This is a genomic window from Mesorhizobium qingshengii, assembly GCF_027563465.1.
Classification (GTDB): Bacteria; Pseudomonadota; Alphaproteobacteria; order Rhizobiales; family Rhizobiaceae; genus Mesorhizobium; species Mesorhizobium qingshengii_A.
The window spans coordinates 562,300-677,642 of record NZ_JAPFQA010000001.1; the positions used below are offsets into that span (position 1 = coordinate 562,300).

General features: G+C 62.0%; 95 protein-coding genes and 2 tRNA genes (2 of these 97 only partly in view). 52 read left to right on the plus strand and 45 right to left on the minus strand.

The features are described from left to right. Together OOJ09_RS02625 and thrC are read right to left on the minus strand one after the other, a co-directional pair. Nucleotides 1-1,084 carry the 5' portion of a M16 family metallopeptidase gene (locus OOJ09_RS02625; RefSeq protein WP_269903686.1) on the minus strand. The gene continues 209 nt to the left of window position 1, outside the view, so only the first 1,084 of its 1,293 coding nucleotides appear in the window; the start codon lies at nucleotides 1,082-1,084; its stop codon lies beyond the left edge, outside the window. Nucleotides 1,085-1,098: 14 nt separating this feature from the next. Continuing rightward, the gene (thrC, locus tag OOJ09_RS02630; RefSeq protein ID WP_269903687.1) at nucleotides 1,099-2,496 is read right to left on the minus strand and encodes a threonine synthase; all 1,398 of its coding nucleotides are present in this window, start codon (nucleotides 2,494-2,496) and stop codon (nucleotides 1,099-1,101) included. 129 nt (nucleotides 2,497-2,625) lie between these two features. Here thrC and OOJ09_RS02635 point away from each other — a divergent pair, with 129 nt between their 5' ends. After that, on the plus strand, nucleotides 2,626-3,357 hold the full coding sequence (locus OOJ09_RS02635; protein ID WP_269903688.1) for a hypothetical protein: 732 nt from the start codon (nucleotides 2,626-2,628) through the stop codon (nucleotides 3,355-3,357). A 40-nt stretch (nucleotides 3,358-3,397) separates the two neighbouring features. Here OOJ09_RS02635 and OOJ09_RS02640 read toward each other — a convergent pair whose 3' ends face one another. Further along, on the minus strand, nucleotides 3,398-4,087 hold the full coding sequence (locus tag OOJ09_RS02640; protein ID WP_269903689.1) for an HAD family hydrolase: 690 nt from the start codon (nucleotides 4,085-4,087) through the stop codon (nucleotides 3,398-3,400). Nucleotides 4,088-4,251: 164 nt separating this feature from the next. On the opposite strand from OOJ09_RS02640, the gene OOJ09_RS02645 reads away from it, so the two are divergent. Beyond that, on the plus strand, nucleotides 4,252-5,385 hold the full coding sequence (locus OOJ09_RS02645; protein WP_269903690.1) for a site-specific DNA-methyltransferase: 1,134 nt from the start codon (nucleotides 4,252-4,254) through the stop codon (nucleotides 5,383-5,385). 69 nt (nucleotides 5,386-5,454) lie between these two features. Here OOJ09_RS02645 and OOJ09_RS02650 read toward each other — a convergent pair whose 3' ends face one another. Beyond that, nucleotides 5,455-6,066: an HAD family hydrolase gene (locus OOJ09_RS02650; RefSeq protein WP_269903691.1), complete on the minus strand. Its 612-nt coding sequence runs from the start codon at nucleotides 6,064-6,066 to the stop codon at nucleotides 5,455-5,457. After that, on the minus strand, nucleotides 6,059-7,240 hold the full coding sequence (gene mutY / locus OOJ09_RS02655; RefSeq protein ID WP_269903692.1) for an A/G-specific adenine glycosylase: 1,182 nt from the start codon (nucleotides 7,238-7,240) through the stop codon (nucleotides 6,059-6,061). Before mutY ends, OOJ09_RS02650 begins: the two co-directional genes overlap by 8 nt. Nucleotides 7,241-7,295: 55 nt before the next feature. On the opposite strand from mutY, the gene OOJ09_RS02660 reads away from it, so the two are divergent. The 3 genes from OOJ09_RS02660 (at nucleotide 7,296) to smc (ending at nucleotide 12,222) form a co-directional block, all read left to right on the plus strand. Continuing rightward, nucleotides 7,296-7,796, plus strand: coding sequence for a DUF721 domain-containing protein (locus tag OOJ09_RS02660; protein WP_269903693.1), 501 nt, complete (start codon nucleotides 7,296-7,298; stop codon nucleotides 7,794-7,796). 142 nt (nucleotides 7,797-7,938) lie between these two features. Further along, the gene (locus OOJ09_RS02665; protein WP_269903694.1) at nucleotides 7,939-8,682 is read left to right on the plus strand and encodes a DsbA family protein; all 744 of its coding nucleotides are present in this window, start codon (nucleotides 7,939-7,941) and stop codon (nucleotides 8,680-8,682) included. A gap of 81 nt (nucleotides 8,683-8,763) precedes the next feature. Then, nucleotides 8,764-12,222: a chromosome segregation protein SMC gene (gene smc, locus OOJ09_RS02670; RefSeq protein WP_269903695.1), complete on the plus strand. Its 3,459-nt coding sequence runs from the start codon at nucleotides 8,764-8,766 to the stop codon at nucleotides 12,220-12,222. Between the two features lie 51 nt (nucleotides 12,223-12,273). On the opposite strand, the gene OOJ09_RS02675 is transcribed toward smc, so the two are convergent. Continuing rightward, nucleotides 12,274-12,642 (minus strand): hypothetical protein, encoded by a 369-nt coding sequence (locus OOJ09_RS02675; RefSeq protein WP_269903696.1) that lies wholly within the window; start codon nucleotides 12,640-12,642, stop codon nucleotides 12,274-12,276. Between the two features lie 591 nt (nucleotides 12,643-13,233). Continuing rightward, entirely contained in the window at nucleotides 13,234-14,871 is a 1,638-nt protein-coding gene (locus OOJ09_RS02680) for an ABC transporter substrate-binding protein (RefSeq protein WP_269903697.1), read from the minus strand. Between the two features lie 128 nt (nucleotides 14,872-14,999). Here OOJ09_RS02680 and OOJ09_RS02685 point away from each other — a divergent pair, with 128 nt between their 5' ends. Beyond that, nucleotides 15,000-15,899, plus strand: a complete 900-nt coding sequence (locus tag OOJ09_RS02685) for a LysR family transcriptional regulator (RefSeq protein ID WP_269903698.1) — start codon at nucleotides 15,000-15,002, stop codon at nucleotides 15,897-15,899. 89 nt (nucleotides 15,900-15,988) lie between these two features. Here the strand turns inward: OOJ09_RS02685 and OOJ09_RS02690 are convergent, their stop codons facing one another. Together OOJ09_RS02690 and OOJ09_RS02695 are read right to left on the minus strand one after the other, a co-directional pair. Further along, a complete protein-coding gene (locus tag OOJ09_RS02690) occupies nucleotides 15,989-16,861 on the minus strand; it encodes a phytanoyl-CoA dioxygenase family protein (protein WP_269903699.1) in 873 nt (290 codons plus the stop codon). A gap of 252 nt (nucleotides 16,862-17,113) precedes the next feature. Beyond that, on the minus strand, nucleotides 17,114-17,515 hold the full coding sequence (locus OOJ09_RS02695) for an integrase core domain-containing protein (RefSeq protein ID WP_269903700.1): 402 nt from the start codon (nucleotides 17,513-17,515) through the stop codon (nucleotides 17,114-17,116). A gap of 14 nt (nucleotides 17,516-17,529) precedes the next feature. On the opposite strand from OOJ09_RS02695, the gene OOJ09_RS02700 reads away from it, so the two are divergent. Next, on the plus strand, nucleotides 17,530-17,979 hold the full coding sequence (locus tag OOJ09_RS02700) for a hypothetical protein (protein WP_269903701.1): 450 nt from the start codon (nucleotides 17,530-17,532) through the stop codon (nucleotides 17,977-17,979). Here the strand turns inward: OOJ09_RS02700 and OOJ09_RS02705 are convergent. From OOJ09_RS02705 to OOJ09_RS02715, 3 genes are all read right to left on the minus strand, one after another. After that, entirely contained in the window at nucleotides 17,976-18,971 is a 996-nt protein-coding gene (locus OOJ09_RS02705; RefSeq protein WP_269903702.1) for a hypothetical protein, read from the minus strand. The two genes, OOJ09_RS02700 and OOJ09_RS02705, sit on opposite strands and share 4 nt — an antisense overlap. A 229-nt stretch (nucleotides 18,972-19,200) precedes the next feature. Beyond that, nucleotides 19,201-19,275 (minus strand) — tRNA-Gln (locus OOJ09_RS02710). Nucleotides 19,276-19,401: 126 nt separating this feature from the next. Beyond that, the gene (locus OOJ09_RS02715; protein WP_269903703.1) at nucleotides 19,402-19,746 is read right to left on the minus strand and encodes a VOC family protein; all 345 of its coding nucleotides are present in this window, start codon (nucleotides 19,744-19,746) and stop codon (nucleotides 19,402-19,404) included. 225 nt (nucleotides 19,747-19,971) lie between these two features. On the opposite strand from OOJ09_RS02715, the gene ppdK reads away from it, so the two are divergent. The 3 genes from ppdK (at nucleotide 19,972) to OOJ09_RS02730 (ending at nucleotide 24,771) form a co-directional block, all read left to right on the plus strand. Next, nucleotides 19,972-22,650, plus strand: coding sequence for a pyruvate, phosphate dikinase (gene ppdK, locus OOJ09_RS02720; protein WP_269903704.1), 2,679 nt, complete (start codon nucleotides 19,972-19,974; stop codon nucleotides 22,648-22,650). A gap of 125 nt (nucleotides 22,651-22,775) precedes the next feature. Continuing rightward, nucleotides 22,776-23,879 (plus strand): glycosyltransferase family 9 protein, encoded by a 1,104-nt coding sequence (locus tag OOJ09_RS02725; RefSeq protein ID WP_269903705.1) that lies wholly within the window; start codon nucleotides 22,776-22,778, stop codon nucleotides 23,877-23,879. Nucleotides 23,880-24,030: 151 nt separating this feature from the next. Further along, nucleotides 24,031-24,771: a polysaccharide deacetylase family protein gene (locus OOJ09_RS02730; protein ID WP_269903706.1), complete on the plus strand. Its 741-nt coding sequence runs from the start codon at nucleotides 24,031-24,033 to the stop codon at nucleotides 24,769-24,771. Nucleotides 24,772-24,833: 62 nt separating this feature from the next. On the opposite strand, the gene OOJ09_RS02735 is transcribed toward OOJ09_RS02730, so the two are convergent. After that, the gene (locus OOJ09_RS02735) at nucleotides 24,834-25,223 is read right to left on the minus strand and encodes a DUF427 domain-containing protein (protein ID WP_269903707.1); all 390 of its coding nucleotides are present in this window, start codon (nucleotides 25,221-25,223) and stop codon (nucleotides 24,834-24,836) included. A gap of 137 nt (nucleotides 25,224-25,360) precedes the next feature. After that, nucleotides 25,361-25,717: a hypothetical protein gene (locus OOJ09_RS02740; RefSeq protein WP_269903708.1), complete on the minus strand. Its 357-nt coding sequence runs from the start codon at nucleotides 25,715-25,717 to the stop codon at nucleotides 25,361-25,363. 192 nt (nucleotides 25,718-25,909) lie between these two features. Between OOJ09_RS02740 and OOJ09_RS02745 the strand changes: the two genes are divergently transcribed. Both OOJ09_RS02745 and OOJ09_RS02750 read left to right on the plus strand, forming a co-directional pair. Beyond that, nucleotides 25,910-27,538: a fatty-acid--CoA ligase gene (locus OOJ09_RS02745; RefSeq protein WP_269903709.1), complete on the plus strand. Its 1,629-nt coding sequence runs from the start codon at nucleotides 25,910-25,912 to the stop codon at nucleotides 27,536-27,538. A 176-nt stretch (nucleotides 27,539-27,714) separates the two neighbouring features. Next, nucleotides 27,715-28,500 (plus strand): DUF1499 domain-containing protein, encoded by a 786-nt coding sequence (locus tag OOJ09_RS02750; RefSeq protein WP_269903710.1) that lies wholly within the window; start codon nucleotides 27,715-27,717, stop codon nucleotides 28,498-28,500. Nucleotides 28,501-28,514: 14 nt separating this feature from the next. Here the strand turns inward: OOJ09_RS02750 and OOJ09_RS02755 are convergent, their stop codons facing one another. Beyond that, a complete protein-coding gene (locus OOJ09_RS02755; RefSeq protein WP_269903711.1) occupies nucleotides 28,515-29,423 on the minus strand; it encodes an MBL fold metallo-hydrolase in 909 nt (302 codons plus the stop codon). A 118-nt stretch (nucleotides 29,424-29,541) separates the two neighbouring features. Here OOJ09_RS02755 and OOJ09_RS02760 point away from each other — a divergent pair, with 118 nt between their 5' ends. From OOJ09_RS02760 to OOJ09_RS02805, 10 genes are all read left to right on the plus strand, one after another. Beyond that, a complete protein-coding gene (locus OOJ09_RS02760) occupies nucleotides 29,542-30,132 on the plus strand; it encodes a biotin transporter BioY (protein ID WP_269903712.1) in 591 nt (196 codons plus the stop codon). An 82-nt stretch (nucleotides 30,133-30,214) separates the two neighbouring features. Next, the gene (locus OOJ09_RS02765; RefSeq protein ID WP_269903713.1) at nucleotides 30,215-31,240 is read left to right on the plus strand and encodes an NAD-dependent epimerase; all 1,026 of its coding nucleotides are present in this window, start codon (nucleotides 30,215-30,217) and stop codon (nucleotides 31,238-31,240) included. A 219-nt stretch (nucleotides 31,241-31,459) separates the two neighbouring features. After that, entirely contained in the window at nucleotides 31,460-32,341 is an 882-nt protein-coding gene (gene rfbA, locus OOJ09_RS02770; RefSeq protein WP_269903714.1) for a glucose-1-phosphate thymidylyltransferase RfbA, read from the plus strand. 2 nt (nucleotides 32,342-32,343) lie between these two features. Then, a complete protein-coding gene (gene rfbC, locus OOJ09_RS02775; RefSeq protein ID WP_269903715.1) occupies nucleotides 32,344-32,895 on the plus strand; it encodes a dTDP-4-dehydrorhamnose 3,5-epimerase in 552 nt (183 codons plus the stop codon). A 34-nt stretch (nucleotides 32,896-32,929) separates the two neighbouring features. Continuing rightward, nucleotides 32,930-34,000 (plus strand): dTDP-glucose 4,6-dehydratase, encoded by a 1,071-nt coding sequence (rfbB, locus tag OOJ09_RS02780; protein ID WP_269903716.1) that lies wholly within the window; start codon nucleotides 32,930-32,932, stop codon nucleotides 33,998-34,000. Then, nucleotides 33,997-34,905: a dTDP-4-dehydrorhamnose reductase gene (gene rfbD, locus OOJ09_RS02785; protein WP_269903717.1), complete on the plus strand. Its 909-nt coding sequence runs from the start codon at nucleotides 33,997-33,999 to the stop codon at nucleotides 34,903-34,905. Before rfbB ends, rfbD begins: the two co-directional genes overlap by 4 nt. After that, on the plus strand, nucleotides 34,902-38,384 hold the full coding sequence (locus OOJ09_RS02790; protein WP_269903718.1) for a glycosyltransferase: 3,483 nt from the start codon (nucleotides 34,902-34,904) through the stop codon (nucleotides 38,382-38,384). Before rfbD ends, OOJ09_RS02790 begins: the two co-directional genes overlap by 4 nt. Nucleotides 38,385-38,400: 16 nt before the next feature. Further along, nucleotides 38,401-39,084 (plus strand): class I SAM-dependent methyltransferase, encoded by a 684-nt coding sequence (locus OOJ09_RS02795; protein WP_269903719.1) that lies wholly within the window; start codon nucleotides 38,401-38,403, stop codon nucleotides 39,082-39,084. Between the two features lie 6 nt (nucleotides 39,085-39,090). Continuing rightward, on the plus strand, nucleotides 39,091-39,876 hold the full coding sequence (locus OOJ09_RS02800) for a methyltransferase domain-containing protein (RefSeq protein WP_269903720.1): 786 nt from the start codon (nucleotides 39,091-39,093) through the stop codon (nucleotides 39,874-39,876). Nucleotides 39,877-40,002: 126 nt separating this feature from the next. Next, nucleotides 40,003-40,770 carry a hypothetical protein gene (locus OOJ09_RS02805; RefSeq protein WP_269903721.1) on the plus strand — a complete coding sequence of 256 codons (768 nt, stop codon included), beginning with the start codon at nucleotides 40,003-40,005 and terminating at the stop codon, nucleotides 40,768-40,770. Nucleotides 40,771-40,907: 137 nt separating this feature from the next. Here the strand turns inward: OOJ09_RS02805 and OOJ09_RS02810 are convergent, their stop codons facing one another. The 8 genes from OOJ09_RS02810 to OOJ09_RS02845 all read right to left on the minus strand — a co-directional run bounded on the left by OOJ09_RS02810 (nucleotide 40,908) and on the right by OOJ09_RS02845 (nucleotide 48,941). Then, entirely contained in the window at nucleotides 40,908-41,684 is a 777-nt protein-coding gene (locus OOJ09_RS02810) for a class I SAM-dependent methyltransferase (RefSeq protein ID WP_269903722.1), read from the minus strand. Between the two features lie 275 nt (nucleotides 41,685-41,959). After that, nucleotides 41,960-43,891, minus strand: a complete 1,932-nt coding sequence (locus OOJ09_RS02815) for a hypothetical protein (RefSeq protein ID WP_269903723.1) — start codon at nucleotides 43,889-43,891, stop codon at nucleotides 41,960-41,962. Next, on the minus strand, nucleotides 43,888-44,268 hold the full coding sequence (locus OOJ09_RS02820) for a hypothetical protein (protein ID WP_269903724.1): 381 nt from the start codon (nucleotides 44,266-44,268) through the stop codon (nucleotides 43,888-43,890). The genes OOJ09_RS02815 and OOJ09_RS02820 overlap by 4 nt, the downstream gene beginning before the upstream one ends. Further along, complete coding sequence (locus OOJ09_RS02825; protein ID WP_269903725.1) at nucleotides 44,258-45,208, minus strand: WxcM-like domain-containing protein; 951 nt, start codon at nucleotides 45,206-45,208, stop codon at nucleotides 44,258-44,260. Before OOJ09_RS02825 ends, OOJ09_RS02820 begins: the two co-directional genes overlap by 11 nt. Next, nucleotides 45,205-46,155, minus strand: a complete 951-nt coding sequence (locus tag OOJ09_RS02830; RefSeq protein WP_269903726.1) for a glycosyltransferase family 2 protein — start codon at nucleotides 46,153-46,155, stop codon at nucleotides 45,205-45,207. Before OOJ09_RS02830 ends, OOJ09_RS02825 begins: the two co-directional genes overlap by 4 nt. Then, complete coding sequence (locus OOJ09_RS02835; protein WP_269903727.1) at nucleotides 46,140-47,270, minus strand: DegT/DnrJ/EryC1/StrS family aminotransferase; 1,131 nt, start codon at nucleotides 47,268-47,270, stop codon at nucleotides 46,140-46,142. The genes OOJ09_RS02830 and OOJ09_RS02835 overlap by 16 nt, the downstream gene beginning before the upstream one ends. Nucleotides 47,271-47,305: 35 nt before the next feature. Continuing rightward, nucleotides 47,306-48,091, minus strand: a complete 786-nt coding sequence (locus OOJ09_RS02840) for an ABC transporter ATP-binding protein (protein WP_269903728.1) — start codon at nucleotides 48,089-48,091, stop codon at nucleotides 47,306-47,308. Beyond that, nucleotides 48,054-48,941 carry an ABC transporter permease gene (locus OOJ09_RS02845; protein WP_269903729.1) on the minus strand — a complete coding sequence of 296 codons (888 nt, stop codon included), beginning with the start codon at nucleotides 48,939-48,941 and terminating at the stop codon, nucleotides 48,054-48,056. Before OOJ09_RS02845 ends, OOJ09_RS02840 begins: the two co-directional genes overlap by 38 nt. 313 nt (nucleotides 48,942-49,254) lie before the next feature. On the opposite strand from OOJ09_RS02845, the gene OOJ09_RS02850 reads away from it, so the two are divergent. From OOJ09_RS02850 to OOJ09_RS02860, 3 genes are all read left to right on the plus strand, one after another. Further along, nucleotides 49,255-51,243: a nucleoside-diphosphate sugar epimerase/dehydratase gene (locus OOJ09_RS02850; protein ID WP_269903730.1), complete on the plus strand. Its 1,989-nt coding sequence runs from the start codon at nucleotides 49,255-49,257 to the stop codon at nucleotides 51,241-51,243. A gap of 78 nt (nucleotides 51,244-51,321) precedes the next feature. Continuing rightward, the gene (locus OOJ09_RS02855; RefSeq protein ID WP_269903731.1) at nucleotides 51,322-52,254 is read left to right on the plus strand and encodes a glycosyltransferase family 2 protein; all 933 of its coding nucleotides are present in this window, start codon (nucleotides 51,322-51,324) and stop codon (nucleotides 52,252-52,254) included. A 120-nt stretch (nucleotides 52,255-52,374) separates the two neighbouring features. After that, nucleotides 52,375-52,914 carry a sugar transferase gene (locus OOJ09_RS02860; protein ID WP_269904055.1) on the plus strand — a complete coding sequence of 180 codons (540 nt, stop codon included), beginning with the start codon at nucleotides 52,375-52,377 and terminating at the stop codon, nucleotides 52,912-52,914. A 56-nt stretch (nucleotides 52,915-52,970) separates the two neighbouring features. On the opposite strand, the gene OOJ09_RS02865 is transcribed toward OOJ09_RS02860, so the two are convergent. Both OOJ09_RS02865 and OOJ09_RS02870 read right to left on the minus strand, forming a co-directional pair. Beyond that, entirely contained in the window at nucleotides 52,971-53,918 is a 948-nt protein-coding gene (locus tag OOJ09_RS02865) for an NAD-dependent epimerase/dehydratase family protein (protein WP_269903732.1), read from the minus strand. A 17-nt stretch (nucleotides 53,919-53,935) separates the two neighbouring features. Next, a complete protein-coding gene (locus tag OOJ09_RS02870) occupies nucleotides 53,936-55,234 on the minus strand; it encodes an O-antigen ligase family protein (RefSeq protein ID WP_269903733.1) in 1,299 nt (432 codons plus the stop codon). 489 nt (nucleotides 55,235-55,723) lie between these two features. Between OOJ09_RS02870 and cysD the strand changes: the two genes are divergently transcribed. From cysD to cysQ, 3 genes are read left to right on the plus strand one after another with little or no spacing between them, the layout of a single operon-like run. Then, complete coding sequence (cysD, locus tag OOJ09_RS02875; protein WP_269903734.1) at nucleotides 55,724-56,629, plus strand: sulfate adenylyltransferase subunit CysD; 906 nt, start codon at nucleotides 55,724-55,726, stop codon at nucleotides 56,627-56,629. Between the two features lie 2 nt (nucleotides 56,630-56,631). Next, nucleotides 56,632-58,569, plus strand: a complete 1,938-nt coding sequence (cysN, locus tag OOJ09_RS02880; protein WP_269903735.1) for a sulfate adenylyltransferase subunit CysN — start codon at nucleotides 56,632-56,634, stop codon at nucleotides 58,567-58,569. A 10-nt stretch (nucleotides 58,570-58,579) separates the two neighbouring features. After that, nucleotides 58,580-59,371 carry a 3'(2'),5'-bisphosphate nucleotidase CysQ gene (cysQ, locus tag OOJ09_RS02885; protein WP_269904056.1) on the plus strand — a complete coding sequence of 264 codons (792 nt, stop codon included), beginning with the start codon at nucleotides 58,580-58,582 and terminating at the stop codon, nucleotides 59,369-59,371. A 14-nt stretch (nucleotides 59,372-59,385) separates the two neighbouring features. On the opposite strand, the gene OOJ09_RS02890 is transcribed toward cysQ, so the two are convergent. The 4 genes from OOJ09_RS02890 to OOJ09_RS02905 all read right to left on the minus strand — a co-directional run bounded on the left by OOJ09_RS02890 (nucleotide 59,386) and on the right by OOJ09_RS02905 (nucleotide 63,380). Beyond that, a complete protein-coding gene (locus tag OOJ09_RS02890; protein WP_269903736.1) occupies nucleotides 59,386-60,528 on the minus strand; it encodes a DegT/DnrJ/EryC1/StrS family aminotransferase in 1,143 nt (380 codons plus the stop codon). A gap of 258 nt (nucleotides 60,529-60,786) precedes the next feature. Next, a complete protein-coding gene (locus OOJ09_RS02895; protein ID WP_269903737.1) occupies nucleotides 60,787-61,710 on the minus strand; it encodes a carbohydrate kinase family protein in 924 nt (307 codons plus the stop codon). Next, nucleotides 61,707-62,153, minus strand: a complete 447-nt coding sequence (locus tag OOJ09_RS02900) for an RbsD/FucU family protein (protein WP_269903738.1) — start codon at nucleotides 62,151-62,153, stop codon at nucleotides 61,707-61,709. The genes OOJ09_RS02895 and OOJ09_RS02900 overlap by 4 nt, the downstream gene beginning before the upstream one ends. Continuing rightward, nucleotides 62,154-63,380, minus strand: coding sequence for an ROK family transcriptional regulator (locus tag OOJ09_RS02905; protein ID WP_269903739.1), 1,227 nt, complete (start codon nucleotides 63,378-63,380; stop codon nucleotides 62,154-62,156). A gap of 268 nt (nucleotides 63,381-63,648) precedes the next feature. On the opposite strand from OOJ09_RS02905, the gene OOJ09_RS02910 reads away from it, so the two are divergent. From OOJ09_RS02910 to OOJ09_RS02955, 10 genes are all read left to right on the plus strand, one after another. Beyond that, the gene (locus tag OOJ09_RS02910) at nucleotides 63,649-64,626 is read left to right on the plus strand and encodes a sugar ABC transporter substrate-binding protein (protein ID WP_379106630.1); all 978 of its coding nucleotides are present in this window, start codon (nucleotides 63,649-63,651) and stop codon (nucleotides 64,624-64,626) included. Between the two features lie 161 nt (nucleotides 64,627-64,787). Continuing rightward, nucleotides 64,788-65,849 (plus strand): ABC transporter permease, encoded by a 1,062-nt coding sequence (locus OOJ09_RS02915; protein WP_269903740.1) that lies wholly within the window; start codon nucleotides 64,788-64,790, stop codon nucleotides 65,847-65,849. Beyond that, nucleotides 65,846-66,628: an ATP-binding cassette domain-containing protein gene (locus OOJ09_RS02920; RefSeq protein ID WP_027035860.1), complete on the plus strand. Its 783-nt coding sequence runs from the start codon at nucleotides 65,846-65,848 to the stop codon at nucleotides 66,626-66,628. The genes OOJ09_RS02915 and OOJ09_RS02920 overlap by 4 nt, the downstream gene beginning before the upstream one ends. Nucleotides 66,629-66,760: 132 nt before the next feature. Then, nucleotides 66,761-69,229, plus strand: a complete 2,469-nt coding sequence (locus tag OOJ09_RS02925; RefSeq protein WP_269903741.1) for a glycogen/starch/alpha-glucan phosphorylase — start codon at nucleotides 66,761-66,763, stop codon at nucleotides 69,227-69,229. A gap of 174 nt (nucleotides 69,230-69,403) precedes the next feature. Then, nucleotides 69,404-71,623 (plus strand): 1,4-alpha-glucan branching protein GlgB, encoded by a 2,220-nt coding sequence (glgB, locus tag OOJ09_RS02930; protein WP_269903742.1) that lies wholly within the window; start codon nucleotides 69,404-69,406, stop codon nucleotides 71,621-71,623. A 15-nt stretch (nucleotides 71,624-71,638) separates the two neighbouring features. Then, on the plus strand, nucleotides 71,639-72,904 hold the full coding sequence (gene glgC, locus OOJ09_RS02935) for a glucose-1-phosphate adenylyltransferase (protein WP_269903743.1): 1,266 nt from the start codon (nucleotides 71,639-71,641) through the stop codon (nucleotides 72,902-72,904). 26 nt (nucleotides 72,905-72,930) lie between these two features. Continuing rightward, nucleotides 72,931-74,376 carry a glycogen synthase GlgA gene (gene glgA, locus OOJ09_RS02940; protein ID WP_269903744.1) on the plus strand — a complete coding sequence of 482 codons (1,446 nt, stop codon included), beginning with the start codon at nucleotides 72,931-72,933 and terminating at the stop codon, nucleotides 74,374-74,376. Between the two features lie 3 nt (nucleotides 74,377-74,379). Then, complete coding sequence (locus tag OOJ09_RS02945; RefSeq protein WP_269903745.1) at nucleotides 74,380-76,008, plus strand: alpha-D-glucose phosphate-specific phosphoglucomutase; 1,629 nt, start codon at nucleotides 74,380-74,382, stop codon at nucleotides 76,006-76,008. Beyond that, nucleotides 76,008-78,056, plus strand: a complete 2,049-nt coding sequence (gene glgX, locus OOJ09_RS02950) for a glycogen debranching protein GlgX (protein ID WP_269903746.1) — start codon at nucleotides 76,008-76,010, stop codon at nucleotides 78,054-78,056. Before OOJ09_RS02945 ends, glgX begins: the two co-directional genes overlap by 1 nt. Continuing rightward, a complete protein-coding gene (locus tag OOJ09_RS02955) occupies nucleotides 78,043-79,668 on the plus strand; it encodes an alpha-glucosidase family protein (protein WP_269903747.1) in 1,626 nt (541 codons plus the stop codon). The genes glgX and OOJ09_RS02955 overlap by 14 nt, the downstream gene beginning before the upstream one ends. 19 nt (nucleotides 79,669-79,687) lie before the next feature. On the opposite strand, the gene OOJ09_RS02960 is transcribed toward OOJ09_RS02955, so the two are convergent. Together OOJ09_RS02960 and OOJ09_RS02965 are read right to left on the minus strand one after the other, a co-directional pair. Beyond that, a complete protein-coding gene (locus tag OOJ09_RS02960) occupies nucleotides 79,688-81,454 on the minus strand; it encodes a TadG family pilus assembly protein (protein WP_269903748.1) in 1,767 nt (588 codons plus the stop codon). Continuing rightward, the gene (locus tag OOJ09_RS02965) at nucleotides 81,455-82,054 is read right to left on the minus strand and encodes a TadE/TadG family type IV pilus assembly protein (protein ID WP_420107485.1); all 600 of its coding nucleotides are present in this window, start codon (nucleotides 82,052-82,054) and stop codon (nucleotides 81,455-81,457) included. Nucleotides 82,055-82,281: 227 nt separating this feature from the next. Here OOJ09_RS02965 and OOJ09_RS02970 point away from each other — a divergent pair, with 227 nt between their 5' ends. The 4 genes from OOJ09_RS02970 (at nucleotide 82,282) to OOJ09_RS02985 (ending at nucleotide 87,713) form a co-directional block, all read left to right on the plus strand. Next, nucleotides 82,282-83,874, plus strand: a complete 1,593-nt coding sequence (locus OOJ09_RS02970) for a peptide ABC transporter substrate-binding protein (RefSeq protein ID WP_269903749.1) — start codon at nucleotides 82,282-82,284, stop codon at nucleotides 83,872-83,874. A gap of 164 nt (nucleotides 83,875-84,038) precedes the next feature. Then, complete coding sequence (locus OOJ09_RS02975) at nucleotides 84,039-84,962, plus strand: ABC transporter permease subunit (protein ID WP_256749474.1); 924 nt, start codon at nucleotides 84,039-84,041, stop codon at nucleotides 84,960-84,962. Continuing rightward, nucleotides 84,955-86,076 (plus strand): ABC transporter permease, encoded by a 1,122-nt coding sequence (locus OOJ09_RS02980; RefSeq protein WP_269903750.1) that lies wholly within the window; start codon nucleotides 84,955-84,957, stop codon nucleotides 86,074-86,076. Before OOJ09_RS02975 ends, OOJ09_RS02980 begins: the two co-directional genes overlap by 8 nt. Before the next feature lie 17 nt (nucleotides 86,077-86,093). Then, nucleotides 86,094-87,713, plus strand: a complete 1,620-nt coding sequence (locus OOJ09_RS02985; RefSeq protein WP_269903751.1) for an ABC transporter ATP-binding protein — start codon at nucleotides 86,094-86,096, stop codon at nucleotides 87,711-87,713. Between the two features lie 39 nt (nucleotides 87,714-87,752). On the opposite strand, the gene OOJ09_RS02990 is transcribed toward OOJ09_RS02985, so the two are convergent. After that, nucleotides 87,753-88,097, minus strand: coding sequence for a hypothetical protein (locus OOJ09_RS02990; RefSeq protein WP_269903752.1), 345 nt, complete (start codon nucleotides 88,095-88,097; stop codon nucleotides 87,753-87,755). A gap of 991 nt (nucleotides 88,098-89,088) precedes the next feature. Then, nucleotides 89,089-89,165: transfer RNA gene (locus OOJ09_RS02995), tRNA-Pro, on the minus strand. Between the two features lie 198 nt (nucleotides 89,166-89,363). Between OOJ09_RS02995 and OOJ09_RS03000 the strand changes: the two genes are divergently transcribed. Beyond that, entirely contained in the window at nucleotides 89,364-90,884 is a 1,521-nt protein-coding gene (locus OOJ09_RS03000) for a phosphomannomutase/phosphoglucomutase (protein WP_269903753.1), read from the plus strand. A gap of 105 nt (nucleotides 90,885-90,989) precedes the next feature. Here OOJ09_RS03000 and OOJ09_RS03005 read toward each other — a convergent pair whose 3' ends face one another. Next, nucleotides 90,990-91,883 (minus strand): NmrA/HSCARG family protein, encoded by an 894-nt coding sequence (locus tag OOJ09_RS03005; RefSeq protein WP_269903754.1) that lies wholly within the window; start codon nucleotides 91,881-91,883, stop codon nucleotides 90,990-90,992. A 101-nt stretch (nucleotides 91,884-91,984) separates the two neighbouring features. On the opposite strand from OOJ09_RS03005, the gene OOJ09_RS03010 reads away from it, so the two are divergent. Further along, nucleotides 91,985-92,884: a LysR family transcriptional regulator gene (locus OOJ09_RS03010; protein ID WP_269903755.1), complete on the plus strand. Its 900-nt coding sequence runs from the start codon at nucleotides 91,985-91,987 to the stop codon at nucleotides 92,882-92,884. A gap of 53 nt (nucleotides 92,885-92,937) precedes the next feature. Beyond that, nucleotides 92,938-95,178: a mannose-1-phosphate guanylyltransferase/mannose-6-phosphate isomerase gene (locus tag OOJ09_RS03015; RefSeq protein WP_269903756.1), complete on the plus strand. Its 2,241-nt coding sequence runs from the start codon at nucleotides 92,938-92,940 to the stop codon at nucleotides 95,176-95,178. 4 nt (nucleotides 95,179-95,182) lie between these two features. Here OOJ09_RS03015 and betB read toward each other — a convergent pair whose 3' ends face one another. The 5 genes from betB to betI are packed head-to-tail and all read right to left on the minus strand — an operon-like array spanning nucleotide 95,183 to nucleotide 101,466. Next, nucleotides 95,183-96,646 (minus strand): betaine-aldehyde dehydrogenase, encoded by a 1,464-nt coding sequence (betB, locus tag OOJ09_RS03020; protein WP_269903757.1) that lies wholly within the window; start codon nucleotides 96,644-96,646, stop codon nucleotides 95,183-95,185. Between the two features lie 57 nt (nucleotides 96,647-96,703). After that, nucleotides 96,704-98,356: a choline dehydrogenase gene (gene betA, locus OOJ09_RS03025; RefSeq protein ID WP_269903758.1), complete on the minus strand. Its 1,653-nt coding sequence runs from the start codon at nucleotides 98,354-98,356 to the stop codon at nucleotides 96,704-96,706. Beyond that, entirely contained in the window at nucleotides 98,349-99,350 is a 1,002-nt protein-coding gene (locus OOJ09_RS03030; RefSeq protein WP_420107486.1) for a threonine/serine dehydratase, read from the minus strand. Before OOJ09_RS03030 ends, betA begins: the two co-directional genes overlap by 8 nt. Further along, entirely contained in the window at nucleotides 99,350-100,879 is a 1,530-nt protein-coding gene (gene betC, locus OOJ09_RS03035) for a choline-sulfatase (RefSeq protein WP_269903760.1), read from the minus strand. Before betC ends, OOJ09_RS03030 begins: the two co-directional genes overlap by 1 nt. Beyond that, the gene (gene betI, locus OOJ09_RS03040; RefSeq protein WP_269903761.1) at nucleotides 100,876-101,466 is read right to left on the minus strand and encodes a choline-responsive transcriptional repressor BetI; all 591 of its coding nucleotides are present in this window, start codon (nucleotides 101,464-101,466) and stop codon (nucleotides 100,876-100,878) included. The genes betC and betI overlap by 4 nt, the downstream gene beginning before the upstream one ends. Before the next feature lie 200 nt (nucleotides 101,467-101,666). Here betI and OOJ09_RS03045 point away from each other — a divergent pair, with 200 nt between their 5' ends. After that, nucleotides 101,667-102,833 carry an acetyl-CoA acetyltransferase gene (locus OOJ09_RS03045; protein WP_269903762.1) on the plus strand — a complete coding sequence of 389 codons (1,167 nt, stop codon included), beginning with the start codon at nucleotides 101,667-101,669 and terminating at the stop codon, nucleotides 102,831-102,833. A gap of 25 nt (nucleotides 102,834-102,858) precedes the next feature. Further along, nucleotides 102,859-103,863 carry an asparaginase gene (locus OOJ09_RS03050; protein ID WP_269903763.1) on the plus strand — a complete coding sequence of 335 codons (1,005 nt, stop codon included), beginning with the start codon at nucleotides 102,859-102,861 and terminating at the stop codon, nucleotides 103,861-103,863. A 10-nt stretch (nucleotides 103,864-103,873) separates the two neighbouring features. Here the strand turns inward: OOJ09_RS03050 and OOJ09_RS03055 are convergent, their stop codons facing one another. Further along, nucleotides 103,874-105,250, minus strand: coding sequence for a TIGR03808 family TAT-translocated repetitive protein (locus tag OOJ09_RS03055; RefSeq protein ID WP_269903764.1), 1,377 nt, complete (start codon nucleotides 105,248-105,250; stop codon nucleotides 103,874-103,876). Between the two features lie 121 nt (nucleotides 105,251-105,371). Between OOJ09_RS03055 and greA the strand changes: the two genes are divergently transcribed. Beyond that, nucleotides 105,372-105,845, plus strand: a complete 474-nt coding sequence (gene greA / locus OOJ09_RS03060; protein ID WP_269903765.1) for a transcription elongation factor GreA — start codon at nucleotides 105,372-105,374, stop codon at nucleotides 105,843-105,845. Nucleotides 105,846-105,875: 30 nt separating this feature from the next. Here greA and OOJ09_RS03065 read toward each other — a convergent pair whose 3' ends face one another. From OOJ09_RS03065 to OOJ09_RS03075, 3 genes are all read right to left on the minus strand, one after another. Further along, entirely contained in the window at nucleotides 105,876-106,097 is a 222-nt protein-coding gene (locus OOJ09_RS03065; RefSeq protein WP_269903766.1) for an AbrB/MazE/SpoVT family DNA-binding domain-containing protein, read from the minus strand. A gap of 61 nt (nucleotides 106,098-106,158) precedes the next feature. Continuing rightward, on the minus strand, nucleotides 106,159-108,282 hold the full coding sequence (gene scpA / locus OOJ09_RS03070; RefSeq protein WP_269903767.1) for a methylmalonyl-CoA mutase: 2,124 nt from the start codon (nucleotides 108,280-108,282) through the stop codon (nucleotides 106,159-106,161). After that, a complete protein-coding gene (locus OOJ09_RS03075) occupies nucleotides 108,279-109,721 on the minus strand; it encodes a methylmalonyl-CoA mutase subunit beta (protein ID WP_269903768.1) in 1,443 nt (480 codons plus the stop codon). Before OOJ09_RS03075 ends, scpA begins: the two co-directional genes overlap by 4 nt. A 318-nt stretch (nucleotides 109,722-110,039) precedes the next feature. Here OOJ09_RS03075 and OOJ09_RS03080 point away from each other — a divergent pair, with 318 nt between their 5' ends. Continuing rightward, nucleotides 110,040-111,587, plus strand: a complete 1,548-nt coding sequence (locus tag OOJ09_RS03080; protein ID WP_269903769.1) for a helicase HerA-like C-terminal domain-containing protein — start codon at nucleotides 110,040-110,042, stop codon at nucleotides 111,585-111,587. Nucleotides 111,588-111,622: 35 nt separating this feature from the next. On the opposite strand, the gene OOJ09_RS03085 is transcribed toward OOJ09_RS03080, so the two are convergent. Together OOJ09_RS03085 and OOJ09_RS03090 are read right to left on the minus strand one after the other, a co-directional pair. Beyond that, nucleotides 111,623-112,447 (minus strand): L,D-transpeptidase, encoded by an 825-nt coding sequence (locus tag OOJ09_RS03085; RefSeq protein WP_269903770.1) that lies wholly within the window; start codon nucleotides 112,445-112,447, stop codon nucleotides 111,623-111,625. A gap of 174 nt (nucleotides 112,448-112,621) precedes the next feature. Continuing rightward, nucleotides 112,622-113,284 (minus strand): haloacid dehalogenase type II, encoded by a 663-nt coding sequence (locus tag OOJ09_RS03090; protein ID WP_091576979.1) that lies wholly within the window; start codon nucleotides 113,282-113,284, stop codon nucleotides 112,622-112,624. Between the two features lie 156 nt (nucleotides 113,285-113,440). Here OOJ09_RS03090 and OOJ09_RS03095 point away from each other — a divergent pair, with 156 nt between their 5' ends. The 3 genes from OOJ09_RS03095 to OOJ09_RS03105 all read left to right on the plus strand — a co-directional run. Next, complete coding sequence (locus OOJ09_RS03095) at nucleotides 113,441-114,319, plus strand: branched-chain amino acid aminotransferase (protein ID WP_269903771.1); 879 nt, start codon at nucleotides 113,441-113,443, stop codon at nucleotides 114,317-114,319. Between the two features lie 176 nt (nucleotides 114,320-114,495). Then, nucleotides 114,496-115,098: a superoxide dismutase gene (locus tag OOJ09_RS03100; RefSeq protein WP_269903772.1), complete on the plus strand. Its 603-nt coding sequence runs from the start codon at nucleotides 114,496-114,498 to the stop codon at nucleotides 115,096-115,098. A 158-nt stretch (nucleotides 115,099-115,256) separates the two neighbouring features. Further along, nucleotides 115,257-115,343, plus strand: partial view of a c-type cytochrome gene (locus OOJ09_RS03105; RefSeq protein WP_091576984.1) — the 5' portion only. 351 nt of this gene lie beyond the right edge of the window; 87 of the gene's 438 nt are visible here — the first part of the coding sequence; the start codon lies at nucleotides 115,257-115,259; its stop codon lies off the right edge, out of view.

The window sequence follows — 115,343 nt, forward strand, 5'->3', positions numbered from 1 at the left end:
GCAGCTGCCGTGCGATCTGCGAGGCGCGGCTGGCCGGGCTTTCGGCGGACATGATCAGCCCGGCGCGATACTGGGCGCGAGCCCGGTCGAGTTCTTCCTGCAGGATGTTCTCGCCGGCCTTCTGCAATTCGTCGATGATGACAGGCACCAGTTCTGCGATGTCGCTCTGGCCGGTCGCGGCATGGACGCCGAAGACGCCGGTGTCGGAAAAGCCCCAATGGAAGGCATAGACCGAATAGCACAGGCCGCGCTTCTCGCGGACTTCCTGGAAAAGACGCGACGACATGCCTCCGCCGAGGATCATCGACAGCACCTGCGAGGCATAGAAGTCGCGCACGTGATAGGCGCGGCCCTCGAAGCCCAGCACGATCTGCGCGTCCATCAGGTCGCGATCCTCGCGGAAGTCGCCACCGACATATTGCGCATATTGCGGGATGGTGCTGTCTGCCTTGCTGCGGAAGCCGCCGAGGTGCTTTTCGACCTCGCGCACGAAATTGTCGTGCTTGATGTCGCCGGCGGCGACGATCACCATGCGTTCGGCGCCATATTGCCGTTCGATGAAATCGTGCAACTGCTTCGAGGTGAAGGATTTGACGGTTTCGGGCGTGCCCAGGATCGAGCGGCCGATCGTCTGATGGCGAAACGCCGTCTCGGTGAAACGGTCGAAGACGATGTCGTCGGGCGTGTCGTGCGCGGCGCCGATCTCCTGCAGGATCACATGCTGCTCGCGTTCGAGTTCCTGCGGGTCGAACTCGGATTCCTGCAGGATGTCGGCAAGGATGTCGACAGCCAGCGGCACGTCGTCGGAAAGCACCCGCGCATAGTAGGAGGTGGTCTCGACACTGGTGGCCGCATTGATCTCGCCGCCGACATCCTCGATTTCCGAGGCGATTTCGAAGGCGCTTCGCCGCTTCGTGCCCTTGAACGCCATGTGCTCGAGCAGATGGGCCATGCCATGCTCTTCGTCACGCTCGTTGCGGGCACCGGACTTGACCCAGGCACCAAGGGCAACCGATTCGATGCTTTGAAGGGTTTCGGTGGCGACTGTCAGGCCGTTCGACAGACGGCTTACCTCAACACCCATATGGCTTGCACTCCCTAACGCGCCGCTCGCGCGCGGCGGCCGACGTAATCTTCCACCATTTTCAGGTCGGATGGAAGTACCGTGTATTTTTCGTGCGCGGTCATCAACCCACCTAGCCATGCGGGCAGTGCGGGCGACACGCCACTGGCGGCTTCGACGGCGGCCGGAAATTTCGCCGGGTGGGCGGTGCCCAGCACCACCATCGGCACGGCGCCGGCCGCCTTGCCCGCCGCCACATGCACGGCTGCCGCGGTATGCGGATCGAGCAAATAATTGCTGGCCGCAAGCGTCGAGCGGATCGTGGCGGCGACCTCGTCCATATCAGCGCGGCCGGCGTCGAATTCGGACCGCATCCTGGCGATTTCCGCCGCTTCGATGGTGAAGGCGCCGGACTGTTTGAGCCCGGCCATGTAGCGCCGCACCGTCGCGGCGTTCCGGCCGGATGCCTCGAACAGCAGACGCTCGAAATTCGACGAAACCTGGATGTCCATCGACGGCGAAGTGGTCGCAAAGACGCCCTTGGTGCGGTATTCGCCGGTCGCGAAAGTGCGTGCCAGGATGTCGTTGTCGTTGGTGGCGATGACCAGCCGCTCGATCGGCAGGCCCATCTTCTTGGCGGCGTAGCCGGCGAAGATATCGCCGAAATTGCCTGTCGGCACGGTGAAGGACACCGGCCTGTCCGGCGCGCCGAGCGACAGCGCCGAGGAGAAGTAATAGACGATCTGGGCCATGATGCGGGCCCAGTTGATCGAATTCACCCCGGACAGCGCGACCCGGTCGCGAAAGCCGTGGTCGTTGAACATGTCCTTGAGCAGGCCCTGGCAATCGTCGAAATTGCCTTCGATCGCCAGTGCATGGACGTTTTGCGCGGTCGACGTCGTCATCTGCCGCTGCTGCACCGGCGAGACGCGGCCATGCGGGAAAAGGATGAAGATGTCGGTGCGGCTGCGGCCGGCAAAGGCATCGATGGCCGCCCCGCCGGTATCGCCGGACGTGGCGCCGACGATGGTGGCATGCTGGTCGCGCTCGGCAAGCACATGGTCCATCAGCCGGGCAAGCAACTGCATCGCCACGTCCTTGAAGGCGAGCGTCGGGCCGTGAAAGAGTTCCAGGATGAAGGTGTTGGGGCCGGTCTGCACCAGAGGGCAGACGGCTTCGTGTCGGAAAGTGGCATAGGCTTCGCGCACCAGGCGTTCGAAGACGGGTGCGGGGATCTCGTCGCCAAGGAACGGCGACAGCACGCGGATGGCAAGGTCGGGATAGGCAAGGCCGCGCATGGCGCGGATCTCGGCTGCGGAGAACCGCGGCCACTCACGCGGGACATAGAGCCCGCCGTCGCGCGCCAGGCCAGCCAGCACGGCATCGGAAAATCCAAGCACGGGCGCTTCCCCGCGGGTACTCACATATTGCATCGTCCCAAATCCATTGCCGCTTGGCTTTTCCGTTCACCACAAGGTGGTTAATTTCTGCGCTGGCTCAGTCGCATTTTTGCCGCGCGGTTGATATACGTCACCAGCTTTGCGAGAGGGAAGTGCAGTTTCATGGCGTTTCGTACATTCAGTGGTCGCTTTTTGGCGGGTCTTGCGCTCACCGGCTTTATGCTTGCCGCCGCCGGCTGCCAATCCGGCGACAATGGCATCCTGAACCTCGGCATCGGCAAGAAGGACCCGACGGCGCCACCGCCACCCGCCGATCCCAAGGTGCTGGCCAGCCAGTTGCAGGCCTATTGTCCGAGAGTGACGGTGCGCGACGGTACGGCCTTCTTCAACACCTACGGCAAGGACGTCCAGAAGGCCAAGCCCAAGCTCAAGAAGACCGGCGACGCCGCGCAGGATGCCGCGGCCCAAGCTGCGGCTGACGCCGCCGCTGGTACTCCGCCCGACGATTCGGCGAGGATCATTTATCAGGCCTCGATCAGCGACGTGACCCGCGACTGCAGCCGCGCCAACGGACAGCTGACAATGAAGATCGCGGTCGCCGGCAAGATTGTTCCCGGGCCAAAGTTCTCTCCCGGCACCATCACCATGCCGATCCGCACCGCCGTGATGCACGGCACCGAGGTTCTTTACTCGCAGCTTCACCAGTATCAGGTCCAGGTCACCGATCCCTCGGTCGCCACGCAGTTCGTCTTCACCGATTCCAATGTCGTCGTCCCCGAGCCGACGGCGAAGGACTATCAGGCCTATGCCGGCTTCGATGAAACCGCGCCGAAAGGCCCGACCGACAAGCCGAAGAAGACAACCCACAAGAAGAAAGCCGCCGCGACAAACTAAGCGGTCATGCGCAACGTGCGTCCATCTGGACGCACGTTTCTCAGGCATCCGCCGACCACTCCGACAATGCCGCGATGACGCTTTTCAGTTCCGCCCAGCGGCGGATCGCCGTTTCGGCGCCGGCCTCGGTCAACGCGTCGGCATGGCCGGGATAGCTGTGGCCGGCACCAGTGAAGCCGATCACGCGCATGCCGGCCGCCCTGGCGCCGTGGACACCGTGCACGGAATCCTCGATGACGAAAGTGTTCGCTGGGTTCGCGTTGAGCTTTTCCGCCGCGAACAGGAACACGTCGGGCGCCGGCTTGGTCTTCTTGCTCGGTATCTCCAGCGCTGAAAAGATGCGGCCGGCGAAAAACGGCTGCAGGTGAACCTTCTCCAGCATGAATTCGATGCGCTCGGAGCGTGAATTCGAGCAGATGCAGCGCGGCGCCGTCACCGCGGCGACCGCCTCGCGCACGCCATCGATGGCGCGAACGTCGCTGCGCAACTTGCGGTCGACCAGTTCCTCGGCGCGGTCGATGAGCGAGGCCTGGAACGGGATGCTGGATTTCTCCTCGACCCGCATCATGATGTCCTTGAAGGTCAGTCCGGCATACGTCTCGGCAATCTCCTCCGCCGAGATTTCGTATCCGGCCAAGGTCAGCAACTCCGCCTCGACCCGCGCCGCGATGATTTCGGAATCGACGAGCACGCCGTCGCAATCGAAGATGACAAGGTCTGGCTGGGGCATGGGAATCCGGACAATAGGAGGATGAAGGGGCCTCGGAAGGCTCAGGCGGCGCGGCATACACCAACAGGACGGCCTTCGCAAACTTGGCGGTCTTCACCGAATATTTACGCTGATCGGTAACCATAACAGACAGTAAAACAGTAACGCGTGCCTTGGGTGTCAGAATGTCTGCCGTGCGTCTTCTCGACGAGCTTTCCCACGCTCCCCAGCAATCCGAATGGCTGGATACGATCCTGAAGGGCGACTGCATCGCGGCGCTCGACCGGCTGCCCGAAAAGTCGATCGACATCATTTTCGCCGATCCGCCCTACAATCTGCAGCTCGATGGCGACCTGCACCGCCCTGACCAGTCCAAGGTCGACGCGGTCGACGACGACTGGGACCAGTTCGAGAGCTTTGAAGCCTACGACGCCTTCACGCGCGCCTGGTTGCTGGCCGCGCGGCGGGTGCTGAAGCCCAACGGCACCATCTGGGTCATCGGCTCCTACCACAATATCTTCCGGGTCGGCGCCAAGATGCAGGATCTGGGGTTCTGGATCCTCAACGACGTGGTCTGGCGCAAGACCAATCCGATGCCGAATTTCCGCGGCCGCCGTTTCCAGAACGCCCATGAGACGATGATCTGGGCCTCGCGCGACCAGAAGGGCAAGGGCTATACCTTCAACTACGAAGCCATGAAGGCCTCGAATGACGACATACAGATGCGTTCCGACTGGCTGTTTCCGATCTGCACCGGCGGCGAGCGGCTGAAGAACGACAATGGCGACAAGTTGCACCCGACGCAGAAGCCGGAAGCGCTGCTCGCCCGCATCATGATGGCCTCGACCAAACCGGGCGACATCGTGCTCGATCCGTTCTTCGGCTCCGGCACCACCGGCGCGGTGGCCAAGCGCCTCGGCCGCCATTTCGTCGGCATCGAGCGCGAGCAGGCCTATATCGACGCCGCCAATGAGCGCATCGACGCGGTGCGGCCGCTGGATGGCGTTGATCTGACCGTGTTGACCGGCAAGCGCGCCGAGCCGCGCGTTGCCTTCGTCAGCCTCATCGACACCGGACTGGTGATGCCCGGTGCGACGCTCTACGACGCCAAGAAGCGCTGGGCGGCCAAGGTGCGCGCCGACGGCACGGTGGCGATCGGCGACAGCGCCGGCTCAATCCACAAGATCGGCGCCGAAGTGCAGGGGCTCGACGCCTGCAACGGCTGGACCTTCTGGCACTATGAGCGCAGCGGCGGCCTGACCCCGATCGACGAGCTTCGCCGCATTGCGCGGCTGGGCATGGAGCGGGCAGGGGCCTGAACCCCTGCCGCCTGCTGCTCCAATTTGCGTTAATTCAAAGCCTCAATGGGTCGCCGCAAGCGATTCAAATCACGTTTTGATTCCGAGGCGCTCAAGGTCTGCTTGAAGCGTTGTCGCATCGGTGAACAGCACCGATTGCCAGCCGGCGGCCTTGGCGCCGTCGACATTCTTCTGGCTGTCGTCGATGAACAACGTGGCCGACGGCTCGAGGCCGAACGTGGCGACGTGATGATCATAGATGCCGCGATCCGGCTTGATCATGCCGACCTCGCCGGAGATGGTGACGCCGCGCGGCCGTTCCAGAAAATCGAAGCGCTTGCGCGCCTCGGCCAGCGTGTCGGTGGCGAAGTTGGTCAGCATGGTCACGTCGTGACCGCGCTCGATCAGGCCGACCATGATGGCGACGCTGTCGTCATAGGCATGCGGCACCATGTCGTGCCAGTAGCGGCGGAAATTGCGGATGTTTTCCGCGTGATCGGGATGCTCGGCGATCAGCAGCGCCTCGGCTTCTTCCCAGGTCCGGCCACGGTCCTGCTCGATGTTCCAGTCATGCGTGCAGACATTGTCGAAGAACCATTTCCGCTCCTTCTCATCGGGAATCAGCCGGCTGAACGGAATGTTGGGATCGTAGTGGATCAGCACTCTGCCGATGTCGAAAACGATGTGGCGGACTTCAGTCATGGGGCCTCTTTGTACTAAGTGGCGACGGTTTTTTCGTCGCGCCGGGTATCGCAGCCTCGATTGCCTTTTTCATGACAGTGGGCAGTGCCTCGCCGGAAATTTCATGGGCCAGCGACCAGAAATGCCCCGCCGGCGCGGCGCCGTTCACCTCAGCACGAAAAACGTCGAGCTCAAGCGCGAAATGGGTGAAGACATGGGCAATCCGGCCGGCAGGCCGCCAGTTGGCGGGGAAAGGCGCTGCCGCTTCGGTGGTCGCGCCGTCGGCCCGCGCCGTCCAGTCTGTCGTCGGCACCTCGGTCATACCGCCGAGCAGGCCTCTTTCCGGCCGTTTGCGCAGAAGGATGGCGCCGTCGCCGCGCACGACGACGAAGGCCGCACCGCGTCGCAACGGCTTGTCTGCCTTCGGCAGGCGCACGGGGAAGTGCTCGGGATCGCCTGAAACAGTGGCGCTGCAGTCTTCGCGCAGCGGGCACAGCATGCAGCGTGGCCGGCGTGGCGTGCAGATCGTCGCCCCCAGATCCATCGTCGCCTGGGCGAAGTCGCCCGGCCTCGTCGCCGGCACCATGCGCTCGACATGGGCGCGTATCTCGGTCTTGGCTTCGCTCAGCGGCGTGGTGATCGAAAACAGCCGGGAGATGACGCGTTCGACATTGCCGTCGACGACGGCGGCGGGCTGGTCGAAGGCGATCGCCGTGATGGCCGCCGACGTATAGGCGCCGATGCCGGGCAGTTCCCTCAGGCCAGCCTCGGTGTCGGGAAACCCGCCGCCACGCCGGGCGACCAGATCGGCACACGCCTTGAGATTGCGGGCACGGGAGTAATAGCCGAGCCCGGCCCAGGCCTTCATCACATCCTCGGTCGGTGCCGCTGCCAGCGCCTCGACGTCAGGCCATTTCTCGACGAATGCGCGGAAATAAGTCTTCACCGCTTCGACCGTGGTCTGCTGCAGCATGACCTCGGACAGCCAGATACGATAGGGGTCGGGCCGCACGCCGCGCGCATGCTCGCGCGGCGTGATGCGCCACGGCAGCTCGCGGTGATGGATGTCGTACCAGCCGAGCAGGCGGGACGCGATGTCATCGCCGCTTCCAGATGCAGCTGTGCTGCTATCTCCGGATGCAGCTGTGCTGCTATCTCCGGATGCGGTCTTGCGGGTCTGGTCTGCTGGTGCCATTGATCGGGAATTGGCCTTGGCCGATGCTGATGAAGGTCGTGGCTGGAGAACGTACATGGCAGGGAGAAAGCCCTACGGCAATCCCATCCCGGTGAGCGATCTTGCAACCGAAATCCTCGATCCGGTGCTGCGCAAGCGGGCCGGCATTTCGATCGGTCTCGTCCAGTCGTGGGAAGAGATCGCCGGTCCGCGCCTCGCCAGCCGCTCTCGTCCCGAGAAAATCCAGTGGCCGCGCCGCATGCATGAGGACGATCCGTTCGAGCCGGCGGTGCTGGTCATCGCCTGCGAAGGCATGGCCGCACTCCACCTGCAGCACGAGACCGGCGAGATCATCAACCGGGTCAACGCCTTTCTGGGTTTCACCGCCATCAGCCGGATCAGGATCCTGCAGAAGCCGGTGACAGCGGATAAAGGACGACCTAAACGGACCTTGAGGCCACTGACCGCGGCCGAGAAGACGAAATTGTCGGGCACTGTCGGCCTGATCGACGATGACGGACTGCGCGCCTCGCTGGAAAAACTTGGCGAAACCATTATTGGGGAAAGGAAGTCATAGATTTGTCGCCAATCTCGCGCATTCGTGATCGCCCTGGTCAGGTTTCGCGATTGGATTGGGGACAGGGATGCCTTAATTCGCGCCAACTCTCGCCTTTTCGTGCTTTTGCATTGCAAAATCCAACCCTTGTCAGGTGATTCGTATGAACCGTCCCCCGTTTGGCCCAAGCTTGTCTCGCAGAAACGTCCTGTCTTCGCTGGCGGCCATTCCGGCGCTGGCCCTGCTCGCGGCGTGCAGCGACTCCGGCGAGGAAGCCAAGGCCGCGGATGTGAAGCCTGCCGACCCGGCCGCGCCAGCGAAGCCGGCCACGCCGGCCGCCGCTACCGTGCCGGAAGCACAGGGCACGGTGGACATGGCGGAACTGCTCAAGCCGGGTGCGCTGCCCGACAAGCAGCTTGGCAAGGACGACGCCAAGGTCACCATCGTCGAATACGCTTCGATGACCTGCCCGCACTGCGCGCATTTCGCCGAGACCACCTTTCCGGATCTGAAGACGAAGTACATCGACACCGGCAAGGCCCGCTACATCCTGCGCGAATTCCCCTTCGATCCGAGCGCCGAGGCCGGTTTCATGCTGGCGCGTTGCGCCAAGGATAACTACTTCCCGATGGTGGATGTCCTGTTCAAGCAGCAGGCGAACTGGGTTGGCGTCTCCAACACCAAGGACGCGCTGCTGCAAATCTCGAAGCTCGCCGGTTTTACACAGGAGTCCTTCGAGGCCTGCTTGACGGACCAGAAACTTCTGGACGATGTGAGATCGGTCCAGAAGCGCGGCGCCAATGAATTCAAGGTCGACTCAACGCCGACCTTCTTCATCAACGGTAAGACCTACAAAGGGGCGATGTCGATTGAGGAAATGTCGGCCATCATCGACCCTCTGCTCTGACGCCTGGGCAGCGCCGAAGCGGCAGCACTTCGGCGTGTGCGGCCTTTCGTTGTGCCACGACCCGCTCATGGGGCGGCGTGAATGAAGTTTTCACGCCTTCGCCTCCTCGGTTTCAAGTCCTTCGTCGAGCCCGGCGAGTTCGTCATCGAACGCGGCCTGACGGGTATTGTCGGGCCGAACGGCTGCGGCAAGTCGAACCTGGTCGAGGCGCTGCGCTGGGTGATGGGCGAAAGCTCCTACAAGAACATGCGCGCGTCCGGCATGGACGACGTCATCTTTTCCGGCTCGGGCACGCGCCCGGCACGCAACACCGCCGAAGTCACGCTTTTCCTCGACAACAGCGACCGCTCGGCGCCCGCCGCTTTCAACGATGCCGACGAATTGCAGGTGTCGCGCCGCATCGAGCGCGAAGCGGGCTCGCTCTACCGCATCAACGGCAAGGAGGCGCGCGCCAAGGACGTGCAGCTTCTGTTCGCCGACCAGTCGACCGGCGCGCGCTCGCCGTCGATGGTCGGGCAGGGCCGCATCGGCGAACTGATCCAGGCCAAACCGCAAGCGCGCCGCGCGCTGCTCGAAGAAGCAGCCGGCATTTCCGGCCTGCATACCCGTCGTCATGAGGCCGAACTGCGGCTGAAGGCGGCCGAACAGAATCTCGAACGCCTGGACGACGTCGTCGGCGAATTGGAAAGCCAGATCGAAAGCCTCAAGCGCCAGGCGCGCCAGGCATCGCGCTTCAAGAACCTGTCGGCCGATATCCGCAAGGCCGAAGCGACATTGCTGCATCTGCGCTGGACGCTGGCCAAGACGCAGGAGGGCGAGGCACGCTCGGCGCTGGCGGTTGCCACGGCGCTGGTCGGCGACCGCGCCGCCGCTCAGATGAATGCGGCCAAGGAGCAAGGCATCGGCGCTCACCGCTTGCCCGACCTGCGAGACGCGGAGGCCGCCGCCGCTGCTGCCTTCCAGCGCCTGTCGATCGCCAAGTCGCAGATCGAGGAGGAAGCCGGCCGCATCCGTGCCCGCCAGGCGGAACTCGAGCGCCGGCTGCAGCAGCTCGATGGCGATATTGCCCGCGAGGAGCGCATGGTCCGCGACAATGCGGATATTCTCGAGCGCCTTCGCACGGAAGAAGCCGTGCTCAATTCCGAAAACGCCGGTGCCGCCGAGCGCGAGGCCAGCACCCGGGCTGCGTTCGACCAGGCGGCATCGACGCTTGTAGCAAGCGAGGCCAGGCTCGCCGCGCTGACCGCCGAGCGGGCCGAGGCCGCCGCTTCGCGCAACCAGATCGAACGGACGCTGCGCGACACCGCCGAGCGCCGAGACCGCTTCGCGCGCCAACTCGCCGAGGTCGACCGGGAGCTGTCGGACATCCTGTCGAAGGTGGCCGGACTGCCGGATCCGGCCGAGAAGCAGCTCCTGGTCGAACAGGCCATCGCGCTGCTGGAAGAATCCGAGGCTGCGGTATCGGAGGCCGAACAGTCGGTCATCGATGCCCGCGCCACCGAAAGCGCTGCCCGGCCGCCACTGCAGGACGCCAGGGCGGAGCTGGCGCGGATCGAGACGGAAGCGCGCACGCTGGCCAAGATACTCAACGCCGCCAGCGGCGATCTCTTCCCGGCCGTATTGGAACAGATCAGCGTCGAGCGCGGCTTCGAGACGGCGCTGGGCGCCGCACTTGGCGAAGATCTTGACGTGCCGCTCGACCGCAGCGCGCCGGTGCATTGGGGCGAAAGCCAGATCCATCCCGGCGACGCGGCTTTGCCCGAGGGCGTCACGAGCCTTGCCAGCGTGGTTCACGCGCCGGCGCAGCTCGCCCGCCGGCTGGCGCAGATCGGCATCGTCGAGGCCAGCGATGGCCGCCGGCTGCAGGCGCTTCTTGCGCCCGGCCAGCGGCTGGTCAGCCGCGAGGGCGCGCTCTGGCGCTGGGATGGCTTTACCGCCAGCGCCGACGCGCCGACCGCCGCCGCGCAACGGCTGGCGCAGAAGAACCGGCTGGCCGAACTCGATGCCGAAGCCGTGCAGGCGACGCTCGTCCTGCGCCAGGCCGAGGAGGCGCTGGCACAGGCCGAACAGGCGCTTCGCCTGGCAAGCGAAGCCGAGCGCAATGCGCGCCAGGCCGGGCGTGACGCCCAGCATCGGCTGGACGCAGCCCGCAATGCGCTGGCCGAGGCCGAAAAGGCCGGTGGCGAATTGTCGAGCCGGCGCGCCGCATTGGACGAGGCGCGCGCCCGCATCGTCGATAGCCACGAGGAGACGTCGGCGGCTTTCGTCGAGGCCGAGATGCTCTTGCAGAGCGCTCCCGATCTGGGCGACCTGCAATTGCAGCTCGAACAGTCCTCGGCCAATGTCGCGCGCGACCGCGCCACGCTTGCCGATGCGCGCGCCGTGCACGAGGGTTTGCGGCGCGAGGCCGAGGCGCGCACACGCCGGCTTGATGCCATTGGCGCCGAGCGCAGCAACTGGCTGGAGCGGGCCGAAAATGCCTCGACGCAGATCGCGTCGCTTGGCGAACGCAAGGCCGAGGCCGAAGCCGAGCGCGAGCGACTGGCCGATGCACCGGACGAAATCGACGCCAAACGGCGCGCATTGCTGTCGCAGCTCACCGAGGCCGAAACCCTGCGCAAGGCGGCCGCCGACCGTCTGCAGGAGGCGGAGAACAGGCAATCCGAACTGGACAAGGCGGCCACTGGCGCCATCCAGTCGCTAGCCGAGGCGCGCGAGACGCGCGTGCGCGCCGAAGAGCGGCTGACGGCGGCCGACGAACGCCGGCTGGAGGTCGAGGCGCGGATCCAGGAAACGCTGAACACGCCGCCGCATCTCGTCATCCGCCATACCGGCCTGGAAGCCGACAGCCCGATGCCGGAAATGGCCGAGATCGAGCGTCAGCTCGACCGGCTGAAGATCGAGCGCGAGCGGCTTGGCGCCGTCAATCTGCGCGCCGAGGAAGAGCAGAAGGAGTTGTCCGACCGGCTGGAGACCATCGTCTCCGAGCGCGAGGACATCATCGAGGCCATCCGCAAACTGCGGCAGGCGATCCAGAGCCTCAATCGTGAAGGCCGCGAGCGGCTTCTCGCCGCCTTCGACGTGGTCAACGGCCATTTCCAGCGACTGTTCTCGCATCTGTTCGGCGGCGGCACGGCGGAATTGCAGCTGATCGAGTCCGAGGATCCGCTCGAGGCCGGGCTCGAGATCCTGGCCCGCCCGCCCGGCAAGAAACCGCAGACCATGACGCTGCTGTCCGGTGGCGAGCAGGCGCTGACGGCGATGTCGCTGATCTTCGCCGTGTTCCTGACCAATCCGGCACCGATCTGCGTCCTCGACGAGGTCGACGCGCCGCTCGACGATCACAATGTCGAACGCTTCTGCAATCTCATGGATGAGATGGCCAAGACCACCGAGACGCGCTTCGTCATCATCACGCACAACCCGATCACCATGGCGCGCATGAACCGGCTGTTCGGCGTGACCATGGCCGAGCAGGGCGTCAGCCAGCTCGTGTCGGTCGATCTGCAGGCCGCCGAGGCGATGCGCGAGGCAAGCTGAACCATGCGGGCTGCCTGGATCGCTTGGACGATCCGGGAGCGGTTGGCCATTTCAGTCTCCGCGTCGCAAAATCCAGTTTACGCAGATCGCGGCCGCGAGACCGAACGCCATGCCGACGCAATCGGCAACCCAGTCGAACACGTCAAGATCGCGTTCTATCAGCGTCGTGCCCTGGAGAATTTCGATTGCGGCTCCAACCAGGGCAAGGAAGACGATCAGCCTTGCCTTGCGCCCGGGCCAGCCGAGGCTTCCGAGGAATGTCAGGACGGCGAATGCGCTGGCATGGTTCAGCTTGTCATAGTGGAAACCGACGTCGATGCCGAATTCCTCGAGACGGGGTACAGGCAACAGCGCAAGCACGAGAACGACAATGAGGGTGACGACAAAGGCGATCCGTCCGGCGGCTGAATAAGATCTCATGCTGCTCCAACAACAAACCTGTGCCTGACCGCCGAGAAAGCCAAAGCCGGCTCGAAGATTCGGGCCGAGCCTTCGCGGGACTGGCCGATGGGGCAGGGCGGTGCCGTCGCGCCACGATTGCATCGGATGTTTCGAAAAGCAACGGACCCTGCGCGACGACCGCCAGCATCAGCTGGCAAGGCCGCTGGCGTGGCCCGATCTTGCTGTCGCGGATATGAATCTTCACGTGGTGCCGGTTTAACGCACGAGTTTTCCCGATTTTCGGGAAAGTCGTTGCCCGGCAAAGCGGGTTTCGCTTCATCCCGGTGAAGGTAAGCTCCAGGCGTGAACTGGAGTTTTGAAACGATGACAGACGCAGAAACCGGGATCTCCCGCACCCCTGGATTGCCGACCGATCCGATGCGGTGGCCGGAGATTCCCGCCGACGCGCCGATGCAGGGCGCATGCGGGCGCATTTGTGCGTCGTGTCCGATGCGAGGCCCGCATTGCTCCTCCGCCGCCCCCGCCGCCGCGGGGCAGCGCACCCAATGAGCGGGACGGCAAAGGGCGGCGCCGCGGAATGCACCGCCCCGTCGGCCAGGCCGCGCGCACTCAGGCGGCGAGCCAGGCCCGGGTGAAGTCCTGCTCATAGGCCTGGTGCATCTGATAGCCCATCAACGCGGGTTTCATATGGCAGAACAGCTTTCGCCAGTAAGGCTGAACGATGATGCCGGAGTCCTGCAGCATTGCCTGCAGCTCCTTCATCACCGCACGACGTTGATCTGGATCGGCGATCGCATTGGCACTGTGAACCTTGGCATCAAAATCGGGATCGGCAAATCCTGTCTCGTTCCACGCAGAGCCGCTCTGATAGGCAAGCGCATAGGTCTGGATGCCAAGCGGTCGCGCATTCCAGTTGGTCGTCGCGAATGGGTATTTCGTCCAGTCGTTCCAGAACGCCGATTCGGGGATGACGGTGCGCTTCACCTTGAAGCCGGCGTCGCGCATTTGTTGAGCGACCACATCCGAGCTTTCCTTGCGGTAGTCGGCTTCGACCGAAATCAGGTCAAACTCGAAATCGAGCTGGCCGGCTTCCTCGAGCAGCGCCTTGGCCCGGGCCGGATCGCGCCTGATCGGCGGCAGGTCGGCATGTTCGGGATGCATCGGCCCGACGTGATCGTTCTGTGCGACGATACCCATGCCGTTCGCGCCCAGTTGCAGCACCGCTTCGTTGTCGACGGCGAGCTGTATGGCATTGCGCACGCGCTTGTCGTCATAAGGCTTGGTGTTGACATTGCAGCGCGAGACCAGGGTGGCGGCGGTGACGATTTCGCTCTTCTTCAGGCCCAGTCCATCGAGCATGGCGACGTCATAGGACTGCGTCTGGCCATTCAGGTCGATCTCGCCGGCTTCGAAGGCGGAGACGGTGGCGGCCGAGTCGGTGCCATAGTCGATCCAGTCGACGCCATCGAGGAAGACCTCGCCACCCCACCACGAGCCTTCCGGCCGCTTGCGAACGGAGGCAGCGACGCCAACGTCGAGCTTCCTGAGTTCGAACGGACCCGTCGAGATTGGGTTGTCGGACAGCATCGCCTCTTTCGGATTGAACCCGTGGTGGACGATCAGCGCCGGATAGTCGGTCATCGCTGGAATGATGGTGATATCGGGCCGCGACAGTTTCAGCACCACGGTGTGGTCATCGCGAACCTCGATGGCGCCGGCGCGCGCCACCTTGGTATCGGGGTCGATCAGCGAGGTCATGCGTCCGGCCATCGAGTTGCCCGCGGCGTCCTTCTCGCACCAGCGGGTGATGTTGAAGGCGACATCCCCGGCGGTGAAATCGTCGCCATTCGACCATTTCACCCCCGGACGGACCTTGAGCACATATTCCGTGGCGTCCGCATTGATCTCCCAGCTCTGCAGCAGAACCGGCTCGAAGGTGAAGTCCGGCCTCCAGCGCACCAGCGGTTCGAGAAACTGCATGGCGATGTTGCCCATCTGCGAAACCTTGAAACCGCGCGGATCCTCGAGCTCCATCACCTGCATGGCGACACGCACGATGCCGCCCTTCCTGGGCTGGACCGCGTCCTCGGCCAGCGCTGGGACAGGCTGGCCGATGAGCCCGTAGGCAACCGCCGTGCTGGCGCCGAAGGCGCTGGCCAGCGCCAGGAACTCGCGGCGACCAAGCGCGCCGCTTTTTGCACCCCGCGCAAGTGCGTCGATCGCGGGATGAAGAGGTTTGGATGTCATATCGGTTCTCCCATTGTTGATTTTACGTCCAAATTCGGTGGAATGCCCTTGCCGCACCGTCGCGAGGCGCTGTCTTCTGTCGGAAGTCGCAAGCGGCGGAGCCGGGGCGACGGCGAGGGGGAGCCAAGATGAATCTTCTGACGGCGATGCGGGTGTTCGATCGTGTCTGCCTGCTGGGCAGCCTCTCGGCGGCGGCGCGCGATCTCAACATGTCGACGACGGCGGTCAGCCGCACGATCAAGGAACTGGAGGAGGACCTCGGTGTCCGGCTCATCAACCGCACCACAAGGCGCCTCAGCCTTACCGAGGCGGGCCGCGACTATGCTCCGCGGGCCCGTAGCTTGCTCGACGACATTTCGGAACTGCAGGATTCGACGCGCGGCCTGCACAAGGAGACGCGCGGCCTGATCCGGGTTTCCTGCTCCAATGTCCTGGGCCACACGCGCATCACCAAGCTGGTGCCGAAATTCCTCGACGAGAACCCGCTCACCACGATCGAATTCGACCTTACCGCGCGCTACGTCGTCGGCATTGTCGAGGAAGGCTACGATGTCGCCATACGATTCGGCGGTCAGGCGGATTCGGCCCTGATCGCGCGGCGGCTTGGTGACGTCCGTAACTATGTCTGCGCCACGCCCGGTTACTGGGACAGCCACGGCCGGCCTGCCCATCCAGATGAATTGGCAAGCCATTCCTGCGTGCTGAGCAATTTCGCCAAGCGTCTCGGCACGTGGCCATTCATAGGGCCAGACGGGCCATTCGATGCGGCCGTCGGCGGGCGTATCTCGACCAACAGCGTCGAGGCCGCCTATCAGATGACGATCGCCGGATTCGGTATTGGAAATCTGCCGAGCCTGCTGGTCGACGCCGCGATCCGGGACGGCCGGCTGGAGGTGCAACTCGATGAGTTTCGTCCAGGCTCCAGCCCGATCTATGCGCTCTATCCGCACCGCACCTACATCGCGGCCAAGGTGCGCGCTTTCGTCGATTTCCTGATCCGCGAACTGTCGGCGGACTTCACCGCCTGAGAGGTTGCCCGGTTGCTTGTGGCCAACGCCGCCAGGGGCCCGGCGCGAACGCCAGGGCCCCCTTGCCCCCATCGCCCGACGCGGCAGCGTCATTTCCACCAGGCGGTGGTGTCGTACATCGGCCCTGGTTCCTCGAAGAGCTTTTCGTATTTGCACAGCGTCGGCGTCTCGCCGAGCGGCACCGAGACGCCGTCCCTGAACGCCCACTCGCCGCGTTGTGTCGAGTCGGCCCGCACATAGCTGGACAAGGCGAAGGCCCGGTCGTGCCGCGACTTGTTGGGCGAGGAGCCGTGCACGGTGAGCAGTCCCCACATGGCAAGGTCGCCCGGCTCCAGCACCAGCGGAACGATGGTCGCCGGGTCGATGCCGACCTTGCGCAGCTCCTCCTCGGCGGTCAGGCCCTTCATCAACTCGCCAGTCCCCTCGTCCGACAGGCCGAGATAGCCAAGCTTGTGGCTGCCGGGCACCACCTGGAGGCAGCCATTGTCGAGCGTCGCCCGATCGACCGCGAGGCCCGTGGTCACGGTCGCGTCGGCGACATTGTCGAAAGCGGCCTGATTGCGGAAGCGCAGGTCCTGGTGGAACCGGTAACCCGTGACATTGGCGCCGGGCGGCTTCCAGTGCAGCTGTTGCGCGATTTGCCTTATGTCGCGGCCGATCAGGCCCTCGAGCAGCTTCAGATAGTCGGGACTGCGCCGGAATTGCTCGAAATAGGAATTGATCCAGGAGAACCAGTAGGCCTGCAGCACGTAACGCTGGCCAAAGTCCGATTCAGGCAGGATCTGGAAGTTGAGATTGCCATGCCGGTAGGTGGCGTGGTGCTTGAGGCCTTCGGCATAGACGGCATCGGTTTCCTTCTTCAGCCGGATCATCTCGTCGCCGTCGACGAATTGTCGAACGACCGCGTATCCTTCCTCGCGATATTGCTCCACCGCATCGCGTGCCTGCTTGTCCGTCAGCATGTCTATGACAACCCCTGTCTGGTGATCCGTGGCGATCGTAACAAAGGGATTGCGGGCGATAAGCCGCGGATTTCGCCATCGACTTTCCCGAATATCGGAAAAGTGGCGGCGGCGAGCAGTGATCTCAGGAAAGCGTCAGGGAGTATGATCCGGGATATTTCGATGATGAGACATGCCGGCTCGAACCACTCCAAAACCCCTTCGGGCCAAAAGTGTTACCCATTGGCCTGCACCCCTTGCGTTAGACACTAATTAGGGACAGTTCTCCAGGTTTTGGATTGCAGCCAGGGGATCCTGGCGCAATCGCGTTAGGCCGGCTTCGTATTCATCCGGCGAGAGATAGTCGAGCGCGGAATGCAGGCGCTGCCTGTTGTAGAGCCGCTCGATGAATTCGCCGATCCTCTTCCTGGCATCGATGATATTGCGATAGGCTCGGCCATCGACCTCTTCCTCCTTCAGCGTTCGCATGAAGCGCTCAGCCTTGGCATTGTCATAGGGGTTGCCAATCCGGCTCATGCTCGGCTGGATACGATGCGCTGCAAGTCGTGCAGCGTATTCAGCGCAGGCATATTGCACGCCGCGATCGCTGTGGTGGATGACGCTGCCCGGCGGAGGCCGGCGCACCGTCAACCGGTATCTGTCCAGCCTGGGCACGTTTTGCGACTGCCTTGGCGCACGGCTACATCGACAGCAACCCGACCGCCGATATGTCGCTAGCGAAAAAGAAAGAGAGGTCGACGCTGCCATTCGCCAGCGACCAGTTGAACACCGTGTTCAAGTCGCCCCTGTTCACCGGATGCCAGAGCGGCGGCGAGTGGCGCAACGTCGCCAAACCCGGCAACGTCATGATCCGCGATCACCGTTATTGGGTTCCGCTGGTCATGCTCTATTCCGGCGCGCGGCCGAAATTGCGCAGCTCGCCGTTGTCGACGTTCGCCATGAGCACGTTCACTGGATCATGCACATCACCACGGAAGGCGACGGCGACAAGAGCACACGCTCGTGACGTCCACACCAGCCTTAAGCGTGGTCGCGTCATCCGGCCTGATCCAATCTGGCACAGGGCCCGGATGATTAACCCGCGCCCATCACTTTGCCGCAGGCACCTGCCACGTTAGCGGTGTATCGGCTCAACGTATAACTCATTGACGGAAAAGTATCCAACGATCCCGGCATCGCAATCATGCGTTCTGCAGGCACTGTGAGCATGAAACAAACCGCAGGCCGAACTTGAATCACTTTTCGCAGGATTGGGGACTGCCCGCGCGTCCGCACCGTAAAACTGACCAACAAATTTCACTGTTGACGGCAACAGAATTGTGTCAGGTTCTGCGGCGACACACTCGTCACGATCGATAGCAACCAAACCATAGTGATCACTCCGCAACAGTGTGTCAGGTTTAGGGGCGGTAAAAACCAGTTTTGATTTCAACAGAAATTGTGGCCGCGCGGGTATTGATACTAGGTCAGTCTCCCTACCGACGGCGGCAGAAATATACATCTGTTCGTCGAGATTATCTCTTACGGCTGTAAAGGGAACAGAGCCATTTATTTCAATGTCTTCGGAATCATTCAACGTGGTACCGCCATCATCGTTAACAAGTTTTCCACTCGTAACACTTACCTTCAATTTGTAAGAATTACCGTGAGCCACGCCTCCTTTAGGGTTCCAATAAACTCTAAATTTGAACAGCTTATCACTGATTGCAGCGTCGGGGACGGTAATAGCCACACCACCTACACCTAGGCAGGCGATATAGGCTTGCACGCTGGCCTCGGAAAGGGTCGATCGAAGGACCGACGTGCTCTCTTCCTTAGATAAATGAAAATCCTCATGAGTTTGAAGAAACTCATTCATTGCCTTTGCCTCAGCAAAAGACAATTTCAAATCACCGTATGACAGAGCTCCATTGTTATTATCGTTTTGATCATTTGTCTGCAGAACACTATTCACGTATGACAAAAATACCAATAGGTTAGATTGATAAGATGTGACATCCTGTCTCAAAATTTTGTTTGGGTCGCAAGCATCAGAAAACGACGGCGTAACCTGAGACAGGGATACGAAAGTGACGGCAATAAAAAGCGCAGCTATGCGGATGATAGACATGTCTGTTCACTCCATCTCATCGTCTGAACACTTGTAGTCCTTAACGGAATGGGCGAGCCTGAAACCTTTAAACTGACAGAAAACGTCCCCTTTTGCAATACGATTCGCCGGGAACCAGGTCGCCGCCCATCATGGCGAAGCATGCATTGGGAGGATCATCCACATGGCTGTAACACAAGCCAACGACCGAATCCTGATAAGTGCCTGTATTAATTACATAAAGCAATGATGGCTGGGGCGCCAGGATTCGAACCTGGGAATGTCGGTACCAAAAACCGATGCCTTACCACTTGGCGACGCCCCAATTGCCGTCAGAGTCGCTTGTGCGGCGCGTTATTAGCAGAGCAGCCAAAAAGCACAATGCTTATGAACCGGGGGGAGAGCACCCGGATGGACCAAACGCGGTCGCCGCCAGATTGCAAGCGAACGGCTATTCGGACCAGACCGCCATCTCGTTCCCGGCCGGATCGACAAAGTGAAAGCGCCGGCCGCCGGGGAAGGCGAAGATCGGCTTGACGATCGTGCCGCCGGCATTTTCGACGGCACCGAGGGTTTCCTCCAGATCCCGGCTGTAGAGCACGGGCAGCGGCTTGGCGGGCGCTTCCGCCGCATCGGCCTGGAAGCCCCCGTCCAGGCCCTCGGCAAAGGCCGAATAGGTCGGCCCATAGTCGGTGAAAGACCAGGCAAAGGCAGCACTGTAGAAAGCCTTGAGCCGATCCAGCGTTCCGCCGGTCGCCGGCATTTCCAGATAGTCGAGTTTTCCAGACAGTTTCATGGCCTACCTCTTTGTTCCCTTTATGTTCTAGACCCGAGGTTCTTGAGTGGCAAGTCTTTTTGCCGCATCCTTGGACACAGCTTTTTCTTAATCGATTGTAGCGGCCGGACGGCTTCCCTGACGCCTTGCCTTTCGCACTGCAGCATCATATCGCTCCGAAGTCGGACACGGTGGAACTTTCCGTTTCGCCAATCTTTCCAATCTCCTGCAACCGGAGAGCAAAGCATGACCAAATGGGTTTTCACCTTTGGCGATGGTGCGGCGGAAGGCCGTGCCGGCGACAAGAATCTGCTGGGCGGCAAGGGCGCCAACCTGGCCGAGATGTGCAGTCTGGGCCTGCCGGTGCCGCCGGGTTTCACCATCACCACCGAGGTCTGCAACGCCTATTATGCCAATGGCCGCACTTATCCGGCAGGATTGGAAGCGGATGTCGCGGTGGCGCTCGATCACATCGGCCGGCTGACCGGCCGCCGGTTCGGCGACCCGTCGAAACTGCTTCTGGTGTCGGTGCGTTCGGGTGCCCGTGCCTCGATGCCCGGCATGATGGATACCGTGCTCAATCTCGGGCTGAACGACGAGACGGTCGAGGCGCTCGCCGCCGATTCCGGTGATGCGCGCTTTGCCTATGACAGTTACCGCCGCTTCATCCAGATGTATTCGGATGTCGTCATGGGCCTTGACCACGAGGTGTTCGAGGAAATCCTCGAAGACCAGAAGGGCGGGCTCGGCCATGAGCTCGATACGGAGCTGACGGCCCTCGAATGGCAAGGCGTCATCGCGCTCTACAAGGCCAAGGTCGAGGAAGAACTCGGCAAGCCGTTTCCGCAGGATCCGAATGAACAGCTCTGGGGCGCCATCGGTGCCGTGTTTTCAAGCTGGATGAACAACCGCGCCATCACCTACCGGCGTCTGCATGACATTCCCGAAAGCTGGGGCACGGCGGTCAATGTCCAGGCCATGGTGTTTGGCAATATGGGCGAAACCTCGGCCACCGGCGTTGCCTTCACCCGCAACCCGTCGACCGGTGAAAGGCAGCTCTATGGCGAGTTCCTGGTGAACGCGCAGGGCGAGGACGTCGTCGCCGGCATCCGCACGCCGCAGAACATCACCGAGGCGGCGCGCATTGCCGCTGGCTCCGACAAGCCATCCTTGCAGAAGCTGATGCCGGATGCCTTCCAGTCCTTCGTCACCATCTCCGACAGTCTGGAAAAACACTACCGCGACATGCAGGATCTCGAATTCACCATCGAGCGCGGCAAGTTGTGGATGCTGCAGACGAGATCCGGCAAGCGCACCGCCAAGGCGGCGCTCAGGATCGCCGTCGATATGGCCCGCGACAAGCTGATTACGAAGGAGGAAGCTGTCGCCCGCATCGATCCGGCCTCGCTCGACCAATTGCTGCATCCCACCATCGATCCCAAGGCGGCGCGCGACGTTGTCGGCATCGGCCTGCCTGCCTCTCCAGGTGCCGCCACCGGCGAGATCGTCTTTTCCTCTGGCGACGCCGAGGAACTCAAGACACAAGGCCGCAAGGCGATCCTGGTGCGCGTCGAAACCAGCCCCGAAGATATTCACGGCATGCATGCGGCGGAAGGCATCCTGACGACGCGCGGCGGCATGACCAGCCACGCCGCCGTCGTCGCGCGCGGCATGGGCAAGCCTTGCGTGTCGGGCGCCGGTTCGCTGCGCGTCGACTACAAGGCCGGCACGCTGATGGCGATGGGATCGACCTTTCGCAAGGGTGACATCATCACCATCGACGGCGGTAACGGCCAGGTGCTGAAGGGCGCCGTGCCGATGCTGCAGCCGGAACTTTCCGGCGATTTCGCCGCCATCATGGAGTGGGCGGATGCGGTGCGCCGCATGAAGGTGCGCACCAACGCCGAAACACCACTGGATGCGCGCATGGCGCGTTCGTTCGGCGCCGAAGGCATCGGGCTTTGCCGCACCGAGCACATGTTCTTCGACGGTGAGCGCATCGTCGCGATGCGCGAAATGATTCTGGCTGACACGGAAAAGGACCGGCGCACCGCGCTTGCCAAGCTTCTGCCCATGCAGCGGTCGGATTTCCTCGAACTGTTCGAAATCATGGCGGGCTTGCCGGTGACGATCCGTCTGCTCGATCCGCCGCTGCACGAATTCCTGCCCAAGACCGAGGAGGAAATCGCCGAAGTCGCCACCGCCATGAATGTGTCGCCAGACAAGCTCAGGCAGCGCACCGAGGCCCTGCATGAGTTCAACCCGATGCTCGGCCATCGCGGCTGCCGGTTGGCGGTGTCCTATCCCGAGATCGCCGAGATGCAGGCGCGCGCCATTTTCGAGGCCGCCGTCGAGGCCGGCCGCAAGGCCGGCGCGCTGGTGGTTCCCGAAATCATGGTGCCGCTGGTCGGTCTCGTGAAGGAGCTCGACTATGTGAAGGCGCGCATCGATGCCGTCGCCAAGAGCGTCATGGAGGAGACCGGCGTCAAGATCGACTATCTGACCGGGACGATGATCGAATTGCCGCGCGCGGCGATCCGCGCCCATGTCATCGCCGCCACGGCCGAGTTCTTCTCCTTCGGCACCAACGACCTCACACAGACGACCTTCGGCATCTCGCGCGACGATGCGGCCTCGTTCCTGGAAACCTATCGGCATAAGGGCATCATCGAGCAGGATCCGTTCGTCTCGCTCGACATCGACGGCGTCGGTGAACTGGTGCGCATGGCTGCCGAAAAGGGCAGGGCGACGCGGCCGGACATCAAGCTCGGCATCTGTGGCGAACATGGCGGCGACCCGGCTTCGATCCGCTTTTGCGAGGAGGTCGGCCTCGACTACGTGTCCTGCTCGCCCTATCGCGTGCCGATCGCCAGGCTGGCGGCAGCGCAGGCGGCGGTGCTGGTCGCCAAGGCAGGCCACGGATAGGCCCCATCCAGATCGAGCTTACCGTTTTGTAAGATAGTTCACGCGAACGTGCGGACGGCATCGCGCAATCTCGACATTGTTCCCGCCCAATTTGCGGACGTCCCGCCAATTGTTCCCGGAAACAGATGTTGCAGACTTCGCCCGCGCCGTTTCGCTCGATCCTGGTCATCCAAGCGAAGTTCATGGGAGATCTCGTCCTCGCCTCGGCGCTTGCGGAAAACCTGCGGCTCGAATTCCCCGGCGCCAGGCTCGTGTTTCTGTGCGAGGCCCGCTTCGAGAGCTTCGTGATCGCCCACGGCATCGCCTCCGAGGTGGTCACATTCAGCCGAGCCCGCATGCGCGGCACCACCCTCGAGCGGGCAAAAGAGCTTTGCGCCATGGTGCGGGCGTTGCGCCGCTTCCGCTTCGACCTGACGATCGACCTGACCGATTCAAAGACGTCGCGCATCATTACCGGGTTCGTCAACGCCAGGACCCGGGTCGGCTACGACCCTCCCGAGAGGCCCTTGCGTCTGCTGGAGCGGCAGCCCGCCAATGTCCTTGCCAGGCCATATGGTTTTGGCGGCCAGCATTTTCTGTACCGCTATCTTTCGCCGCTCCAGGCGCTTGGCATCGGTCTCCATGTGGCGGTTCCGCGCATTCAACCACTGCCGGTCGAGACGGCAAAGGCATTGGCACTCCTGCGCAAGCATCATCTGCGGCCAAACGCCTTTGTGGTCGTGCATGCGGGTGCAAGCTTCGAGGGGCGGCGTTGGCAGCCGGAGCGGTTTGCCGCGGCGATCGTCGAGATCACGGGCGAAACCGGCCTGGATGTCGTCCTGGTGGGTGGCCCGGACGAGCACGGGATTGCCGAACGCATCGTCGCCCGGACAGCGCCATCGGTCGTCAATCTGGTTGGGCAGTTGTCGCTTGAAAGGCTGCTGGCGGTGCTGGATCAGGCCAGGCTGTTTCTCGGCAACGAAAGCGGCCCGATGCATATGGCGGCGGCGGTGGGAACTCCGGTTGTCGGGCTGTTCGGTTCGACGAACCCGTCGCGCTGGGGGCCCGTGGGCGTATCCAGCATTGCGCTTCGGCCACCAATGCCTTGCCACTGTGTCGCCAGGGACCTGTGCCGCTGGCAGGATTCCAGCAAGGCTTGCTGCGTGTGGCGCCTGGAGTTCAAGCCCGTCGTCGACGCGGTGCTCGAACTCCTTTCGCGCACCGAAGTGAAGCTGGAGCGCGCCATCTGAGATCATGCGTGGCAGGCATCGTCGCGGAGTGGCTGTTCACCACGCGGACAGTCAAATTGTCGCGCCTTGCGCTTTTCTGCTATGCACCATCCCGATTTCCGCCTTCATGCGGGTCTTGAGACACTCGCTTGAAAATACCGGTCAGGAACTGATGCACCTGCTGCAAAAACATCTCTGCATGCTCGCCATCTCGTTGGCGGTGGTATCCAGCGGCAACGCCGCGACGCTGGTCGAGCCCACGCTGCACATCCAGCCGGATGCAAGCGGGGCGGGTCGCGTTGCGCTGACGCTCGATGCCTGCGGCGGACAGACCGACAACCGGATCCTTTCGGCGCTGGTGGAAAACAAGATTCCCGCCACCATTTTCGTTACCGGCATCTGGCTGAAGCGAAACGCCGCCGCCGTCGAGATCATGCGGGCGCATCCCGATCTGTTCGAACTGGAAAATCACGGCGGCCATCATGTCCCGGCGGTCGATACGCCGCGGAAGATCTACGGCATCCGCAGCGCCGGTAGCCCGGACGCGGTGCTGGCCGAGGTCGAGTCTGGTGCCGCTGCCCTTGCCAGGACCGGCGAGCCGGCGCCGAAATGGTTTCGTGGGGCAACCGCCGAATACAGCCCGTCGGCGATCGCCATGATCCGCAAGCTTGGCTTCAAGATTGCAGGCTTCTCGATAAACGGCGACGGCGGTTCGCTGCTCGGCGCCAGGGAAACCACCAGGCGCATCGCGGCGGCCAAGGACGGTGACGTCATCATCGCCCATATCAACCAGCCGACCCATGCCGCCGGCGAAGGCGTGGTGAGGGGCCTGCTGGCGCTGAAGGAAAAAGGTCTGACCTTTGTACGGCTCGACGATGCCGACGGCATCGGCAATCACGGCACCACGGACTGACGGCAGTCCAGCGCACCAGCGCTTTCGTTGCTTCGCGGATACGAAAAGTGGCTGCCCTCCACTCAGCCTGGTTTGGCTTCGATGCTGACCTTGCTGGCGTAGAATGCGCCGTGAGCGCGGATTTCAGTCATTTCGTCGAACGGCCGCTCGTAAGCCCACATCGCATTCTGGCCGGTCTCGCCGGCGGGCAATACGCTCCAATAGCTTGCATCGCCCTTGTAGGGACAATGGGTCGAATGTTCCGTGCCGCCGAGCTTGCTGAAATCGATGTCGGCGAACGGAATGTAGAAGACCGCGGGATAGGGCGTCTCGGTCAGCACCTTGGCCTTCGTGGAGGAGGCGATCACCGTGCCCCCGGCGCGCACGGTGACGGTGCCGACATAGGGCTCGACGGCAATGACCTTGTCCGGATTGCGTTGAAAGCCGGGTGCCGGGTTGGCGATCTGATCCATGCGGGGGTCTCCTTGCCTCGACTAAAGGTGTGTCGTGCAAGTGCGTTCCGCAAGGCCTGCTGTCGCCATGCTGCACGCAAGGCCGCGCAGGGCCGGGGTCTACTGTGCGCCTTTGAGACGGCCCTGTCCGCCGAGAGTCAGGCAGCGGCCTTGAACGCATCCATGAGCCCGGCATAGGCGGCTGCGATACCGGCCACCGGGTTGCTGCTTCGCGACGCGGTCTCGACCTTCAAGGAGCCACCGCCGGTCGGCAAGGTGAGCAGCAAGAACTGGCGGTTGCCGCCGTCGCCGACGGATGCGGCCGCTACGTGCTGGCCTTCACCTTCGTTCTGCACGCACATCTTGAACAGCAATGTGCCGCCGACCGCTTCGAGCGCGCCGCCGACAACTTCAACAAATTCGTCTTCGGAAACAGTCTTTATGTCCGGCACCAGATCGGCCAGGCTTTCGGCAAGCGTACTTTCGAGGGCTTTGTCGTCGAGCTGCGCGTCCATGCGAACCTCTTTCAGTCGCCAATCGCCCCTTGCCCATTAACGAACCTTAACGCCGACGATGGCCGGATTGTGGCCGTTTTCCCGGTTCCCGTCGATCAATGCAGGCTTGCCCTGGCCGGTGACTGGACAAACCGCCGGTTCGCTCCACAATGGAACGAAAAGCAAAAACGCAAAAGCGTAGGGGAGGAACGAATGCTGGGACTGATGCAGGAATGGCCGCTGCTGTGCCACAAACTCATCGACAACGCCGAGCGGCAGCATGGCCTGCGCGAGATCGTGTCGCGCTCGATCGAGGGGCCGATCGTGCGCACCACCTATGCGGACATCCATCGCCGCGCCCTGAAGGTCGCCCAGAGACTGGAACGCGACGGCTACCGCCTGGGCGACCGCATCGCCACACTGGCCTGGAACACCGCGCGCCACATCGAGGCCTGGTACGGCATCATGGGCATCGGCGCGATCTATCACACGCTCAATCCACGACTGTTCCCCGAGCAGATCGTCTGGATCATGAACCATGCCGAGGACAAGGCAATCTTCGTCGACCTGACCTTCGTGCCGCTGCTCGAGAAGATCGCCGGCGCCGTCAAGTCGCTGAAACAGGTGATCGTGCTGACCGACAGGGCGCACATGCCGCGGACCACACTGCCGAATGTGGTCGCCTATGAGGACTGGCTGAACGAGGCGGATGGCGACTTCGCCTGGAAGGTCTTCGACGAAGGCACCGCCGCCGGCATGTGCTACACATCGGGGACCACGGGCGATCCAAAGGGCGTCGTCTACAGTCACCGTTCGAACGTGCTGCACGCCATGATCGCCGCCATGCCCGACGCGATGGGGCTGTCGTCGCGCGATACGATCCTGCCGGTCGTGCCGATGTTCCATGCCAATGCCTGGGGCCTTGGCCAGAGCGCGCCGATGGTCGGTGCCAAGCTGGTCATGCCTGGCTGCAAGATGGACGGCGCCTCGATCTATGAATTGCTCGACACCGAGAAGGTGACCTTCAGCGCCGCCGTGCCGACCGTATGGATGATGCTGCTGCAATACCTCGAAGAGACCGGCAACAAGCTTCCCTATCTGAACAGGGTCGTCATTGGAGGCTCGTCCTGTCCGCGCGCGATCATGACGAAGTTTCAGCAGAACTACGATGTCCAGGTCATCCATGCCTGGGGTATGACCGAGATGTCGCCACTTGGCACGCTGTGCACCTTGAAGCCGGAATATGCCGCTCTCCAGGGTGAAGCCCGGCTCGACATCCAGCAGAAGCAGGGCTACCCGCCCTTCGGCGTCGAAATGAAGGTGACCGACGACGACAACAAGGCGCAGCCCTGGGACGGCAAGACGTTTGGCCGGTTGAAAGTGCGCGGCCCGGCCGTTGCCCGCGCCTACTATGGCGGCGCGGGCGCGGAGCAGTTCGACGAGGACGGTTGGTTCGACACCGGAGACGTCGCTCATATCGATGCCGGCGGCTATATGCAGATCACCGATCGTGCCAAGGACGTCATCAAGTCCGGCGGCGAGTGGATTTCGACCATCGACCTCGAAAATCTGGCCGTTGGACACCCCGACGTCGCGGAGGCGGCGGCCATCGGCGTCCAGCATTCGAAATGGGGCGAGCGGCCATTGCTGGTCATTGTTGCCAAGCCGGGCAAGGAACCGACCAAGGCGGACATCCTCGATTTCATGGACGGCAAGGTGGCCAAGTGGTGGATGCCGGATGATGTCGCTTTCGTCGGCGAGATACCGCATACCGCCACCGGCAAGATCCAGAAGATCACTTTGCGCAAGCAGTTCAAGGATTATCGCTTGCCGACGGATTGACGGGATGTTGCGTGTCTCGGCTTCAAGCCGCCGCCAAAGGGCACTACAGCGCCGCGCGCGCCTTCGGGCGCTGGGCGCTGTGGCATTTTTTAACTGGCGCATGACCCCGAAAATCGATTCCGATTTTCGGGGTCATGCGCTAAGTCTCCGTTCGGGTTGGGGCAGCGCGGAAAACGATGGTTAGCATTCCCGAACGGCAGACGTCGAAGGCGGCCGGATGGTCGCGGCGCACCGCCGCCTTTTCAGCAGTGTTGTTGCTGACCGTCTTCATCGGCCATCGCTTCGACCTTGTCGAAACACCTGTTTTCCTGTGGGTACTGGGCATTGTCGCGCTGCTGGCGGCCCTGGCACTCCTGTTTGCCGGATTTGCCTTTTCGAGGCTGTGGAACTTCGGCGACCGCGGTGGTCGCGACCTGACGGTCGGCGTCCTGCTGGCGCTGCTCGTGCTCACGCCCTATGGCGTTGCCGCCTACTGGGCGACAATCTATCCGCCGCTCAGGGATATCTCGACGGATTTGGACGATCCGCCGGCGCTCGATGTCAGCGATCGGACCAAGGACATGAACGTGCTCTCCCCGTCCACCCCCGGCGAACAGCGGCTGCAGACCGAGAGCTATCCACTGGTCAGCGGGCGCAGCTACAATCTGCCATTCGACACTATCGTGGATGCTGTCGAAACCGTGCTCGATCGGCGCGATTGGGATCTTACCGAACCCTATCCCGATGTCAGCGGGCAAAGCGAGGTGACGATTGCCGCGACAGCCAAGGGTTTTGTCCTCGGTCTTCCCGCCGACGTGGCGATCCGCGTGACCGACGACGGTGATTCCATCATCGTCGACATGCGGTCGGCTTCCCGCTACGGCCGCTACGATCTCGGCGACAATGCCGCGCGCATCACCGATTTCCTCGCGGAACTAGACCAGGAAGTCGCCGGTCAGGTCGGCGCGGCTCCGGCCGAATAGGCATCGGTAGATGTCTATGTGGCGGGTGTGAAAATGCCGTCGATGGCCGGGGCGGCATCTGTCGAGACCATGCCGCGCGCCACCAGATCCTCCAGATGGGCAAGCACCGACAATCCGGCAGCGCCATGCAGCCGCGGGTCGGTATCCCTGTAGATCGCCTTGACCATGTCCGCGATCGTCCGGTCGCCGGCTCTGACCCGCTCCAGGATGGCTCGCTCGCGCATCTTGCGATGCGTCTTCAATCCGCGCATGAAACCGCGCGGTGCCGTCACCGGTCCGCCGTGGCCAGGCAATAGCAAGCGGTCACCGCGCTCGATCAGCCGATCCAGCGAGGCCATGTAGTCAGCCATCGCCCCGTCCGGCGGCGCGACGATGGAGGTCGCCCACGCCATGACATGATCGGCCGAAAACAGGATGCCGGTTCCTTCCAGCGCGAATGCCGCGTGATTGACGGTGTGGCCCGGGGTCAGAACAGCCCTTATCGACCAGCCGTCGCCGTCGACCAGCCCGCCGTCGGGAAGTGCGATATCGGGAGCGAAAGCAGTGTCGGCGCTGGCGTCGAGCGCGTTGGTCTCGCCGATATGCAAGGGTCTTGCAGGGCGGTGCGGGCCTTCTGCCAGCACGACGGCGCCGGTGCGCTCTTTCAGCCGGGCCGCCAGAGGGGAGTGGTCGCGATGCGTGTGGCTGATGAAGATATGGCTGACCGGCCTGCCTGCGATCACGTCGAGCAGGGTCCGCAGATGCGTCTCGTCGTCCGGCCCCGGATCGATCACCGCCAGCGTATCGCGGCCAACGATGTAACTGTTGGTACCGTGAAAGGTGAAGGGGCTTGGATTTCGGGCCGTGATGCGTAGGACGTCCGGCGCGACGCTCACTCCCTGGCCGTAGGCGGGATCGAAGCCGGTGTCGAATTTGAGAGCCATGGCGGATCGCTGCTTTGTTTCAGGAAACGGCAAAACCGATTGCCGCATAACACGCAAGCCAATATAGGAGAACGCGAGGCCGCGAATACAAGATGGCGGCAATCGGATGGGGAATATCATGGCAATTGCAACTACGATGCGTCCGCTTGTGTCTCTGGCTTTGCCCGAAAGCGGCACGTCGCGGCTGGCGACGCAGCTTTTCCTCGCGATCGCCGGTACGCTGGTGCTGACCTTGTCCGCCAAGACCAAGGTGATGCTCGGGCCGGTCGACATTTCGATGCAGACGCTGGCTGTGCTCCTGATTGCCGCCGCCTTCGGCATGCGTCTCGGCGTCGCCACCGTGCTGCTCTATATGGCGGAGGGCGCGATGGGCTTCCCGGTCTTCCAGAGCACCCCGGAAAAGGGCATCGGCGTTGCTTACATGCTCGGCTCGACTGGCGGCTATCTTGCCGGCTTTGTGGTCATGGCGGCGATCGTCGGCTGGGCCGCCGATCGGGGCTGGGATCGCCATCCGATCAAGCTCTTCAACGCGATGCTGGTTGCCGAAGTCGTCATGATGGCAATGGGCTTTGCCTGGTTGGCGCTGCTGATCGGCCCCGAAAAGTCTTGGCAGTTCGGCGTCGTGCCGTTCATCGTCGGCGACCTGATCAAGATTGCCCTTGCGGCCAGCCTGGTGCCGGCCGTGTGGTCGTTGCTGAAGCGCTCCTGAGGTCTGCAAGAAGCAGGAAGCCAGGTGTGTCATATGACATTGGGGGGCTGTTCCCCAGGAATGTCGCGGACGGACGCTTCCAATGAAAGTTCTGGTCACCGGCGCTGCTGGATTTATCGGTTACCATGTGGCCAAGCGCCTGCTCGAGCGCGGTGACGAGGTTGTCGGTATCGACAGCATCAACAGCTACTACGATCCGCAGCTCAAGCGGGCGAGGCTGCGGCTGCTGGAGGAGGCGAACCGCAAGGCCAGCCCCGGCTATCATTTCATCCACGGCAATCTCGCCGACAAAAGCGTGGTCGACGGCTGCTTTGCCGACCACGCATTCGACCGGGTGATCCATCTCGCCGCCCAGGCCGGGGTTCGCTACAGCCTGGAAAACCCGCATGCCTATGTCGAAAGCAACATCGTCGCCTACACGAACATGCTCGAGGCTTGCCGCGGCAGCGGCGTTGCACACCTGACCTATGCCAGCACTTCGAGCGTCTACGGCGCCAACACCGACATGCCGTTTTCCGAGCATCGACCGGCCGACCACCCGCTGCAATTCTACGCCGCGACCAAGCGCGCCAACGAGCTGATGGCGCACAGCTACAGCCACCTGTTCGGGCTGCCGACGACCGGGCTTCGCTTCTTTACCGTGTATGGCCCCTGGGGGCGCCCGGACATGGCGCTTTTCCTGTTCACCAGGAGCATCCTTGCCGGCGAGCCGATCAAGCTGTTCAACAACGGCAATCACACGCGGGATTTCACCTATATCGACGATATCGCCGAAGGCGTCATCCGGGCCAGCGACAACCCGGCCGCCCGCAACTCCGCCTGGGACTCCAGCCATCCGGACCCGGCGACGAGCAGCGCGCCCTGGCGCATCTTCAACATCGGCAACAACAATCCGGTGAAGCTGACCGCCTATGTCGAGGCGCTGGAAAATGCGCTTGGCCGCAAAGCCGTCATCGAGCTGTTGCCGCTGCAGGCGGGCGACCTGCTCGATACGTTCGCCGACACGTCGGCGCTGGATCAGGCGGTCGGCTACCGCCCTGCCACGACGGTGCGCGAGGGGGTAGGGCGGTTCGTCGACTGGTACCAGACATATTATGGGCGGGGATAGCGAAGGGCACGTCCTTGCGCGAAACTGCTGGTGAGTTAGTGTCAGTCCTGTGAAGTCTGTTCGCGCTCCAAGTATTTGCATAGACACTTGCCGCCTGGGATGGCTTTCTGTTGGACATGGTCAGGTCGTTTGTCGAGTGCGTCGATTGACAAGCCGTTGCATGAAACCTAAGCACGGGCAGTCAAGGCCGGGGGGCTTCGGCATGTCGAGGAGAGCTTCTTGAAAGGAATTGTCCTTGCTGGAGGCAGTGGAACGCGTCTTTATCCACTAACATTAGCAGTCTCTAAGCAAATTCTCCCGATATACGACAAGCCGATGATCTATTATCCGCTGAGCGTTTTGATGCTTGCGGGAATCCGCGAGATTCTGATCATTTCGACGCCGCGTGATCTGCCCACATTCCACCAGTTACTCGGCGACGGATCGGAGTTCGGGCTCGACCTGTCCTATGCCGAGCAGCCGCATCCCAATGGTCTTGCCGAAGCCTTCATCATCGGCCGCGACTTCATCGGCAAGGACAGCGTGTCGATGATTCTGGGCGACAATATCTATTTCGGCGACGGGTTGTCGCAGCTTTGCCGCAGCGCTGCGTCGCGTGAAACCGGCGCTTCGGTGTTCGCCTACCATGTCGAGGATCCCGAACGCTACGGCGTGGTGTCCTTCGACAAGGTCACCGGAACCGCGTTGACGATCGAGGAAAAGCCGCAGAAGCCGAAATCCAACTGGGCAGTCACTGGCCTGTATTTCTATGACAATGACGTCGTCGACATCGCTCCGACCATCCGGCCCTCGGCGCGCGGCGAGCTGGAGATCACGGCGCTCAACAACGTCTATCTCGATCGCGGCCTGCTGCATGTGCACCGGCTGGGGCGCGGCTATGCCTGGCTCGACACCGGCACGCATGACAGCTTGCACGAAGCCTCCTCCTTTGTGCGCACGATCGAGCACCGCCAGGGCATCAAGGTCGCCTGCCCGGAGGAAATCGCCTTCGAACAGGGCTGGCTGACGGCCGATGAGGTGCTGCAGCGCGCAACCCGCCTGGGCAAGAACGAGTACGCCGCCTATCTGCGCCGGCGTGTGGTCGATCTTTCGGAGGGTTAGGCGTGGAGGTGAGGCCCCTTGGCATCGACGGCGTGCTGGAAATCGTTCCGAAGCGGCATGGTGACGCGCGCGGGTTCTTTATCGAAACCTACAATGCCGAGCGTTTTTCGCAGGCCGGCATCGACTTGCGTTTCGTGCAGGACAACCATTCCTATTCCGCCGCCGCCGGCGTCTTGCGCGGGCTCCATTATCAGCTTGCGCCGCGCGCCCAGGACAAGCTGGTGCGCGTCATCCGTGGCAGCATCCTCGACGTCGCGGTCGACATTCGCCGTGGCTCGAAGACCTTTGGAAAATGGGTCGCCCTCGAACTGTCGGCCGACAGGGGCAACCAGATTCTGGTGCCAAAGGGCTTCGCGCACGGCTTCGTGACGCTCGTGCCCGACACCGAGGTCCTGTACAAGGTCACCGACACCTATTCGCCCGAGCATGACCGGTCGATCCGTTTCGACGATCCCGCCATCGGCATCGAATGGCCGTCGATGGCTGGCGGGTTCCAGCTTTCGGACAAGGACCTCAAGGCGCCGCTGCTCGCCGCCGCCGAGGTGTTTGCCTGATGGGTGTTGCCAATGGGTGCGTGAGGACAGCAGCATGAATTTCCTGGTGACAGGCGGTGCCGGCTTCATCGGTTCGGCGGTGTGCCGGCATCTGTGCGCCAACCCGGCCTATCGGGTGACCAATCTCGACAAGCTCACCTATGCGGGCAACCTGGCCTCCCTGCGGCCGGTCGAGAATGCGCACAACTACCGCTTCGCCCATGCCGACATCTGTGACGAGAGGGCGGTGCTCGACATACTGCGCCGCGACGATATCGACATCGTCATGAACCTCGCCGCCGAGAGCCATGTAGACCGCTCGATCGACGGGCCAGGCGCCTTCATCGAGACCAACATCGTCGGCACCTACCGCATCCTCAATGCCGCGCTGGAATACTGGCGCGGCCTGCCCGAGGACAGCAAGAGCCGCTTCCGCTTCCATCACGTCTCGACCGATGAGGTGTTCGGCGATCTGCCTTTCGATGGCGGCATGTTCGTCGAGGAAACGCCTTACGCACCGTCGTCGCCCTATTCCGCGTCGAAGGCGGCCTCGGACCATCTGGTGCGGGCCTGGCACGAGACCTATGGCCTGCCGGTCGTGCTTTCCAATTGCTCGAACAATTACGGCCCCTATCATTTTCCCGAAAAGCTGATCCCGCTCGTCATCCTCAACGCGCTCGACGAAAAAACCCTGCCGGTCTATGGCGCCGGCGCCAATGTGCGCGACTGGCTGTTCGTCGAGGACCATGCGCGCGCGCTGGAACTGGTTGCCACCAGGGGCAGGCCGGGCGAGAGCTACAATGTCGGCGGCAATTCGGAGCGGACAAATTTGAGCGTCGTCGAGACGATCTGCGACCTGCTCGACACCAGGCGTCCGCGGGCCGGCGGCAAGAGCTATCGCGACCTGATCTCGTTCGTCACCGACCGCCCCGGTCATGATCGCCGCTATGCCATCGACGCATCGAAGATAGGGCGGGACCTCGGCTGGGCGCCGAGCGAGAACTTCGACAGCGGCCTGGCGAGAACCGTGGACTGGTTCCTGGACAACAAATGGTGGTGGGGGCCGATCCGCGAACAGCGCTATGCCGGTGAACGGTTGGGCGAAGCGCGCAAGGAGGGGGTGTGAGGCTCGTTGTCACCGGACGCGAGGGCCAGGTCGCGGCAAGCCTGCTCGAGGCCGGCCAAGGGCGTGCCGGCCTGGAGATCATCGCCATTGGCCGGCCGGAGCTCGACCTGGCAAGACCCGACACCGTCATCGACGCCATTGTGGCCGCGCAGCCGGATATGGTCGTGTCGGCCGCCGCCTACACGGCGGTGGACCAGGCCGAAGATGAGCCTGATCTGGCATTCGCGGTGAACGCAACCGGCGCCGGCAAGGTGGCGCAAGCAGCAGCGCGGCTCGGCGTTCCCGTCATCCATTTGTCGACCGACTATGTTTTCGACGGCTCGAAGGACAGCGCCTACGTCGAGACCGACGCGACCGCGCCGCTCGGCGTCTACGGCGCCTCCAAGCTCGCCGGCGAACAGGCGGTGGCGGCAGCCAACCCGCGCCATCTGATCCTGCGCACGGCATGGGTCTACAGCCCGTTCGGCAGGAATTTCGTCAAGACCATGTTGCGGCTTGCCGCCGACCGGGACGAGATCGCGGTGGTGGCCGACCAATGGGGAAATCCCACCTCCGCGCTCGATATCGCCGACGCGATCCTGCATGCGGCCGCGATGCTGCATGGCGACAAGCGCTTCGGTGCCTTTGGCATCTATCATCTGGTCGGCACGGGCGAGACCAACTGGAGCGGCTTTGCCCGTCATATCCTCGACACAAGCCAGGCTTTTGATGGTCCTTGGGCGCGGGTACGGGACATTGCCACGATGGACTACCCGACCAAGGCGCGCCGCCCCGCCAGTTCCCGGCTTTCGAGCGCGAAATTCGCCTCCACCTTCGGCTGGACGGCGCCGGAGTGGCGGCAGTCGACGGAAAAGGTGGTGCGACGTCTTCTTATCGGCGGGACGAGACTGGCAGTGACTGCATGAACAAGCATCCGTCCCCCGAGAATATCCGTGATGCGAAACCTGGGCCGCAGGCCATTGGCGAGGCGGCGCCGAAGAAGCGGGCCAAGACGAAAGCCGCGCGGCCTGGAGAGCGCGGCCTTTCGCTTCGTGACCTGTACAACGCGCATAGCGGCAAAGTGTCGGACAAATGGTCTATCTATCTGGACACATATGACCATATTTTTTCCGAGTATCGGAACAAGCCGGTTCGAATCCTGGAAATTGGAGTTCAGAACGGCGGTTCGCTGGAGATCTGGCGACGATATTTCGCCAGTGCGGAGCTTGTGCTCGGCTGCGATATCAATACGGCTTGCGGTAATCTGGTTTTTGACGATGAGAAGATTGCGGTCGTCATCGGTGACGCCAATACCGATGAGACGGAGCGAAATATCCTCGCGATGTCTGAAAAATTCGACATCATAATTGATGATGGATCGCACCTGTCGTCGGACATAATACGGTCTTTCGCTCGCTATTTCCCTCATCTTTCCGAAGGGGGAATGTACATAGCTGAAGATTTGCATTGCAGTTACTGGGGGGAATTCGAGGGCGGCCTCTACGATCCTCTTTCCTCCATGTCGTTCTTCAAGCGCCTGCTCGATGTGGTCAACCATGAGCACTGGGGACTGGACCGCCATCGAGTCGATGCTTTGGCCACTTTCGCCGAACAGAACAAGATCGCCTTCGAGGAAGCCTCCCTCGCGTCGGTCCATTCCATCGAGTTCCTGAACTCGCTCTGCGTTGTGACGAAGCGGGCAACTCGGGAAAATGTTCTGGGGCCTCGCAGTGTGCATGGCCGGATCGCGCTCGCCGACGGGAGCGTGGTTCCTCTCGACGGCACGGAGAACAAGGCAGCAGATCAAACCGGAAATCCATGGTCGTTGAGGTCGGTGACCATGGAAGAGGAAATTGAAACCAACTGGAAATTGGCGGTACGCAAGGAAGCGCGCATCGAGGCTTTTTCCGGCGAACTGGTCGAAATACGCGAGCGAATCAGAAATCGCGACAACGAGATCGCTGCGTTGAAGATCGAGTGCGAGCAAGTCCGCGCGGTCACGCAAGCGCTGGAACTAGCCAACACGAATCTCGCAGTGCTTGAACATAGGGTGGGGGATTTAAATCGCGAAATCGAATTGATTCACAGCAGCCGGATCTGGCGCTATAGATCGTTCCTGCGACGAGTTGCGTCGTTTCCGAATGCGGCGACTTTATATGCCGGACGGACCATCGCGTTGCGCGCACTCCATCATTTGGAAGGCGTGCCGTCAGGCAAGCGAGCCACGGAGTGGACAATAAAGGGTGATGATCCGCAGTTCGAACTCCTCTGGCGGGGCTCCCAGCCGTTGCCTGCCGGGCACTACCGGCTCAGCGTGTATGTGCCGGCCGAAGCGGAGGCGTTGACTGACGCGCGCCTTTATGTCGACAGCGGCAGGGGGTACAGTGAAGTCGAACGGATCGATCTGCGTTTTCGTTCGAACGGCAAAGGTCTCGCCGCTGCGACCTTCCTGCTTAGCCTAGAAACCTCGAAACTTCGTTTCGATCCAAGCGACCGTTCCCCTCAGATCACGATCGGCCGCGTCCGTTTGCGTCGGCTGGCACGGGTTGAATATTATGCTTGCCTCATCGGGAGAATCCTCGCTCGCCACCTGAAAAGCCCTGATTCACTAGGACGGTCTGCCGCGCGTGCCGTAAAACTCTTGAGACAAAGCGGCCCCCGGGGATTTTTAGCGACACTCCGATCAGCTGAGGCGCGAGGCGCTCTGGGCAGCGTTAGTTATGAAGGGTGGATTGCGCTTCATGACACGCCGACGGAGGACGACATTGCGGACCTTCGCCACCGCCTGGCCGAGCTTAAGGTGAAGCCCCTCATTTCGGTGCTCATGCCAGTCTACAATACGCCAGAGAGACTCCTGCGGGAAGCGATCGACAGCGTCCGCGCCCAAATCTACGAGAACTGGGAACTGTGCATTGCGGACGACTGCTCGACGGAGCCGCATGTGCGGCGCGTTTTGAACGAATATGTGAAACGCGATTCTCGTATCAAGGTCGTCTTGCGCGACAAGAACGGCCATATCTCGCAGGCATCCAATTCTGCGCTGGAGATTGTCACTGGCGAGTGGGTTGCGATGCTTGACCACGACGATATTCTCCGCCCGCACGCGCTGGCCGAGATCGTGCTGGAAGTCGACCGCCATCCTGACGCCGAACTGATCTACAGTGATGAAGACAAGATCGATTCGGAAGGCAGGCGTTATGATCCCTGCTTCAAGCCGGATTTCTCGCGGGAGCTTTTCCGGTCACAGAATTATCTGAACCATCTGACCGCACACCGGGCGGAAAATATCCGCGCCGTCGGCGGCTGGCGAACCGGCTTCGAGGGCAGCCAGGACTATGACCTCAATCTGCGCGTCATCGAGCGCATTGCCCCTAAGAGAATTCGGCACATTCCGAAGGTGCTCTATCATTGGCGGGCGGTGGAAGGCTCGACGGCGCTTGACGGTTCTCAAAAGAACTACGCCTATATTGCTGGATTGCGGGCGCTGGAAGAACACGTCGAGCGCATGGGTATTCCGGCGAGAGCCGAGGAAGCTCCCGGCATACCCTGTTACCGTCTTCGATTTTTCGTGCCCGAGCCTCAGCCGCTTGTGAGCCTTATCATCCCAACGCGTGACAAGGTCGAACTCTTGCGCCACTGCTTGGAGTCAATTCGCGAAAAGACAACCTACAGGAACTACGAGATTCTGGTGGTCGATAACGGCTCGGTGGAAAAGGAAACCCTTGCCTATTTCAGCGAGCTGAAGAAAGCGAAGAATGCCCGTGTGCTCCGTTACGCCAAGCCGTTCAATTATTCCGCGATCAACAATTTCGCCGTAGGGAAAGCGAAGGGGTCGATCATCGGCCTCGTCAACAACGACATCGAAGTGATCTCGCCGGACTGGCTGACGGAAATGGTCTCCTGGGCCGTTCAGCCGGATGTGGGCTGCGTCGGCGCAAAGCTCTACTATGCCAATGATACAATTCAGCATGGCGGCGTGATTGTTGGCTTGGGCGGCGTCGCAAATCACTCGCACAAGCATTTCCCGCGCCATCATCCAGGGTATTTTTGCAGGCTGAAGGTTCTGCAGAATCTCTCCGCTGTCACGGCAGCCTGTCTCCTGATCCGCAAAAACTTGTTCAAAGAAGTCGGCGGTCTCAACGAGGTCGACCTGACGGTCGCCTTCAACGATGTGGATCTTTGTCTGAAGGTACAGGAAGCCGGATATTCAAATGTCTGGACACCCTATGCCGAGCTTTACCACCTTGAAAGTATCTCTCGCGGCGCTGAGGATGCTCCGGAAAAAATGGCGCGTTTCAACAGTGAAATTGCGTATATGCAAAGACGATGGAAAAAGATCATCGAGCGTGACCCTTTCTATTCGCCGAACTTGACAAAAGCGCGCGAAGATTTCTCGCTAGGCTGATACCGGAAAAATAGCGATGGCCGAATTCCATTTTGTCGAAGACTACGAAAAGCACGTCGCGAGACTCATGCGCGATCATCCGATTGACGAAGCGATGTCGCTCGCCGTCGGTGGCGCCTATGACATTATCGGCCGAATTGAAGCCGAAGCCCTCATCAGGAACGGCCTGCGCGATGGCATGCGCCTTGCCGACGTCGGCTGCGGTTCGGGGCGCACGGCGGTTGCGCTCGCAAGACGCTTGCGCATTGACTATGACGGTTACGATATCGTTCAGGCCTTGCTCGACTATGCCAAGAGCAAGACACCCGAAGAGTATAGGTTCCACATGAACCGAGCGGTGAAACTCCCGGCCCCGGACGCAACATTCGACTATGTATGTGCCTTCAGCCTGTTTACCCACCTTCTGCACGAAGAGACCTTCATCTATATGCGCGACTGTCACCGTGTGCTGAAGGAGGGCGGCAAGCTGCTTTTTTCTTTCCTGGAGTTTCGCATGGCCGCCCTCTGGCCAATCTTTGAGGCGACTGTGAAGCAATACGAGGCCAGCACTCGCCCGACTCTCAACATGTTCCTTGAACGCCAAGCCATTGAGGTCTTCGCGGCCAAGATCGGCTTCAGTGTGGAGGAATTCATCGACGCCGACGCTCCGGTTCTCGATGAGCATATGCTCGGCCAGTCTATGTGCGTGATGGTGAGATAAAGTCAGATGCGATTATTCCAGAAGCCTCGCCCAGCGCTACCACCGCGCACGAAGAAAATCACTTCGGCGTTGAACCTTGCCGGAAAGGGTATCGAATACGGGCCTTTGCACGCGGTACTTTTGCGAAAGCCGCACTATGACGTTTCCTATGTGGACTATGCCGACCGCGCTTACTTGGCCGAGCACTATGCCAACAATCCTAATGTCGACGTCAGCCTGATCCCCGAGATCGACATCGTTACCGGCGGCAAGCTGATTTCTGAATTTCTCCCAAAGGAGTCGATCGACTATATTGTGGCGTCGCACGTCATGGAGCATGTGCCCGACCTGCTCGGCTGGCTCGAAGCGAATCTGTATGTGCTTAAGCCCGGCGGTCGGATCGCCGTTGCGTTTCCGGACAAGCGTTACTGCTTCGACCTGAAACGAAAAAGCAGCACGATTTCCGATGTTATGGCGTCCTACCTCGAGAAGCGGACAAGACCGAGCTTCCATCAGATATGCGATCATTTCTGGAATGTTAGCAAAGCTAACCCGTTGGATTGTTGGAAAAAGACAACTACCCCTGAGAATGCAGAATACATTCATGAAAGAAAGAGTATCGTTGAAACGCTTAGAAAAATGGCAATAAGGGAAGATTATATTGATTGCCATTGCTGGGTTTTTGCTGATTTTCAATTTCTTGAAACAATGAACGATATAAAGTCTGTTCACAACATTGGATTGGAAGTCGTATCGTTTTATCCGACTCAACCAAATACTCTAGAATTTTACGCGACTTTTGAGAGAGTTTAAGGGTATATTCATAATATTGAGGGGCGTTGGATGACAGGAAGGCGGCCGATGACGCGCTTCGTGTAGTGGAGACAAAAAGCGATTATACAGATGCGAACCTAGCCAAACACGGGGGTGTGAAGGCAAATGCTGCAATATGATAAGATATTCTTTTTACATATTCCAAAGACGGCGGGCAGCGCTTTTAACCATATATTCAAACCGCTTTTTGGGCCGGATCGCTACTTTGAGCATATGGAGAGCCAGCCAGAGCTATTTCTATCGGTGCAAAGGGATGGTCGCCCCTTCTTTATGTCTGGGCATGTGTACTTTGAGGCTGCTTGTCCATTGATCGAGAGGTCCGATGTCTTCACCATCACCATCCTGCGCGAGCCAGTAGCGCAACTCATTTCACATTTGAAATGGGTAAAGTATGTCGGCAGCCCAAAGTACCCGGACCCGAACGCCATAGATGCCGAGATTTTGGAGTTTGCGCGGGAGCTTTTTCGTGTGCCTCTCAGCGACATCGCGAGTGTCGGCGATCTCTTGGATCGCCCTCTAGGGCTAAGACTCTTTGATAATCTACAGGTTCGATACTTGTCGGATCCGTTCGTATTGCGGGTCGGGCCTGAGCATGCCAAGAGGGCGATAGAGAATATAATAAAGTTCAAATTCGTATTTGTTTTGGAAGATATGGCGATTGCACATGAAATGTTATCTCGGAAGTTTCCTGGAATTGAAGATATTAATTTATATAACGAAGCTCAAATTGTAGACGATGTAGATTTTCGAAATGCTGAAATCGGCAATTTCTACCTTGAGCGCACAGCTCTAGATAGGCAACTATATTTGTCGGCTCGGTCATTTTCGCTGAGATTTCATCTCTTGAAGGCAGCAGATGCGATACCTCGCTAGAGCGGCACGGCATAATTTCGGAAGGAGTTGGAAGGAGAATGAAAAGGGAGGCTCGATCGCCGTCATCGCGATGAAAGGTTACCAAAGGTGGTCTTTGGTAACTGGGCTCTGAGATGGCATCTGTGGGATAAGAGTCCCTATTTTCGCGCCACCAGAGCCAATGCCGGACCGTTCGGATGTCCCGGGTGGTCGAATTCTATTGCCTCCACCGTGAAGCCGAAATCGGCAATCGCCCGCATCAGAGACCCCCGGGTAAGCCAAAACGCCCACGGCTTCCCCCCGCCGCAGAAGCCGGCCCAATTGAGCGCCTCCTCATAATTGCGCCTGGATACCGTGTATGACTTGCCGCTGACCTCGATCTCGTACGGCTTCTCGAACTGCTTGGTCAGATTTTCTCGGGTGCGTAGCGAGTCGTCGTAGTAGTGCGTCCAAAGGAAGATCGTATCGGATACACGAGCAATGTTGCCAAGAAATTCAACAGGGTCGGTCATATGATAGAGTATGCCTGACGCCACGCATACATCGAAGCGTTCGCTGGTTTCCGACAAATACTTCATCGCGTCGCCGTAGAGAAATCGGGCACGACTGAGGTTGAAGATTTCCTTGACGCAGAGGCATTTTAGGTAGGATCGCGAATTGGCCTCGACAGCGAGTATCGATTCCGCGCCTGCTTGATGCATCATGTAAGTGTGTCCCGCCTCCAGCGGTCCGAGCTCCAGAATGCGCTTGCTGGCAAAGCCGCCAATGGTTTTCGAAAGCCAATCGATGCGGGCATCTTCAAATAGGGCCGCGCTCCCGGGCGTCGTCGTTGCGCCGGCCGTCGCCGGAAATTTGGACGACCATTCGCCTTTGAAAATATCGACCGCATTTTGAGCGCTTGGCGCAGTCGCCACGTACGCGTCTAGAATGTCCATTTGTTTCCTCTAAACCGAATGCTGGATGGGCCTTAGCAGCCTGCGATGCCCATGTCACGCCAGCTCCCCTGCCGGCGCAGGGATTGCCGGATCTCGGGCCGCGGCCCAATCGTCGACGGTCTAGCTCCAACACCTTTTTGCACGTGGTTGTGATCGGATAGCATTCGTAGTGTCAGCCGGGTCTTCGGCGGAGCTTTCTTTCCCGAGCTCGGCGCGCACCCACAATGCGATCGTCAACTACGCGCATCTGCATCGCCAAGCGGAAATCAAATCGGCTACCCCGCGGCGCCCGGCTCTCTGAGAACGCATGAAACATTGAGCTCCTTTACAACCGAGGGCTGGCTGTCGGAAACCGGGTCAAGCCGAAACTCATTCTTGAAGCCGTGTGGTTCGATCACGAGGAACCGCACCGCATTTCCATTGCCTGCAGCAATTTGCCGGGTGCGGCTGTTGGCTTCGGAGAAGGTCGAAGCGCCCCACGGAACATAGAAGAGCTGGACAGTCGTGGGGTTTTCAACACCCACGGTGCTATCTACGCGGACTGCCAAGCAGTGGTGAAGGTCACCTGCTTGCCCGACCGAAAAAGCCATCTGAACATCCTTGCCGGCGGACAGATTCAGTTGATTGCCAGCGCGGGTCTCGGCTTTCGCGTTGCTCACCGTGACGCCGTCAATTGGCTTGCCCAGCACGTTCCAGGTCGGGTTGCCGGGAGCACGCTCAAGCAGGTCGGGCGGAAAGAAGCGTATGAATGACGCCCCCATTTTCACCGCGTTTGCGTACGCCAGCGTCATGTCGCGAGGATAAAGCGTCGGACAATCGATAGGCCCTCCGTTGAGCAGCTTCGCATGTAAACACGCGCCGTTTCGAAGCGTTAGATCAGATGTCTGCCGAAAGTAGGAAGCGTGGGCAAAGACTCCTGCCGCCATGGTGAACACGACGACGCAACTCGTTGCCACCACCGCAACGATGCGAATTGCATCCATCTTCCTCGGCCACAGCATTGTCGCCATAACGATGGCGCCCGCAAACACCCAGGGCCAAATCAATGTCGCCCAAAAGAAGTGAAAGCGCGCGAAGCCAAAGGCGAAGAGTTGCAAAGGGGTGGATATGTTGGCGGGGCGCAAATCGCTTCGACCGGCGGCGACCATTAGAAGGTAGAAAAATACCGAGGCGAACAAGAGGAGGCTGATCAATCCGGAACGGGCAGGAACCGAATGCCGCGTCTCCGCCGTCTTGACATTGCGCAGGCCGGCTATCGCGACCGTCACGGCAAGGGCCATGCAAAGCAAGACGACCAAAAGAGATCGCAACGGATGCGAACCCGCCAGCATGAGACTGCGGCCTACCTTGCCGAACAAGTAAAACCAGAACTCGGGGCTGTTCGGCAGGGACCAGGGCGTTCCTGAATGCACTTGGCCATGTTGGACGAATACGAGGACGTACCCCTGCACGATGACGGTAATGACGGACGCGCAAAACAGCGCAACTCCGTCAGGAGTCAAATCACCAAATGCGCGCCGATTAATCGCGATGCAGACAATGAGTGTGGCGGCCAATGCGAGTAAGGAGAAAGCGCCGGAAGTGTAAGTCAATCCCGAAAGAATGCCTAACACGAACAAAACGAAAGAGCGAACGGGCCACGGCCAGCGGCTTACGACCAGAATGTAAACTGCGCCAAGAATGAATATCAGCGGTACAGCTTGGTGATAAGCTATGTTTTGTCGGCCCCAATAGCTATCCGACTGGAGCATGAGCAAAGTGAACGCAAAGGCGCAAGCTGTAAGCAGGCTATCGTCGAGAGCGGACTTGAGGAGGAGCCATTGCAATAAAAGGAGTAAACCGAGGGTGGTTGTCATAGAAATAAGTTGATCTACGACGGAATTTCCTTTGAAAATGATAAAAGTAAGAGACTCAAGAAGTTTACCAACGGCGTATAGAGTGTCATTTGCCGGTGTAAAAAGATATTTAAGACTAAAAGATCCTGACGTTCCATCAAAATAGGCGCGCCAGTCATCAAAATACGGAAGGTCTATTCCATAGTTAACCCACTGAACTGCCATCCAAACGAGGCAGGCAATTGGGATGGCGATGAAAAGGGCGATAATAATGCGCTCTGCCGGTCTCGGCGTGTGGTGAGGTGGGCGCATGGTATGGGGGGCTACTCCCAGCATGAGGTCCGCCGTTTGAGGCCCGATAGAACGTTTCATCGTTGTCTGCGCAGTATCCATCGAGAAACCAGGAAGTTGAGAATTGTCGTGAAGGCGAGCGTTGAAAAGAACGCCACCGTTCGGCTTTGCAGCAGTTGTTCGAGAAAATGAAGAGTTGCCAACCCGGCAACAAACACGGCGGCGACCGAACCGCCGACCGTCAGTCGATCCGCTAGGTGAGTACGCCCGCCAGGAAACACCCGACCCGGATAGAACACCATCACGAACGCGAGGCCTAGCAGCCAGGCGATCGCATAGGAAGCTGCTGACGGGAGTAAAAGAAGGCCGGCGAAGTAGACGACGCTCGTCAGCGCGGTGTTCAATGCGCCCGCCACAAGAAAGCGGAGTGCGTCTGAGCCCATGCGGTCAGCGGTCATCCGGTTTGACCGTATCCAAGAAATCCGCATAGTCCCTGATGTAGTCGTCGGCATCGTAGGGATGCGAGGCCATGACCAGGAGCACCGTGTCGGGCTGAAACTTGTACTGAATCCCCCAGATGCCGGGCGGTATGTAGAGCCCGATCGACGGTTCGGTCAAGGAAACCTCTTTCCTGCCATGGCCATCGTCCACGACGACCGAGAGAGAGCCGTGAGCAGCGACAAGGAATTGGTGGCACTCGCGATGCGCGTGCTCACCCCTGACCTTGTCGGACGGCACGCCATAGACCAGGAAAGACCGCGCCGGCTTGAACGGCAGGTTCAAACCGAACTCCAGCGGTGCGAGTTCGCCGCGCAGGTCGCCAAAATGCGGCAGCCGCCAGAGTTCGCTGCCGCCGACCGCAAGCGACATTTTCTCGCCGACCGTGCCGGGAAAGGTCTGCGTGACGGCTGGCACGATCCGCGGGCCGGTCTGGTAGCCGATGATGATGGCGGGATTTCCGACCACAACAGCATTGGCAGGCACGTTCTTGGTCACCACGGCGCCGGCGCCTATCATCGCATGGCGGCCAATGATAACGCCCGGCAGGATTGTCGCGTTGGCACCGATCGACGCCCCGTCCTCGACCGTCGTCAGCAGGAACGCTTCGGGATATTCCTTGGAGCGCGGGAAGCGATCGTTGGTGAAGGTCGCGTTCGGACCGACAAACACGCTGTTGCCCAAGCGTACGCCATCCCATAGCTGCACGCCGCTCTTGATGGTCACATCATTGCCGACGACCACATCGTTCTCGATGAAGACATGATCGCAGATATTGCAGTTCGAGCCGATCACGGCGCCGGGGAGGACGTGGGCGAACGCCCAGATGCGTGTCCCGCTGCCGATTTGAGGGCTTTCGCAGATGCCGCGTTCATGCACGAAAAATGGCTTGTCGGTCATTTGGCTGTTCCGTCAACGACGCGGCTGATGATCCTGAGAGGGCGCGACTTGGTGTTTTCAACGGCGCGCCAGAGATAGCAGCCAAGAATGCCCTGAACCAGGAGACTGGCCGATCCGAAACCGGTGATCAGCAGCACCAGCGTCGTGTAACCAGCGGGGTCGATATTGCCCAGCAGCCGCGCGATCACGGTAACGATTGCAAACAGAAGGCTTAGCACACAGCCTGCAAAACCTAGCCAGAGTGCGAGCATGATCGGAAAATCAGAGAACGAAAATATGCTGTCCATCATGTATCGGAACCGCCGCGCCATGCCCCAGGCGCTTGTTCCGTGCTCTCGTTCGCGACGGCGGTAAGGTACGAATTCACGCCTGAAGCCGACCCAGAACAGTTGCACCACAAGCGAGCTGTTCGGCTCCTCGATCGACAGGATCGCTTCCAGCACCTGGCGATTGCAGGCGAAAATATCCACGCCGCCACTCGGCATGCTTGGCAGGACGAGCCTGCGGTAGGCGGCCCAGAAAGCCTTGGACAGAAATTTGGTCAGGGGTGGATCGCTACGCCCGGCGCGCTGCCCAAACACCACGTCTGCTTCGTCCTTTTCCAGTTTCGAAAAGAATTCGACGATCAGTTCCGGTGGTTCCTGCAGGTCGGCGGCCATGGCGGCAACCTGGTCACCCGAGGCATGTTCGAGCCCGGTTCGAATGGCGGTGAACGAGCCAAAGTTCCGGCTATGGAAGATGATCTTGTAGTCATAGCCCGAGCCCTTCAATTCCTTGACCAGCAGAGGGCCGGATTCGTCCGGCGATCCGTCGACAACGAAGACGAACTCGATGTCACCTCGATATCTGGAATGGAAATTGGCGACCGCCTGCAGAAGGGAAGGGATGTTCGCCTGATTTCGATAGATCGGGAAAACGATCGAACGTGTTGTCACATTGCCTCCCATTCGCGGAGGGCCAGGCACACTTGCCCTATCTCGTCACTCGTCATGTCGGGATAGCAGGGAACGGAACACAGACGGCTGACGCTGGCTCTTGAAACGGCGAGATTTTCCGTACCCTTCATCGGCAGATCCGCCCAGCCGATCTGGTCGCAATCCAGCACGGGATAGTGAATGTCGGTGTCGACGCCGCGCTCTTTCATAAACGCTCGGAATGCATCCCGGTCGTCGCAAAGCGCGACGGCGAGATGCGCCACAGCGCCATCTCCCCCCTCTAGGAATTGCAATCGACGCCCGGCTACCGACTTATACTGGCTGAGGATGGCACGCCGCTGCCCGTTGCGGATATCCACATCGCCCAGCAAAACGTCCAGTATCGCGGCTTGAACCTCATCCATGCGAGAGTTGCGGCCGTTGGGCACGCCGACATGATATTTTGAAGTCCAGCCATATTGCTGCAACTGCCGTATGTGCGCGGCAACTGGCGCGTCAGGGGTGAGAACAGCACCGCCGTCACCCATGGCCCCGAGATTCTTGGTTGGATAGAAACTGAAAGTGGAGATATCTCCCAGCGAACCCGCAACCTCGTTTGCGATCCTTGCCCCGTGCGCCTGTGCGCAGTCCTCCACGATTGGAATGTGCGAGAGGCCAGCCTCGGCAAGTCCGGCCCTCACGGCTCGGACATCGACGACGCCGCCATAAAGGTGGGTGACGACGATCGCAGCGGTGTCTGCGTTGGCGGCCTTCAACGCGGACTGAACGTCCATGAGCTGGCTGGCCTGTTCGATGTCGACATAGTGCGGAATGAGGTCGTTGTGCCAGCAGGCGCAGCTAGCATAGCCCCCTGCATTGGCCGCGATGATGACTTCGCGCCCGCGCGAGCCGTTGCGCCTGACAACCGCGGCCAAGGCAAATTCAAGTGCATCGGTGCCGTTGGCGACAAGGACGCATTCCGAAACACCTATATACTTGGAAAAATTTGCCGCAAATCGTTTGCCCGCCGCGCCGTTGAGCCACCAACCGGACCGCAGCGTGCTCGCCACTTCACGCTCGATTTCAACCTGATAGCGCTGATACAGGCGCTTCAGATCATTCATCGGAACGGAGTCTTGTTTCGTCATGCGTCAGTCTCGTTACCCGATGCCCGCGAAAAGGATTAGAGCTTGGCTGGCTTTCCAGCGCGCTTTGTCGGCTCTGTTGTGAACGATTCGATCCGACCGCTCCTGAGCGTCATTCTTTTCGTGCATACGCTTTGTATGAGGGCCTCACTGTGGCTGGCCAGCACGATGATGCCGGCCTTTTCCGCGAGTTCGTCCATGCGCCTTTTGGCCTTGTCCTGAAATGAGGCGTCGCCGGCGCCGATCCACTCGTCCATCAACAGAATCTCAGGATCAAGCGCGGTTGCCGCCGAAAAGGCCAATCGCGCCGCCATACCCTGGCTGTAGGCCTTGAACGGCAGGTCGATAAAGTCCCCGAGCTCGCTGAAGGCGATGATATCCTCCATCTTCTCTTCGATCTCGGCTTCCGTCCATCCGCTGATCAACCCACGCAACACGATGTTCCTGCGCCCGGTGGCCTCGCGGCGAAAGCCTATGTTGATATTGAAAAGGGCGTCGACCTTGCCTTCGATGGCGACGCTTCCGCCGGATGGTTCGTAGATCCCGTAGAGCACCTTGAGAAGGGTGGTCTTGCCGGCTCCGTTCGGGCCAACCAGGCCCAGCCGGTCGCCGGCCTTCAACTCGAAGCTGATCCCATCGAGCGCCTGGACGAACTGCTTTCTGCCCGAGCCTTCAATTCTGCCGCCGGGCCCGCCGACGCGCCGGTCCGGCGCGGAAAGCGTCAGCTTCTCGTGCAGCTTGTAAACAAGGCTAACGTTGTGGAGTTTGATAGAAACCATCGAAAACTCAGATGATGAAAATGACTTGCTTGCGGTACCGGCCAAGCAGCAGCAATGCAATCATCCATATCGCCAAAGACATGATGATCGTTACACCAAAAGCGTGAGCTGGCAATTCTCCGTTCAATATGGGCAAACGGACGATCTCGAGGAAATACGTGAATGGATTCCAATGATACGCGTATCTCTGTATGCCTTCCTGTCCCTTGTACACCCAGAAGACGGGCGTGAAGAACATGCCGACCCGCAGCAAATTACCGACAATAAACTGGCTGTCGGGGAAGAAAGCTCCGAGAAACGCGAACACGGTAATCATCGCGGGCGTGACCAGCAGAATAAGCAGCAATCCTGCAACTGACCACAGCCACGGCGAAGCGACAGGGGGACCGCTCAAGAGCAAAATGACAAGGCAACCAGCGATCGCATAACCCGCCCGGATGGCAGACTGCAATGCCAGCCGCAGCACATACACAAACAAAGGCAGCGTCGTACCTTCGATGAAGCTTTCTTCGCGCTGGAAGAGCGACACGCTCAGGGACATGACCTCCATCAGGTAGAACCATACCAGAAGGCCGATCGCGACATAGGCAGCATAACCCGCAGCATCCTTGCCCGCGGGCTGGAACACGAAGACGAATGTGCCCACGAACGCAACGTAGTTGACCAACAGCCAAAGCGGTCCGAGAGTCGTGCGCCTATGCTGGTCGCCGATGTCCTCATGGGCCAGCGCAATCCAGACCCTGTGCAGCCTTATAGCCCTGGAGATGTCGTCAAAAGCGCCGTTTAGTGCCGCAATCATCGTTTGGGGTATCGCAATCTGTTGTTCCGGCGCATTATTCTTCGCTGGCCATAGCGAACCACCAAGCCCCTCTCTAATAGCCATTTCGACGAGCATATGGCAACGCATTGCGTCGTAACGAGGTCGAGAGCAGAGTCAACCGCGGATACACGCTGACGTTGCGGCAGTGTGCAAATCGCAAGGCTGGCCAGGGGCTCGGCAACAACCATCCGGCAACAGGGCGTAAATTTTACTCTTGTTCACGCGCTCTACCGAAAAAACATCTGGCTATGACTTCGAGCGCGCAGTATGCGATACAACACGGCGGGGGCCGGGGATGGCACTTTGAAAGAGTGATCGGCCACGAATGATCTTCGTGCTCGCACTTTGTGGTGTCCATGTCCGCGAGCCTGGAGTTTAGCACTACCTAATGAATACTTCCCTGGAAGCTGTATTCGGACTCAGGCCGGAGATGCGGCGCGCCTTCATCATGGTCCAGGACGTGGTCATGGTCCTGGTCGCGGTGGCACTCAGCCTCAGCCTTTCGCGGTCGGATCTTTCGTTCGGTGCGCTCTCCTACGAGGGTTTGGCCACTTGGGCGAGCATCGTTGTCATCAGCCATTTGCTGTTCAGGTACAGTGGTCTCTACACCACGGTCTGGCGCTTTGCCTCGACGCCCGATTTTTTCAACATCCTGAAGAGCTGCGCGATTCTGACGCTCACTCTTTACGCGGCTTCGCTGGTGGTTCGTTTCGTCCAGCCGGTCGCCGGCCTCAACGAACGACAGTTCATTGTTTTCTTCCTCGTCTCCTTCACCATCATATCGGGGCCGCGGCTGTTCTACCGCTTCCTTCGTGACGGCGCGAGCTGGGGCATCCTGAGTCGCAAGAGCGACAACTCTTGGACCAAGCGGGCATTGTTCGTCGGCCGGCTCGGCGAAGCCGACCTGATCATTCGCTTCACGCGCACGGCGCAGCCCGCCGATTATTCCATCGCCGGCATCATGGCCACCGAACGCGGCGCCCCCTTGGGAACGCGTATTCAAGGCGTTCCCGTGGTGGCGACCCGGCCACGTCTGGTCGATGTCCTGGAGGACTACGCAACCGGCACCAAAAGTCTGGATCTGCTGATTTTCGGAAGCGGTGCCGAGCATGAGATCGAGGAGTATACGGAGCTCGTCCGCGTCGCCCGGCACGGCGATATAACGGTGGTGCAGTTCTCCGGTCTTTCGCAGCTGGAACAGCAGGGAAAGCTGGTTCTCGACGCCGTCGAGATGGAAACCATCCTGCGCCGCCCGACGGTCCCGTCCGATATCGAGCGTATCGGCGCCTTCGTCGGCCGCAAACGCGTTCTGGTGACGGGAGGCGCCGGGTCCATCGGCCGAACGCTGGTCAAGCGGTCGCTGGAGCTGGGAGCCGAGGCGGTGCTGGTCGCCGACAACTCCGAATTCGGCATCTTCCAGTTGAGCCAGTACATTGACGAGAAGCACCACGAGCGCCTCAAGGTCCGCATCGTCGATGTCGCCGACCGGCGCCAGATAACGCGTGTCGTCACGGAATTCAGGCCCGACATCATCTTTCATGCCGCCGCGCTCAAGCATGTTCCCTTGCTCGAGGAAAACTGGGATTCGGCCATCCAGACCAATGTTTTCGGCACGCTCGTCTGCGCCGAGGTCGCCGCCAAATGCGGTGTTCCGCAGTTCGTCATGGTGTCGAGCGACAAGGCGGTGGATCCGACATCGGTGCTCGGCATGACAAAACGGGCCGCCGAACAGATCGTCAGCGCCTTGCATGGGGCACCCGCGAGCGAGCCGGGCGGGCGTCGGTCCGCCACCAAGTTCATAGCCGTCCGCTTCGGCAACGTCTTCGGCAGCAATGGTTCGGTGGCGACCATATTCCAGGCGCAGATCGAGGCCGGAGGCCCCGTCACCATCACGGACCGGCGCATGACACGCTATTTCATGACGGTGGCCGAAGCCGTCGATCTCGTCATCATGTCGGCGGCCGACGCCGCATCGCGGCAGGGCGGCGACGACTATGCCGTCTATATGCTCGATATGGGCAAGCCCGTGCCAATCCTTGAAGTGGCCGAAACGATGATCCGCATGTCCGGACAGAATCCATACACGGACATTCCAATCCGGTTCACCGGCATAAGGCCGGGCGAAAAACTCCACGAAACGCTGCATGGCGAAGATGAGGAACTGGTCGAGCTCGGCATTTCGAAGATTTTCGGCCTGAGCACCGATGTCGTGGAATGGTCGGATGTCCAGGCCGCGCTCACGGAACTGCAGCAAGCGATGAAGAGCCAGGACAAGGCTTCCTCGCTCGCCGTGCTGGCCGGCCTTGACCGCGCCAAGAGGGCAAGGGGGAGCGCACCTCCGGACGTGATCCCGAAAACGGCCGGGCGGGCGACCTAGGCCAATTCAGAGAATGATCTTGACCGTGGTTTGGACAGGCCCCGCCATTCCTGGGCATTTGCAGGGTATTTGAAGCTGGTGAGCAAAGAAGATCCGCGCATCGCAGTCCTGATGGGCACGAAAGACGGCGCCGCCTTCATTGACGAGCAACTGCGATCCCTGCTCGCGCAGTCGCACCCTCTCATCGACCTGTGGATTTCAGACGATGGCTCCGTCGATGGCACGACCGCCATCATCGAGGCCTGGAGGCCCTGCTGGTCCAAGGGGCGAATGACCTTGCTGGAAGGTCCGCGGCAAGGCTTCGCCGCCAATTTCCGCTCGATGATCCTGGATCGGCGCATCGAGGCGGACTGCTATGCTTTCTGCGACCAGGACGATATCTGGGAGCCCGACAGGCTGGAAACCGCCGTCCGCTGGATGCAGGGGCTCGATGCAAGAACCCCGCTGATGTTCTGCTCGCGGACAGCAACCATGACCGAGGCCGGAAGCCTTGTCGGCCATTCGCCGCTGTTTCGCCGGCCGCCATCCTTTCGCAACGCGCTCGTGCAAAGCATCGCCGGCGGCAACACCATCCTGTTGAACGCCGCCGCACGCGGCCTGCTGGCCACGGCCTGCGCGCGCACCGGGTTCGTCAGCCATGATTGGTGGGCCTATCTCATCGTGACCGCCGCCGGCGGCATCGTCCGCTACGATCCACGGCCGCTGGTGCGTTACAGGCAGCATCCCGCAAACCTGGTTGGCGCCAACGTGTCGTGGCAGGCAAGGGTTTCCCGCCTTGGCCGCCTGTTCAGGGGCGAGTTTGCCGGCTGGACCGATCTCAATCTCGACGGCCTTGCCGTCAATCGCGACCTCCTTACACCGGAGGCGGCGGCGTGCCTCGACTTGTTCACCAGCGGACGGCAGGGCGGTCTTTTCCACCGCTTGGCTGGCTTGCGCAAAAGCGGTGTCTATCGACAGACTTTTGCCGGCACCCTGGGGCTCTATCTCGCATTCATCCTGGGTCGTATCTGAGCAACGAATGATGCCTGGCGCGCTTGGTCAACAGATAACCTCATGCTACGTCGACCGGATCGAGGGGCTCCGTCCGTGGCGTTGCCTCATGGCTTTGGCAGGGAGCGCTATCGGCCGTTCATGAAGACAGCCAAGCAAATCTTCGACCTTGTCGGTGCGGCGCTGCTGTTGCTGGTCACATCTCCTGTTTTTCTGCTCGCCGTCCTTGCGGTTCGGGCATCATCTCCCGGCCCGGCGATTTTTTCCCAGACACGGGTCGGTCGCGACGGCACGCTGTTTCGCTGTCACAAGTTGAGGACAATGTACGTTGGAACGCCATCATTGCCCTCGCATGAGACGCCCGTGAGCGCCGTGACGGCGGTTGGCGAGGTCTTGCGGAAGTTCAAGCTTGATGAACTGCCGCAGTTCTGGAACGTTCTGAGAGGCGAGATGAGCCTGGTCGGGCCTCGCCCCTGTCTGCCGACCCAGACGGAGGTGATCGAATATCGCAGGCGGCTGGGGGTTCTGTCGGCACTTCCGGGCATAACCGGCTTGGCCCAGATCAGGGGCATCGACATGTCGAGCCCGGTGCTTCTGGCCGAAACCGATGCCGCCTATCTCAAGTGCGCGTCATTCTGGCTCGACCTTCGGATCCTGTTTGGAACGCTCTATCGAGGTTGAGCGGACCATGATCCCAAAAAAGTCGAAGTTGGTTTTGGAAACGTCAAAGATCATCGTCAGGCAAGAAGTCGAGATTTGCCGAGGCGCGCTATTTCGGCCAGCCGCTCCAGCGTGCCGGTTTCTGGCAGCCAGCCCTCCGACACCAGCAGGGAAGGATCGCATATCTGTGTCGCGGTCATGCTGTCCCAGAACGCCCGCCTGCCAAGCACGGCCGCAGCCGGTCGCATCAGGCCGGCCGGTACTGCGATCAGGCGCGGAGGCCGTCCAAGACCGCTGCGAAAGGCGCCGATGATGGCTGCGACCGCGACCGGCGGCACATCGGCGCCGACATAGACCGGGCGAAGCGGCGCTGAATGGGCCAGCAGGTGCGACACGGCTCGCGCCGCGGCCTCGGACGACATGAGCGAGCGGATTCCCGTCAAGGCGCCTGTCGGCAGCGGCAAGCCCGTGTCGGCCAGGCGCATCAATGTCGCCAGGTTTCCCTTCATGCCGCTACCATAGACAGGAGGCAGGCGCAGCACCGCGGCATCGGAACGGCCTTGCAATGCATAGGCGCTGAGAACCCTGATCTCGCCTTCACGTTTTGAGCGTCCATAGACGCATTGCGGGGCAGGGAGCGTGTTTTCGTCGATCGTTGCGCTGACGCGAGCGCCGATCACGGCCCGGATCGAGGAGAGCTGAATGAAGCGTCCGCTCACCTGTGCGGCCGCGGCATGCGCCAGCCGCGCGCTCAATTCCACATTGGCCGCCCGATAATCGGCTTCGGTGGCGTTGCCCCGGTCATTGTTCAGGCCCGCGCAATGGACGACATGGGTCATATCCCTGGTGAGTGCCAGGAAAGCCGCTGCCGGCGCATCGAAATTGGGCATAGGCACAGTGTCGTTTCCCGGCCCCAGTTTCTCCGGACGGCGGGAGGCAAGGCGAAGCTCGGCTCCTGCTTCGCGAAGGTGGCGCACGACAAGGCGCCCGATGAAACCCGTCGCGCCTGTGACCAGGACTTTCATTGCCTTGCCCGGAACATCTATTGATTGGCTGATGGAAGAGCTTGGTCTTCCGTTATTGGTGGAAGAGCTTCCACCAATAAAACCTGGTGTCCGGAGGCGAGATATGTCCCGCTCACCAGGAAGACCATCAGCACCGAATCCAGAATGTCGTGGCCGACCAGGATGCCCGTCATTCCGGCGGTGAGATAGGTGATCACCACGACGATTATCATGGTAGCGCCGAAGCGCTCGATCGGATCGGTGCTGTTTCGCAAGACCAGGGCGGCATTTCTGGCGGCAATGACAAAGATCGCCGCCAGCGTCGCGGCGCCCAGGATGCCAGCCTGCACCAGGGCGGTCAGGAAGCCGTTGTGGAAATGATTGAAGCCTAGCGACATCGCGAACTGGTCCTGGAAGCCTTGCTTTATCAAGAGCTGGGTCGCACCGGCCCCATGTCCGAACACTGGCATCTCGCGGAACGCCTTCAGGCCGATCTCCCAAAGGGCAACACGTATTCCCAACGAGGTATCGTAGTTGCCGTGCGCCCCGAGCGCATCCCAGTCGGAGCGCAGAAAGTCGAGGCGCCCGGCTATCGTCTGGAAGCCGAAAGCAGCGATCACCATGCCGACCGCCACCAGCAGCAGCAGCAGTCGAACGACATTCCGCCCTCTCAGCCTGTGCTGGTTGATCAGCAGGACGGCGATGCCGGAAATCAGCAGCGCCAGCCAGACAATGCGCGTACCGGAGTAGACGATGGCGACCGCCCCCCCAAGCGCGGCGCAGATGAGGGCGATCCTGCGTCTCTCGATACCCGACAGGGCGCCGGTCACGCACATCATCACGGCAAGGCAGAGGACCTCCGCGAAGACGATCGCATTGCCGGCCCCGCCCTCGGCTCTGATCCCCAGCCAATATTGCTGGAAGATCGCCAGCAGCAGCGCGACAAAACAGGCGGTCATGCTGCTGAGCACGATGATGCGGACGAGCGTGGCCTTCGGCGTGATGCTCCAGGTCGAATAGGAGATCGGGAAAAACAGGAAGGTGATGAGCGGGACAAGGTGTGGCGCATCCGCGACGAACGAGTTGTTGACGATGGAAGCCACGAGATTGGCCGCGCAGTAGGCGTAGATCGCGACCGTCAGCGCGATCATGGGTCGGTCGGCGTTGAAGCGTCTTTTCCTGGAGGCAATCAACAGGACCGACCACAGGCCGCCGCCATTGAACACAAAGCTGACCACCGATCCCAGAACCGGTGGGAAAAAGAAGCAAAGAATGGAGAAATAGATATTGACGCGCGAAGGCGTGAATTGCTGCCTTATGGAAGAAAGCCGGCTCAATTTTCTGGCTCACTGGTCTCTGGAAACTACATACGGCAGATCTTGTTGAGCGAAATCAAATGTGCTCGCCTCGAATTGCCCGTGCCGTATGATGCATCTTGCCCGCTTTCAGAGGCTGGTATAGCGGCTGGACTGCCCTTTCGATAGTGCGTCGGGGCCGATTGCCACCGGAAATCGGCAACTGGCGCCGGGCGATTGGAGAAGGCCCTGGGAGGCCGCCGCCGCGGTCGCTCAAGCAATATTTTTCCCGCCTTTTCTCGGCAATTGACGGCGCGAGCAGAAATTTCCGGGTTTTGGCACAAGTGTGGAAAATTCATTCTCGAACGGACTGGCGCCGGGCTCGTCTTGCATTGTTCTGGGCGGCGGCGATCTGCTAGAAGGCCCGCTCGAAACTTGTTTATCCAGAAGCGAGCTTGAACCGGGCGCAAAAAGCTCGATGATTTCACGCAAGTCCTTCTGTCGGAAGGCACGAGAGAACGCTCACAGTCCATGACAACAGCGCTTACGCATCTGCAACGGCTTGAAGCCGAGTCCATCCATATATTCCGCGAGGTTGCGGCCGCCTTCGCCAAGCCGGTCATGCTCTACTCGGTCGGCAAGGATTCCTCCGTGCTGATGCATCTGGCGATGAAAGCGTTTTATCCCGCCAAGCCACCCTTTCCATTCCTCCATGTCGACACCACCTGGAAGTTCCGCGAAATGATCGCCTTTCGCGATCAGATGGCGCAGAAACTCGGCTTCGATCTCCTGGTTCACGTCAACGAAGATGGCGTGCGCGACAACATCAATCCGTTCGATCACGGTTCGAACACACATACCCATGTGATGAAGACCGTGGCTCTACGCCAGGCACTCGACAAATACGGTTTTGACGCCGCCTTTGGCGGTGCCCGTCGCGATGAGGAGAAGTCGCGCGCCAAGGAGCGCATCTTCTCTTTTCGCAATGCCCAGCATGTGTGGGATCCGAAGAACCAGCGGCCGGAAATGTGGAAGATATTCAACACCCGCATCGCGTCAGGGGAATCGATCCGGGTGTTTCCGCTGTCGAACTGGACCGAACTCGATATCTGGCAATACATTCTGCAGGAAGACATCCCGATCGTGCCGCTCTATTTCGCCAAGGAACGGCCGGTGGTGGAGCGCGACGGCATGCTTATCCTCAGGGATGACGAGCGCATGAAACTGCGCCCCGGCGAAGTTGTGGAGAACCGGCTGGTGCGGTTCCGCACGCTGGGCTGCTATCCGCTGACCGGCGCCATCGAATCGGATGCCGACACGCTGGGAGCCATCGTTGGCGAAATGCTGACCGCGCGCACCTCGGAACGGCAGGGTCGCCTGATCGACCGCGATGAAGCCGGCTCTATGGAAAAGAAGAAGCGCGAGGGGTATTTCTGACCATGCGCCACATCATGGCAAAGAGCCTCGCCCCCACCGACGACGTGCGCGATTATCTGGCGACACAGGAGAAGAAGTCGCTGCTGCGCTTCCTGACCTGCGGTTCCGTCGACGACGGCAAGTCGACGCTGATCGGCCGCCTGCTTTCGGACACAAAGCAGATTTTCGAGGACCAGCTCGCCGCGCTCGAACGCGATTCGCGCAAGCATGGCACCACCGGCGACGACATCGATTTCGCGCTGCTGGTCGACGGCCTCGAGGCCGAGCGCGAGCAAGGCATCACCATCGACGTCGCCTACCGCTTCTTCGCCACGCCGAAGCGCAAATTCATCGTTGCCGACACGCCCGGCCATGAACAATACACCCGCAACATGGCGACCGGTGCCTCGACCGCCGACCTGGCGATCGTGCTGATCGACGCGCGGCAAGGGGTGCTTCGCCAGACCAGGCGCCATTCGATCATCGCCTCGCTGCTCGGCATCCGCCACATCGTGCTGGCCGTCAACAAGATCGACCTTGTCGGGTTCGACCAGGCGGTCTTCGACCGGATCGTTGAAGACTACGGGCGGTTTTCGCGCGATCTCGGTTTCCAGACCATCGTGCCGATCCCGATGTCGGCGCGCTATGGCGACAACGTCACCAGCCGATCGGACAAGACCGAATGGTATTCCGGCCCGACGCTGATCGAGCATCTCGAAACCGTGTCGGTCGACGAAGCCGCGGTCGAGCTGCCGTTCCGTTTCCCGGTCCAGTATGTCAATCGTCCCAATCTCGATTTCCGCGGTTTTGCCGGCACGATCGCCTCGGGCTCGGTTGCGCCCGGCGACGAGGTTGTTGTCGCCAAGTCCGGAAAATCCTCGCGCGTCAAGCGGATCGTCTCGTATGGCGGCGACCTCGCCCAGGCGGCGGCCGGCCAGGCCGTCACGCTCGTCCTTGATGACGAGGTCGAGATTTCACGCGGCAACATGCTGGTTTCGCCGGCCGCTCGGCCGCAGGTTGCCGACCAGTTCGCCGCCAACATCGTCTGGTTCGATGAGCATGCGCTGCTGCCCGGCCGTTCCTACATCCTGCGCACCGAGACCGACCAGGCCAGCGCTACCGTCACCGATCTGAAATACCGGATCAACGTCAACGACTTTGCCCATGAGGCGGCCAAGTCGCTCGAAATGAACGAAGTCGGCATCTGCAACATCTCGACGCGGACGCCGATCGCCTTCGACCCGTTTGCTGAAAACCGCACGACCGGCGCCTTCATCCTGATTGACCGCATCAGCAACGCCACGGTCGGTGCCGGCATGATCCTGCACTCGCTGCGCCGGGCCGAAAATATCCACTGGCAGTCGCTCGATGTCGGCAAGCGCGTGCGTGCCGACATGAAGAACCAGCGGCCTGCCGTGTTCTGGTTCACCGGACTGTCGGGCTCCGGCAAGTCGACCATCGCCAACCTGTTCGAAAAGAAGCTGTTCGCCACCGGCCGCCATACCTATATCCTCGACGGCGACAATGTCCGTCACGGTCTTAATCGCGATCTTGGTTTCACCGACGCCGATCGCGTCGAGAACATTCGCCGCGTCGCCGAGGTTGCGCGCTTGATGGCTGATGCTGGGCTGATCGTCATTGTTTCGTTCATTTCGCCGTTCAGCGCCGAGCGGCGCATGGCGCGCGAGTTGATGGCCGACGGCGAATTCGTCGAGGTGTTTGTCGATACGCCCTTCGAGGAATGCGCCAGGCGTGACCCGAAGGGCCTCTACGCGCGTGCGCTGAACGGCGAGATCAAGAATTTCACCGGTGTGGATTCCCCTTACGAGGCGCCGGAAAAACCGGAAATCCATCTGAAGACGCTCGGCAAATCGGCCGAAGAGATGGTAGATACCCTGGAACACTGGCTGAACGAGCGCGACATTGCCGAAGACCAATACGACAGCGGCGGCGGCATCTGACGACGGGCTGATGCTCGAAATCTTCGAGCGGCTGGCTCTGGCGGCCGGACGCGAGGTGATGCGCGTATTCCACGAGGGCTGTGCGGTCGACCGTAAATCCGATTCCTCGCCGGTGACCGAGGCGGACCGCGAGAGCGAGAAGATCATTCTCGCCGGGCTGCGCACCGCATTTCCCGACATTCCGTGCGTGGCCGAGGAAGAAGCGTCCGCCGGTGTCGTGCCACCTGACCTGCAGGGGGCCTTCTTTCTGATCGACCCGCTCGACGGCACCAAGGAATTTGTCAACCGTCGCACCGATTTCACCGTCAACATAGCCCTGGTTCGCCATGGTGTGCCGGAAGTCGGCGTCGTCTTTGCGCCTTGCACCGGCCGTTTCTTTTCCGGCCGGCCGGGCAGGGCGGAATCGCTCGAAATCAATGGCGATTACCAGATTGTCGGCCGCCGGCCGATCTCGGTGAGAACGGCTGCAGCGCCGCTGGCCGTCGTTGCCAGCCGCTCGCACAACACACCGGAAACCGAGGCCTACATTCGCGACCTCCGTGCCGCCGAGATCGTCTCGGTCGGTTCGTCCTTGAAATTCTGTCTTCTCGCCAGCGCCGAAGCGGACGTCTATCCGCGCTTCGGCCGTACCATGGAATGGGACACGGCGGCGGGCGACGCCGTGCTGCGCGCGGCCGGCGGCATGACGCGCACGCTGGACGGTCAGCCCCTGGTCTATGGCAAGCGCAGGCAAAGCGATGACGAGGACTTCGCCAATCCGCATTTCATCGCCAGCGGCAGGGCAGGGACCAGCCCCGTCTGACACCGGTCGACTGGTTACTCGGCGGCGGCCTGCGCTGAATTCGAGCCGATGTAGTTGCGGATCGTCTCGATGATGCGGTCCTGGTCGGTTTCGCTGAGATAAGCATGCATCGGCAGGCAGAGGATCCGCTTCGGCAGTTCCTCCGACACGGCAAGACCGGTCGGCGTACGTGGGTAGTCGCGATAGGCGACTTGGGCATGCAGTGGCTTGACGTAGTAGATGACCGACGGAATGCCCTTCTCGCCGAGATGCGCCTTCAGCCCGTCGCGCTTGGGCGTTTCGATCGCGTACTGCGCCCACGCCGAACGGCTGCCGCCGAGGTTACGGGCGGCGGTGACGATATCGCCAAGCCCCTCGGCGTAGCGGTTTGCCACCAACTGGCGGGCAACCATCTCGTCTTCGAGAATGGCCAGCTTCTCGATCAGGATCGCCGCCTGCAGCGTGTCGAGCCGGGAATTGATGCCGACGCGGACATTGTCATATTGCGTCTCGCCCTTGCCGTGGAAGGCGAAGGAACGCAGTTGCTCGGCCAGTGCATCGTCATTGGTGAACATCGCGCCGCCATCGCCGTAGCAGCCAAGCGGTTTTGCCGGGTAGAAGCTGGTTGAGCCGACGGCGCCGAACGAACCGCACATCTTGCCATCGAGCGAACCGCCCATCGACTGGGCGGCATCCTCGATCACCATCAGATTCTCTCGATTGGCGATCGCCATGATCGCGTCGTAGTCGGCGGCGAGGCCGAACAGGTCGACCGGAATGATCGCCTTTGGCTTCAGCCGGCCTTCCTTCTTGATCATGGCGATGGCAGCCTCGAGGCTGCCAATGTCGATATTGTAGGTCGCCGGATCGACGTCGACAAAAACCGGTTCTGCCTTGGCCAATGCCACCACTTCGGCGGTGGCGGCGAAAGTGAAGCTCGGCACGAACACGGCGTCGCCCGGACCGACGCCGGCCGCAAACAGAGGCAACAAAAGCGCATCTGTGCCGTTGGCGCAGGCCACGACATGCTTGGTGCCGATATAGGCGGCCAGCTTGTTTTCGAATTCGGCGACCTGCGGTCCGAGGATATAACGGCCCTCTTCGACGACGCGATCTATCGCGGCCTTCAGCCGATCGCGGATTCGTTCGCGCTGGGCGCCAAGATCGATGAACTGCATGTCGGCCTCAAAACGGTTTAGCCAGAGATAGTGGCCCGCTGGTACCAGAGTTGCGCCTGTCGAGAAAGCCGGACCGGCAAAGCCGCGAATTGCGCAAGTGTCGCAGTCTGTTACCGCTATTTTCCAGCGTGTCTTCGCGAGATGCCGGAAATCCGGGATTCGCCGGGCGCGATCTCACCTTTATAGTCCCTGGAACAGGCCCTGCGAAACATAAAGTGATCGACAAGCTCAATCTATCTTGAGCCCGCTGCGGTCTGCTCAGGCGATCTCGTGCCGCCAGGGGGGATTGGCACCGGCCCGCGACACGGTCACCGCCGCCGCCTTGGCGCCAAGCGCCAGCGCCGTTTGAATGGCATCTTCCGACAGGCTGGCGGTCGCCGCCTTCGTCAGCAGGCCCTGCTCATGCAAGGAGGCGAGGATACCGGCATTGAACGTGTCGCCGGCGCCGACCGTATCGACCACCTTGACCTTTTCCGGCATCACCGTGACGGCGTGATCCCTGGTGTAGCCGACGGCGCCTTCGCTGCCATGGGTGACGACGATCAGCTTCGGGCCGCGGTCGAGCCAGTTGCGGACAACGTCCTCGTGCGAGCCGGCTTCGCCGAACCAGTGCAGGTCCTCGTCCGACAGTTTCACGATGTCGGCCATGGCCATCATGGCGCGGATGCGCCTGAGGTGCTTTGCCTTGTCGGGGATGAAGTTAGGCCGGATGTTGGGGTCGAGCATCATGACGCGCCGGCCATGCTCGCGCCGCATGAACTCCTCATAGGCACCACCGGCGGGCTCGGAGATCAGGCTGATGGCGCCGAACAGCATGGCTTCGATCTCGTCACCGAGTTCCGGCAAATCGTCGATGGTCAGCATGCGTCCGGCCGTGTTCTCGTCGTAGAATGTGTAGGTCGCCTGGCCATTGTTCAGCCGCACGAAGGCGAGCGTGGTTGGCCTAGGCGAGGTGTGCGCATAGGTGGAGCTGACCTTGCTGGCCCCAAGCGCATCCCGCAACTGGCCGCCGAACAGATCCGACGACAGGCCCGAAAAGAAACCTGCCGGCGCGCCCAGCCGGCCAAGCGCTATCGCGGTGTTGAAGACCGCGCCGCCGACATAGGGGGCAAAGGCCGGCTCACCCTCTGTCGTTGTACGCGGCAGCATGTCGATCAAGGCTTCGCCGCAGCAGAGGATCATGGTTTCCTGGTCTCCGGCGGATAGATCACGCCCTTGCGGATGATGATGTTGGCGTAGAGTCGCGGCTCGCTTGTCGCGACGATGGCATACGCCGATTTGACCCGTGCATAGAAGTCGGCGCCGGCCAGCGCAACCACCTTGCGGCCCGGCGCGCGTTTGGCGCAGATTGCCTCCACCTCATGGTGGACAGGATCGGCGAGCGAGGGATCGCCTCTCACCGACGCGCGAAACAGGGCTTCCGGCACGGCGTCGTCCACCGGCAGGATGCTCAATATCGCGTCGAGCACCGGGATGAGGTGGTGACCGTCGGCCCGCACCAGCCGGGTTGCCTGGTGTTCTGCCGGATAATTTCCATCGACCAGGGCGATCTCATCGCCATGGCCCATGGCGCGCAGTGTCGCCAGAAGGTCCGGACCGAGCAGCGCCGGGATCCCGATCAGCATTCAGGCACTCCTGGAAATCGTCGTCGAACCGATCAGGAAACGTTCGGAAAGCGGCAGGCTGGCGCCGCCGAGCGCCCGGGCATGGATGCCGACGGTTCCCTCGCGAACGGCGGGAAGTTTCAAGCCTTCAGCGTCGATCATGGCGATGGCGGCGACGATGGCGTCAACCAGCCGGCGGCGCACGGCTTTCGGCATCCAGCCGTCGATCACCGCCGCCTCGAAATCGATGACCGAGGATGCCGCGACGATGGCATAGGCAAGCGCCTGCGAAGCGCTGGCTATCCATGCCTCGAGTTCGGGACCGATCTCGCCCCAGTCTTCCGGCGACGTCCACAGATGCGAGGCCTCGACGCCACGCGCGTTGAGCGCCTTTTCGAGCATGGCGATGGATGCCACGTCGATCAGCTGTGTCGGCTTTCCGTCCGGTCCGGGCACGGGCATGGAGCCGAGGGCGCCGGCATTGCCGGTTGGCCCGCCGAACAGCCGGCCATTCAGCACGATGCCGCCGCCGGCAAAGGCGCCGATATAGAAATAGACGAAGTCACGCGCCGCGCCGGCCTGGCCAAAGACGAGCTCGGCACCGCAGGCCGAAGTGGCATCGTTCTGCAGGTAGACCGGAAAATCGCATTGCGCCTGGATGTCGGCGCGAATGTCGCGGTGACGCCATTCGTCCATGACGTCGCGCGGGGCGCCGGCGGTGTCGGCCCAGTTCCACAATTCGAACGGCATGGCGATCCCCAGGCCGGCGATGCGCTTGTCCTGCGCTGGCGTCAGCTCGCCGCGCATCTGCCGCATGCCGTTGGTGACGAATTCCACTGTCTCGCGTGGCGCCGGATAGCGGTACGAATGCTGCAGCATCGAACGGACATGGCCAAGGAAATCGATCAGCACGAGTTCGGCGCTGCGGCGGCCGATCTTCAGGCCGATGAAGTAGGCGCCATCGGGATTGAGCGCCATGGGGATGGAGGGTTGGCCGATCTTGCCGCGCAACGGCGCCTGACGAACGAGAAGGCTTTCCTCCTCCAGCTCGCGCATGATGACCGAAACCGTCTGCGCGGAAAGCCCGGTCATGCGCGCGATATCGGACTTCGCCAGGCTGCCGTGCTGCCGCACCAGCGAGAGCACCAGCCGCTCGTTGTGGTCGCGCATGCCGCTTTGGTTGGTGCCGCGGTGAATGAGGCTCTCATTCGCTTCGGGCGAACCGTGCCTCGCAATGGCGGTCTCCACCCTGTTCCTCCCGTCGTTTCCCCTCAATGCTTTTGGGCCAGAATGAGCGAACGAAGCAAGCCTGTCAATAATAAATAAGAGTGATTTAATTATTGACAGAGGCGTCGGTCTGGTGTCTGTTGGGACAGCGTCCACGCTGGGAGAAGTTCGTTGGATGCGCTGCGGATGCCGGTTGGCCGGCGTCCAGAGTGGTTCCACTGGGAGGAAAATCGTGACCAATACAAAACTGTTGAAATCGACCGTGTTTGCCGCCGCTGCTCTGGGTCTGATGGCGTTTGCATCGTCCGCGTCCGCGGCCGGTGTTGGCGCCTGCCTGATCACCAAGACCGACACCAACCCCTTCTTCGTCAAGATGAAGGAAGGCGCCACGGCGAAAGCCAAGGAACTCGGCGTCGACCTCAAGACCTACGCCGGCAAGATCGACGGCGACAGCGAGAGCCAGGTGGCAGCGATCGAAAGCTGCATCGCCGACGGCGCCAAGGGTATCCTGATCACCGCATCCGACACCAAGGGCATCGTGCCTACGGTGAAGAAGGCGCGTGACGCCGGCCTGCTGGTGATTGCGCTCGACACGCCGCTCGATCCGATCGACGCGGCCGACGCCACCTTCGCCACCGACAATCTCGAGGCCGGCAAGCTGATCGGCGCCTGGGCCGCCGCCACGCTCGGCGACAAGGCCAAGGACGCCAAGATCGGCTTCCTCGACCTGACCCCGTCGCAGCCGACCGTGGACGTGCTGCGCGACCAGGGCTTCATGATGGGCTACGGCATCGATGTGAAGGACCCCAACAAGATCGGCGACGAGACCGACCCGCGCATCGTCGGCCACGACGTCACCAACGGCAACGAGGAAGGCGGCCGCAAGGCGATGGAGAACCTTCTGCAGAAGGACAACACCATCAACGTCATCCACACCATCAACGAGCCGGCCGCTGTCGGTGCCTACCAGGCGCTCAAGGCCGTCGGCCTTGAAAAGCAGGTGCTGATCGTCTCGGTCGACGGCGGTTGCCCCGGCGTGAAGTCGGTTACGGAAGGCGTGATCGGCGCGACGTCGCAGCAATACCCGCTGCAGATGGCGGCCCTCGGCATCGAGGCGATCGCTGCTTTCGCCAAGGACGGAACGAAGCCAAAGCCGACCGAAGGCAAGAATTTCTTCGATACCGGCGTCAACCTGGTGACCGACAAGCCGGCCACTGGTGTGAAGTCCATCGACACCAAGGAAGGCCTCGCCAAGTGCTGGGGCTGATGCCGGTCTGACCGGCAATCCACGGAACCTGAGCGGTCGGGGCTTGATCCCCGGCCGCTTCGGGTGGACGATGGGTCGCGTAACCGCGAACAATCCCGGCGACAGACCGGAAAGGCGTGGACGGGCGTCGGCGTGTGGCTGACACCCTACGGGGAGGAAACATGGCTCAAGCTCAGGAATTCGAGAAAGTTCTCTCGAGCAGCGACACAAGTGTTGCCGCTTTTGACGAGCACAAATCGGCCGTCAAGCGCGTCCAGCATTTCCTGCATTCAACGCCAGCCGCTGTGCCGCTGATCGTGCTGCTTCTGGCGATCATTGTCTTCGGCATCACGATCGGAGGGCGGTTCTTTTCGTCCTACACGCTGACGCTGATCCTGCAGCAGATCGCCATCGTCGGCATCCTCGGAGCCGCGCAGACGCTGGTCATCCTGACCGCTGGCATCGACCTGTCGATTGGCGTGATCATGGTGATTTCGGCCGTGATCATGGGCAATTGCGCGGTCAGCTACGGTCTGCCGAGCGTACTGGCCGTGGCGATAGGGCTTGCCGCCGGCGCGGCCTGCGGGCTGCTCAACGGGGTGCTGGTCGCCTACATGAAGCTGCCGCCCTTCATCGTGACGCTCGGCACCTGGAACATCGTCATGGCCACGAACTTCATCTATTCGGCCAATGAGACGATCCGCGACACCGACGTCGACAACCAGGCGCCGCTGCTGCATCTGTTCGCCCTGAGCTTCAAGATCGGCACGGCGGTGCTGACGCTCGGGGTCATTGCCACGGTCGTGCTCGTTTTGATCCTGTGGTACGTGCTCAATCACACGGCATGGGGCCGCCATGTCTACGCCGTTGGCGATGATCAGGAAGCGGCGAAGCTGTCGGGCATCCAGACCAAGAAGGTGTTGGTGACGGTCTACACCTTGGCCGGGTTGATCGCCGCTTTCGCTGCCTGGGTCTCCATCGGCCGCAATGGCTCGATTTCGCCGTCGGCCGCCGTCACCGACTACAATCTGCAGGCGATCACCGCCACGGTGATCGGCGGTATTTCCCTGTTCGGCGGACGCGGCTCGATCCTGGGCACGCTGTTTGGCGCGATGATCGTCGGCGTCGTCTCCATGGGGCTCAACATGCTGGGCGCCGATCCGCAATGGAAAGTGCTGCTCACCGGTGTGCTGATCATCGGCGCCGTGGCGATCGACCAATGGATCAGAAAGGTTTCCGCATGACCCAGGAACCCATCCTCACCGCGCGCGGTCTGGTCAAGCGTTATGGCCGCGTCACCGCTCTCGACAATGCCGACTTCGACCTTTATCCGGGCGAAATCCTTGCCGTCATAGGCGACAATGGCGCCGGCAAGTCATCGCTCATCAAGGCGATTTCCGGCGCGGCCGTGCCCGACGAAGGCGAGATCCGGCTTGAAGGCAAACCCGTTGCCTTCAAATCGCCGATGGAGGCCCGCGAAGCCGGCATCGAGACGGTCTACCAGAACCTCGCGCTGTCGCCGGCGCTGTCTATCGCCGACAACATGTTCCTTGGTCGCGAGATCCGCAAACCGGGTTTTCTGGGCGACTGGCTTCGCATGCTCGACCGTCCGGCGATGGAAAAGCGCGCCCGCGACAAGCTCACCGAACTGGGCCTTATGACCATCCAGAACATCAGTCAGGCGGTGGAAACGCTGTCGGGCGGCCAACGCCAGGGCGTGGCGGTGGCGCGCGCCGCCGCATTCGGCAGCCGCGTGGTGATCATGGACGAACCGACTGCCGCCCTTGGCGTCAAGGAAAGCCGCCGCGTGCTGGAACTGATCCTCGACGTCAAGAAACGCGGGCTGCCGATCGTGCTGATCTCGCACAACATGCCGCATGTCTTCGAAGTGGCCGACCGCATTCACATCCACCGGCTGGGCCGTCGCCTCTGTGTCATCGATCCCAAGCAATATACGATGTCCGATGCCGTTGCCTTCATGACCGGAGCCAAGGTTCCACCGGAGGCGGCACTGGCCGCCTGACTGCCAAATTGCCGCAGGGGCGCCTGGTTCCGTCGTTGTCTAAATCGATTGAACATACTGAAAGATGCGCTAGCATGGGCTGGGAGGATTGTTGAAAGCCGGTATGATCGTGGCAACAGCACGAGAGGTAGCATGACGCGCGCGATGACATCCGAAGCCCTCCCGCCACTACTCGAAAACCCCGATCCCAAGACGCTCGCCACGGAAGTCTTGATGGCCCTCAAATATCGGGTCGGCAAGGATACCACCGTCGCGACCCAGTACGACTGGCTCACCGCTTCGATCAAGGTCGTTCGCGACCGCATCGTCGATCGCTGGATGCAGGCGACGAAAGAAGCCTATGACCAGCAAGAGAAGCGCGTTTACTATCTGTCGCTTGAGTTCCTCATCGGCCGCCTGATGCGCGACGCGTTCTCCAATCTCGGCCTGATGGACAATATGCGCGATGCGCTGTCGTCGCTCGGCGTCGATCTCGATGTCATTGCGGCACTTGAGCCGGATGCGGCACTCGGCAATGGCGGCCTCGGGCGGCTCGCCGCTTGCTTCATGGAAAGCATGGCGACCGTCAATATTCCCGCGCATGGCTACGGCATCCGCTACGCCAACGGCATGTTCCGCCAGGAGATTCACGACGGCTGGCAAGTTGAACTGCCCGAGACCTGGCTCGATCACGGCAATCCCTGGGAATTCGAACGGCGCGAACGGTCGTTCGAGGTTGGTTTCGGCGGTTCGGTGGAATCGATCACCTCGAAGGACGGCCGGCTCGAGCGCCATGTCTGGAAGCCGACCGAGCATGTCCTGGCCGTCGCCTATGATACGCCTGTCGTCGGTTGGCGGGCGAACCGGGTCAACACGCTGCGACTGTGGTCGGGCATGCCGGTCGATCCGATCCTGCTCGACAAGTTCAATGCCGGCGACCATATCGGCGCGCTTGCCGAAAGCAACAAGGCCGATGCCCTGTCGCGCGTCCTCTATCCCGCCGATTCCCACAAGGCCGGGCAGGAGCTGCGGCTCAGGCAAGAGTACTTCTTCTCCACCGCGTCGCTGCAGGACATCCTGCAGCGCCACATCAGCCAGTACGGCGATCTGCAGTCGCTGCCCGACAAGGCGGCGATCCACCTCAACGACACCCATCCGGCCATCGCGGTTCCCGAACTGATGCGCCTGCTGATGGATGTCCACGGCATGGACTTCGACCAGGCCTGGAGCATCACCAAGCGCACTTTCGGCTACACCAACCATACGCTGCTGCCCGAGGCCCTGGAAAGTTGGCCGGTGCCGCTTTTCGAGCGGCTGCTGCCGCGCCATATGCAGATCGTCTACGCCATCAACGCCGAAGTGCTTTTGGAGGCGCGAGCCTCGAACCAGTTTTCGGACGAGCAGATCAGCCGCATCTCGCTGATCCAGGAAAATGGCGACCGCCGGGTGCGCATGGGAAATCTGGCCTTTGTCGGTTCGCACTCGATCAACGGTGTTTCGGCCCTTCACACCGATCTGATGAAGGAGACGGTGTTCGCCGACCTGCACAAGCTCTATCCCGATCGCATCAACAACAAGACCAACGGCATCACGCCGCGGCGCTGGCTGATCCAGTGCAACCCCGGCCTGACGGCACTCGCCCGCGAAGCGATCGGTGACCGCTTTCTCGACGACATCGACGCCATCAAGGATCTCGATGCCTTCGCCGGCGATGCCGCCTTTCGCGACAAGTTCGCCGCCGTCAAGCGCGCCAACAAGGCGCGGCTGGCCAATCTCGTCGCCGACCGGCTCGGCATCAAGGTCGACCCTTCGGCGCTGTTCGACATCCAGATCAAGCGCATCCATGAATACAAGCGCCAGCTTCTGAACATCCTCGAGGCGATCGCGCTCTACGACCAGATCCGCTCGCACCCCGAGCGCGACTGGATGCCGCGCGTGAAATTCTTCGGCGGCAAGGCGGCGCCCAGCTACCATAACGCCAAGCTGATCATCAAACTCGCCAACGATGTCGCCAGGGTCATCAACCGCGATCCGGCCGTTCGCGGTTTGCTGAAGGTGGTGTTCGTGCCGAACTACAACGTCAGCCTGGCGGAGATCATGATGCCGGCCGCGGATCTCTCCGAGCAGATCTCGACCGCCGGGATGGAAGCGTCGGGCACCGGCAACATGAAGTTCGCGCTGAATGGCGCGTTGACCATAGGCACGCTCGACGGTGCCAATGTCGAGATCAAGGAGTGCGTTGGCGACGACAACATCTTCATCTTCGGCCTGACCACCGCCGAGGTCGCCGAGCGGCGCAACAATGGCTACAATCCGCGCTCGGTCATCGAGGCTTCATCAGAGCTCTCGCAGGCGCTTGCTGCCGTCTCGTCAGGTGTCTTCTCGCCGGGTGATCCGGAACGTTACCGCGACCTCATCAACGGTCTCTACGAGGGCGACTGGTTCATGGTGGCCGCCGATTTCGACGCCTATGCCGCTGCCCAACGCGAAGTCGACGCGGTCTGGCGCAACAGCCCGGACTGGTATGCCAGGGCGATCCGCAACGTCGCGCGCGTCGGCTGGTTCTCCTCCGATCGCACGATCCGCCAATATGCGAAAGAAATCTGGAACGTGCCTGTCTGATGTGATTGCATGAGGCCACGAACAATGTGGTCCGGTGCATGTCGCCCAAAAGTGTGTAGCGGTTTTGGGGCAACGACATGCACAAGAACAAAGTGATGCATGTCGCCCAAAAGTGTGTAGCGGTTTTGGGGATGCACGAGAACAAGATTGGTGCCCGGGGAGGGACACTGCCTGATGAAGAAGCCGCGCGCGACCGCTGCGACAAGCGGGCCGGACGGACTGGCGCCAGCCGGCGATGTCGCGGCGATTGTTGCCGGCACGCATGGCGATCCCTTCGCGATCCTTGGCGTCCATGAGGTCGGCAAGAGCCTGTTTGCCCGCTGCTTCGTTCCGCATGCGGAGTTCGTCACCGCCTATACACTGACCGGCACCATCGCAGGTGAACTTTCCAGGCGCGACGACCGTGGTTTCTTCGAAGGCAAGCTGTCGATCCGCAAGCGTCAGCCGCTGCGCTATCATGCCAGGAACGCCGGCGGCGACTGGTGGCTGACGGATCCCTATTCATTCGGTCCGGTGCTCGGGCCGATGGACGACTACTACATCGCCGAGGGCTCGCATCTCAGGCTGTTCGACAAGCTCGGTGCGCATGTCATCGAGCACGAAGGCGCTTCGGGGGTGCATTTCGCCGTGTGGGCGCCCAATGCAAGGCGCGTCTCGGTGGTCGGCGACTTCAACGAATGGGACGGCCGCCGGCACTCGATGCGCGACCGTCGCGATACCGGCATCTGGGAGGTGTTCATTCCCGATATAGGCGCCGGCCGCCCCTACAAATACGAGATCATCGGCCCCGACGGCGTCAGGCTGCCGCTGAAGGCCGATCCGTTCGCCTTCAAGTCCGAACTGCGGCCAGCCACGGCATCGGTGACCGCGGTGCCGCCGTCGCATCCATGGGGCGACGAGGCGCATCGCAGTTACTGGCGCAACGCCGATCCCCGCCGCGAAGCCATCTCGATCTACGAGGTTCATGCCGGCTCCTGGCAGCTTCGCGATGACGGCACCTTCCTGTCGTGGGACGAACTGGCCGACCGATTGATCCCCTATGCGGTCGAGACCGGCTTCACCCACATCGAGTTCATGCCGATCTCCGAACATCCCTATGATCCGTCCTGGGGCTACCAGACCACCGGCCTCTTCGCGCCATCGGCTCGCTTCGGCGATCCGGACGGCTTTGCCCGCTTCGTCGACGGCGCTCACCGCGCCGGCATCGGCGTCATTCTCGACTGGGTACCTGCGCATTTCCCGGTCGACGAGCATGGCCTCGCCCATTTCGACGGCACCGCGCTCTATGAGCATGCCGATCCGCGCAAGGGTTTTCATCCCGACTGGAACACCGCGATCTACAATTTCGGCCGGCGCGAGGTGGTGGCGTTCCTGGTCAACAACGCGCTGTTCTGGGCCGAAAAATATCATGTCGACGGTTTGCGCGTCGATGCGGTCGCATCGATGCTCTACCTCGACTATTCGCGCAAGGCCGGCGAATGGATCCCCAACGAAAAGGGCGGCCGCGAAAACCTCGAGGCGGTCAGCTTCCTGCAAAAGATGAACAAGGAGGTCTACGGCCACCATCCGGGCGTCATCACCATCGCCGAGGAATCGACCTCATGGCCGAAAGTCTCGGCGCCTGTGCATGAGGGCGGGCTGGGCTTCGGCTTCAAGTGGAACATGGGTTTCATGCACGACACGTTGGAGTATTTCTCCAAGGAGCCTATCTTCCGCAAGCACCACCACAACGACCTCACCTTCGGCCTGACCTACGCCTTCTCGGAGAATTTCGTGCTGCCGCTCTCGCATGACGAGGTCGTGCACGGCAAAGGCACGCTGCTAGGCAAGATGGCCGGCGACGACTGGCAGAAATTCGCGACCTTGCGCGCCTACTACGGCTTCATGTGGGGTTACCCCGGCAAGAAGTTGCTGTTCATGGGGCAGGAGTTCGCGCAGCGCCGCGAATGGAGCGAGGCACGCGCGCTCGACTGGAACCTGCTTGATTTCCGACCGCATCGCGGCGTCTGGCAGACGGTGCGCGATCTCAACTATCTCTACCGTTCGCGCCCGGCGCTGCATGGCCGCGATTGCGAACCGGAAGGGTTTTCCTGGCTGATCGTCGACGACAGCCAGAATTCGGTCTTTGCCTGGCTGCGCAGCGCGCCGGGCGGCAGCCCGGTCGCCGTCATTTCCAACTTCACGCCGGTGCCACGCGACAATTATCGCGTGCCGTTGCCGACGGCCGGGAAATGGCGCGAGATCATCAACACCGACGCTTCGGAATATGGTGGTTCCGGCAAGGGCAATGGCGGCATGGTCGAGGCACGGGCGGAGGGAGGCAGCATCTCTGCGACGATGCTTTTGCCACCGCTGTCGACGATCATGCTCGAGCTCGTTGCCGAGACTGAGTAACTTGGGAGGGTAGAAATGGCAGACTTGAAACGGACCCAGCCGCTGGCGCGCGATGCCATGGCCTATGTACTGGCCGGCGGCCGTGGCAGCCGCCTCAAGGAACTGACAGACCGGCGCGCCAAGCCCGCCGTCTATTTCGGCGGCAAGACGCGCATCATCGACTTCGCGCTCTCCAATGCGCTCAATTCCGGCATCCGGCGCCTTGGCGTCGCCACCCAGTACAAGGCGCATTCGCTGATCCGCCATCTGCAGCGCGGCTGGAATTTCCTGCGGCCGGAACGAAACGAGAGCTTCGACATCCTGCCGGCCAGCCAGCGCGTGTCGGAAACGCAATGGTATGAAGGCACGGCCGACGCGGTCTACCAGAACATCGATATAATCGAGGCCTATGGGCCTGAATACATGGTCATCCTCGCCGGCGACCACATCTACAAGATGGACTACGAGATGATGCTTCGCCAGCACGCCGACGCCAATGCCGATGTCACCGTCGGCTGCCTCGAAGTGCCGCGCATGGAAGCCACCGGCTTCGGCGTCATGCATGTCGATGGCAAGGACAACATCATCGCCTTCGTCGAAAAGCCCGCCGATCCGCCCGGCATCCCCGACAAACCGGAATTCGCCCTGGCCTCGATGGGCATCTATGTGTTCAAGACCAAGTTCCTGATGGAGCAACTGCGCCGCGATGCCGCCGAGCCGGGCTCGAGCCGCGACTTCGGCAAGGACATCATTCCCTATATCGTCCAGCACGGTAAGGCGATCGCGCACCGCTTCGCCAAGTCCTGCGTCCGCTCGACGGCCGAGAACGAGGCCTACTGGCGCGATGTCGGGACGGTCGACGCCTATTGGGAAGCCAATATCGACCTTACCGACATCACGCCGGAACTCGACCTCTATGACCGCGACTGGCCGATCTGGACCTATGCCGAGTTGAAGCCGCCGGCGAAGTTCGTGCATGACGAGGATGGCCGCCGCGGCTCGGCCGTCTCTTCGCTTGTCTCGGGCGATTGCATCGTCTCGGGCGCCTCGCTGAAGAGAAGCCTGATCTTCACCGGCGCGCGCATCAATTCCTATTCGACGCTGGAAGAAGTCGTCATGCTGCCCGACGTTCATGTCGGCCGGAACGCAAAGTTGAGGCGCGTGGTCATCGACCATGGTGTTAGGATACCGGAAGGGCTGGTGGTGGGCGAAGATCCCGCTCTCGACGCCAAGCGTTTCCGGGTCTCCGAAAAAGGCATCTGCCTGGTCACCCAGGACATGATCGACAAGCTGGGGCTCTAGGACAGACAGGATCGGATTGTAGGCGCATGCAGGTTCTGTCGGTCACGCCCGAGATTTTCCCGCTGATCAAGACCGGTGGGCTTGCCGACGTGACCGGCGCGTTGCCTGTCGCACTGGCAGCCAAGGGCGTGACCATGCGCACGCTCATCCCGGGCTTTCCCACCGTGATGGCCGCCTTCAAGAAGAAGCGTGCGGTCCTGCAATATCCCTTGCTGCAGGGCGGCAAGGCTTCCGTCCATGCCGTCCAGCTTGCCGGGCTTGACCTGTTCGTGCTTGACGCGCCGCATCTGTTCGACCGCCCCGGCGGTCCCTATGGCGATGCCGGCGGTGGTGACTGGCCCGACAACTGGCGGCGCTTCGCGGCGCTGAGCCAGGTGGGTGGTGACATCGCCGGTGGTGCCATCTCGGGCTATCAGCCCGACATCGTCCATGCCCATGACTGGCAGTCGGCGATGACCCTGGCCTATATGCGCTACGGCAAGGCGATCGGCGTCCCGTCGATGATGACCGTCCACAACCTTGCCTTCCAGGGCCAGTTCGGCGCCAGCATCTTTGGCGAGCTTGGCTTGCCGGCGGTTGCAATGGCGCTTGACGGCGTCGAATATTACGGTGGCGTCGGGTTCCTCAAGGCCGGCCTGCAGGCCGCCTGGGCGATCACCACGGTCAGCCCAACCTACGCGCAGGAAATCCGCTCTCCGGAATTCGGCATGGGTCTCGACGGCCTCATCAACATGCGCTCCAGCGATCTCTATGGCATCGTCAACGGCATCGATACCGGCATCTGGAATCCGGAAACCGACAGGCATCTGGTATCGAACTACACGGCCAGGACGCTGAAGGGACGCGCGCCAAACAGGGTCGCCGTCGAGGACCGTTTCAGCCTCGATCGCGACGACAGCCCGATCGTCTGCGTCGTCAGCCGCCTGACCTGGCAAAAGGGCATGGACATACTGGCGCTGGTGATCGATGGCATCGTTGCGACCGGCGCGCGCCTGGCCATCCTGGGGTCGGGCGATGCTGGCCTCGAAGGCGCGCTGCTTGCCGCCGCCGCCAGACACCGTGGCCGCATCGGGGTCGTCGTCGGCTACGACGAGGCGCTTTCGCACATCATGCAAGGCGGCTGCGACGCCATCGTCATCCCCTCGCGCTTCGAGCCCTGCGGGCTGACGCAGCTTTACGGCCTGCGTTATGGCTGCGTGCCGGTGGTTGCCCGTACCGGCGGCCTGGCGGATACCATCATCGACGCCAACGAGGCTGCCGTCTCGGCCGGCGTCGCGACCGGCTTCCAGTTCGCGCCCAACAATGGCGGCGCCTTGCTGCACGCCATGCGCCGCCTCGTCGACGCACATGCCAGTCCGGCGGTCTGGGAATCGTTGCAGCGCCAGGGCATGAAGGCCGATGTGTCGTGGGACAAGAGCGCGGAAAAATATGTCGAACTCTATCGCTCGCTGCTTTTGAAAAGGGTTGCCTGAAGCATGATACGGACCGTCCCCACCAAGCCTTATTCCGATCAGAGGCCCGGTACTTCTGGCCTGCGCAAGAAGGTGCCGGTGTTCCAGCAGGAGCACTATGCCGAGAACTTCATCCAGTCGATCTTCGACGCGCTGGACGACTTCAAGGGCAAGACCCTGGTGATCGGCGGCGATGGCCGCTTCTACAACCGCGAGGTCATCCAGAAGGCGATCGCCATGGCCGCCGCCAACGGCTTCGGCAAGGTGATGGTCGGGCAGGGCGGCATATTGTCGACGCCGGCCGCCTCGCATGTCATTCGCAAATACAAGACCTTCGGCGGCATCATCCTGTCGGCCAGCCACAATCCGGGCGGTCCGCATGAGGATTTCGGCATCAAGTACAATGCCGGCAATGGCGGCCCGGCGCCGGAAAAGCTGACCGACGCGATCTTCGCCAGGACCAAGGCGATTTCGAACTTCAAGATCGCCGATGTCGAGCCGATCGACATCGACACGGTCGGCACGGTCAGGGCCGCTGGCATGACGGTCGAGATCATAGATCCGGTCGCCGACTATGCCGAGCTGATGGAAAGCCTGTTCGACTTCGAGGCACTGCGCGAGCTTTTCAAATCGGGCTTCCGCATGCGCTTCGATGCCATGCACGCGGTGACCGGTCCCTATGCCAAGGAGATTCTCGAAAACCGGCTTGGCGCGCCCAACGGCACCTGCCGAAATTTCAAGCCGCTGCCGGATTTCGGCGGCCATCACCCGGATCCGAACCTCGTCCATGCCAAGCACCTTTATGACGAGATGATGGGACCGGACGCGCCGGATTTCGGCGCCGCTTCCGATGGCGACGGCGACCGCAACCTGATCATCGGCAAGGGCATTTTCGTCACCCCGTCGGATTCGGTCGCCATGCTTGCCGCCAACGCCCGCCTGGCGCCCGGCTACAAGGACGGCCTGAAGGGCATCGCCCGCTCGATGCCGACCAGCGGCGCCGCCGACCGTGTCGCCCACAAACTCGGCATCGGCATCTATGAAACGCCGACCGGCTGGAAGTTCTTCGGCAATCTGCTCGATGCCGGCATGGCGACGATCTGCGGCGAGGAGAGTGCCGGCACCGGCTCCAACCATGTCCGCGAAAAGGACGGCCTGTGGGCGGTGCTGCTATGGCTCAACATCCTTGCCGCGCGCGGCGAAAGCTGCAAGCAGATCGTCACCGAGCACTGGGCTGCCTATGGCCGCAATTACTATTCGCGTCACGACTATGAGGAGGTCGAGAGCGACCGCGCCAACGCGCTGGTCGACGAACTGCGCGCCAAGCTCGGCTCGTTGCCTGGCACCAGCGTGCGCGGCATGACGATCGCCAGCGCCGACGACTTCGCCTATCACGATCCGGTCGACGGGTCGACCAGCGAGCATCAGGGCATCAGGGTTCTGTTCGAAGGCGGTTCGCGTGTCGTCTTCCGGCTCTCCGGTACCGGCACGTCGGGCGCGACGCTGCGCGTCTATATCGAGCGTTACGAGCCGGACAAGTCGAGGCATGATCTCGACACGCAGGCCGCACTTGCCGATCTGATTGCCGCGGCCGATGATATTGCCGGGATTCGCAGCCATACCGGCCGCGCCAAGCCGAGCGTCATCACCTGATGCCATCGAGAACTGCGGCCGATCAGCGGCCGCGATTTGGCGGACTTGTTTCGGACGGTGGCATCCGCTTCGCCGCGTGGTCGCAAGCGGCCAGGCGGCTGTGGGTCTCGATCTTCGACGAGCAGGGCAGCCGGGAAATCGAACGGCTTGAGCTGCAGCCAGAAGGCGAGGGCGTCCATGCGCTGTTCGTTGCGGGCCTTGGCCCCGGCGCCCGCTACGGATTTCGCGCCGACGGCGACTATGCGCCGGAGCGCGGGCTGTGGTTCGACCCCGACAAATTGCTGACCGATCCCTACGCCATCGAGATCGACAGGCCTTACGCCCATGATTGGCGGCTGGCCCACCGCCGGGGAGAAGGGGTCGATACCGCCCCGCTGATGCCGAAGGCGATTGCCGGGGCCTTGCCGAAACCCGTGCAGGCGTCGCCGCCGCTCTTCCGGGCCGGCGACCTGATCTATGAAGTGCCGGTGCGCGCCTTCACCATGCGCCACCCCGACGTTCCGGAAAAGCTGCGCGGGACGGTCGCTGCCCTCGCTCATCCGGCGGTTGTCGAACACCTGAAAAAGCTCGGCGCAGGCGCCGTCGAACTGATGCCGGTGACGGCGTCGATCGACGAGCGGCATCTGCCGCCGCTCGGGCTGCGCAACGCCTGGGGCTACAATCCCGTGACGTTCATGGCGCTCGATCCACGTCTTGCGCCGGGCGGCATGGTGGAATTGCGAAACACGGTCGCCGTGCTGCGTGAAGCCGGCATCGGTGTCATCCTCGATCTCGTCTTCAACCACACCGGCGAGAGCGACAGGCTCGGCCCGACGCTGTCGCTGCGCGGCTTCGACAATCAGGCCTATTACCGGCATACATCGGACGGCAGGCTGGCCAACGACACCGGCACCGGCAACACGATCGCTTGCGACCACCCTGTCGTCCAGGAAATGATCGTCGACGCGCTTCGCCATTTTGTTCGTGATGCCGGCGTCGATGGCTTCCGCTTCGACCTGGCACCCATTCTGGGGCGGGTGGAGGGAACATTCGATACCGAGGCGCCATTGTTGAAGGCGATGCGCCAGGACGTGCTGCTGGCCGACCGCGTGTTGATCGCCGAACCCTGGGACGTCGGGCCGGATGGCTATCAGCTCGGCAACTTCCCGCCGCCCTTCCTCGAATGGAACGACAAGTACCGCGACGATGTCAGGCGCTTCTGGCGCGGCGACGCCGGCATGGTCGGCGCATTGGCGACACGGCTTGCCGGGTCGTCCGATGTGTTTGCCAAGGCAAGCCAACTCACCAGCCGCAGCGTCAATTTCATCGCCGCCCATGACGGCATGACGCTGGCCGACACCGTGCGTTACGAGCGCAAGCACAACGAGGCCAATGGCGAGCAGAACCGCGACGGTCACAATGAGAACCTGTCGTGGAACAATGGCGTGGAGGGCGTTACGGATGACCCGGCCGTATCGGCGGCCCGCCTGAACGATCACCACGCGCTGCTTGCCACGCTGTTTGCCTCGCGCGGCACCATCATGCTGACCGCCGGTGACGAATTCGGCCGCACCCAGCACGGCAACAACAACGCCTATGCGCAGGACAATGAGATCACCTGGCTCGACTGGGCCGGGCGCGACCAGGCGCTGGAGCGCTATGCAGCGCGGCTCGCGGCGTTGCGGCGCGCGGTGCCCGCGCTTTCCGACACACGCTTCCTCACCGGCCAGCCGCCGGCCGGTTCAGTGACGCCTGACGTCGCATGGCTGACCGAGACAGGCGCGCCGCTCGATGCACAAAGCTGGCAGGACCCGCAGAGGCATCGCCTGGTCATGATCCTGGGTGGCGCCGCCGATGATGGGCGCCGCCTCGCGGTGGTCATCAACGGCGATCGCCGGGCCTGCATGTTCACGCTGCCCGGGCGCGAAGGGTTTTTCTGGGCGCCAGCCCTCGAAACAGGCGAGGCGGTTGACATCCCGGGGCCGGTGTCGGGGCGTACGGTGATCTTCATGATCGAACGAGCAGCCGTGCAGGCCGGCTCAAGGGAGAAAAGCAATGGCGGCAAGTGACAGGTCCGAATGGTGGCGCGGCTGCGTCATCTACCAGATCTATCCGCGCTCCTTCCAGGACACGACCGGCGACGGCAGTGGCGATCTGCGCGGCGTCACATCGAGGCTGGCTCATGTCGCCTCGCTTGGCGTCGACGCCATCTGGCTGTCGCCCTTCTTCAAATCACCGATGGCCGACATGGGCTACGACGTGTCGGATTACTGCGATGTCGATCCAATGTTCGGCACATTGGAGGACTTCGACGCGATGATCGCCGAGGCGCACCGTCTCGGCCTGAAGATCATCATCGACCAGGTGCTGTCGCATTCATCCGACAGGCACGATTGGTTTGTCGAAAGCCGCGCCAGCCGCGACAATCCCAAGGCCGACTGGTATGTCTGGGCCGATACGAAGCCGGATGGCGGCGCCCCCAACAACTGGCTTTCCGTCTTCGGCGGCCCGGCCTGGGAGTGGGACCCGATCCGGCGGCAATATTACATGCACAATTTTCTCGCCTCTCAGCCGGATTTGAATTTACACAATCCGGAGGTCCAGGACGCGCTTCTGGAAACGGTGCGCTTCTGGCTGGAGCGCAGCGTTGACGGCTTCCGGCTCGATACGGTCAACTACTATGTCCACGACCGTTGGCTGCGCAGCAATCCGCCCTTGGCGTCGAGCGTCGCCGGCACCAACAACGAGACCAACACCTACCTCTACCAGGAGCACCTGTTCGACAAGACGCAGCCGGAGAACCTGGCGTTCCTTCGTCGCTTCAGGGCGCTGCTCGATGAGTACGAGGACCGCGCCGCCGTTGGTGAGATCGGCGATGAAGGCCGCTCATTGCAGACGCTCGCCGCCTACACATCCGGCGGCGACAAGCTGCATATGTGCTACACGTTCGATCTGCTTGGCCCGCAGTTCTCCGCGGCGCATGTGCGTGGCTGCGTCGAAGCCTTCGAGGCGGCCGTTTCCGACGGCTGGGTCTGCTGGGCATTCTCCAACCACGACGTGGTGCGCCATGTCAGCCGGTGGACACAGCCAGGCAGCGACCCCGACACGGTCGCAAGATTCTCGATCATGCTGCTGTGCTGCCTGCGCGGATCGATCTGCCTCTACGAGGGCGAGGAACTCGGCCTGGAGGAGGCGGAACTCGCCTTCGAGGACCTGCGCGATCCCGTCGGCATCCGCTTCTGGCCAGGCGTCAAGGGCAGGGACGGTTGCCGCACGCCGATGGTCTGGGAGGCCGGCGCCGATAATGCGGGCTTCTCTAGCGGCAAGCCATGGCTGCCGGTACCGGCCAGCCATGGCGCCCGCGCGGTCGACGTCCAGAATGCCGACATCGCCTCGGTGCTCACCTTTTATCGGGCCACGCTGGCTTTGCGCAGAGAGCATGAGGCACTGATAACAGGCTCGATCCGCTTTCTCGACGCTGAGGGGGACGTGCTTGCCTTCATCCGCGAAGGAGGCGGTGAAAGACTGCTTTGCGTCTTCAATTTCGCCGGGGTGCCGGCCAATTGGCCATTACCGCGGGATATCGGGTCGGTCGCGGGGCTTGGCGGCGATGCCGTTGTTGTCGAGGCCGCCGAGTTGTCGTTGCTCGCGCTCGGCTGCTTTCTTGGCCGACTTGACTGATCTGGCGTCTCGGTCGTCTTTACTGGACGAGCACCGAACGTCCGCAGGTCGCGCCGGTGACGCGCACATCGGCCTGTCCGACGCCGACACCCAGCGCTGACAACACATTGTAAAGCAGGTCGTCGACCGGCGCCGTTACACCGTTCAGCACGGCCACCACTGCCGGCTTGACCGCTCCGAGCAGGGCGGTCAGATCGATCCCGAGACCAAGCGCATTGACCGAAAGCGACAGGTTGTTGACCAGCGACGTGGTGAGCGACTGCGAGATGTTTCGCGTCGAGACAGTCTTTACCGTCTTGTTGGCGATGTCAGTCGCGTTGAAGTTCAGCGTCGTCGGGTTGTTGTTGGTGATCGCGGTCGCGGCTGAGCCCATCACCTGTATCAGCGGAATGTTGACCAGCAGCAGCTTGAGGCTCACATCCGCGATCTCGGCGTCGGTGAACGACTGAGGTTGGCTGAAGTCGCCAAAGCCCGAGCTGTTGCTGTTGGCCAGATGCAGCGAGGCAATACCTGGGTGCGCGGCGATCGAAACGTTGATGCTGGAAGGCCCTTTCGGACAGGTGATGTCGGTCAGTTTGGCCTCGGCATACGCGACTTCGACATTAAGCGGCAGATTGACGGCCAGCAGGCTGATGCCGCCGCCGAGACCGGGCGTACCGACACCGACGGAGGCCACCAGCTTGATGCGCGTCTGGGCGGTGCGCACGACGGTGCCGATCTCGCCGACCGACAGCCATGGTGAGAATTGTGCGGGTTCGCCGATGGCGATGGTGAGTTTGGTGGAAAGGAGCCCCGGTATGGTGGCGCCAAGATCGACCTGAGCCTGGTTGGTGCCGTTGGCCAGCACGGCGGCGGCGGTCAGCATTCCCATGGCGCTTGCGTCGACCCCGAGGCCGGCTGGTCTTTGCCCCAGGCCCAGACTGCCGACCGAGCCGAGATCGACAAGGCTGCTGAGCGGGATCTTGACCGTACCGGTCGACTTGGACGCGATCGTCTGCAGGGCGACCTTGGCCGTGTTGCCAAGTCCGGGCACGTTGGCCATGGCTGTGGCGATCTGGCCGACGGTCGCTTTCGATGCCAGAACATCCGAATAGGTACCGCCGGTCACGTTCACTTGTGTGGCAAGGGCATCTATGAAGGAGAGGACACTGACATCGGCCGAGATCAACCCGTTGTAGTCCATGACGCTGAGCGAGATATTGCCGCCGAGAAGTCCGCTGAGAAGCGCGTTGAGGATGCCGCCATTGACGCTGAGAAGTCTCGACCCGACCGAGAATGTCGCCTGTGGCGTCATGCTGGCGGTAGCCTCGGTGCCGATGACGGGAGTGGGGATCAACGAACTCGCGAAATAGCGGGCAGGGATCTTCTTCAGGGTGACATGCACCGCGTTGTAAGGTGTCACGCCGGCTTGGAAGCGCTGGCTCACGTTGACGGTTGATGTTGCGTATCGCCCGGGCGTGACCGTCACCACGGTTCTCCCGACAGCCGCGGGAATGGTCTGCCCCGAACCTTGAACGACGACGCCTGGCATGCCGTTGTCGGTGAGCGTCGTGACGACGGCCGCCTGGATGTTGGTGATGTTCGAGGCGGCGGTGATCGCAGCCAGATCGACCATCGCCTGAGCTTCCCGGCGCTCGGTGTAGATCGAGGCTTCGTCGATGGCCACCGCGGCCAGCGCCAGCGCCACCGGCGCGCTCAATGCCGTCATGACGGCAAAATTCGCTTTCCTGTCGTTCAGCATCAACCGTGCAAGCCGGACGATCCTCTTACGCCCACGCAACAGCATTCAGATGCCCCCGATCCTTATCGTTGACTGGCGCTTGATCGTGGTTCCGGGCATGGCCAGGCCCGGGAAGAGGTTCCAGATCGGCAGGTTTCGGGCGTCGTATTGGATGGACACCACGAACTGGCTTCCATCGGCGGTGCTGTCGTTGGCCTGATAGGTCAGCTTGCTGGCATCCACGAAGGGATATCCGCTGGCGTTGTTGGTAACGAAGCTGGCCACGAGCGTCTGTCGCTCGCTCTGGTTTAGCCCGGCAATTGCCGTCCGGGCCGCGTCCGCCGCGATCTGCTGGATCGAGTTGGCGGCGCCGAAATATATACCGTATGCAACCATTCCGAGCAGAAGGAGGATAAAGAGCGGCGAGAGAAGAGCGAATTCTACCGCGGAAGTTCCAGATTCTTCTTGAAGTTTCCATAATTTATGACGGATTATCGACAATTTACTTTGTATGTTACTCATAGTCGCCATGCGTCTGGAAAGAGAACCGTACAGAAGGTAGTCATAATGTAACCTCAGGTTGATTAAGAACGCATTAACACATTCCGGCAAACTGACGCGGCCACGAATTCCCTGTGGAAAATGGCGTCGAGGTGAGGAAACCAAGTCAAGCTTCTGGTTTCGGCTGGTGTTTCGGCCGCCGCGGCACAGCTTTCGTGTCGCCTTACTTTGGGTGACCCAGAGAGTCTGTTGAAATAAAAAATCCCCGCGCTAGTGTTTGGGCACCAGCCGCCGGAAGGGAACCGGCGGCGCGCTCAAAGGGGCCAGGCATCGGTTCCGGAGCGTCAACACTCAAAGGGCGCGCCGACGGCAGCGCCCACAGGGAGAACTTCATGCTGAAAAACATGCTGAAGGCGACGGTCTTCGCCACGACCATGGCTGTGGCCGCCGGAGCATTCTACACGCCGGCTTTCGCCGAGGTCGTCTATAACAGGGGCACCGCCGCCGAATCGGAATCGGTCGACCCGCACAAGACCTCCACGGTTTACGAAGCCAATGTCTTGCGTGACCTGTTCCAGGGCCTCGTCATGCAGGACGAGAAGGCCAACATCATTCCGGGCGCCGCCGAGAGCTGGACGGTTTCCGATGATGGCACCGTCTACACCTTCAAGCTGCGCAAGGATGGCATGTGGTCCGACGGCAGCCCGGTCACGGCCGATGATTTCGTCTACGCCTTCCATCGGCTGGAGGATCCGGCCACCGGCGCCGAATACGCTTCCATGCTCTATCCCATAAAGAACGCCGAGGAAGTCAACACCAAGAAGGGCAAGCCGGAGGATATGGGTGTCAAGGCGATCGATGCCGGCACGCTGGAGGTCACGCTCAAGGCGCCAACGCCTTACTTCCTGGAGATGCTGACCCACCAGGCGACCTATCCGGTCAGCAAGGCCTCCATCGAAAAGCTCGGCGCCGACTGGATCAAGCCGGGCAATCTCGTTTCGAACGGCGCCTACACATTGGCTGAGTGGGTTCCCAACGACCACATGAAGCTGGTCAAGAATCCGAAATTCTGGGACGCCGCGAGCGTCAAGATCGACACCGTCAACTACATCCCGACCGAGGATCGCTCATCGGCGATGAAGCGCTTCGAGGCTGGCGAACTCGACAGCTATGACGATCTGCCGACGGAACAACTCGCCGACCTCAAGACCAAGTTTGGCGCTCAGATCCACGTCGGACCGTACCTCGGCACCTACTACTATGCGATCAAGACAGACAAGGCGCCGTGGAACAACCCTGAACTGCGCACCGCCATCTCGATGGCGATCGACCGTGATTTCATCGCCGAGAAAGTCTGGCAGAACTCGATGCTGCCCGGCTACTCGATGGTGCCTCCCGGCATCGAGGGCTACACGCCGGCAATGGCCAAGTATGCCGACATGCCGCAGATCGACCGCGAGGACGCAGCCAAGAAGATCCTCGAGAAACTTGGCTACACGCCCGAGCACCCGCTGAAGATGGAGATCCGCTACAACACCTCGGAAAACCACAAGAACACCGCGGTCGCCATCCAGGAACAGTTGAAGCCGCTTGGCGTCGACGTCACGCTGCTCAACACCGACACCAAGACCCACTACTCCTTCCTCGAGCAGAAGGGCGACTATGACGTGGCGCGTGCCGCCTGGATTGCCGACTACAAGGATCCTGAAACCTTCCTCGGCATCTCGCGCAAGGCGAGCGGCAACAACTATTCGGATTACAACAGCCCGCAATACGAGGCAGCCATGGACAAGGCCGCGGCCGCCGGCGGCAAGCCCGAAGAGCGCATGAAGGAGCTTTCCGAGGCCGAGCGCATCCTCATCGACGATGTCGGCCAGATCCCGCTTCTCTATTACAGCTACCACGATATCGTTTCTTCGAAGCTGCATGGCTTCGTCGACAACGTGATGGACGTGCATCCGTCGCGCTTCGTCAGCAAGGACTAATCCCTGGCCAAGCCGCCGCGCACTCGGTGCGCGGCGGCGCTGGTTTGCCATCGCATCGGCCCGGGAACCGGAATCGATTTTCGGAAAGTTCGGTGCGAAGATTTGAAAGCTGGAGCGCAATCGTCCGACTGGACGCGCGCTGCTCCGGATCAAGCGGGGCACCGATGCTGCGATACGTATTCCGGCGGCTTCTGACCGCCATCCCGACGCTGTTCGTCATCGTGACCATGGCGTTCTTCCTGATGCGCGTCGCGCCAGGCGGCCCATTCAACCAGGAGCGAGGGCTGAGCCCCGAGATCAGGGCCAATCTCGAAGCCCAGTTCGGCCTCAACGACCCGCTCTGGCTGCAATTCGTCCACTATCTCGGCAACCTGCTGCGCGGCAATTTCGGCCCGAGCTACAACATGCCGGATTTCACCGTCACCGAACTGTTTGCCAAGGGCCTGCCCATTTCGGTCCAGCTCGGCGCCTCGGCGCTGATCCTGGCGCTGCTGCTCGGCAGCGTGCTCGGCACCATTGCCGCGCTCAACCAGAACAAGCTCGGCGACTATACAGTGATTGCGCTGGCGACCGCCGGCAGCACCATCCCCACCTTCGTCATCGCGCCGGTGATCCAGCTGCTGTTCGGGCTGACCTGGAAGCTGCTGCCGATCGGCGGTTGGGGCGATGGCGCTTTCATCAACAAGGTCGGCCCGGTGCTGACGCTTGCCTTGCCGCAGATCGCCATCGTCGCCCGCCTGATGCGCGGCTCGATGATCGAATCGCTGCGCTCCCATCATATCCGCACGGCCCGCGCGCTCGGCCTCTCCGACTGGTCGGTGGTGGTCAAGCACGCGCTGCGCGGCGCGATCCTGCCGATCGTCTCTTTCACCGGCCCGGCGGCCGCGGCACTGCTGACCGGCTCGGTCATCGTCGAGACGATCTTCTCCATTCCAGGCGTCGGCCGTTATTTCGTCGATGCCGCGCTCAACCGCGACTACACGCTGGTGATGGGGACGGTGGTGGTGATCGCCATCTTCACCATCGTCTTCAACCTGATCGTCGATGTCATGTACGCGGTCGTCGACCCGAGGGTGCGCTATGACTGACATCGCGGCCACAGCTTCCGCCGTCGTTGGCCGCTCCCTGTGGGGCGATGCCTGGGCGCGCCTCAAGGGCAATCGCGCCGCCATGTTCAGCCTCTATTACCTTGCGCTGATCGCGGTCATCAGCGTGTTCGGGCCCTGGTTCGTGCCGCATCAGTATACGACCATCTATGCCGACTATGTGCGCATGCCGCCGAGCCTTTCGGCCTATCCGAAGCCCGACATGATCGAGACGGCGCTCACCGAGGCGATCAAGCGCATGCGGGTCGACATCAAGGAGTGGCATCAGGAAGGCAATCAGGTCTTCGTCACCGTCAAGTCGACCAAGCCGATCGACGACCGCAATATCCGTTATCTCGACCGTTCCGATGCCTTTGACGACACCAAGGTCGAGAGCAAGTCGCCCGACGGCCTCGAAGTGACGATGAGTGCGTCGATCAAGCAGCAGTACTTCCTGTTCGGCACCGACAACACCGGCCGCGATCTCCTCTCGCGCACGCTGATGGCCGGGCGCATATCGCTGGCCATCGGCCTGCTTGCCGGCGTCGTGGCGGTGGTCATCGGCGTGCTTTATGGTGCCGCGGCCGGCTTTGCCGGCGGCAAGGTGGACGAGGTGATGATGCGCATCGTCGACGTGCTCTATTCGCTGCCCTTCATCTTCTTCGTCATCATGCTGGTGGTGTTCTTCGGCCGCAACTTCGTGCTGATGTTCCTGGCGGTCGGAGCCGTGCTGTGGCTCGACATGGCGCGTATCGTGCGCGGCCAGGCGTTGTCGATCCGCCGCCAGGAATATGTCCAGGCGGCGGAGGCGATGGGCGTCGGCCAGCGTGGCATCCTGATCCGCCATGTCATCCCCAATCTGCTCGGCCCGGTGGTGATCTACATGACGCTGCTGGTGCCGCAGGTCATCATCCTGGAGAGCTTCCTGTCGTTCCTTGGCCTCGGCGTGCAGGAACCGATGACCAGCTGGGGCGTGCTGATTTCGGTCGGCGCCAAGAACATCGGCACCGCCAACTGGCTGCTCCTGTTTCCCGCCTTCTTCCTCGTCTCGACGCTGTTCGCCCTGAACTTTGTCGGCGACGGCCTGCGCGACGCGCTCGACCCGAGAGATCGATAAAGATGGGGATCGCTGACATGGCCGCTTCTGAAACGATCCTCAGCGTCAGGGACCTGCGCGTCCGCTTCCGCACGCTCGATGGCGCCGTCGAGGCGGTGAAGGGCATCAACATCCATGTCAACGCGGGCGAGACGGTGGCCGTGGTCGGCGAATCCGGGTCCGGCAAGAGCCAGACGATGATGGCAGCGATGAGCCTGCTGGCCTCGAATGGCGAAGCGTCAGGCAGTGTCGACTACCGCGGCCGCAACCTTCTGACACTGAGCAAATCCGAACTGAACAAGGTCCGCGGCGCCAAGATCAGCATGATCTTCCAGGAGCCGATGACCTCGCTCGATCCGCTCTATTCGATCGGCAACCAGCTGATCGAACCGATCCGCCGCCATCGTGGGCTGGGTGCGGCCGAAGCGCATGAGGAGGCGCTCAAGCTGCTGCGGCTTGTGCATATTCCCGATCCCGAGCGGCGGATGAAATCCTATCCGCACGAGATGTCGGGCGGCCAGCGCCAGCGCGTCATGATCGCCATGGCGCTCGCCAACGACCCCGACATATTGATCGCGGACGAGCCGACGACGGCGCTCGACGTGACCATCCAGGCGCAGATCCTGATGCTTCTGGCCGAACTGCAGCGCAAGCTCGGCATGGCGATCGTCTTCATCACCCATGATCTCGGCATCGTTCGCCGCTTCGCCGACCGGGTCTATGTCATGCGCCAGGGCGAGGTCGTCGAGGAGGGCGAGGCGGAAGCCATCTTCGTCAACCCGCAGCATGCCTACACCAAGATGCTGCTGGCGGCCGAGCCGACTGGCCGCAAGGCGCCACCGCCCGCCAGCGCGCCCGTGCTGCTCGAAGGCAGGAATGTCGAAGTAACCTTCAGGATCGGCGGCGGTTTTCTCGCCGGCGAGCCGCTGATGCTGCGTGCTGTCGACCACATCTCGATCCGGCTGCAACGCAACCAGACCATCGGCATCGTCGGTGAATCCGGCTCCGGCAAATCGACGCTCGGCCGCGCCCTGCTGCGGCTGTTGCCGAGCGACGGTCTCATCCGTTTCGGCGACCGCGACATTTCCACCGCCGACCGACAGGCGATGCGGCCGCTGCGGCGCGAGATGCAGCTCGTCTTCCAGGATCCGTTCGGCTCGCTGTCGCCGCGCATGACCGTCGGCCAGGTCGTCACCGAAGGGCTACTGGTGCATGAGCCGAACCTTTCGGGCAAGCAGCGCGATCAACGCGCGGTCGAGGCCTTGCGCGAGGTCGGCCTCGATCCCAACGCACGCAACCGCTATCCGCATGAATTTTCCGGCGGGCAACGGCAGCGCATCGCCATCGCGCGGGCCATGATCCTGAAGCCCAAGCTCGTGGTGCTGGACGAGCCGACCTCGGCGCTCGATCGCTCGGTCCAGAAGCAGATCGTCGAATTGCTGCGCAAACTGCAGACCGACCACGAACTGTCCTACCTGTTCATCAGCCACGATCTGTCGGTCGTGCGCGCCATGGCCGACTACATCATCGTCATGAAGCAGGGCAAGATCGTCGAGGAGGGGCCGACCGAGGCGATCTTCAGCAATCCGCAGCACGTTTACACGCAGACGCTGATGGCCGCGGCGATCGATGTGACGCGGTTTCGGCTGAGTGCCTGAAACAGGTCGCCGCAAGGCGCCCAGGCAGCGTCTGTTCGCTCAGTCCGTTGACCTCGCGCACTTTCGCGCGCGCACGGCGACAATGGCGTCTTGCTGCTGCTTCAGCCGGTCGATCCTGGCCGTTTCACGCTTGGCGACCGCGGTCTTCACGCGAGACCCACCCAATAGCCAATTTGGAACACTGGTGTTTGCGACCTTGCCGCGGGTGATCGCGGTTTGCGAGATGTCGCGGGCGATGCCTCCCAGCGCGCTGTTGAGCTCGGCGCAGCTCAGGCTTTCATATTTCGCCGGATCGACGGTTTTGCCGATCGACGAGCAGCCCGCAACGAGAAGCAGCGCGACTGTCAGAACCCGGCGCGACGCTGTCGTTGAAATCAAAGTCATATCCGCACCCCGGCATCGTCAGTTTCAATGGCTTCATCGCAGCCATCGAACTACCTAGAGCCGACGGTGATTTTCGTCAAAGTCTGTGATCGCGATGGAACCCACGCTGGGCAGCGACCATGGCGGCCCGACTCACGAGTTTCCGATTGCAGGAACGTTCTCGATCACCCGTTCAATCACGGGTCCAGGAGCCCTCAGAACTCCCACTTCATCGTGATATGGTCCGATATCCATACGCGAGGCCGCCACCGCCAGCGACCCGGGCGCTTCCGCACGGGAATCAAAAAGCCAGCCAATTGTTCGCGTGGTCGCTCAGGGCGTTTTCTTGTCCAGCAGCGTGTTGGCAAAGAATGATGCGGCACGCCGTAGCACGCAGGCGCTACTGCTGCTGCGGAAACCAATTTGCGCATAGTGGCTCCGGGTCTCGTCACTGCCGCCAAAAGAAACATGCGGCATTACTAATATAAATGCAATTCACCAGGTGAATTTCGCGATCTTGCCAAACGGCGGAACATTAGATGCGCCGAATAGTTCTATCTCTTGCACCCGACACCAGGGTTTGGTGTCTGCTGAAGATCAGCTGGCAAAGGCTGGTCGGCCCGCGTCCTCGCCAGAGGCGCGGGTTTCCCAGGCAACCAGGAGATAGATCATGAACAATATCATTTGGCTCGTTGGAGCGGTGGTCATCGTGATAGCGATATTGAGCTTCTTCGGCCTCAGATAAGCGCGACGTCGGCTATGTCCGTCGGGGCCCCGTCGGAATTTGACCAGTCGAAGCCGACACGGCGAAAGCGCCGCAGGCTGTCTGCCGAAGACCGATATGATGGCAGGGAGTTGAAGCTGCCTAAGTCGTCAGCGTCTTCAATAGGTGACGACGTACGATGAGATCCTCGGCTTGTACACCGGGGAAGCGAGTCATCTCGCCCTATTTCCTTGTGGGGAACATCGATTTGAGCGCCAAAGTCGGGATGCGCTAACACATTGTTTTTTCTGGTCGGAGTGGCAGGATTTGAACCTGCGACCCCCTCGTCCCGAACGAGGTGCGCTACCAGGCTGCGCTACACTCCGTGACCAGACCGCGGGCTTATAGCCGCCGCACTCCGATCCTGCAAGCGGCAATGGCAGCACTTCTGTCGCATTTCGTCTCCTTTCGTCACGCATGTCGCGGGCGCACTGATATTCCTCAGGGATAAACATGGCTTAAAGGCTTGTGTGCTAGTCACGGCCTCGACAAGCCGTGTTCCAACTGCTCGGAGTTTTCCAGTCTTGACCCTCAGGATCGTTGGCGAGGACCGACCCAACAGCTTCGAATTCGAAACCTCGGCGCTGATCAAGGCGTCCGGCTTTCGCGAATACGATGCGCGCTGGTGGTTCGGCCATCCGGGCTCGACGCAACCGCCAGAGCTCAACCTGATCGGCGTCCAGGCGCTTGGCATGGGGCTCGGCACGCTGATTCGCCGTCGCGGCGCCGGACCCGATATCGTCACCGGGCATGATTTCCGTTCCTATTCGCTTTCGATCAAGCTGGCGCTGGTCTCCGGGCTGATGGCCGCCGGCGCGCGGGTGAAGGATATCGGCCTGGCTTTGTCGCCGACGGCCTATTTCGCCCAGTTCGCGCTGGATACGCCCTCCGTCGCCATGGTCACGGCCTCGCACAACGAAAATGGCTGGACCGGCGTCAAGATGGGCGCGGCGCGGCCGCTGACCTTCGGCCCCGAGGAGATGAGCGCGCTGAAGGCGATCGTGCTGGAAGGCGACTTCGACCTTGCCGGTGGTGGCTCGTATGATTTTGTCCGCGATTTTCGCGCGACCTATCTCGACGATCTGACCAGGGACAAGCGCATCACGCGAAAGCTGAAGGTGGTCGCCGCCTGCGGCAATGGCACCGCCGGCGCCTTTGCGCCGGAAGCACTGGAGCGCATCGGCTGCGAAGTGGTCCCGCTCGATGTCGAACTCGACCACACTTTTCCCCGCTACAACCCCAACCCCGAGGACATGCAGATGCTGCATGCCATCAGGGACAAGGTGCTGGAAAGCGGGGCCGATGTCGGCCTTGGTTTCGATGGTGACGGCGACCGCTGCGGTGTCGTCGACAATGAGGGCAACGAGATCTTCGCCGACAAGGTCGGCGTCATGCTCGCACGCGACATCTCCAGCCAGCTTCCGGGCTCGACCTTCGTCGTCGACGTCAAGTCGACCGGCCTGTTCAACACCGACGGCGTGCTGCGGGAGAATGGCGCAGTCACCGACTATTGGAAGACCGGCCACTCCTACATAAAACGCCGCGTCGCCGAGCTCGGCGCCGTCGCCGGTTTCGAGAAGTCTGGCCATTTCTTCTTCAACCCACCGATCGGGCGCGGCTATGACGACGGGCTGGTCACGGCCATCGCCATCTGCCAGATGCTGGACCGCAACCCGGGCAGCTCGATGGCCGACCTCTACCGCGCGCTGCCGCTGACCTTCGGCACGCCGACAATGTCGCCGCATTGTGCGGACGACGTGAAATATGGCGTGGTCGAACGGGTGGTTTCGGATTTTCAGGCCATGAAGCGGGATGGCGCCACCTTCGCCGGCCAGAAGATATCGGACCTCATAACCGTCAACGGCGTTCGTGTCGTCGCCGAGGACGGCACCTGGGGTCTGGTGCGCGCCTCGTCGAACAAGCCGGAGCTTGTCGTGGTCGTCGAAAGCCCGGTTTCATCAGAGCGTCGCCGGCAGATGTTCGACGCCGTCGACGCCGTGCTGCGGCGCAGCCCGGAAGTAGGGGCCTACAACCAGACTTTCTGAGAGCAATTCCGGGAAAAGTGCGTGGCGGTTTTCCCTCCGGAACCACGCCGAAACCAAGAGATAGAGCGGTTCTGCGTTTCCTCGAAACGGTGAACCGCTCCAACATCAGCCGGCAGCCGCCGGAGCTGTCCGCTCAAGTGCGCTCCAGTCGAATGCGCGCGCCCAGTCGGCAAAACTGTGCCAGCGGACCTCCGGAAAATTCCTGCGCAGGGCGGCGATATCGACGTCGTAGCCGACGCGGTCGAACCACTCGAACATCAGTGCCGCATCCTCGCTTTGCTGGCGGGCCGCCGCGATCGGGATTTCCCGATAGCCAATCGGGCGGCCGATGGCCTCGGACAGTATTTTCGCCTGCTCTTCGCCTGACAATTCGTCCCCGGCGAAATCGAAGCGCTTGCCGAACACCTGTTCACGCCGCTCGGCCAAGGCGGCAACAAAGGCGCCGATGTCCGCCAGGGCAACCAGTTGCAGGACGCGCTTCGGAGGCATCGCGAAGGCATGGGTGCCCTGTCTGAGCGCGCCGATCGACCACGGCGCGACGACATTCTCCATGAAGGCGACCGGTGCGCTGATCGTATAGGGGATGCCGAGCCCGGCGACATGTTTCTCGACGAGATATTTGCTTTCGAAATGCGGGATGCCGGTCTTCTTGTCGGCGTCGGCAACGGATGAATAGATCAGATGTCCGACGCCGGCAGCTTTCGCCGCATCGGCGGCGATGATCCCCTGGCGGGTTTCTTCTTCCAGCCCGGCCTCGCAGCTGTTGCCCATCAGGAACATGGTGTCGACGTCTTTTGCGGCCTTCACGATGGAGGCTGCGTCAGCGAGATCGCCGGCAACGACATCGGCGCCCGCCGACGCCAGGTGCCGCGCACCGTCGCTGTCTGGTCTGCGCGTCAGTGCCTTGACGCGATGGCCCTTCGACAACAGGGCACGCGCAACCGCGCCGCCTTGCTGGCCGGTAGCGCCGGTCACCAGAATGCTTCGTTTGCTGGTCATGGTGTCTGCTCCTTATTGTTTCTGCTGGAGCAAAGTTAGGGCCTGTCGCATTGATGCATAATTGCCTATAATTGAAAAACATCATCCCAATCTTGGATACAATGCTCGATCTCAACGATATCGTCGTGTTCGCTCGCGTCGTCGAAGCTGGCAGCTTCACGGCTGCCGCGCGCCTGCTGGCCATGCCCAAGACGACGGTCAGCCGCCGCGTTGCCGCGCTCGAGCGCGAGGTCGGCGTTCGCCTGTTGCAGCGCACGACACGTAGCCTCAACATGACGGATGCCGGGCGTCTCTACTATGAGCGGAGTAGCCAGGGGCTGCGGACGATAGAGGAGGCAAATCTGCGCCTCGCGGAGGCAAGGACGGAGCCGTCGGGCACAATTCGTATTTCGGCCCCGGTCGGCTTCGGCGGCCATTTCCTCATCGACACCGTGGTCGGCTTTCTCGCAACCTATCCGAAAACCAGCGTCGAGCTCCGCCTTACCGACGACAGGCTCAATCTGGTCGAGGACGGCATAGACCTCGCTTTCCGGACCGGGATCCTTGACGATTCGACACTGATCGCCCGCAAGCTCGGCTCCACGCACAGGCTGCTCTGCGCCAGCCAGGCCTATCTTGCACGGCACGGCATACCGGAAGGCCCGGCGGACCTCGCGCACCATCAATGCGTCATCGCGGGCCCTTCTGCCTCGGGCGCTCATTGGGTGCTGGACGGTCCAGGCGGCCAGGAAACGGTCGTCGTGGCCGGGCGCTTCGCTGCCAATGAAATGCAGGCGGTCGTTACGGCCGCTCTCGCAGGCTTCGGCATCGCCCAATTGCCCCAGGCGATCGCCGAAGGGCTGATCCATGAGGGTCAGCTGCAGCACGTTCTCAAGAGCTACACGACACCGGCTGGTGGCCTGCATATTCTCTATCCGAGCAGCCGCCACCTTTCGCCCCTGGTCAAGGCATTCATCGAGCTTGCCTCCGAGCGTATTTCCAATGGGATAAACACCGCTTAAAGGCTTGCATGGTAGCAACCGGCCACCAATTGCCTTGTGAGCGCGAGACCCGAATGACCGAGCGGATCGTCAGTTTTGTCATGAGCGGTGGCGTCGGCTCGCGGCTTTGGCCGCTGTCGCGCGAGGATAATCCCAAGCAGTTCCATGATTTTTCCGGCGATGGCTCGATGCTGGCCAAGACGCTGCGTCGGCTGGCGGCGCGGCCAGAAGGCGAAACGCCGATCTTCCTGATCGCCTCGGAGCGCCATGCCGACCGTGTCCATGCCGACCTTGCCGGCCTCGATCTCGCCGGTGGTGGTCCGCTGTTCGAACCGATCGGCCGCAACACCGCCGCCGCCGTCGCGCTGGCGACGCTGCGCACTTTGTCCGAATTCGGCGACAGCCTGGTGCTGGTGGTGCCGTCCGATCATGAAATCGCCACCGCGCACCAATTCTGGCAGAGCGTCGAGGCCGGTGCCGAGGCGGCGCGCGCCGGCAGGCTGGTGGTGTTCGGCATCAAGCCGACACAGCCCGAGACCGGCTATGGCTATATCGAGGTCGCAGCCGAAAGCGGCGGCACTTTCGACGTCTCGCGCTTTGTCGAAAAGCCGGACCTTGCCACTGCGCGGAGCTATCTCCAGGCCGGAAACTTCTATTGGAACACGGGTATTTTCCTGTTTCGGGCCAGCGCCATGCGCGACGCCTTCGCGGCTTTCCAGCCCGACATCTGGCAGGCCACCGAGGCCGCCTACAAGGCGGCGACGTCGGATCTCTCCGGCCTCTATATGCCGCTCGAGCTCTACGCCGCCATCCCGTCGAACTCGATCGACTACGCCATCATGGAACAGGCAAAAGACATCGCCATGGTGCCCGCCAGCTTCCGCTGGAACGATCTTGGCTCCTGGCAGTCGCTGCTCGATGTCGGCCCTGCCGATGACCAGGGCAATGTCATTGTCGGCGATGTCGTCGCCATCGATTGCGAGAACTCCTACATCCGCAGCGACGGCCGCTTGCTCTCGGCGATCGGCATGAAGGACGTCGCCATCGTCTCCACCGCCGACGCCACTTTCGTCGCACCGGTCAGCCACAGCCAGCACGTCAAGAAGATCGTCGAGCAGCTCGAAAAGTCGGGCCGGCTGGAAACCCGGTTCACGCCGGCACATGACCGCGTCATCGAGAGCGGCGCCTGGCGGCGGCGCGTGCATCACTGGCTGTTCCAGGAGACCTTGCCGCTATGGTCGACATCAGGCGTCGACGAACGCCATGGTGGTTTTCACGAGGCGTTGGGTTTCGATGCCTCGCCGCTGATGAAGCCCAAGCGCATGCGCACGCAGGCGAGGCAGGTCTATGCCTTCGCCGTCGCCAGGGCGCGTGGCTGGGATGGTCCGGCCGACCGGCTGATCAGCCATGGCATCGAGTTCATGGCCAGGCAGGGCCGCACCGACAATGGCGGCTGGGTGCGCACGCTGAATGTCGACGGTTCGGTCGCCGACGCAACCGAGGATGCCTACGATCACTCCTGCTTGCTGCTGGCGCTGGCGCATGCGCATATGTCAGGCAATCCGGATGCCTTTCGGCTCGGCGAAGAGACCTTTTCGTTTCTCGATGCGCATCTCGAGGATCATCGCATGACCGGCTTCCTGGAAACGTCCGACGGCGAGGGCGAGCGGCGCTCCAACCCGCACATGCATCTGCTCGAGGCTTTTCTAGCCTGGTATCAGGCGACCGGCGACCGCGCCCATCTGCGCCGTGCGGCGCGCATCATCGACCTCTTCCGCAGCCATTTCTTCGACCCGGAAAGCTGGACGCTCGGCGAGTATTTCGATGCCGAATGGAAACCGGCCGCCGGCGAGAAGGGGGCCTGGACCGAGCCCGGCCACCATTTTGAATGGGCCTCGTTGCTGGTCGATTTCGCCGGGCGCAGCGGCCAGGCCGAACTGAGCGGTTTCGCCAGGAAACTCTATGCCTCGGCCATCGCCAATGGCCTCAACCGCGCCACCGGCCTCGCCTATGGCGCCGTTTCCAGGCAGGGACTGCCGCTCGACCTGATATCGCGCAGCTGGCCGCAGGCCGAAGCGGTCAAGGCGGCGATCGCGCTCGATGGTTCGGGCGGGCCCGACCTCAAACCGGAGATCGAGGCCCGCGTCGGCCGGTTGTTTCGCTGGCACATCGACCCGGCGCCGCTCGGCCTGTGGATCGACCGCATCGACGAACGCGGCCGCTCGCTGGCCACTGACGTTCCGGCCAGCATCTTCTATCATCTGGTCTGCGCGCTGACCCAGTATCTGGACAGCACATCTGACAAGGCGGCGTAAGGCCTCAGTAGGGGCTCGCCACATCTCCTGTCTCGACATAGATCGACTTCAGCTGCGAATAGAGCGCTAGCGCCGCCAGTGAATTCTCGCGTCCTATGCCGGATTGCTTGAAGCCGCCGAACGGGATTTCCACCGGCGTCAGATTGTAGGCATTGATCCAGCAGGTGCCGGCCTGCAACTCGGCGATGACGCGGTGGGCGCGCGACAGGTCGCGCGTGAACACGCCGGCGGCAAGGCCGAACTCGGTGTCGTTGGCGCGGTCGATCACCTCGTCCTCGCCATCGAATTTCAGCACGCTCATCACCGGCCCGAAAATCTCCTCGCGGGCGATGCGCATCGTGTCGGTGACGTCGGTGAACACTGTCGGCTCGACGAAGAAGCCGCCTTGGAAACCTTGCAGCGAAGGTACGTTGCCACCGCAGGCAAGCGTCGCGCCATCCTGCCTGCCGATCCCGATATAGCCGACGACCTTGTCGTGCTGCGCCTTCGACACCAGCGGCCCCATCTGGGTCTCAGGGTCGAGCGGATCGCCGATGCGGATTTTCTTCGTCCGCTCGACCAGCCGTTCGACGAAGCGGTCGTGGATGCCGCTCTGCACGAAGACGCGCGTGCCGTTGGAGCAGATCTGACCGGTTGAATAGAAATTGCCGAGCATGGCGCCGCCAATGGCGTTTTCGAGGTCGGCGTCGTCGAAGACGATCAGCGGCGACTTGCCGCCGAGTTCCATCGTCGCGTGCTTCATCTTCGAGCCGGCAAGCGACAACACCTTGCGGCCGGTCGGCACCGAGCCGGTCACCGAGACCTTGGCGACGACATCATGTCCGACAAGCCCGGCGCCGACGTCGCCATAGCCTTGCACCACGTTGAACAGCCCATCGGGCAGGCCGGCTTCGCTGTAGATCTCGGCCAGCGCCAGCGCCGACAGCGGTGTGTTTTCCGACGGCTTGAACACCATGGCGTTGCCCATGGCGAGCGCCGGGGCTGATTTCCAGCCGGCGATCTGGATTGGGTAGTTCCAGGCGCCGATGCCGACGCAGACGCCGAGCGCTTCGCGCCGGGTGTAGGCGAAGGGCCCGCCGAGGTCGACAGATTCGCCATTGTAGGCGGCGACCGCGCCGCCGAAATATTCGAGGCAATCCGCGGCCGACGGAGCGTCGGCCACCAGCGTCTCCTGGATCGCCTTGCCTGTGTCGAGCGTCTCGATGCGGGCGAGGTCGGCATTACGGGCGCGCAATATGTCGGCGGCGCGGCGCAGGATGCGCCCGCGTTCGACCGGCTTCAGCCGCGCCCAGGCGGGCTGGGCTGCCCGCGCGGCCTCGATGGCGAGTTCCAGCACATTCGGCGTCGCCGAACGCAGCATGGCGATGGTCTCGCCGGTTGCCGGATAGATGACCGGCAGCGGTGCGCCGCCTTCGTCCTCTATGTAGCGTCCGTTGACATAGTGCGATGCCGTGGGCTGGGCGCGCATGGAAGTCTCCAAATTGTCTGTCGCGGCATGCGGATCGTGCGGTCACACGATCATGGCCTATCTGTCTGATAGCTGCCAGCGCGGATTGATCCATGGTTCCTGGTTGGACGGCGCCAGCGGCGTGCGGCCAAGAATGTGGTCGGATGCCTTCTCGCCGGTCATGATCGACGGCGCGTTGAGGTTGCCGTTGGTGACGCGTGGAAAGATCGAGGAATCGGCGACACGCAGTCCATCGACACCGATGACCCGGCATTCCGGATCGACAACACTCATCAGATCGTCGGCGCGACCCATCTTGCAGGTGCCGCAAGGATGGTAGGCGCTCTCGGCGTGATCCCTGATGAAGACGTCAAGATCGTCGTCCGACTGCACGTGCGAGCCCGGCGAGATTTCCTTGCCGCGATAGGCGTCAAAGGCCGACTGGCCGAAGATCTCGCGTGTCAGCCGGATGCAGTGGCGGAACTCGGTCCAGTCGTCTGGATGCGACATGTAATTGAAGCGGATCACCGGCTTCGATTGGGGATCCGGCGAACGCAGTGTCACCGAGCCGCGCGACTTCGAACGCATCGGCCCGACATGTGCCTGGAAGCCGTGCGACTTTGCCGCCGCCTTGCCGTCATAGCGGACCGCCGCCGGGATGAAATGGTACTGGATATCTGGGTACTCGACGCAGGCGCGCGAGCGTACGAAAGCGGCCGCCTCGAAATGGTTGGTGGCGCCGAGGCCGGTCTTGAAGAACAGCCACTGCGCGCCAATCAGCGCTTTCGAGAACGGGTTGAGCACCGAATTCAGCGTGATCGGCTTAGTTGATTCCTGCTGGATGTAGAGCTCCATATGATCCTGCAGGTTGCGGCCGACGCCGGGCCGGTCGGCCACCACGGCAATGCCGTTTTCGCGCAAATGCTCGGCCGGTCCGATGCCGGACAGCATCAGGATCTTGGGCGAGTTGATCGACGACGCCGCGACGATCACCTCACGTCGCGCCTTAACGACCTGAATCTGTTTGTGAGCTTCGATCTCGACGCCGATGGCGCGTTGATTCTCGATGATCACCCGCCGGGCAAAGCCCTTGACCAGACTCACGTTTTTGCGCCCGAGCGCCGGCTTCAGATAGGCGCTCGCCGCCGACCAGCGGCGGCCGCCTCGAATGGTCTGCTCCATCGGCCCGAAGCCTTCCTGCTTGGAGCCATTGTAGTCGTCGGTCAGTTCAAACCCGGCCTGGCGGCCGGCCTCGACGAAGGCGCCGTAGAGAGGATTGCGCAGCGAACCACGCTGGACATGCAGCGGCCCCCCGTGGCCGCGCCAGCCATCCTCGCCACCGTCCGAATCTTCCATGCGCTTGAAATAGGGAAGCACGTCGGCAAAACCCCAGCCGGCGGCACCCTCTTCAGCCCAATGGTCGAAGTCGCGGGCATGGCCGCGCACATAGACCATGCCGTTGATCGAGGACGAGCCGCCGATGACCTTGCCGCGCGGCGTCGCCAGCACGCGGCCGCCGAGATGCGGCTCCGGCTCGCTGGCAAAGCCCCAGTCGTAGAGGCTCATGTTGAGCGGGATCGACAGCGCTGACGGCATCTGGATCAGTGGCCCGATATCCGAGCCGCCGAATTCGATGACGATCACCGAATGCTTGCCGTCTTCCGACAGGCGGTAGGCCATGGCCGAGCCGGCCGAGCCAGAGCCGATGATGACGAAATCCGCTTCAAGCATGGTTCATATGCGCCATAAAATCGGCGAGCGAAACGTTGCCGCCGGTTGCCACTACAAGGACGGTCTTGCCCTTCACATCCACCTTGCCGCCGAGCAGTGCCGCCAGCGACGCCGCGCCCGACGGTTCGAGCACCAGCTTCATGCGCTCGAAGGCGATCCGCATGGCCCGCCGCACCGACTGATCATCGACGGTGATGCCGCGAACGCCCGCGGTCTTGACCGCTGCGAACGGTGCGTCGCCCGGCCGTCGCGACATCAGTCCGTCGCAGATCGACTTTGGTCCGATCGGCATCGTCTCGATGTTGCCATGCGCCAGCGACGAGCCCATGCCGTTGAAGCCTTCCGGCTCGACGCCGATGATCTCGGTGGCGGGCGACAGATAGTGAAAGGCGAGCGAAACGCCGCCGATCAGACCACCGCCGCCGACCGAGCAGAACAAAAGGTCGGCGCTGGCATCCTTGGCGGCGAGTTGGTCGAGCGCTTCGAGACCGGCGCCCGCCTGGCCGGCGACGATCTCGGGATCGTCGAACGGATGCAGCAAGGCCAGCCCCTCGGTTTCGGCGATCTCGCGTGCCTTGGCGGCGGCGACTTCCTCGCGCGCGCGCTCGCCATGGTCGGTGAGCACGACGCGGGCGCCATAACCCGCGGTGGCGTCGCGCTTGGCGGCCGGTGCGTCGATCGGCATGACGATGGTGACGGGAATGCCAAGCGCCTGCCCGGCAGCCGCCAGCCCTTGCGCGAAATTGCCGGAGGAATAGGCAACGACCCCCTTCTTTGCTTCGTCAGGCGAAAGCTGCTTCAGGCGCCAGTAGGCGCCGCGCACCTTGAAGGAGCCTGCCCATTGCAGCGATTCCGGCTTGATGAAAACACGGGCCGCGCCGGTCTCCCTGGCCAAGGCTGCCGATTCCAGCAGCGGCGTGATCTGCGTCGCCCGGGAGGTGACGGCATAGGCCTGCTTGAGATGGTCGAGGGAGGGGACGAGAAGGTCTGTCATCATTCGCCTCGCGGAAACCGCTTCTGCTCTTCGAGCACGTTGAGATCCATATGGTTGCGCATGTAGCGCTCGGAGGCCTTCTGGAGTGGCTGGAACTCCCAGGGGTAATGCGTGCCGTTGCGCAACGCCGGATAGACCACCCAGCGGCGGGCCTGGCTGGCGCGAACGGCGGCGTCGAAGCCAGCCATGTCCCAGCGCGCCCGGACCTTTGCCATGAAAGCCGCCACCAGATCGGCATGCGCCGGATCGGTGGCGAGATTGCTCAACTCATGCGGGTCGGCTTCGACGTCATGGAGTTGTGGCGGATCGATTTCGCAATGGACGAATTTGTAACGGCCGTCGCGGATCGCCACGAGGGGCGCGTTGGAGCCTTCGGCCGCATATTCCATCAGCACCGGTGCGGCGCGCTGTTTGCCATCGAGCAGCGGCAGCAGCGACTGGCCGTCGGTCCAGGGCGCAATCGCACTCATGTCGATGCCGGCGAGATCGCACAGCGTCGGCGTCACGTCGAGATTGGAGACCGGCGCCTCGACCAGGCCAGCCGGTACGCCCTTGCCGGCGATCATCAGCGGCACCCGCGCCGAACCCTCGAAGAAGCACATCTTGAACCACAGGCCACGCTCGCCGAGCATGTCGCCGTGATCCGAGCAGAACAGGATGATGGTGTCGTCGAGCATGCGGGTGCGTTCCAGCACCGACAGCAATTCACCGACCTTGTCGTCGAGATAGGAGATGTTGGCGAAGTAGCCGCGCCGCGAGCGGCGGATCTGCTCGACCGTGATGTCGAAGCTGTCATAGTCGCTGGCTCGATAAAGCCGCTGCGAATGCGGGTCCTGCTTGTCGTAAGGAATGAAGCCCACTTCAGGCTCGAGCGCAGGGCAGTCCTCGTAGAGGTCCCAATATTGCCGCCGCGCCACGTAGGGGTCGTGCGGATGGGTGAAGGAAACGGTCAGGCACCAGGGCCGGTGCGACGCGTCGTCGGAAACGCGGGCGAAATCATAGAGCTTCTGCACCGCATGGAAGGCAACCTCGTCGTCATACTCCATCTGGTTGCTGATCTCGGCGACGCCGGCGCCGGTCACCGAGCCCAGATTATGATACCACCAGTCGATGCGCTCGCCGGGTTTGCGATAGTCCGGCGTCCAGCCGAAATCGGCGGGATAGATGTCGGTGGTCAGCCGTTCCTCGAAGCCGTGCAACTGGTCCGGTCCGACAAAATGCATCTTGCCCGACAGGCAGGTGTGATAGCCATCGGCGCGCAGGTGATGGGCAAAGGTCGGGATCGACGAGGCGAACTCGGCGGCGTTGTCATAGACCTCGGTGCGCGACGGCAACTGGCCGCTCATGAACGAGGCGCGCCCCGGCGCGCACAGTGGCGACGCCGTGTAGTTGTTGGCAAATCGTGCCGAACGCGCGGCCAGCGCTTTCAAATTTGGAGCGTGAAGAAACGCGGCCGGCCCATCGGGAAACAAGGTCCCGTTGAGCTGATCGACCATGACGATCAGGAAATTGGGTCGCTTCGTTGTCACTGTTTGTGCCGCTCGCCGAGTTTGATTTCGAGATAGTCCTCGACCAGCGCGATCGCGGTCGCGGCATCGGGCACGCCGTCTTTCAGCGCCCGCCTGATGTAGAGCCCGTCGATCATCGCCGCGGTCGCTTCGGCGACGCGGTCGGCTTCTGCTCGGGGCAGGATGCCGGTCAGCCCGCTCATCAGGTTCGAATGCAGCCGTCGCGCGTAGACCCTGAGCAGCCGTCGCAGCGAGGGAGACTTCTGCGCCTCGACATAGAAGGCCAGCCATGCGGCGATGGTTTCCGGCTGGAACTGGATGTCGGAGAAATTGACGGCCACCACGGCCGAGACACGTTCGCGCGAGGTGCTGGCCGAACCGAGGGCGCGCAACGTGTCGGCGGTCAGTTCGGCCAGGATGTGCCGCATCGTCGCCAGCAGCAATTCGTCCTTGGCGCCGAAATAGTGATGCGCCAGGGCCGATGAAACGCCGGCGCGCCCGGCGATCTCGGACATGGTCACGTCAAGCGAGCCGCGCTCCCCGATCGCCGAGATCGTCGCGTCGATGAGCGCCTTGCGGCGCAGGGGTTCCATTCCAACTTTCGGCATTTCGCTATGGTCCTTTGAAGCAGGATTATTTTTTATTGACGGGTCAATCAACAAAAAAATTGGCGGTGACTCAGCCTGTACCAAGCGATTGTCTGGTTCCGGCCCTTTCCGAAGCCGGCAAGATTGTTTACATTTGAACAATAAACGCGAAGTGCGCCATGTGCCCACATGCCAGGCTGGCGCCAAGGATGGAGACCGCCATGACCGCATGCATCGTTGGCTGGGCGCATTCGCGCTTCGGCAAGCTCGAAGGCGAGACGCTGGAAGGCCTGATCGTCAAGGTGGCAACGGACGCGCTCGACCATGCCGGAATTGGTCCGGACGAGGTCGACGAGATCGTGCTCGGCCACTTCAACGCCGGCTTTTCGCCGCAGGATTTTACCGCCAGCCTGGTCCTCCAGGCTGACGACCGGCTCCGCTTCAAGCCGGCGACGCGCGTCGAAAACGCTTGCGCCACCGGTTCGGCGGCGGTCAGGCAAGGCATTCGCGCCATCGATGCCAACGCCGCCCGTATCGTGCTGGTGGTCGGCGCCGAGCAGATGACGACGACGCCTGGTCCCGAGATCGGCAAGAACCTGCTCAAGGCTTCTTATCTGCCCGAGGACGGCGACACGCCGGCCGGTTTCGCCGGCGTCTTCGGCAAAATCGCGCAGGCCTATTTCCAGCGCTATGGCGACCAGTCCGACGCGCTGGCGATGATCGCCGCCAAGAACCACAAGAACGGCGTCGACAATCCCTATGCGCAGATGCGCAAGGATTTCGGCTATGAGTTCTGCCGCCAGGAGAGCGAGAAGAACCCGTTCGTTGCCGGTCCGCTCAAGCGCACCGACTGCTCGCTGGTCTCCGACGGAGCCGCTGCCCTTATCCTTGCCGATACCGGGACGGCGCTGAAGATGCGCCGTGCCGTCGCCTTCCGTGCCAACGAGCATGTGCAGGACTTCCTGCCGATGTCGAAGCGCGACATCCTCGCCTTCGAAGGCTGCGAGCAGGCCTGGAACCGTGCGCTGAAGAACGCCGGCGTGACGCTCGACGATCTTTCCTTCGTCGAGACGCATGACTGCTTCACCATCGCCGAGCTGATCGAATACGAGGCCATGGGTCTGGCGAAGCCGGGTGAGGGGGCAAAGCTTGCCATGAGCGGAGAGACGGCGAAGCATGGCCGCCTGCCGGTCAACCCCTCCGGCGGGCTGAAGGCCAAGGGCCATCCGATCGGCGCTACTGGCGTCTCCATGCATGTCCTGACCGCAATGCAGCTGGTCGGCGAGGCGGGTGGCATCCAGGTACCGGGCGCAAAACTTGGCGGCATCTTCAACATGGGTGGTGCCGCGGTCGCCAACTACGTTTCCATTCTCGACCGGATCAGATAAACCGCCCGCATTTGCGGGAGGTGACATGACAAATCCGGTTCTGATCGAAGTCTTGCGCGGCGCGATCGTCGAGAGTGCTCATCGCGGTGCGGTCGCGGTCTTCGACGCCGACGGCAAGCCGGTCCTGGAGATCGGCGACACCTCGAAGCCGGTGTTTCCACGCTCGGCGGTCAAGGCCATCCAGGCGCTGCCGCTGGTCGAGAGCGGGGCCGCCGATGCCTATGGCTTCGGCAACCGCGAGCTGGCACTCGCCTGCGCGTCCCATTCGGGCGAGCCGGCGCATGTCGAACTGGCGCGTTCCATGCTGGCCAGGGCAGGCCTGGACGGGTCGGCGCTCGAATGCGGCGCGCATTGGCCCTCCAATCATGACGCGGAGATTTCACTCGCCCGCGCCGGCGGAACGCCGAACGCGCTGCACAACAACTGCTCCGGCAAGCATTCCGGCTTCCTCTGCACGTGCGTCCACACGGGCATTGCGCACAGCGGCTACGTCAGGGCGGATCACGCCTTGCAGGAAATGGTGCGCGACGCCATGCAGGCGGTGACGGGTGCTGCCCATGGCGCCGATCAACGGGCGACCGATGGCTGCTCGATCCCAACCTACGCGGTGCCGCTCAGGAGTTTCGCCCTCGGCTTTGCCCGCATGGTGACGACGACAGGTTTCGGCCCGGAGCGAGCCAAGGCCGCGAAGCGGTTGCTAGGCGCCTGCATGGCAGAACCGTTCTTCGTCGCCGGCACCGGCCGCGCCGACGTCGCTTTGATGGAAGCAGCACCTGGCCGGATTTTTGCGAAAGGCGGCGCCGAAGGTGTCCACTGTAGCGCGATACCGGAGCTTGGTCTCGGCATAGCGATCAAATGCGATGATGGGGCAGGCCGCGCCGGCGAGGCCATGGCTGCCACCGTACTTGCCAGGCTGTTGCGCGCGGACGAGGCTTTGGCCGGCAAGCTGGTCGGGCTGGCAAATGCTCCAATTGAAAGCCGGGTCGGCGCCAAGGTCGGCGCTGTCAGGCCAACTGCAGCCTTGAATTGAAAACGATCACTCAGCTGACGTGATTGCGCTCGACGGTCAGATGGGCATAGCCGGTATTGTCCGATGATGTCAGGTCGCCCGTCGCTGGCTCGGCCCAGCGCTGGCCGACAACGGCGCCGTTACGCGCGCCATCGATGACATTGTCGGAAATGACGGCCGTGCCGGCACCCTCGACCACGGATACGACAATGCCGGTTCCAGCCTTGCGGATGACGTTCCCTGTGGCGACGACGTTGCGCAGGAACGGCCCCCAGCCGATCTGCATGCCATAGAGCGGCGCGTTCTCGATGACATTGTTGGACACGGTCGTGTCGGCTTCGACGCTGATGCCGACGCCAAACCCGGGCGGGTCGGCGGGGTAGGGGCCACGGGTCGACAGATTGCGCACGATGTTGCCCGTGCAGACCCCCAGGCGGCCGCCTTCGTTGAAGTTGACGATCGAGATGCCGTTGGCGGCGCCGTCGACGATATTGTTGCTGATGACGGCGCCTTCGAAGGAGAATTCGGAATAGACCGCGGTCTCACCCGAACGCGAGCAGGTATTGCCTGATATCTGCAGATTGCTGGCGCTGTTGGCCCGGATCGCCGAGAACGCGCAATCCGAGACGATGTTGCTGGAGATGACGACATTGCCGGCCCGGAACGCGTTGATGCCATTGCCGTTCTGGCCGGTTCCGCCGCTACGCGCCTGGATGCGTTCGACGCGGTTGCCGGTGACCATGGTGCCGTCCTCCGCCGCCTGCCAGCGGTGCACGAGGATGCCGCCATTGGCGCAGTCGGAGACGGTGTTGTCTGTGATCGCCAATCCGCCAGCCTCGACCGAATAGATGCCGGCGTCGGCAGCGCCCGATATGTCCGAGCGTTCGACCCGGCCCGTCACGCGTTCCAGCGCCAGTCCGTTCTTGCCGCTGCCGGTGACCTGGCAATTGTCGACGACCAGGTGAGCGACCCGGCGCAAGTCGAGCAGCCCCTGCGCGTAGTCGCCCATCGAGCGGTTTGCGCCATCGAGGACCAGCCCGCCGACTTCGATATGATCGGCCTGTTCGGCCATGAAGAGGTGCCCGTCGCCGCCATAGACGATCCGCGTTGCGCCCGGCACGCCGGAAAGACGCACGCGGCTGGGCAGCGAGAGGTTGGAGACGACATAAGTGCCCGGCGGCAGGAACACCGGCATGTCGCGGTCGTTCGCGTCGCGCAGCAGCTTGGCGAAGGCCTTGCTCTGATCGTCAAGGGTGCCCGGCTGCACGCCAAGTTCGGTGGCGTTGATCGAACCGCGCATGGACGCTTTCTCGATGCCGGTCAGGCCTGCGGCCGCTGCTCTGCCGAGCGAGAGGCCGAATACGGCGAACCCAGCCGTTCCAGTCAGCAGCTTTCGTCTGTTCAACATCGGCACAGATCCTGGTGTTCAACCCCGACACCGCAGGAATTGTGCCAGACGTTTTGTCTCTCCTCTCGGGGGGTAACGACAATGGCTTGTCGAGCAGCCTCTCCACGTCTAAGTTCAACCAATGAGCAGAGCCTTTACTCGCGAGGAAGACAGCGAAAACGCCATCGCCGGCGTCGGCGAGCGGCCGATCAGCCAGCACCGCAATCTGGTGACGGAGCACGGCTTGGCGATGATCGAGGAAAATCTGGCGGACTTGCGCGACGTTCTGGCGAAAGCCGAAAGGAAAGCCGACCGCGAGCGCATCGCGGTGGTGTCGCGCGACCTGCGCTATTGGACCGCCCGGCGGGAAAGCGCCGAGCTGTCCGTGCCGGAGCCGGGCAGCGACCTAGTTCGCTTCGGCATGGGTGCCACGCTTGAGGGCGATGACGGCAAGAAGGTGCACTGGAAAATCGTCGGCGAGGACGAGGCCGACCCGGCCAAGGGCACGATTTCCCACGTCTCGCCGATGGCCGTAGCCCTGTTCGGCAAGAAAATTGGCGACGTGGCTGTTGTCAACGGCAAGGAATGGGAAATCGTCAAGCTTTCAGACAGCTAGGGCGTTTCACATCGGGCGCCGATTTGGCGGTTATTCGGCAAGCTTCTGAAGCCCGGCCTTATATTTGTCCATGACATCACGGGCAGCCTTCATCTGCCGATCGAAGCTGTCGGTCGCAGGTCTCAAGACTATGCCATCGTCGGTTTCGACGATTTGAAGCTGATCGCCCACCCGCAGATTCATGCGGTCAAGAAGCTCCCTCGGCACGATTACGCCTTCGGAATCTCCGATTTTGCGGATGGTCGTTTTCACGGAGCTGCATCCCTTTTGCAACGCTGATTGTAGCGCAGCTTGTTCAGCTATGCAGCAGTGTTCAACCGGCTGCCAGCAGCCTGTCCATCAGCCGATCCGCCGCCTCCGGAATGACGGTGCCCGGCGGAAAGATTTCCGCCGCGCCGGCCTCCAGCACCGCGTCATAGTCCTGCGGCGGGATCACGCCGCCGGCCACGATCAGCATGTCACTTCGTCCGAGCTTTTTCAGCGCGTCGCGCAACTCGGGGATCAATGTCAGATGTCCCGCCGCCAGCGACGAGGCGCCGACGATATGGACATCATGTTCGATCGCCAGTTTCGCGATTTCGTCCGGCGTCTGGAACATTGCGCCGACGGTGACGTCGAAACCGAGATCGGCGAAAGCCGTGGCGATGACCTTCTGGCCACGGTCGTGGCCGTCCTGTCCCATCTTGGCGACGAGGATGCGCGGCTTGCCGCCGAATTTCTTCGCGAAGGCTTCAAGCTTGTCCTGCAGCCGGTCGACCACCGGATTGTCGCCGAGCGCCTTGCGGTAGACGCCGGAAATGGTCTGGACCGTTGCAACGTGGCGGCCAAAGGCTTTCTCCAACGCGAACGAGATCTCGCCGACGGTGGCGTTGGCGCGCGCGGCGCGGATGGCGAACTCCAGCAGGTTTTCATTGCCCTGTGCGGCGCGGGTCAGCGCATCGAGCGCGCTTTCGACGGCTGCGACATCGCGCGTGCCTTTCAGCCTTTGCAGCTTCGACAATTGCCGGGCCCTGACTTCGGCATTGTCGATCTTCAGCACGTCGACCTCGATGTCGGTCCCTGGACGATGGGCGTTGACGCCGACCAGCATCTGTTCGCCGGAATCGATGCGCGCCTGCGTGCGCGCCGCTGCCTCTTCGATGCGCAGCTTAGGTATGCCCTTTTCCGTCGCGGCGGCCATGCCGCCGAGCGCCTCGACCTCCTCGATATGGGCAAGTGCGCGCGCCGCCAGGTCATGCGTGAGCCGCTCGAGATAGGCGGAGCCGCCCCAGGGATCGATGATGCGCGTGATGCCGGATTCCTTCTGCAGGACGAGCTGCGTGTTGCGGGCGATGCGCGCCGAGTGGTCGGTTGGCAGTGCCATCGCCTCGTCGAAGGAATTGGTGTGCAGCGACTGCGTGTGGCCCTGCGTCGCCGCCATCGCCTCGATCATGGTGCGGATGATGTTGTTGTAGGGGTCCTGCGCCGTCAGCGACCAGCCCGAGGTCTGGCAATGGGTGCGCAGCGACAGCGAGCGTTCGTCCTTCGGCGAAAAGTTCTTGGCCATCAAGGTCGCCCACAACAGGCGCGCCGCCCTCAGCTTGGCCACTTCCATGAAGAAATTCATGCCGATCGCCCAGAAGAAGGACAGGCGCGGCGCGAAGCGGTCGATATCGAGGCCCGCCGCGACGCCGGCGCGGGCATATTCGATGCCGTCGGCGATGGTATAGGCAAGCTCGAGGTCGGCTGTCGCACCGGCCTCCTGCATGTGATAGCCGGAGATCGAGATCGAATTGAACTTCGGCATGTTCTTCGACGTATAGGAGAAGATGTCCGAAACGATCCGCATAGAGGGCTTCGGCGGGTAGATGTAGGTGTTGCGGACCATGAACTCCTTCAGAATGTCGTTCTGAATCGTTCCGGCGAGATTCTTCTGCGCAACGCCCTGTTCTTCCGCCGCCACGATGTAGAGCGCCATGATCGGCAGCACCGCGCCGTTCATCGTCATCGACACCGTCATGTCGCCGAGCGGAATCTCGTCGAACAGTTGCCGCATGTCGAGGATGGAATCGATGGCGACGCCCGCCATGCCGACATCGCCGGCGACGCGCGGATGGTCGCTGTCATAACCCCGATGCGTGGCGAGATCGAAGGCGACCGACAGGCCCTTCTGGCCGGCGGCAAGGTTGCGCCGGTAAAAGGCGTTGGACTCCTCCGCTGTCGAGAAGCCGGCATATTGCCGGATCGTCCAGGGTTGCTGGACATACATGGTCGGATAGGGGCCTCGCACGAAGGGCGGCAGGCCCGGATAGGTGTCGAGATGCGACAAGCCCTTGAGGTCGCCCTGATTGTACAGATGCTTGACGACCAGACCTTCCGGCGTCGTCCGCTGGCCCTTGACCTCGACGGGAACGCGGCGTGGCGGCACCCAGCCGATCTGGCTGAAATCCGGGATCAAGAGACGGCTCCGATCGACTGGTCGATGCGGACGGGAAACAGGGGCTCGCAGACGGCAACGCCTTCGGTGAAGGCAGGTCGCCGTTCCGCCGCCAGTGTTTCGACCGGACGATCGCTTTTCAGGGGATAGAGTGTGGTGCCGATGATGGCCCGTTCGCCTGCCTTGTAGGCCGCGTTGCGCCGCCCCGCCGCGGCGTGAACGCGTGCCTGGATATGTCCGTCCTGGAGGCTGGACAACACGCCGCCCTCGGCCTCGATCGTCTGCAATTCCGCCCAGGCCACCTCGCACAGTTCCGCGGTCAGCGCTTCGACCGCGCCGGAACCACAGGCGGGATCGGCGACATGATCGATATGGCTTTCATGGGCCATGATCAGTTGCGCGTTGCGGGCGACTCGGCGGGCAAAGCCCGCCGGCAGGCCATGCACGATCGTGTGCGGCAGGATGGAGATCGAATCCGCGCCGCCCGCCGCCGCGGCGAAGCCGGCAATGGCGGTACGCAGGATGTTCGTCTCGCAATCCATCGCCGTCATCATGCGAAACGATGTCTCGGCATGGACATTGGCCGTGGAATTCGGGATCGAGCACGCCTCCTGTACACGCGCCCAGAGCCTGCGCAGGGCCCGGACCTTGGCCATCGACAGGAACTGGTCCTGGTCGACGCTCAGCGCGAAACCGATATGGGGCGCGGCATAGACAAGCGGCTGCCGCGCCTTCTCGAACATTCTGAGATAGGACACCGCGGAAGCGAGCATGATGCCGAGTTCTTGTGCTTCCGTCGCGCCGGCATTGTGAAACACGCGCCCGTCGGCTTCCAGAAGCACGCCCGGAACGCCCATCGAGAAGAAATGCGCCAGCGATTGCGGCATCGATGCCTGCAGGGCCTCGATCGACATGCGCAACCGGCCGGTTCCGGCAAAAATAGCCGCCGGATCGATGCCGAAGGAAAGGTTGAGCTTTGTCGGATCGGACCGGCGTTTGCTCAGGAACGCCACCAGCCAGTCGGCCACGGCGCGGCTCCAGGGATGGGCGTCGATGCGGATCTGCACGCGGTTGAGGGGCACGCCGTCCAGCACCGTCTCCAGTGCCTGCGCTGTCCTCGGCAGGCCATAGCCGAATGCATTCGGGGCGCCTTCGAAGACAAGCGACAATCCAGTGGCCCCCTGCGCCACGTCCTCCAGCGCCTGGGCCTGGGCGCGGGCGATGTCGGGATCGTCGACCCGCTGGCTGACGATCCAGGGCAATGTGGGGTTCGCGCGTACCATCGGTTCCGCTGCCATGCAGCGGTCGTAGAGCGGTTCGATGCGGATGTTGTCGTCTGTATGGGAGACCAGCTTTTCCTCGAAGGAAGCGCCGGCAAGCGCCTTTTCCGCCAGGGCCAGCCATCGCTGCCGCTCGGCGTTTGCGGGTTCAACATTCTGGATCAAGGCTCCGGCGCCCATCCGTCTTCCTCGCTTTTATGCGGCCGCACCAACCTGGAGCAATTCAGTCTACGGCCCCCGGTCCGATATCGCAATCCAAGCCCTTCCAGGGGGCTGAATTCGATCCATCGGATATAGGTCGACCGCGGGCACGAACCATGAACGATTGCCAAACACCGGCAAGATCCGCAAGCTCCAAAAATCCGATTTCGACGAATGGCCCCAGTTTGGACGAATGGCCCCAGTTTGGACGAATGGCATTGTCGCTGCGCAACGGCCTCACTATACCAGCGGCAAGGCCGCTGGCTTTAAAGACATCACTTCGCGGAGACCGGACACATGGCTGACGACACCAGTATTTTCATCGGCGCCAGCCGCAAGCCGGACGACAGCTACCAGCGTGCCGAGCAGTTGTTGCTGCAGTACGGGAACCGCCACGGCCTGGTGACCGGCGCCACCGGTACCGGCAAGACGGTTACCTTGCAGATCCTGGCGGAGGGTTTTTCCAACGCCGGCGTGCCGGTGTTCTGCGCAGACATCAAGGGCGACCTGTCCGGCATCGCCATGATGGGTACGGCACAGGATTTCCTCGTCAAGCGCGCCGAACAGATCAAGCTCGACCCCTATGACTTTCAGGAATTTCCGGTGATCTTCTGGGACCTGTTCGGGGAGCAGGGCCATCCGATCCGCGCCACCGTCTCGGAAATGGGGCCGCTGCTTTTGTCGCGCCTGATGAACCTGACCGAGGCGCAGGAAGGCATCATGAACATCGCCTTCCGCCTGGCGGACGAGGAAGGCCTGCTGCTGCTCGACATGAAGGATTTGCAGGCGCTCCTGGCCAACATCGCCGAGCGTGCCGACGAGATCGGCTCGCGCTACGGCAATGTGACGAAGCCGTCGGTCGGAGCCATCCAGCGCACGCTGCTGGTCCTCGAGCAGCAGGGCGCCGCGCACTTCTTCGGCGAGCCGGCCCTGCGGATCTCCGACATCATGCGCACCACGCGCGACGGGCGCGGTGCCATCAGCGTGCTTGCCGCCGACAAGCTGATGATGAATCCGCGGCTCTACGCGACATTCCTTCTGTGGCTGATGTCGGAGCTGTTCGAAGTGCTGCCGGAAGTCGGCGACCCCGACAAGCCGAAACTGGTGTTCTTCTTCGACGAGGCGCATCTTCTGTTCGACGAAGCGCCCAAAGTGCTGGTCGATCGCGTCGAGCAGGTGGTCCGCCTGATCCGTTCGAAAGGCGTCGGCGTCTATTTCGTCACGCAGAACCCGTTGGATATCCCTGAAAAGGTTCTGGCCCAGCTCGGCAACCGCGTACAGCACGCGCTGCGCGCCTATACGCCGCGTGAGCAGCAGGCGGTAAAGACGGCGGCCGAGACGTTCCGGCCAAATCCCGACTTTGACTGCTCCACCGCAATCACCCAGCTCGCCACCGGCGAAGCTCTGGTTTCGATGCTTGAAGCCAAGGGCGTGCCGTCCATGGTGCAGCGGACGCTGATCCGCCCGCCGTCCTCGCGCCTGGGGCCGATCACGCCCGACGAGCGTCGCAAGCTGATCCAGGAAAGTCCGGTCGCCGGCCAATACGACCAGGTCGTCGATCGCGAATCGGCTTTCGAGATGCTGCAGAAGAAGGCCAGGGAGGCGCAGGACGCCGAAGAGCAGGCGCGGCAGGCCGGCAGCGGCGGCTCGCGCTGGACCATACCCGGCTTCGGCAACGACGATCCGGCGCCTCAATCAGGCAGCAGGCGCACGCCGGCGCCAAGGCCGTCCAACCGCCAGACCGTGGCCGAGGCGGCGATCAAGTCGGTGGTGCGCTCGGTTGGCTCATCGGTCGGACGCGCCATCGTGCGCGGGATCCTGGGCAGCCTGTCGCGCGGGCGGTAAGATTTGAAGCTGCGGCGTTGCCGCTGCCTCGCTAGTCAGAAGATCGAGTTGGTGACCTCTTTTAGCGGCCCGAGAAGCACCGATCCTTCCGGCACGCCGGCGTCGATCGGGATGGCCTTGCGGTTGGCCGTCGCCACCATTGCCTGACCGATATCGGCGGTGACGATGACCGGGCTCTTGGAGGGCACGCGATCATAGAGATCGATGATGTCCTGGTTCATGAAGCGAACGCAGCCGGAAGAGACCGATTTGCCGATCGATTTCCATTCCGGCGAGCCGTGCAGGCGATAGAGCGTGTCCACGTTGCCCTGGAAAAGATAGAGCGCGCGCGCGCCGAGCGGATTCTTCAGCCCACCGGGCATGCCGCCATTGTCGGCGCTGTATGGCTTCAGTTCCGGCTGCCGGGCGATCATTTCATCCGGCGGTGTCCATTTCGGCCATTTCTGCTTCCACTGGACCACGGCGTCGCCGGACCATTCGAAGCCGGCGCGGCCGAGACCCACACCATAGCGGATGGCCTGGCCGCCAGGGCGCACGAGATAGAGGTGGTGCCCGGTTGTGTCGACGATAAGCGTGCCTGGCTTCTGTCCCGTCGGATCGGGAACGATCTGACGCAGGTACTGCGGATCGATCTTCTCGAACGGTATGGCCGGGAGGTCGAAACCGCCATCGCTGACGGCCGCGTACATCGTCGCATAGTCGGGCAGCGGCGGCTCGACATAGGTTGGCGGCGGCGGCTCGACCGGTCCCAGTCCGGTGGTGGCGCATGCGGAAACCGCGATCGAAGCGGCGCCCAATGCAGCGGCGTTCAGAAAGCCGCGACGGCTCAGGCGATAGGATTCGATTTCGGTTATGGACATGGTTGCCTTCTTTAGGTCTCAAATCGCAACAAAGCGTCAATACGCTGGCTGCCGCGCGGGTGCCTTACAACACCCGGCGCGATAGGCGGTTCCGATTCTGGCTTGAAGGTGGGCAAAGAAAGGCGAAGCTGTGACTGTGCCGCCACTGTGGCGCCAGGGACACAGGTCTGCGACCTAGCTGCCGGACACCAGGGCTTCGAGGGTTGGCAGGATCAGGGCTGGTGGAAAATCGCGGTATTCCTCGGGCTGGTTGGAACGGTTGATCCATACCGTGCGGAAGCCGAACTTGGTGGCGCCCGCGATGTCCCAGCGATTGGAGGACTGGAAGGAAACCGCGCCGGGGTAGAGCCGCTGGCTGGTAGTGACCATGTCGTAGACCGAGGGGTCGGTCTTGAAGCGGCGCACCGCATCGACGGAATAGACATCGTCCAAAACCTGGTCGAGCGCGGCGGACTTCACCGCTGCCTCAAGCATTTCCGGCGAGCCATTGGAGAGGATCGCCAGTCTCGCTCCAGAAGCCTTGAGCGCCTTGAGGACGGCCGGCACCTCGGGATAGCAATCCAGCCGCCAGTAAGCGTCCAGCAGTTTTGCCTTGAGGCTGGGATCGGCTGAGGGAACCTTGCGCAAGGCGAAATCGAGCGCCTGCTCGGTCAACTGCCAGAAATCGGCATAGGCGCCCATCAGCGTCCTCACCCAGGAATATTCGAGCTGCTTGGCGCGCCAGATCTCGGACAGCAACTGGCCGTCTGGTCCGATCTGATCGGCATGGCGGCGCACGGCCGCATGCACGTCGAACAGCGTGCCGTAGGCGTCGAAAACATAGGTAGCGTATTGCATGGCGACAGTTTTGGGGCGAGGCGAGGCGAGGTGCAAGCTTTGATTGTGCCGCGCCTGCCGCTGGCCTCAACAAAACTCCTCGATGCCGGTTGACGCCGCCCGCCAAAGCATCTTCCAATGGCTGTCGAACGAGACCGATTGAGACGGGACAACGCGATGACACTGGCGGCAGCGGCACAATCCGCGACTTGGACTTTCGTCGATGGCGATTGGCATGAGGGCAATGTCGCCATTCTTGGGCCGCGCAGCCACGCCATGTGGCTTGGCACCAGCGTCTTCGACGGCGGCCGCTGGTTCGAGGGCGTGGCGCCGGACCTCGAGCTCCATGCCGCCAGGGTGAATTCGTCGGCGATTGCGCTCGGCCTCAAGCCGTCCATGACCGCCGACAAGATCGTCGGGTTGACGTGGGATGGGTTGAAGAAGTTCGATGGCAAGACAGCCGTCTACATCAGGCCGATGTACTGGGCCGAGCATGGCGGCTACATGGGCGTGCCGGCCGATCCCGCGTCGACCCGTTTTTGCCTTTGCCTCTATGAATCGCCGATGATCCCACCCACCGGCTTTTCGGTGACCGTGTCGCCGTTCCGGCGCCCGACCATCGAAACCATGCCGACCAACGCCAAGGCCGGCTGCCTCTATCCCAACAACGGCCGCGCCATCCTCGAAGCCAAGATGCGCGGCTTTGACAATGCGTTGGTGCTCGACATGCTGGGCAACGTCGCCGAGACCGGAACCTCGAACATCTTCCTGGTCAAGGACGGCCATGTCTTCACGCCGGCGCCGAACGGCACCTTCCTGTCCGGCATCACCCGCTCGCGCACGATGACCCTGCTTGGCGAGTATGGGTTCAAGACCACTGAAAAGACGCTGTCGGTGCGCGATTTCCTCGAAGCGGACGAGATTTTTTCGACCGGAAATCATTCCAAGGTGGTGCCTATCACGCGTATCGAGGATCGTAATCTGCAGCCCGGGCCGGTGGCCAAGAAGGCGCGCGAGCTCTATTGGGATTGGGCGCATTCGACGCCGGCTGGCTGACGCGTCCGGCTGGGTCTTTTGCCTCTGCGTGGTTCGTTGTCGGAAAACCGTGTGACAGTTTTCCGCAACCCGCTTAGAAAGGGAACCGGCGCTTCATTCCGGAGTTGTTCCAGCTCAATCCAGACCTATCTTAATCCGGTATCGACACCGGATTTTTCCACGAGGGAGTACCATCCATGGCTTTTGAATTGCCCGCTCTGCCTTACGACTACGAGGCCTTGCAGCCTTACATGTCGAAAGAGACGCTGGAATACCACCACGACAAGCACCACAAGGCCTATGTCGACAACGGCAACAAGCTGGCCGCGGAGGCTGGCATGGGCGATCTGTCAGTCGAAGAGGTGGTCAAGCAGTCGTTCGGCAAGAATGCCGGCCTGTTCAACAATGCCGCCCAGCACTACAATCACATTCATTTCTGGAAGTGGATGAAGAAGGGCGGCGGCGGCAACAAATTGCCGGGTGCCCTGCAGAAGGCGGTCGATAGCGATCTCGGCGGCTACGACAAGTTCAAGGCCGACTTTATCGCCGCCGGCACGACGCAGTTCGGCTCGGGCTGGGCCTGGGTTTCGGTCAAGGACGGCAAGCTGGCGATCTCGAAGACGCCGAATGGCGAAAACCCGCTCGTTCATGGCGCGACGCCGGTCCTCGGCGTCGATGTCTGGGAACATTCCTATTACATCGACTACCGCAACGCCCGCCCGAAATATCTCGAGGCGTTCGTCGACAGCCTGATCAACTGGGACCATGTCCTCGAGCTTTACGAAAAGGCCAAGGCCTGATCGATTTACGGAAAAGCCCCGGCACGCCGGGGCTTTTCTTTTCCAGCGTCGGCGCGGTCGATGCAAAATTATGCCCGGCAAAATCCGGCAATCAATAGGGAATATTCACGCCGGCCTGGCCGTTATCGTTCTGTCCCCTTCATCATGGAGCCAATTGAATGAGAAAGCTTGTCATCGCCATCTCTATGCTCGGCCTCGTCGGTTCGGCGGCTTTTGCCGACCCGATCCTCGATCGGCAGGCTCTG

Excerpts from the sequence above, each read along its gene's own strand:
- OOJ09_RS03010 (WP_269903755.1), top strand. The coding sequence starts at position 91,985 with ATGCTCGATCTCAACGATATCGTCGTGTTCGCTCGCGTCGTCGAAGCT.
- OOJ09_RS02895 (WP_269903737.1), bottom strand. The coding sequence starts at position 61,710 with ATGATCCTCTGCTGCGGCGAAGCCTTGATCGACATGCTGCCGCGTACA.
- OOJ09_RS02820 (WP_269903724.1), bottom strand. The coding sequence starts at position 44,268 with ATGACCGCTGACCGCATGGGCTCAGACGCACTCCGCTTTCTTGTGGCG.
- glgB (WP_269903742.1), top strand. The coding sequence starts at position 69,404 with ATGAAGAAGCCGCGCGCGACCGCTGCGACAAGCGGGCCGGACGGACTG.
- OOJ09_RS02725 (WP_269903705.1), top strand. The coding sequence starts at position 22,776 with ATGTTGCAGACTTCGCCCGCGCCGTTTCGCTCGATCCTGGTCATCCAA.
- OOJ09_RS02825 (WP_269903725.1), bottom strand. The coding sequence starts at position 45,208 with ATGACCGACAAGCCATTTTTCGTGCATGAACGCGGCATCTGCGAAAGC.
- betA (WP_269903758.1), bottom strand. The coding sequence starts at position 98,356 with ATGCTTGAAGCGGATTTCGTCATCATCGGCTCTGGCTCGGCCGGCTCG.
- OOJ09_RS02900 (WP_269903738.1), bottom strand. The coding sequence starts at position 62,153 with ATGCTGATCGGGATCCCGGCGCTGCTCGGTCCGGACCTTCTGGCGACA.
- OOJ09_RS02660 (WP_269903693.1), top strand. The coding sequence starts at position 7,296 with ATGGCAGGGAGAAAGCCCTACGGCAATCCCATCCCGGTGAGCGATCTT.
- OOJ09_RS03015 (WP_269903756.1), top strand. The coding sequence starts at position 92,938 with ATGACCGAGCGGATCGTCAGTTTTGTCATGAGCGGTGGCGTCGGCTCG.
- OOJ09_RS03055 (WP_269903764.1), bottom strand. The coding sequence starts at position 105,250 with ATGTTGAACAGACGAAAGCTGCTGACTGGAACGGCTGGGTTCGCCGTA.
- OOJ09_RS03075 (WP_269903768.1), bottom strand. The coding sequence starts at position 109,721 with ATGGGCGCCGGAGCCTTGATCCAGAATGTTGAACCCGCAAACGCCGAG.
- thrC (WP_269903687.1), bottom strand. The coding sequence starts at position 2,496 with ATGCAATATGTGAGTACCCGCGGGGAAGCGCCCGTGCTTGGATTTTCC.
- OOJ09_RS02795 (WP_269903719.1), top strand. The coding sequence starts at position 38,401 with ATGGCCGAATTCCATTTTGTCGAAGACTACGAAAAGCACGTCGCGAGA.
- glgC (WP_269903743.1), top strand. The coding sequence starts at position 71,639 with ATGGCAGACTTGAAACGGACCCAGCCGCTGGCGCGCGATGCCATGGCC.
- OOJ09_RS02985 (WP_269903751.1), top strand. The coding sequence starts at position 86,094 with ATGGCCGCTTCTGAAACGATCCTCAGCGTCAGGGACCTGCGCGTCCGC.
- cysN (WP_269903735.1), top strand. The coding sequence starts at position 56,632 with ATGCGCCACATCATGGCAAAGAGCCTCGCCCCCACCGACGACGTGCGC.
- mutY (WP_269903692.1), bottom strand. The coding sequence starts at position 7,240 with ATGGCACCAGCAGACCAGACCCGCAAGACCGCATCCGGAGATAGCAGC.
- OOJ09_RS02835 (WP_269903727.1), bottom strand. The coding sequence starts at position 47,270 with ATGACGAAACAAGACTCCGTTCCGATGAATGATCTGAAGCGCCTGTAT.
- OOJ09_RS02830 (WP_269903726.1), bottom strand. The coding sequence starts at position 46,155 with ATGGGAGGCAATGTGACAACACGTTCGATCGTTTTCCCGATCTATCGA.
- OOJ09_RS03045 (WP_269903762.1), top strand. The coding sequence starts at position 101,667 with ATGACCGCATGCATCGTTGGCTGGGCGCATTCGCGCTTCGGCAAGCTC.
- OOJ09_RS02730 (WP_269903706.1), top strand. The coding sequence starts at position 24,031 with ATGCACCTGCTGCAAAAACATCTCTGCATGCTCGCCATCTCGTTGGCG.
- OOJ09_RS03080 (WP_269903769.1), top strand. The coding sequence starts at position 110,040 with ATGGCTGACGACACCAGTATTTTCATCGGCGCCAGCCGCAAGCCGGAC.
- OOJ09_RS02945 (WP_269903745.1), top strand. The coding sequence starts at position 74,380 with ATGATACGGACCGTCCCCACCAAGCCTTATTCCGATCAGAGGCCCGGT.
- OOJ09_RS02960 (WP_269903748.1), bottom strand. The coding sequence starts at position 81,454 with ATGCTGTTGCGTGGGCGTAAGAGGATCGTCCGGCTTGCACGGTTGATG.
- OOJ09_RS03005 (WP_269903754.1), bottom strand. The coding sequence starts at position 91,883 with ATGACCAGCAAACGAAGCATTCTGGTGACCGGCGCTACCGGCCAGCAA.
- OOJ09_RS02860 (WP_269904055.1), top strand. The coding sequence starts at position 52,375 with ATGAAGACAGCCAAGCAAATCTTCGACCTTGTCGGTGCGGCGCTGCTG.
- betI (WP_269903761.1), bottom strand. The coding sequence starts at position 101,466 with ATGCCGAAAGTTGGAATGGAACCCCTGCGCCGCAAGGCGCTCATCGAC.
- OOJ09_RS03090 (WP_091576979.1), bottom strand. The coding sequence starts at position 113,284 with ATGCAATACGCTACCTATGTTTTCGACGCCTACGGCACGCTGTTCGAC.
- OOJ09_RS02690 (WP_269903699.1), bottom strand. The coding sequence starts at position 16,861 with ATGCTGACGGACAAGCAGGCACGCGATGCGGTGGAGCAATATCGCGAG.
- OOJ09_RS02845 (WP_269903729.1), bottom strand. The coding sequence starts at position 48,941 with ATGCTCGTCGAAATGGCTATTAGAGAGGGGCTTGGTGGTTCGCTATGG.
- greA (WP_269903765.1), top strand. The coding sequence starts at position 105,372 with ATGAGCAGAGCCTTTACTCGCGAGGAAGACAGCGAAAACGCCATCGCC.
- cysQ (WP_269904056.1), top strand. The coding sequence starts at position 58,580 with ATGCTCGAAATCTTCGAGCGGCTGGCTCTGGCGGCCGGACGCGAGGTG.
- rfbB (WP_269903716.1), top strand. The coding sequence starts at position 32,930 with ATGAATTTCCTGGTGACAGGCGGTGCCGGCTTCATCGGTTCGGCGGTG.
- ppdK (WP_269903704.1), top strand. The coding sequence starts at position 19,972 with ATGACCAAATGGGTTTTCACCTTTGGCGATGGTGCGGCGGAAGGCCGT.
- OOJ09_RS02955 (WP_269903747.1), top strand. The coding sequence starts at position 78,043 with ATGGCGGCAAGTGACAGGTCCGAATGGTGGCGCGGCTGCGTCATCTAC.
- OOJ09_RS02735 (WP_269903707.1), bottom strand. The coding sequence starts at position 25,223 with ATGGATCAGATCGCCAACCCGGCACCCGGCTTTCAACGCAATCCGGAC.
- smc (WP_269903695.1), top strand. The coding sequence starts at position 8,764 with ATGAAGTTTTCACGCCTTCGCCTCCTCGGTTTCAAGTCCTTCGTCGAG.
- OOJ09_RS03100 (WP_269903772.1), top strand. The coding sequence starts at position 114,496 with ATGGCTTTTGAATTGCCCGCTCTGCCTTACGACTACGAGGCCTTGCAG.
- OOJ09_RS02915 (WP_269903740.1), top strand. The coding sequence starts at position 64,788 with ATGGCTCAAGCTCAGGAATTCGAGAAAGTTCTCTCGAGCAGCGACACA.
- OOJ09_RS02850 (WP_269903730.1), top strand. The coding sequence starts at position 49,255 with ATGAATACTTCCCTGGAAGCTGTATTCGGACTCAGGCCGGAGATGCGG.
- OOJ09_RS03030 (WP_420107486.1), bottom strand. The coding sequence starts at position 99,350 with ATGACAGACCTTCTCGTCCCCTCCCTCGACCATCTCAAGCAGGCCTAT.
- OOJ09_RS02790 (WP_269903718.1), top strand. The coding sequence starts at position 34,902 with ATGAACAAGCATCCGTCCCCCGAGAATATCCGTGATGCGAAACCTGGG.
- OOJ09_RS02755 (WP_269903711.1), bottom strand. The coding sequence starts at position 29,423 with ATGGCTCTCAAATTCGACACCGGCTTCGATCCCGCCTACGGCCAGGGA.
- OOJ09_RS02980 (WP_269903750.1), top strand. The coding sequence starts at position 84,955 with ATGACTGACATCGCGGCCACAGCTTCCGCCGTCGTTGGCCGCTCCCTG.
- OOJ09_RS02665 (WP_269903694.1), top strand. The coding sequence starts at position 7,939 with ATGAACCGTCCCCCGTTTGGCCCAAGCTTGTCTCGCAGAAACGTCCTG.
- OOJ09_RS02890 (WP_269903736.1), bottom strand. The coding sequence starts at position 60,528 with ATGCAGTTCATCGATCTTGGCGCCCAGCGCGAACGAATCCGCGATCGG.
- OOJ09_RS02970 (WP_269903749.1), top strand. The coding sequence starts at position 82,282 with ATGCTGAAAAACATGCTGAAGGCGACGGTCTTCGCCACGACCATGGCT.
- OOJ09_RS02650 (WP_269903691.1), bottom strand. The coding sequence starts at position 6,066 with ATGACTGAAGTCCGCCACATCGTTTTCGACATCGGCAGAGTGCTGATC.
- OOJ09_RS02705 (WP_269903702.1), bottom strand. The coding sequence starts at position 18,971 with ATGTCTATCATCCGCATAGCTGCGCTTTTTATTGCCGTCACTTTCGTA.
- cysD (WP_269903734.1), top strand. The coding sequence starts at position 55,724 with ATGACAACAGCGCTTACGCATCTGCAACGGCTTGAAGCCGAGTCCATC.
- OOJ09_RS02865 (WP_269903732.1), bottom strand. The coding sequence starts at position 53,918 with ATGAAAGTCCTGGTCACAGGCGCGACGGGTTTCATCGGGCGCCTTGTC.
- OOJ09_RS02715 (WP_269903703.1), bottom strand. The coding sequence starts at position 19,746 with ATGAAACTGTCTGGAAAACTCGACTATCTGGAAATGCCGGCGACCGGC.
- OOJ09_RS02760 (WP_269903712.1), top strand. The coding sequence starts at position 29,542 with ATGGCAATTGCAACTACGATGCGTCCGCTTGTGTCTCTGGCTTTGCCC.
- OOJ09_RS02750 (WP_269903710.1), top strand. The coding sequence starts at position 27,715 with ATGGTTAGCATTCCCGAACGGCAGACGTCGAAGGCGGCCGGATGGTCG.
- OOJ09_RS02920 (WP_027035860.1), top strand. The coding sequence starts at position 65,846 with ATGACCCAGGAACCCATCCTCACCGCGCGCGGTCTGGTCAAGCGTTAT.
- OOJ09_RS02810 (WP_269903722.1), bottom strand. The coding sequence starts at position 41,684 with ATGGACATTCTAGACGCGTACGTGGCGACTGCGCCAAGCGCTCAAAAT.
- OOJ09_RS02815 (WP_269903723.1), bottom strand. The coding sequence starts at position 43,891 with ATGAAACGTTCTATCGGGCCTCAAACGGCGGACCTCATGCTGGGAGTA.
- OOJ09_RS02910 (WP_379106630.1), top strand. The coding sequence starts at position 63,649 with ATGGCGTTTGCATCGTCCGCGTCCGCGGCCGGTGTTGGCGCCTGCCTG.
- glgX (WP_269903746.1), top strand. The coding sequence starts at position 76,008 with ATGCCATCGAGAACTGCGGCCGATCAGCGGCCGCGATTTGGCGGACTT.
- OOJ09_RS02975 (WP_256749474.1), top strand. The coding sequence starts at position 84,039 with ATGCTGCGATACGTATTCCGGCGGCTTCTGACCGCCATCCCGACGCTG.
- OOJ09_RS02745 (WP_269903709.1), top strand. The coding sequence starts at position 25,910 with ATGCTGGGACTGATGCAGGAATGGCCGCTGCTGTGCCACAAACTCATC.
- OOJ09_RS02675 (WP_269903696.1), bottom strand. The coding sequence starts at position 12,642 with ATGAGATCTTATTCAGCCGCCGGACGGATCGCCTTTGTCGTCACCCTC.
- OOJ09_RS03095 (WP_269903771.1), top strand. The coding sequence starts at position 113,441 with ATGACACTGGCGGCAGCGGCACAATCCGCGACTTGGACTTTCGTCGAT.
- OOJ09_RS02765 (WP_269903713.1), top strand. The coding sequence starts at position 30,215 with ATGAAAGTTCTGGTCACCGGCGCTGCTGGATTTATCGGTTACCATGTG.
- OOJ09_RS03085 (WP_269903770.1), bottom strand. The coding sequence starts at position 112,447 with ATGTCCATAACCGAAATCGAATCCTATCGCCTGAGCCGTCGCGGCTTT.
- glgA (WP_269903744.1), top strand. The coding sequence starts at position 72,931 with ATGCAGGTTCTGTCGGTCACGCCCGAGATTTTCCCGCTGATCAAGACC.
- OOJ09_RS02640 (WP_269903689.1), bottom strand. The coding sequence starts at position 4,087 with ATGCCCCAGCCAGACCTTGTCATCTTCGATTGCGACGGCGTGCTCGTC.
- OOJ09_RS02805 (WP_269903721.1), top strand. The coding sequence starts at position 40,003 with ATGCTGCAATATGATAAGATATTCTTTTTACATATTCCAAAGACGGCG.
- OOJ09_RS02685 (WP_269903698.1), top strand. The coding sequence starts at position 15,000 with ATGAATCTTCTGACGGCGATGCGGGTGTTCGATCGTGTCTGCCTGCTG.
- OOJ09_RS02680 (WP_269903697.1), bottom strand. The coding sequence starts at position 14,871 with ATGACATCCAAACCTCTTCATCCCGCGATCGACGCACTTGCGCGGGGT.
- OOJ09_RS02990 (WP_269903752.1), bottom strand. The coding sequence starts at position 88,097 with ATGACTTTGATTTCAACGACAGCGTCGCGCCGGGTTCTGACAGTCGCG.
- OOJ09_RS02740 (WP_269903708.1), bottom strand. The coding sequence starts at position 25,717 with ATGGACGCGCAGCTCGACGACAAAGCCCTCGAAAGTACGCTTGCCGAA.
- OOJ09_RS02635 (WP_269903688.1), top strand. The coding sequence starts at position 2,626 with ATGGCGTTTCGTACATTCAGTGGTCGCTTTTTGGCGGGTCTTGCGCTC.
- OOJ09_RS02800 (WP_269903720.1), top strand. The coding sequence starts at position 39,091 with ATGCGATTATTCCAGAAGCCTCGCCCAGCGCTACCACCGCGCACGAAG.
- OOJ09_RS02645 (WP_269903690.1), top strand. The coding sequence starts at position 4,252 with ATGTCTGCCGTGCGTCTTCTCGACGAGCTTTCCCACGCTCCCCAGCAA.
- betB (WP_269903757.1), bottom strand. The coding sequence starts at position 96,646 with ATGCGCGCCCAGCCCACGGCATCGCACTATGTCAACGGACGCTACATA.
- OOJ09_RS03050 (WP_269903763.1), top strand. The coding sequence starts at position 102,859 with ATGACAAATCCGGTTCTGATCGAAGTCTTGCGCGGCGCGATCGTCGAG.
- OOJ09_RS02925 (WP_269903741.1), top strand. The coding sequence starts at position 66,761 with ATGACGCGCGCGATGACATCCGAAGCCCTCCCGCCACTACTCGAAAAC.